Annotated in this window: 89 protein-coding genes and 2 pseudogenes (2 of these 91 only partly in view); 66 read left to right on the top strand and 25 right to left on the bottom strand. The window is 40.8% G+C overall.

The window, feature by feature from the left end:
• The 14 genes from murJ to CDC37_RS17330 all read left to right on the top strand — a co-directional run.
• Window positions 1–432: the 3' portion of a murein biosynthesis integral membrane protein MurJ gene (gene murJ, locus CDC37_RS17400; RefSeq protein ID WP_096623567.1), read on the top strand. The gene continues 930 nt to the left of window position 1, outside the view; 432 of the gene's 1,362 nt are visible here — the last part of the coding sequence; its start codon lies off the left edge, out of view; its stop codon occupies window positions 430–432.
• 102 nt (window positions 433–534) lie between these two features.
• Window positions 535–1,647 (top strand): glycosyltransferase family 4 protein, encoded by a 1,113-nt coding sequence (locus CDC37_RS17395; RefSeq protein WP_096623565.1) that lies wholly within the window; start codon window positions 535–537, stop codon window positions 1,645–1,647.
• The gene (locus CDC37_RS17390; RefSeq protein WP_096623563.1) at window positions 1,644–2,966 is read left to right on the top strand and encodes an O-antigen ligase family protein; all 1,323 of its coding nucleotides are present in this window, start codon (window positions 1,644–1,646) and stop codon (window positions 2,964–2,966) included. Before CDC37_RS17395 ends, CDC37_RS17390 begins: the two co-directional genes overlap by 4 nt.
• Before the next feature lie 117 nt (window positions 2,967–3,083).
• Window positions 3,084–4,223, top strand: a complete 1,140-nt coding sequence (locus CDC37_RS17385) for a glycosyltransferase (protein WP_096623561.1) — start codon at window positions 3,084–3,086, stop codon at window positions 4,221–4,223.
• A 47-nt stretch (window positions 4,224–4,270) separates the two neighbouring features.
• Complete coding sequence (locus CDC37_RS17380) at window positions 4,271–5,464, top strand: glycosyltransferase family 4 protein (RefSeq protein WP_172892793.1); 1,194 nt, start codon at window positions 4,271–4,273, stop codon at window positions 5,462–5,464.
• Window positions 5,465–5,531: 67 nt separating this feature from the next.
• On the top strand, window positions 5,532–7,193 hold the full coding sequence (locus CDC37_RS17375; protein ID WP_231943099.1) for a DUF4091 domain-containing protein: 1,662 nt from the start codon (window positions 5,532–5,534) through the stop codon (window positions 7,191–7,193).
• A 28-nt stretch (window positions 7,194–7,221) separates the two neighbouring features.
• Window positions 7,222–8,385, top strand: a complete 1,164-nt coding sequence (locus tag CDC37_RS17370) for a glycosyltransferase (protein ID WP_096623559.1) — start codon at window positions 7,222–7,224, stop codon at window positions 8,383–8,385.
• 290 nt (window positions 8,386–8,675) lie between these two features.
• On the top strand, window positions 8,676–9,323 hold the full coding sequence (locus tag CDC37_RS17360; RefSeq protein ID WP_096623555.1) for a sugar transferase: 648 nt from the start codon (window positions 8,676–8,678) through the stop codon (window positions 9,321–9,323).
• Between the two features lie 42 nt (window positions 9,324–9,365).
• Entirely contained in the window at window positions 9,366–10,274 is a 909-nt protein-coding gene (locus tag CDC37_RS17355; protein WP_096623553.1) for a phytanoyl-CoA dioxygenase family protein, read from the top strand.
• Between the two features lie 291 nt (window positions 10,275–10,565).
• On the top strand, window positions 10,566–11,345 hold the full coding sequence (locus CDC37_RS17350; RefSeq protein ID WP_157780774.1) for a class I SAM-dependent methyltransferase: 780 nt from the start codon (window positions 10,566–10,568) through the stop codon (window positions 11,343–11,345).
• A gap of 351 nt (window positions 11,346–11,696) precedes the next feature.
• Window positions 11,697–12,749, top strand: coding sequence for a peptidoglycan bridge formation glycyltransferase FemA/FemB family protein (locus CDC37_RS17345; RefSeq protein ID WP_096623549.1), 1,053 nt, complete (start codon window positions 11,697–11,699; stop codon window positions 12,747–12,749).
• Window positions 12,750–12,983: 234 nt separating this feature from the next.
• Window positions 12,984–14,126, top strand: coding sequence for a DegT/DnrJ/EryC1/StrS family aminotransferase (locus tag CDC37_RS17340; RefSeq protein WP_096623547.1), 1,143 nt, complete (start codon window positions 12,984–12,986; stop codon window positions 14,124–14,126).
• A gap of 643 nt (window positions 14,127–14,769) precedes the next feature.
• Window positions 14,770–16,965, top strand: coding sequence for a GumC family protein (locus CDC37_RS17335; RefSeq protein ID WP_096623545.1), 2,196 nt, complete (start codon window positions 14,770–14,772; stop codon window positions 16,963–16,965).
• Between the two features lie 161 nt (window positions 16,966–17,126).
• Complete coding sequence (locus CDC37_RS17330; RefSeq protein WP_096623543.1) at window positions 17,127–17,792, top strand: hypothetical protein; 666 nt, start codon at window positions 17,127–17,129, stop codon at window positions 17,790–17,792.
• A 100-nt stretch (window positions 17,793–17,892) separates the two neighbouring features.
• On the opposite strand, the gene CDC37_RS17325 is transcribed toward CDC37_RS17330, so the two are convergent.
• The 4 genes from CDC37_RS17325 to CDC37_RS17310 all read right to left on the bottom strand — a co-directional run bounded on the left by CDC37_RS17325 (window position 17,893) and on the right by CDC37_RS17310 (window position 22,733).
• Entirely contained in the window at window positions 17,893–20,094 is a 2,202-nt protein-coding gene (locus tag CDC37_RS17325; protein WP_096623541.1) for a pentapeptide repeat-containing protein, read from the bottom strand.
• A 305-nt stretch (window positions 20,095–20,399) separates the two neighbouring features.
• The gene (locus CDC37_RS17320; RefSeq protein WP_096623539.1) at window positions 20,400–21,392 is read right to left on the bottom strand and encodes a zinc-dependent alcohol dehydrogenase family protein; all 993 of its coding nucleotides are present in this window, start codon (window positions 21,390–21,392) and stop codon (window positions 20,400–20,402) included.
• A gap of 480 nt (window positions 21,393–21,872) precedes the next feature.
• Complete coding sequence (locus CDC37_RS17315; RefSeq protein ID WP_096623537.1) at window positions 21,873–22,214, bottom strand: carbon dioxide-concentrating mechanism protein CcmK; 342 nt, start codon at window positions 22,212–22,214, stop codon at window positions 21,873–21,875.
• Between the two features lie 207 nt (window positions 22,215–22,421).
• On the bottom strand, window positions 22,422–22,733 hold the full coding sequence (locus CDC37_RS17310) for a BMC domain-containing protein (protein WP_096623535.1): 312 nt from the start codon (window positions 22,731–22,733) through the stop codon (window positions 22,422–22,424).
• Window positions 22,734–23,530: 797 nt separating this feature from the next.
• On the opposite strand from CDC37_RS17310, the gene CDC37_RS17305 reads away from it, so the two are divergent.
• Window positions 23,531–24,982 carry a slr1306 family protein gene (locus CDC37_RS17305; RefSeq protein WP_096623533.1) on the top strand — a complete coding sequence of 484 codons (1,452 nt, stop codon included), beginning with the start codon at window positions 23,531–23,533 and terminating at the stop codon, window positions 24,980–24,982.
• Between the two features lie 84 nt (window positions 24,983–25,066).
• On the opposite strand, the gene CDC37_RS17300 is transcribed toward CDC37_RS17305, so the two are convergent.
• On the bottom strand, window positions 25,067–25,225 hold the full coding sequence (locus CDC37_RS17300; protein WP_231943098.1) for a hypothetical protein: 159 nt from the start codon (window positions 25,223–25,225) through the stop codon (window positions 25,067–25,069).
• Between the two features lie 533 nt (window positions 25,226–25,758).
• Here CDC37_RS17300 and deoC point away from each other — a divergent pair.
• The 6 genes from deoC (at window position 25,759) to clpP (ending at window position 32,460) form a co-directional block, all read left to right on the top strand.
• On the top strand, window positions 25,759–26,439 hold the full coding sequence (gene deoC, locus CDC37_RS17295) for a deoxyribose-phosphate aldolase (RefSeq protein ID WP_096623531.1): 681 nt from the start codon (window positions 25,759–25,761) through the stop codon (window positions 26,437–26,439).
• Window positions 26,440–26,518: 79 nt separating this feature from the next.
• A complete protein-coding gene (recO, locus tag CDC37_RS17290) occupies window positions 26,519–27,415 on the top strand; it encodes a DNA repair protein RecO (protein ID WP_096623529.1) in 897 nt (298 codons plus the stop codon).
• The gene (locus CDC37_RS17285; RefSeq protein ID WP_096623527.1) at window positions 27,412–28,995 is read left to right on the top strand and encodes an MFS transporter; all 1,584 of its coding nucleotides are present in this window, start codon (window positions 27,412–27,414) and stop codon (window positions 28,993–28,995) included. The genes recO and CDC37_RS17285 overlap by 4 nt, the downstream gene beginning before the upstream one ends.
• Window positions 28,996–29,416: 421 nt before the next feature.
• Entirely contained in the window at window positions 29,417–30,580 is a 1,164-nt protein-coding gene (locus CDC37_RS17280; protein ID WP_096626345.1) for a glycosyltransferase family 4 protein, read from the top strand.
• A 238-nt stretch (window positions 30,581–30,818) separates the two neighbouring features.
• A complete protein-coding gene (locus CDC37_RS17275; RefSeq protein ID WP_096623525.1) occupies window positions 30,819–31,742 on the top strand; it encodes an N-acetylmuramoyl-L-alanine amidase in 924 nt (307 codons plus the stop codon).
• A 109-nt stretch (window positions 31,743–31,851) separates the two neighbouring features.
• Window positions 31,852–32,460 (top strand): ATP-dependent Clp endopeptidase proteolytic subunit ClpP, encoded by a 609-nt coding sequence (gene clpP / locus CDC37_RS17270; RefSeq protein WP_096623523.1) that lies wholly within the window; start codon window positions 31,852–31,854, stop codon window positions 32,458–32,460.
• Between the two features lie 205 nt (window positions 32,461–32,665).
• Here clpP and proC read toward each other — a convergent pair whose 3' ends face one another.
• The 6 genes from proC to CDC37_RS17240 all read right to left on the bottom strand — a co-directional run bounded on the left by proC (window position 32,666) and on the right by CDC37_RS17240 (window position 37,721).
• Window positions 32,666–33,487, bottom strand: coding sequence for a pyrroline-5-carboxylate reductase (gene proC / locus CDC37_RS17265; protein ID WP_096623521.1), 822 nt, complete (start codon window positions 33,485–33,487; stop codon window positions 32,666–32,668).
• 119 nt (window positions 33,488–33,606) lie between these two features.
• On the bottom strand, window positions 33,607–34,212 hold the full coding sequence (locus CDC37_RS17260; RefSeq protein WP_096623519.1) for a cell division protein SepF: 606 nt from the start codon (window positions 34,210–34,212) through the stop codon (window positions 33,607–33,609).
• Window positions 34,213–34,699: 487 nt separating this feature from the next.
• A complete protein-coding gene (locus tag CDC37_RS17255; protein ID WP_442861095.1) occupies window positions 34,700–35,374 on the bottom strand; it encodes a YggS family pyridoxal phosphate-dependent enzyme in 675 nt (224 codons plus the stop codon).
• A 20-nt stretch (window positions 35,375–35,394) separates the two neighbouring features.
• Window positions 35,395–35,673, bottom strand: coding sequence for a transcriptional coactivator PipX (gene pipX / locus CDC37_RS17250; RefSeq protein ID WP_096623515.1), 279 nt, complete (start codon window positions 35,671–35,673; stop codon window positions 35,395–35,397).
• Between the two features lie 133 nt (window positions 35,674–35,806).
• Window positions 35,807–36,274, bottom strand: a complete 468-nt coding sequence (gene acpS, locus CDC37_RS17245; protein WP_096623513.1) for a holo-ACP synthase — start codon at window positions 36,272–36,274, stop codon at window positions 35,807–35,809.
• A gap of 175 nt (window positions 36,275–36,449) precedes the next feature.
• Window positions 36,450–37,721, bottom strand: a complete 1,272-nt coding sequence (locus CDC37_RS17240) for a HEAT repeat domain-containing protein (RefSeq protein WP_096623511.1) — start codon at window positions 37,719–37,721, stop codon at window positions 36,450–36,452.
• 552 nt (window positions 37,722–38,273) lie between these two features.
• Between CDC37_RS17240 and CDC37_RS17235 the strand changes: the two genes are divergently transcribed.
• On the top strand, window positions 38,274–38,501 hold the full coding sequence (locus tag CDC37_RS17235; protein ID WP_096623509.1) for a hypothetical protein: 228 nt from the start codon (window positions 38,274–38,276) through the stop codon (window positions 38,499–38,501).
• A gap of 301 nt (window positions 38,502–38,802) precedes the next feature.
• Window positions 38,803–39,696 (top strand): HEAT repeat domain-containing protein, encoded by an 894-nt coding sequence (locus tag CDC37_RS17230; RefSeq protein WP_096623507.1) that lies wholly within the window; start codon window positions 38,803–38,805, stop codon window positions 39,694–39,696.
• An 89-nt stretch (window positions 39,697–39,785) separates the two neighbouring features.
• On the opposite strand, the gene CDC37_RS17225 is transcribed toward CDC37_RS17230, so the two are convergent.
• Window positions 39,786–40,103, bottom strand: coding sequence for an RNA recognition motif domain-containing protein (locus tag CDC37_RS17225; RefSeq protein ID WP_096623505.1), 318 nt, complete (start codon window positions 40,101–40,103; stop codon window positions 39,786–39,788).
• Between the two features lie 839 nt (window positions 40,104–40,942).
• On the opposite strand from CDC37_RS17225, the gene CDC37_RS17220 reads away from it, so the two are divergent.
• The 3 genes from CDC37_RS17220 (at window position 40,943) to CDC37_RS17210 (ending at window position 45,316) form a co-directional block, all read left to right on the top strand.
• A complete protein-coding gene (locus CDC37_RS17220) occupies window positions 40,943–41,419 on the top strand; it encodes a peptidoglycan-binding domain-containing protein (RefSeq protein ID WP_096623503.1) in 477 nt (158 codons plus the stop codon).
• A 1,008-nt stretch (window positions 41,420–42,427) separates the two neighbouring features.
• Window positions 42,428–43,702, top strand: coding sequence for a glycosyltransferase family 4 protein (locus CDC37_RS17215; protein ID WP_096623501.1), 1,275 nt, complete (start codon window positions 42,428–42,430; stop codon window positions 43,700–43,702).
• A 336-nt stretch (window positions 43,703–44,038) separates the two neighbouring features.
• Complete coding sequence (locus tag CDC37_RS17210) at window positions 44,039–45,316, top strand: ABC transporter substrate-binding protein (RefSeq protein ID WP_096623499.1); 1,278 nt, start codon at window positions 44,039–44,041, stop codon at window positions 45,314–45,316.
• Between the two features lie 295 nt (window positions 45,317–45,611).
• On the opposite strand, the gene CDC37_RS17200 is transcribed toward CDC37_RS17210, so the two are convergent.
• Entirely contained in the window at window positions 45,612–46,283 is a 672-nt protein-coding gene (locus CDC37_RS17200) for a peptidoglycan-binding domain-containing protein (RefSeq protein ID WP_231943097.1), read from the bottom strand.
• Between the two features lie 657 nt (window positions 46,284–46,940).
• Between CDC37_RS17200 and CDC37_RS17195 the strand changes: the two genes are divergently transcribed.
• The 11 genes from CDC37_RS17195 (at window position 46,941) to CDC37_RS17135 (ending at window position 60,337) form a co-directional block, all read left to right on the top strand.
• Window positions 46,941–48,662 (top strand): Rqc2 family fibronectin-binding protein, encoded by a 1,722-nt coding sequence (locus tag CDC37_RS17195; RefSeq protein ID WP_096623495.1) that lies wholly within the window; start codon window positions 46,941–46,943, stop codon window positions 48,660–48,662.
• 218 nt (window positions 48,663–48,880) lie between these two features.
• Entirely contained in the window at window positions 48,881–50,488 is a 1,608-nt protein-coding gene (locus CDC37_RS17190) for a N,N-dimethylformamidase beta subunit family domain-containing protein (RefSeq protein ID WP_231943096.1), read from the top strand.
• Between the two features lie 503 nt (window positions 50,489–50,991).
• The gene (locus CDC37_RS17180) at window positions 50,992–51,453 is read left to right on the top strand and encodes an SRPBCC family protein (RefSeq protein WP_096623489.1); all 462 of its coding nucleotides are present in this window, start codon (window positions 50,992–50,994) and stop codon (window positions 51,451–51,453) included.
• A 550-nt stretch (window positions 51,454–52,003) separates the two neighbouring features.
• Window positions 52,004–53,578, top strand: a complete 1,575-nt coding sequence (gene ndhD1, locus CDC37_RS17175) for a photosynthetic/respiratory NAD(P)H-quinone oxidoreductase subunit D1 (protein ID WP_096623487.1) — start codon at window positions 52,004–52,006, stop codon at window positions 53,576–53,578.
• Window positions 53,579–53,780: 202 nt separating this feature from the next.
• The gene (locus tag CDC37_RS17170; protein WP_096623485.1) at window positions 53,781–54,314 is read left to right on the top strand and encodes a peptidoglycan-binding domain-containing protein; all 534 of its coding nucleotides are present in this window, start codon (window positions 53,781–53,783) and stop codon (window positions 54,312–54,314) included.
• Window positions 54,315–54,503: 189 nt separating this feature from the next.
• Window positions 54,504–54,662 (top strand): DUF3285 domain-containing protein, encoded by a 159-nt coding sequence (locus tag CDC37_RS17165; RefSeq protein WP_096623483.1) that lies wholly within the window; start codon window positions 54,504–54,506, stop codon window positions 54,660–54,662.
• Window positions 54,663–54,815: 153 nt separating this feature from the next.
• Window positions 54,816–55,379 carry an rRNA maturation RNase YbeY gene (gene ybeY / locus CDC37_RS17160; RefSeq protein ID WP_096623481.1) on the top strand — a complete coding sequence of 188 codons (564 nt, stop codon included), beginning with the start codon at window positions 54,816–54,818 and terminating at the stop codon, window positions 55,377–55,379.
• 147 nt (window positions 55,380–55,526) lie between these two features.
• Window positions 55,527–55,988, top strand: a complete 462-nt coding sequence (locus CDC37_RS17155; RefSeq protein ID WP_096623479.1) for a diacylglycerol kinase family protein — start codon at window positions 55,527–55,529, stop codon at window positions 55,986–55,988.
• A 244-nt stretch (window positions 55,989–56,232) separates the two neighbouring features.
• Window positions 56,233–56,835: an anthranilate synthase component II gene (locus CDC37_RS17150; protein WP_096623477.1), complete on the top strand. Its 603-nt coding sequence runs from the start codon at window positions 56,233–56,235 to the stop codon at window positions 56,833–56,835.
• Complete coding sequence (locus tag CDC37_RS17145; protein WP_096623475.1) at window positions 56,835–57,602, top strand: MBL fold metallo-hydrolase; 768 nt, start codon at window positions 56,835–56,837, stop codon at window positions 57,600–57,602. The genes CDC37_RS17150 and CDC37_RS17145 overlap by 1 nt, the downstream gene beginning before the upstream one ends.
• Window positions 57,603–58,675: 1,073 nt before the next feature.
• Window positions 58,676–60,337: an MBL fold metallo-hydrolase gene (locus tag CDC37_RS17135; RefSeq protein WP_096626341.1), complete on the top strand. Its 1,662-nt coding sequence runs from the start codon at window positions 58,676–58,678 to the stop codon at window positions 60,335–60,337.
• Between the two features lie 80 nt (window positions 60,338–60,417).
• Here CDC37_RS17135 and CDC37_RS17130 read toward each other — a convergent pair whose 3' ends face one another.
• On the bottom strand, window positions 60,418–63,177 hold the full coding sequence (locus CDC37_RS17130; RefSeq protein WP_096623473.1) for a CHAT domain-containing tetratricopeptide repeat protein: 2,760 nt from the start codon (window positions 63,175–63,177) through the stop codon (window positions 60,418–60,420).
• A gap of 760 nt (window positions 63,178–63,937) precedes the next feature.
• Between CDC37_RS17130 and CDC37_RS17125 the strand changes: the two genes are divergently transcribed.
• Window positions 63,938–64,648 (top strand): ATP-dependent Zn protease, encoded by a 711-nt coding sequence (locus tag CDC37_RS17125; protein WP_096623471.1) that lies wholly within the window; start codon window positions 63,938–63,940, stop codon window positions 64,646–64,648.
• Window positions 64,649–64,883: 235 nt separating this feature from the next.
• On the opposite strand, the gene CDC37_RS17120 is transcribed toward CDC37_RS17125, so the two are convergent.
• Window positions 64,884–65,918, bottom strand: coding sequence for a GGDEF domain-containing protein (locus CDC37_RS17120; protein WP_096623469.1), 1,035 nt, complete (start codon window positions 65,916–65,918; stop codon window positions 64,884–64,886).
• A gap of 1,413 nt (window positions 65,919–67,331) precedes the next feature.
• Here CDC37_RS17120 and alaS point away from each other — a divergent pair.
• The 3 genes from alaS to CDC37_RS17105 all read left to right on the top strand — a co-directional run bounded on the left by alaS (window position 67,332) and on the right by CDC37_RS17105 (window position 74,116).
• Window positions 67,332–69,977, top strand: coding sequence for an alanine--tRNA ligase (gene alaS / locus CDC37_RS17115; protein WP_096623467.1), 2,646 nt, complete (start codon window positions 67,332–67,334; stop codon window positions 69,975–69,977).
• Between the two features lie 328 nt (window positions 69,978–70,305).
• Window positions 70,306–72,303: a DNA primase gene (dnaG, locus tag CDC37_RS17110; protein ID WP_096623465.1), complete on the top strand. Its 1,998-nt coding sequence runs from the start codon at window positions 70,306–70,308 to the stop codon at window positions 72,301–72,303.
• A gap of 1,021 nt (window positions 72,304–73,324) precedes the next feature.
• Window positions 73,325–74,116: a hypothetical protein gene (locus tag CDC37_RS17105; RefSeq protein WP_096623463.1), complete on the top strand. Its 792-nt coding sequence runs from the start codon at window positions 73,325–73,327 to the stop codon at window positions 74,114–74,116.
• A 4-nt stretch (window positions 74,117–74,120) separates the two neighbouring features.
• On the opposite strand, the gene CDC37_RS17100 is transcribed toward CDC37_RS17105, so the two are convergent.
• The gene (locus CDC37_RS17100; RefSeq protein WP_096623461.1) at window positions 74,121–74,828 is read right to left on the bottom strand and encodes a hypothetical protein; all 708 of its coding nucleotides are present in this window, start codon (window positions 74,826–74,828) and stop codon (window positions 74,121–74,123) included.
• A gap of 1,414 nt (window positions 74,829–76,242) precedes the next feature.
• Here CDC37_RS17100 and CDC37_RS17095 point away from each other — a divergent pair.
• The 3 genes from CDC37_RS17095 (at window position 76,243) to CDC37_RS17085 (ending at window position 77,859) form a co-directional block, all read left to right on the top strand.
• Window positions 76,243–76,860 (top strand): hypothetical protein, encoded by a 618-nt coding sequence (locus tag CDC37_RS17095; protein ID WP_096623459.1) that lies wholly within the window; start codon window positions 76,243–76,245, stop codon window positions 76,858–76,860.
• A 28-nt stretch (window positions 76,861–76,888) separates the two neighbouring features.
• Window positions 76,889–77,281, top strand: coding sequence for a hypothetical protein (locus tag CDC37_RS17090; protein ID WP_096626339.1), 393 nt, complete (start codon window positions 76,889–76,891; stop codon window positions 77,279–77,281).
• A 233-nt stretch (window positions 77,282–77,514) separates the two neighbouring features.
• On the top strand, window positions 77,515–77,859 hold the full coding sequence (locus CDC37_RS17085; protein WP_231943095.1) for a hypothetical protein: 345 nt from the start codon (window positions 77,515–77,517) through the stop codon (window positions 77,857–77,859).
• Window positions 77,860–78,012: 153 nt separating this feature from the next.
• On the opposite strand, the gene CDC37_RS17080 is transcribed toward CDC37_RS17085, so the two are convergent.
• Entirely contained in the window at window positions 78,013–78,438 is a 426-nt protein-coding gene (locus CDC37_RS17080; protein WP_096623455.1) for a DUF2141 domain-containing protein, read from the bottom strand.
• Window positions 78,439–78,731: 293 nt separating this feature from the next.
• Here CDC37_RS17080 and glyS point away from each other — a divergent pair, with 293 nt between their 5' ends.
• Complete coding sequence (gene glyS / locus CDC37_RS17075) at window positions 78,732–80,876, top strand: glycine--tRNA ligase subunit beta (RefSeq protein WP_096623453.1); 2,145 nt, start codon at window positions 78,732–78,734, stop codon at window positions 80,874–80,876.
• Window positions 80,877–81,265: 389 nt separating this feature from the next.
• Here the strand turns inward: glyS and CDC37_RS17070 are convergent, their stop codons facing one another.
• Window positions 81,266–82,768: a site-2 protease family protein gene (locus tag CDC37_RS17070; RefSeq protein ID WP_096623451.1), complete on the bottom strand. Its 1,503-nt coding sequence runs from the start codon at window positions 82,766–82,768 to the stop codon at window positions 81,266–81,268.
• 647 nt (window positions 82,769–83,415) lie between these two features.
• On the opposite strand from CDC37_RS17070, the gene ftsH reads away from it, so the two are divergent.
• Both ftsH and CDC37_RS17055 read left to right on the top strand, forming a co-directional pair.
• Window positions 83,416–85,332: an ATP-dependent zinc metalloprotease FtsH gene (gene ftsH / locus CDC37_RS17060; RefSeq protein WP_096626337.1), complete on the top strand. Its 1,917-nt coding sequence runs from the start codon at window positions 83,416–83,418 to the stop codon at window positions 85,330–85,332.
• 294 nt (window positions 85,333–85,626) lie between these two features.
• Window positions 85,627–86,847: a glycosyltransferase gene (locus CDC37_RS17055; RefSeq protein ID WP_172892792.1), complete on the top strand. Its 1,221-nt coding sequence runs from the start codon at window positions 85,627–85,629 to the stop codon at window positions 86,845–86,847.
• Between the two features lie 581 nt (window positions 86,848–87,428).
• On the opposite strand, the gene CDC37_RS17050 is transcribed toward CDC37_RS17055, so the two are convergent.
• Window positions 87,429–88,361, bottom strand: a complete 933-nt coding sequence (locus CDC37_RS17050) for a S66 peptidase family protein (RefSeq protein WP_096626335.1) — start codon at window positions 88,359–88,361, stop codon at window positions 87,429–87,431.
• Between the two features lie 673 nt (window positions 88,362–89,034).
• Between CDC37_RS17050 and CDC37_RS17045 the strand changes: the two are divergent.
• From CDC37_RS17045 to CDC37_RS17030, 4 genes and pseudogenes are all read left to right on the top strand, one after another.
• Window positions 89,035–89,196: pseudogene (locus tag CDC37_RS17045) on the top strand (DUF4351 domain-containing protein); the annotation flags it as partial.
• 255 nt (window positions 89,197–89,451) lie between these two features.
• Entirely contained in the window at window positions 89,452–91,935 is a 2,484-nt protein-coding gene (locus tag CDC37_RS17040; protein ID WP_096623445.1) for a dynamin-like GTPase family protein, read from the top strand.
• Between the two features lie 173 nt (window positions 91,936–92,108).
• Window positions 92,109–92,474, top strand: a complete 366-nt coding sequence (locus CDC37_RS17035) for a KGK domain-containing protein (RefSeq protein WP_096623443.1) — start codon at window positions 92,109–92,111, stop codon at window positions 92,472–92,474.
• A gap of 17 nt (window positions 92,475–92,491) precedes the next feature.
• A complete protein-coding gene (locus tag CDC37_RS17030) occupies window positions 92,492–92,737 on the top strand; it encodes an HNH endonuclease (protein ID WP_096623441.1) in 246 nt (81 codons plus the stop codon).
• Window positions 92,738–92,992: 255 nt separating this feature from the next.
• On the opposite strand, the pseudogene CDC37_RS25285 reads toward CDC37_RS17030, so the two are convergent.
• Window positions 92,993–93,197: pseudogene (locus tag CDC37_RS25285) on the bottom strand (transposase); the annotation flags it as partial.
• A 34-nt stretch (window positions 93,198–93,231) separates the two neighbouring features.
• Between CDC37_RS25285 and CDC37_RS17020 the strand changes: the two are divergent.
• Both CDC37_RS17020 and CDC37_RS17015 read left to right on the top strand, forming a co-directional pair.
• On the top strand, window positions 93,232–94,413 hold the full coding sequence (locus CDC37_RS17020; protein WP_096623439.1) for an RNA-guided endonuclease InsQ/TnpB family protein: 1,182 nt from the start codon (window positions 93,232–93,234) through the stop codon (window positions 94,411–94,413).
• 81 nt (window positions 94,414–94,494) lie between these two features.
• Window positions 94,495–94,839, top strand: coding sequence for a YbaB/EbfC family nucleoid-associated protein (locus tag CDC37_RS17015; RefSeq protein ID WP_096623437.1), 345 nt, complete (start codon window positions 94,495–94,497; stop codon window positions 94,837–94,839).
• 361 nt (window positions 94,840–95,200) lie between these two features.
• Here the strand turns inward: CDC37_RS17015 and CDC37_RS17010 are convergent, their stop codons facing one another.
• The gene (locus tag CDC37_RS17010; RefSeq protein ID WP_096623435.1) at window positions 95,201–96,598 is read right to left on the bottom strand and encodes an HlyD family secretion protein; all 1,398 of its coding nucleotides are present in this window, start codon (window positions 96,596–96,598) and stop codon (window positions 95,201–95,203) included.
• Between the two features lie 283 nt (window positions 96,599–96,881).
• On the opposite strand from CDC37_RS17010, the gene CDC37_RS17005 reads away from it, so the two are divergent.
• On the top strand, window positions 96,882–98,741 hold the full coding sequence (locus CDC37_RS17005) for a ShlB/FhaC/HecB family hemolysin secretion/activation protein (protein ID WP_231943094.1): 1,860 nt from the start codon (window positions 96,882–96,884) through the stop codon (window positions 98,739–98,741).
• 1 nt (window position 98,742) lies between these two features.
• Here the strand turns inward: CDC37_RS17005 and CDC37_RS24455 are convergent, their stop codons facing one another.
• Complete coding sequence (locus tag CDC37_RS24455) at window positions 98,743–98,910, bottom strand: hypothetical protein (RefSeq protein ID WP_157780773.1); 168 nt, start codon at window positions 98,908–98,910, stop codon at window positions 98,743–98,745.
• Between the two features lie 19 nt (window positions 98,911–98,929).
• Here CDC37_RS24455 and CDC37_RS17000 point away from each other — a divergent pair, with 19 nt between their 5' ends.
• From CDC37_RS17000 to CDC37_RS16990, 4 genes are all read left to right on the top strand, one after another.
• Entirely contained in the window at window positions 98,930–99,535 is a 606-nt protein-coding gene (locus CDC37_RS17000; RefSeq protein ID WP_096623433.1) for a hypothetical protein, read from the top strand.
• Window positions 99,536–100,119: 584 nt separating this feature from the next.
• Window positions 100,120–100,764, top strand: coding sequence for a reverse transcriptase N-terminal domain-containing protein (locus CDC37_RS16995; protein WP_197707015.1), 645 nt, complete (start codon window positions 100,120–100,122; stop codon window positions 100,762–100,764).
• On the top strand, window positions 100,749–101,045 hold the full coding sequence (locus tag CDC37_RS25000) for an HNH endonuclease (RefSeq protein WP_231943073.1): 297 nt from the start codon (window positions 100,749–100,751) through the stop codon (window positions 101,043–101,045). Before CDC37_RS16995 ends, CDC37_RS25000 begins: the two co-directional genes overlap by 16 nt.
• Window positions 101,042–101,491: a hypothetical protein gene (locus CDC37_RS16990; protein ID WP_157780772.1), complete on the top strand. Its 450-nt coding sequence runs from the start codon at window positions 101,042–101,044 to the stop codon at window positions 101,489–101,491. Before CDC37_RS25000 ends, CDC37_RS16990 begins: the two co-directional genes overlap by 4 nt.
• On the opposite strand, the gene CDC37_RS16985 is transcribed toward CDC37_RS16990, so the two are convergent.
• From CDC37_RS16985 to CDC37_RS16975, 3 genes are all read right to left on the bottom strand, one after another.
• Complete coding sequence (locus CDC37_RS16985; RefSeq protein ID WP_096623430.1) at window positions 101,488–102,315, bottom strand: class I SAM-dependent methyltransferase; 828 nt, start codon at window positions 102,313–102,315, stop codon at window positions 101,488–101,490. The genes CDC37_RS16990 and CDC37_RS16985 overlap by 4 nt on opposite strands.
• A 13-nt stretch (window positions 102,316–102,328) precedes the next feature.
• A complete protein-coding gene (locus CDC37_RS16980; protein WP_096623428.1) occupies window positions 102,329–103,516 on the bottom strand; it encodes a DNA double-strand break repair nuclease NurA in 1,188 nt (395 codons plus the stop codon).
• A gap of 294 nt (window positions 103,517–103,810) precedes the next feature.
• Complete coding sequence (locus CDC37_RS16975; protein ID WP_442861043.1) at window positions 103,811–104,593, bottom strand: HAD family hydrolase; 783 nt, start codon at window positions 104,591–104,593, stop codon at window positions 103,811–103,813.
• A gap of 1,408 nt (window positions 104,594–106,001) precedes the next feature.
• Between CDC37_RS16975 and CDC37_RS16970 the strand changes: the two genes are divergently transcribed.
• The 8 genes from CDC37_RS16970 to CDC37_RS16935 form a co-directional block, all read left to right on the top strand.
• Window positions 106,002–106,817: a WecB/TagA/CpsF family glycosyltransferase gene (locus tag CDC37_RS16970; protein ID WP_096623424.1), complete on the top strand. Its 816-nt coding sequence runs from the start codon at window positions 106,002–106,004 to the stop codon at window positions 106,815–106,817.
• 413 nt (window positions 106,818–107,230) lie between these two features.
• Window positions 107,231–107,869 carry a class I SAM-dependent methyltransferase gene (locus tag CDC37_RS16965; protein WP_096623422.1) on the top strand — a complete coding sequence of 213 codons (639 nt, stop codon included), beginning with the start codon at window positions 107,231–107,233 and terminating at the stop codon, window positions 107,867–107,869.
• A gap of 316 nt (window positions 107,870–108,185) precedes the next feature.
• On the top strand, window positions 108,186–109,688 hold the full coding sequence (locus CDC37_RS16960; RefSeq protein WP_096623420.1) for a lipopolysaccharide biosynthesis protein: 1,503 nt from the start codon (window positions 108,186–108,188) through the stop codon (window positions 109,686–109,688).
• 231 nt (window positions 109,689–109,919) lie between these two features.
• Window positions 109,920–111,161 (top strand): glycosyltransferase, encoded by a 1,242-nt coding sequence (locus CDC37_RS16955; RefSeq protein WP_096623418.1) that lies wholly within the window; start codon window positions 109,920–109,922, stop codon window positions 111,159–111,161.
• A gap of 49 nt (window positions 111,162–111,210) precedes the next feature.
• Window positions 111,211–112,122, top strand: coding sequence for a glycosyltransferase (locus tag CDC37_RS16950; RefSeq protein WP_096623416.1), 912 nt, complete (start codon window positions 111,211–111,213; stop codon window positions 112,120–112,122).
• Window positions 112,123–112,319: 197 nt separating this feature from the next.
• A complete protein-coding gene (locus CDC37_RS16945) occupies window positions 112,320–113,285 on the top strand; it encodes a glycosyltransferase family 2 protein (protein WP_096623414.1) in 966 nt (321 codons plus the stop codon).
• A gap of 57 nt (window positions 113,286–113,342) precedes the next feature.
• Window positions 113,343–114,605, top strand: coding sequence for a glycosyltransferase family 4 protein (locus tag CDC37_RS16940; protein WP_096623412.1), 1,263 nt, complete (start codon window positions 113,343–113,345; stop codon window positions 114,603–114,605).
• A gap of 230 nt (window positions 114,606–114,835) precedes the next feature.
• On the top strand, window positions 114,836–115,343 hold the 5' portion of the coding sequence (locus CDC37_RS16935) for a glycosyltransferase family 4 protein (RefSeq protein WP_096623410.1). The gene runs 608 nt beyond the window's last position; the window shows 508 of its 1,116 coding nt (coding positions 1–508); the start codon lies at window positions 114,836–114,838; the stop codon falls past the right edge of the window.

Raw genomic sequence — 115,343 nt, 5'->3', positions numbered from 1 at the left:
GTTGCCCATCAGGAATGGAAAGCTGTAAGTCACACACTTCAAAAGTATTTACAAATTATATTTACCCTAACCATACCACTAGCAATTTTATTTATTATATTTTCCCAGCAAGTAGTTGAAATTCTTTTTCAAAGAGGTTCCTTTACTGCACAGGATACGAAAATAGTTGCCAACATTCAAGTCTATTATGCCCTTCAAATTCCTTTTTATGTAGCAAATATATTGGTCGTTAGACTCATATCAGCTATGAAAAAAAATCATATTTTGATGCAAGTTTCCGCCTTTAATCTAATTTTTAACATCGTCTTTAATTATTTATTTATGCAGTTTATGGGAATCAATGGTATCGCCTTATCCACAAGTTGTGTCTATGTATTTTGTTTTTTTTATATGTTTTTTAATGCTAAGATTAGGTTACAAAAACTTACGTGAATTGTTCAGACCAAAAACTTTAACAAAGAGCTAACAAGGATATCACTGAGATAAATTTAAAGGCTAAAACTTGTATTTTTGGAATCAAAATTAAGGAAAATTATGCACATCACTCTAATTATTTCATCTCTTGCCTGTGGTGGTGCTGAAAGGGCAGTGGTCTTAATTGCCGAAGGCTTAATTAAAAGAGGACACAAAGTCTCTTTACTCACAATAGCAGGTATTGAAAGAGACTTTTATAAAGTAGCAAAGGAAGTGGAAAGAATTCCCCTTGATTTGGCTAAAAGTTCTCCAAGTATACTTCATGCATTATGGAATAATTTACATCGCTTTTGGAAAGTGAGAAGGACTATCTCATCACTTAATCCAGATGTTGTCATCTCACACATGTGTGAATCAAATATAATGACCTTAATATCTCTTTTCAACACGAAATATCCAGTTATAGTAACTGAGCAAAATGACCCAAGAATGGCTCGTAATCAAGGTATATGGGGAAAATTACGTCGCCTAATCTATCCATTCGCAGCAAAAGTAGTAAGTGTAAGTCTAGGTGTTGATTCATATTTTGACTGGTTACCAAAAACTAAAAGAGCAGTCATTTATAATCCATTACAACCAATCTCTTTTGAAGATGAGCAAGACACCGTTAATTTACCCAAAGGTGCTGACCCTGACAAAAAATGGATTATAGGAATGGGCAGGTTAGAATACCAGAAAAACTTTGAGCTTTTAATATCTGCATTTCACAAGCTGGCTGATAAATATTCAGATTGGCAGCTATTAATATTTGGTGAGGGAACACTAAGAACAAAACTAGAGAAAATGATATTCAGTCTTGGTTTGACAGATCAAGTATTGTTACCAGGAGTGACTAGCAATCCAATTTCAATCCTGAAAAAATCAGAACTATTTGTTCTATCATCTCGTTTTGAGGGTTTGCCTTTAGTACTATTAGAAGCATTGGCTTGCGGGTTAGCCGTGATATCAACTGATTGCCCAAGTGGTCCAAGTGAAGTCATTCAAGATGGTATAAATGGAATATTAGTCCCTAGTGAAAATATTTGTAAATTGGCTCAAATAATGGATTACTTAATGTCTAATGATGAAGAACGTCAAAACTTATCAAGACAAGCCCGAACAACATCAAAACGCTTTGATTTGGCGTTGGTGACTGAGCAGTGGGAATTACTTTTTCATCAAGTGGCAACATGACAATCAATATGAAAGGACACTACTTACAGAACAGCACATCAAGTAATCAAGAAAATAAGTTAATTTTTTATTACCATGTTATTTTAGCAGTGACATTCGTTTTGACTTTTTTTACTAATTTTGATGTATACTTCAGCCATGCAATTGGAACACCTCAGCCAAAAGTCTGGGTTGGTTTTTTTGGAGTTGCCTCCATCCCTCTGCTTTTCTCATTAAGTTCAAGGCTAAAGTACATATCTAAGACATTGTTATTTTGGATTTATGTCTATATATTCATTTCTGTATATTCATATATTTTTTATTCTCACTATCAACCAATAGAATCAGAAGAGGAACTAAGAACCAGAATACTATCGATAATTTTTCTATTTATATCTAGTTTGATTTTCTCATCATATCAAGTTCAGAAAATAGTTAAATATGAAATATTGTTAATCACATTAGTGAATGTTATTGCCAATATTTGCAGTCTCTTATATCCAGAAAGTTTTGTGACGGTTTTTGACCACCAAAGTGTTTTAGAGACTAATCGTGCTGCTGGATTTTATATTGATTCTAATCGTGCAACTTGCGTACTGATTTTGGGCATGATTTTCACAATAGATATAGTTCCTGTTAAATTTCGCTTACCATTTATAATCTTGCTGTTTATAGGTGCTTTTGTCACCTTCTCTCGAAGTGGTTTCATTTGCTTTTTTTTGGTTACAGCTATTTTCATTTATTGGCGCAAGATTTTATTGAACAATAAAAATATTTCCTGGCTAATTTTAGCCTGTCTTTTAATCTGGATGTTTTTCAACTCTATAGTTTTAAATTCAAGCGGGATTAATGTGCAAGAAAATCTATTAGATAATCCTAATTTTGAGCGAATCACTCAAATCAATCCTATGGTTGGTAAAAGCGAGATTGATGATGTAAGTTCTTCACGCTTACCTATTGCTGAAAAAACTTGGCAGGAGTTTTTAGAGTCTCCTTTTTGGGGAAGAGGAATAGGCTATGGTTTAAAGTTAGAATCAAATGTCATTGGTAAGAGATCTCATAATATGTACTTATCCTTTATGTTAGAGCATGGATTTCTTGGCTCTCTAGTTCTACCATTATTGGTTTTTTGCTGTGTATGCAATTCTGCTGAAAGTAATTTTGCGATATCTTTCGCATTTGTCATCTTAATTTTAGTTTGGTCATTTTTTAGTCATAATGTACTAGAACATAGGGAGTTTTTGATGTCCTTCTCATTGATGTCTAGCATTAGTTTAACAGCAGAAATGCCAGTTAGAAGTAAGGTGATATCAAAAAAAAATTTCCAAAATTCTTTATAGTCTATATATGGCAATTTAAAAATTAGTTAAGATTGAGTTATCGTTGATTTACATAAGAAGAAAAAACTATATGTCATGTTTTGTATCATACTAGCTTAATTAATTTACATGAAGAAAATGAAAAAAAAAATTGTGTTTTTGATTCGTGATTTAGAATATGGCGGAGCTCAAAGGCAACTCGTGACTTTGGTTAAAGAAATTAACTCCCATCTATTAGATGTCACGGTTCTATACTTTTACCCTGGTGGTGCGCTGGAAAAAATATTGAAAGGAAGCAATGTGGCAGTTATTTGTTTAAATAAGAAAGGGCGTTGGGATGTAGTGAGATTCTTGTGGCGTTTACTTAGTATTTTGTGGCAGATTCAACCCAATATTATACATACTTATATGGGAGAAGCAAATGTAGTTGGTATATTTTTAAAACTATTTTTCCCTTCTACGCCAATTATTTGGGGGATACGTATTTCCTACTCGCCAGATGCTGCATTTGATTGGTTAGGAAATATAATTGGCAAGCTGGAAACTTTTTTCTCCAATATGGTGGATTTGATAATTATTAATTCCCATAGTGGTAGAAAGGATTATTTAAATATCGGATTTCCCTCGAAAAAAATAGTTGTAATATCCAATGGTATTGATACTGAGTATTTTCAACCCCATCGAGAAGCTGGTGTAAAAGTTCGCCAAGAATGGGGAGTTTCAGATACGGATATTTTGATTGGTCTAGTGGGAAGAATTTATCCTCAAAAGGATCATCCAAACTTTTTGAAAGCTGCTGCATTACTTTGTCAGGATTACAAATATTTACGCTTCGTTTGTGTGGGTACTGGACCTGACCCAAATTACATTCAACAGCTGCATCATTTGGCTGAGGAATTGGGTATTACTGACAGGTTAATCTGGAGTGGTGCACGTGGAGATATGTGTGCTGTTCATAATGCTCTTGATATTGCTGTATCTGCTTCCGCTTTTGGTGAAGGTTTTGGAAATGTAATAGGTGAAGCAATGGCTTGTGGTGTTCCTTGTGTAGTAACAGATGTAGGTGATTCAGCTTGGATTGTCAAGGATGCAGGTGTCGTTGTTCCTCCTGGGAATCCAGAAGCTTTAGCAGCAGGATGTAGAAGGATTATCACATTACCTTTGTCAGAGAAAATGCTTTTAAAGGAGAAAGCAAGAAAAATAATTCTGACGCATTTCAGTGTGAAAAAGCTAGTAGAAAGCACTCAACTACATTGTTTAAATTTACTGGGTACCTAGGTAAAAACTACAACATAATTTCATTAAAAATATTGAGTGTAAAAGCCATGACCATAAATCAACAGTTAAAAATAGCTCATGTCATTACTGGACTTTACACCGGTGGTGCAGAAATGATGCTTTACAATCTGTTATCGAGAACAAATCGAGAAATTTTCAGTCCGGTTGTGATTTCTTTGATGAATCGAGGCACACTGGGCGATCGCATTGAATCATTAAATGTGCCAGTTTACACCGCTGGTATTCCTTTAGGGGGTTTGCCAACACCTAGCTCGTTATCACAACTTTTGAAAATAATAAGTCATCATCAACCGGATTTAATCCAAGGTTGGATGTATCATGGGAATTTAGCCGCATGGCTTGCAAGTGTTTTTTCCAGGAAAGAAATTCCTGTTGTCTGGGATATTCAACACTCAGTTGCGAGATTAGCTAATGAAAAGGGTACAACTCAAGCCATCATTAAACTCGATGGAATCATTTCCAGATATATCAGTAAAATTGTGTACGCATCTGAAAATAGCAAAAGACAGCATGAACAATTGGGTTATTATTCTCAAAATTCATGTGTGATTCCGAATGGGTTTGACACAACCAGATTCCAACCCTCGGATGCAGCTAGAGCCAAAATGAGAATTGAGTTGGGTTTGAGTCATGATGCTTTTTTGATTGGTCTGATCTGTCGTTTTCATCCCATGAAAGACCATTATAATTTTCTGCAAGCAGCAGCTATTTTACAAAAAGAGTTTCCAGATGTTCATTTTCTCTTAGTCGGTCGAGATGTTGATGGTAATAACAAAGTTTTACAACAGTCGATTCAACAACTGAAACTTTCTCATATTCACCTACTAGGAGAGCGTAAAGATATACCCATAATTACAGCGGCTCTAGACATTGCTTCCTCATCTTCTGCTTACGGGGAAGCATTTCCGATGATTGCTGGAGAAGCCATGTCCTGTTGTGTTCCTTGTGTTATGACTGATGTGGGGGATTCAGCATGGGCAGTTGGTGATACTGGTAGAATTGTACCTCCACGAGATCCGGCAGCTTTAGCTAATGCTTGGAAAGATTTACTGGTGATGGATGACACAGACAGAAAAGCTTTGGGAGAGGCTGCAAGAGCTAGAGTTGTTAAATACTTCTCTATTGAATCAGTGACAGAGCAATTTGAAGATTTATACAAAGATATACTCTCATCTCTTACTGACAGACCGGGGAGAAATTTAGTGCTAACCTCCCGCTAAATTATGAAAAAATCAGTTGTCGAATAATCTGCTAAAAACCCCTGTATAAGTTGGCTAAATAAATTTTATGATGGGTATAGTTTTATCTCAAACTAGGTTTATCATTGCTTTGAAAACCCTCTCAAAAACTATCGTATGGATATTGCTGGCGATCGCGACTTTTTCCCTAAGCCTAGGGGTGGTCAAATTGGCATCCTCAAATAGTACCAGTTTGCTTGTTTCTGCTGTTCCTAGTTTGCAGAGAATCGGATTAAGAGAAACTATAGACCCTGTTAGTAACATCCAGCTTTATGCAGCTCGAGGGGAATACGAATCTTTTCAGATTAACATCAGAGCACTAGGAGGTAATTTAACAAATTTCAATATTGATGTTTCTGATTTGACAAGCAAAAATAATCAATTAATTCCCAAATCAAATATTACTCTCTACCGAGAAAAATATGTGAATGTGATTCATTCTAGCCCGACAAATAGCAGGTCTAAAAATCCATCTCTTGGTACAGGATGGTATGCCGATGCTTTGATTCCCTTTGTCAATCCACAGACGCAGCACAAGCTGGAGGGAAATGAGTTAAATGCAGTACCCTTTGATTTAAGAAAGGGAGAAAATCAACCTATTTTGGTTGATTTATTCATACCCCGTGATGCTCAACCGGGGGATTACAGTGGTACATTTACTGTTAGGAGCGACCAGGAAAATTTCACCGGTAAAATCTCACTGAAAGTGTGGGATTTTGAGCTACCCCTTAAACCATCTCTTCATTCGTCATTTCTAGTTTGGGAAGAAAACAGTAAAAGTGCTTGGATTGAGATTTTGAAACATAAAATCATGCCTGTTGGGAAAATACAACTAAGTGATGAGCGAGAATTAATCGATCAATGGGGATTAACTTCTGTTCGTTTACCATTTTGGAGTGGGGCTGATTACCATAACTGTCAAATGAAACCAGCTCCATCGGTTGATGAAATCAAAAATGCAGCTGCAAAACACCAACCAGACTTATTTTTATATGTTTATCCAGTTGATGAAATTGATCGCTGCAAAAATCTTAAACAACCGATGAGGGAATGGGCACGTAATATCAAGAAAGCAGGAGTGGCTAATTTGGCTGTCATGACTCCTATTCAAGAACTTTACGACCAAAATTTTTTTGCCGGCAAACCAGGTGTAGACATTTGGGTGGTCTCACCTAGAATGTATGATGCTGCTGCTGACAAAATCAGTGATGCTAAGAAAAATGGTGGAGAAATTTGGTTTTATACAGCTTTAGTACCAGATAATTATTCGCCAAAATGGCAGATAGATTTTGCCCCAATCAATTATAGGATAGCTCACGGTTTTATTAACCAAAGCTTGGGTTTAACCGGTGTTTTGTATTGGCGAATTGATTTATGGACAGATGACCCTTGGAATGACGTAGAAACTGATGTGAGAGAAAATCTTTTTTATCCAGGGGAGGGAATGTTAGTCTATCCCGGGAAACAAGTTGGTGTTGATGGGGTTGTTCCCTCTATGAGGTTGAAATGGATCAGAGATGGGGTGGAAGACTACGAGTATATAGAAATACTCAAAGGTCTTGGTCTTGAAGATTGGGCTTTAGAGGTTAGTCGTAGTGTTGGTTCTAGCTGGAGGGAGTGGACAAAGAATCCCCAAGAATTGGAATCGGCTAGAGAGAAGTTGGGGAAAGCGATTGAGAAAAAGCTTTTACAATCAAGAGCTAATTCGTGAGGTTCGAGATAAATTATATTTGAAGAAAATGAAAAAAATTTTAATAGTAGCGACAATTCCGGATACGTTACGTGGTTTTATCTTGCCTTTTGTCCGCTACTTTCGTGATCAGGGTTGGACAGTAGATGGTATGGCTTGTGGAATTTCTGAATGTACTGACTGTATCCGGGAGTTTAATCGCACTTGGGATGTTGAATGGTCGCGAAATCCCCTTGATCCAGGTAATTTTCTCAAAACTCCTAGGGTCATTCAAGAGGTGGTGCTTCAGGAGCAATACAATTTAGTTCATGTTCACACACCGGTAGCTGCTTTTGTCACAAGATATGCACTTCGGTATCTAAGAAAGCAGATTGGAACTAGTGTTATTTACACAGCTCATGGGTTTCACTTTCATCCCTATGGCAATCCAGTCAAGAATGCTGTTTTTCTGACTTTAGAAAAAATAGCTGGTAATTGGAATGATTATCTGGTTGTGATTAATCGTCATGATGAGCAGGTTGCTAGGGATCACCGATTGAACGTTCCGGAAAGGGTTTGGTATATGCCTGGTATTGGTGTGGATATAAATTACTATAGTCCCACTGGTATTTATGCTCAAGAAATTGAAAAAGTTCGCCAAGAAATGGATATTTCTGCAAATACTTCTTTATTCCTCTCGGTAGCTGAGTTTAATCCGGGGAAGCGTCATCGGGATATCATTCAAGCTTTGGCAAAATTGCATCGAGAAGATGTTTGTGTTGCTTTTGCTGGGGACGGAGATTTGATGGAATCGATGCGGAATTTGGCTTGTGAATTGGGGGTAGAAGAGCAAGTAAGGTTTCTTGGCTTTCGCAAAGATATTACCACTTTAATTCGTGCTTCTGTGGCAACTATATTGGCTTCAGAACGGGAGGGATTACCCAGAAGTGTGATGGAGTCCTTATGTTTGGAAGTACCTGTGATTGGTGCGGATATTCGTGGAACTAGAGATTTGGTGACCCAGGATTGTGGTTTGTTATTTCCTGTGGGTGATGTGCAAGCTTTAACTGATTGTATGGCTTGGATTTTAGATCATCCTCAACAGGCTAGGGTTATGGGTAAGATGGGACGCGATCGCATGAATGCATTCGATTTAAGTCACGTCATTCAGCGACATGAAGAACTGTATACCAAGGCTTTATCCTCATCATCCGTAAAATTATCGGTTGAATAGATAACCTATTCTCTGCCAAGTTGGCACGACTTTCATGCCTCTTTTCAGCTAATTTATGTTTGGTTAAGAAAATTCTGGGGACATATACCTATAAAGCAGTTCAGTGCTTATTGTTGAGTTTTTTACTTATACCGAAGAGTCAACGGACACCTTTTGTATTGATTTGTTTGCAATAGCGTTTTGCCAATCCGATGGCGAGGGTGTAAGTGATAACAGTAAGTCGGTTATTGCTACTGAAATAGAGCCTGATGAGTGCTGTGAATTATTTGATATAGAAGGATTGCAAAAATATGATTAGCACAAATATACGGGGATTAACTTTACTCAACCGTAGTCAATTCCTCAAGCATGTACTCGATAGAATAGTAGCCGCGATCGCACTATTACTTTTTTCGCCAATTTTTCTGGTGGTCGCGATCGCAATCTATCTACAGATGGGTAGTCCGGTTGTGTTTACCCAGGATCGTCCTGGAAAGGATGGGCAGATTTTTAAGTTTTATAAATTTCGCACCATGACCAATGAATGCGATGCTGAGGGAAATCTACTTCCGGATGAAGATCGTGTGACTAAGTTGGGACAATTTTTACGTCAAACCAGTTTAGATGAGCTTCCCCAACTCTGGAATGTATTAATTGGTGATATGAGTTTTGTTGGCCCCCGTCCTCTGTTAGTGAGATACTTGGATCGTTACACACCAGAACAAGCTCGTCGTCATGAGGTAAAACCAGGTATTACTGGATGGACTCAAGTTAGAGGTCGTAACAGTATTAGCTGGGAAGAGAAATTTCAGTTGGATGTGTGGTATGTGGATAATTGGAGTTTGTGGTTGGATTTGCAGATCCTGTTATTGACGGTGTTTAAGGTATTGAAGCAGGAGGGAATTGATGAGGAGGGTTGTGTGTCTTCAACGGAATTCCTAGGACAAATGAAGCAGTAAGAGTCTTGTCATTCTAGGAAATATCAGAAACAGGAGTTAAAAATGATTGCAATCAAAGATAATTTTTATCATTTAAAAGATAATGTTTATCATTTAACTGAAGAAGAGATGGCTCTTTTACCAACGGAGGATGATATTGCTTTTTATGAAGAACACGGTTGGTTTATTACTCCCCAAAGGGTAATACCCGATGAGGTGATAGATGAGGCAATTTTAGGGAGCGAAAAATTTTATCAAGGTGAACGAGATTGGGTTATTCCCTACCAGACAGGTTATAGTAATTGGCAACCGGGAGATGGGGATGAAATTCGTAACAATGAGTTTGTTTCTTTGCAGAAGTTGGAACTTCGCAAGTTAGCTTTACAACCAATTATAGGTGCGATCGCGGCTAAGTTAACTCGAAGTAAAAGTATTAGAAGATTTGAAGACCAGCTAGTCTATAAAGCACCAACCAAGGGTCTGGGGAAGGGTGCTGTGGGATGGCATACGGATCATGCTTATTCTTCTAATTGTACTTCTGATAAGTTACTAGCAACTTGGATACCTTTTCATGATTCGGAGGAAAATCGCGCTCCCCTGGTTGTGATTGATGGTAGTCATAAGTGGACAGGAACAGAACATTTAAGAGATTTTAATCAACAAGATTTACCAAAAATTTTGCAAAAATTTGCGGAGGAGGGGAAGGAAATAAAAGAAGTTCCAATGGTGATGAAAAAAGGTCAAATCAGTTTTCATCATGGTTGGACGATTCATGGTAGCTATCCTAATTATAGCGACCAGGTTCGTTTAGCGATGGCAGTTCACTTACAAGATGAAACTAACCAGTACCAACCTTTTTGGAATAATGGTAAGCAAATTCATCATTTTTTAGATTTACTTTGCCGTAAATTACCTAATGGGGAACCAGACTACAGCGATCCGGAAATTTTCCCCACGATTTGGTCGGAGTAATTTTAACAAGATATGCATAAAAGAGTGCATCTCCATATTTGTTAATTTAACTTCGATTTTTAAAATTTTTACATCAAAACATTGATAACTGTATATCTGTGCTGTTCAAGTAGAATACTAATTTAAAAAAGGCTTATAATACCGTATTTCTACATAATTCTTCCAATATACGGAAGAAGATATCAGATATATGAGTATTATCTTCCTTTTTCCAATTGGTATTAGGCATTGGTGTATATCAGTTTTGATTTAGCTGAAAAACATAACATCTATAACCAATTGGTAATTACTATGTCCTACACAAATCCAGGTAAACTCCAAAATCCAGCTTCTCTACGCCGTAAGATATATACTTTTGTTAGAGAGCGTAGCTTAGTTGAGTTACTTAAGGAAATTTGGACAAATGGCATTCCCTTATCACGAAGATTAATTGGTCTATACTTCGATAAAAAATTTGATCAAATTTACCAGGTTGATACCTGTGGATCAATTCATTTGTATGAATTGAGTGTCACTCGCAGCAACACAGAGTCTTGTTCTATCTATGATCCCATTCCCGCTCGAACCATTAGAAATTTAATTGCTAATATTCCCAGGGATTTTAGTGATTATAATTTTATTGATTTTGGCTCGGGGAAAGGACGCGCTTTGTTTGTTGCTGCTGAGTACAATCTCCAGAAAATTATCGGTATTGAATTCGCAAGAGAGTTACATGAAACAACCTTAAAAAATATCAAACAATATAAAAATCCTAACCAAAAATGCTTTGATATCGAATCAATTTGCTGCGATGCAACCGAGTATGCTATTCCTGACGGGAAATGTATATTTTTCTTCTTTGCTCCTTTTGGTGCGGATATATTTTCCCAAGTGATGGACAATATTCGGAAATCCTATGAACAGAATAACCGAGACATGGTGATTTTATATGTGACTGATCCGATTACCCATCCTTTCCCTTCTCAAGAAATTAAATGTGATGGCTTGTTTACAAAAATACGAGGAGGTAATGTTCCTTTTGATATAGCCCAGAGGGATAATTTATATTACGAAATATATCAAATAAACTGATTTATTTACCTGATCCTCAATTTACAATGTTCTTCCATTCTACACCCCAGTGGAAGAACTTATACCCTTAATTATCTATTAAATCTAAGTTTGCATATTTCTCTCTTATAGCAAGAAGCCCAAAATCACCTATATATTTTTTTTATTCAAGGATTTGTAAAGCTCATCTCAAAACTCATGAAAATTTAGACAAGATTTTTGGGAGGTCTCTGTAATGATTTGGATTACTTTTATCAAAGATTAGAGACTATTTACAAGTTTACAAATAAATGTAAAATATATTATAGATAGGGAAGTCAAATAAAGTCAAAATAATTCAATAATTATCGAAATAATCATAAACAATTAACCATGAAGTCGCAAATTACCAGTCTATCTGATCCGTTATGGCAGGACGTACTTCAAAAAATTCGCCATGACATTTACCAGTTACCAGAATATATCGCCCTAGAAGGCAATCGTAGTTCAGGAATTCCGGAAGCGATTATAATTAATGAAGGTGAGCGGATTTTTTTTGTCCCCTATTTACTCTCCCAATACGAAGAGGATGTTTTTGATATCAAGTCACCCTATGGCTATCCTGGTATTTTGTTAAGTGAAGAGGCGATTAACTCGCCAGATTTTGTACATAAAGCTTGGCAAGAATTTCGGGATATCTTATATCAAAAGGGTGTTTGCTCAGTTTTTTTGAGAATGCATCCTATCTTGAATGAAAACTTTGAGCAACTGTTTCCAGAAAATACCTTTACACCAAATGGGAAGACTGTCTCAGTTGATTTAAGAATTCCTGAATCTGAACTGTGGTCACACACGAGAAAAGGTCATAAAAGCACCATTAACAAATGCAAAAGATTAGGAATGGAAGCTAAGTTCGTACCTCTTTTGGAGTATGTCGATGAATTTACAGAAATTTATCATGAAACAATGGCAAGGGTGCAAGCAACTAATGTATACTATTCCTTTGATCGAAACTACTATAGACAGATGTTTGAAGTTTTAGAAGATAAACTTCATCTTTGTGTAGTGGAATATGAACAAGAAATAGCTTGTGTCGGTTTGTATACAGAAGTTTGTGGGATAGTACAAAGCACTTTAGGTGGTACAAGGGATAAATTTGTCCCTCTATCTCCAGGAAGCTTGGAAACAGATTATGTACGTTATTGGGCCCATCGTCGAGGTAATAATTTTTTACATTTAGGGGGTGGAATTGGCGGACAGGAAGACCATTTATTTGCCTACAAAGCAGGTTTTTCTAAACTACAGCACAGTTTTATGACTGTGCGTTTAGTGGTGGATGAAGTGATATATTCGGAATTGGTTGAGAAGCGTGCAAAATCCTTGAATGTACCAGCAGATAAACTGTTGAGTTCTGGCTTTTTCCCTGCTTATCGTGCTAGTATCTAATCTCACTTTTAACCTTTTTTACTGTTTTCCTCAAAGTCAAGTGAATATCATTATGTGCATCGGGATATCGCTTTTTAAATTGAGGTTTTAAATATACAAATTAGTCATTTTTGCTAGACTATTTGGACTATTTGTGATCTAAGTGAAAATTATGATTTTAAACTGGTGGATAAACCTAGATAAGTTAGTAGTGAATAATTAATTAAATAAAAAATATCAAATTTAGGGTCTTCGATGAAAAAACCTATTCTTCTTTCCCCACCCCACATGGGCGATCGCGAATTAAAATATGTGCAGGAAGCTTTTGACACAAACTGGATTGCTCCTGTTGGTCCCCATCTGGACGCTTTTGAACAGGAATTTTGCCAAATCACAGGTGCTGGTCATGCAGCTGCGGTAAGTTCCGGGACTGCTGCGATTCATTTGGCTCTACAACTAATTGGTGTGGGGAGGGGTGATGAGGTTTTTTGTTCGACTCTGACCTTTGCTGCAAGTGCAAATCCGATTGTTTATCAGGGTGCAACACCTGTATTTATTGACAGCGATCGCAAATCTTGGAATATGAGTCCGGATTTGTTGCGAGAAGCGCTGGAGAAGAAAGCACGGATTGGTAAATTGCCGAAAGCTGTGATTTTGGTGCATCTTTACGGACAAAGTGCGGATATTGAACCAATTTTAGCTGCTTGTGATGAGTATGGAGTGGCTTTAATTGAAGATGCAGCTGAAGCATTGGGTGCGACCTATAAGGGACGCTCTCCGGGTACTTTTGGGTTGATGGGGATTTACTCGTTTAATGGCAACAAAATTATTACTACTTCCGGAGGAGGGATGTTAGTATCAGAACAGTCGGAATTGGTGGCAAAGACCAGATTTTTGGCAACTCAAGCTCGTGATCCTGCACCCCACTACCAACATTCCCATATCGGTTATAATTATCGTTTGAGTAATGTCTTGGCGGGGATTGGTCGCGGACAGCTACATGTATTATCACAACGAGTTGCAGCCAGAAGACACAACTATGAATTTTACACCCAAGGGTTGGCAGATTTACCAGGTGTGGAATTTATGCCGGAAGCTGATTATGGTATGAGTACACGCTGGTTGACCTGTTTGACGATTAATCCAAAGGAATTTGGTTGCGATCGCGAAACAATTCGCTTGGGATTGGCTGAACAACAAATTGAATCTCGTCCTGTGTGGAAACCGTTACATCTACAACCAGTATTTTCCGAGTGTGAATGCTTTGGTGGTGAAGTGGCAGAAGACTTGTTCAGTAGGGGTTTGTGTTTACCTTCCGGTTCTAATTTGACGGATAGGGAACTTTCTCTAGTGATACAGACAATTCACCAAGTGCAACAGAATTCTATCCAAAAGTAGATAGTTATTCATGGTTATTGTGTATTAATATGCTTGTTGTTTATTTTTTCTTGCAGAAGGTAAAATAAAATTATTTAAAATTATTCTTTACAAAAATCTGATTTAATCTATGTTACAGCTGTTTGCGTAATTGTCAGGTTAGGAAGTAATCTGAAAATATGGTTTATTATCTAACCAAGTGGCTTGCTCTCCTCCTAAGCATAGGCCATTGATCTTTATTGCCGACTAGTTAATGATGGGTTTTTATGTAGTGTCTGCTTCAGGGAAAAGAAGTATATAAATACTAATATGAATTCATGTAAAGTCTGTCAAGTGCTTAAATAAAATTAATGTATAGATATCGCGATCGCTAAACCTCCTGACATTGCTGCTGTAGTAAACACAGAAATATCGAAAATCCTCGGAGGGTGTTTGAAAAGTGTCAATAAATATTTTACCAAGTACTCATTGAACAGAGTTGTGATTGATTACTCCCCATACCCATACAACAAGCAGCATTTAAAGCATCCTCTAAGAAAAATAACAGACAACTTAAGGCAATAAAATAGATTTGAGATTTTTGGGATGAATGTAGGAATAACTTTGTATTATCACTGAAACTAACTGTTAAATCACAATTTAAAAACAAGACAGGTATTAAGTAATGGAAGAGCAAGATACAGTATCACTAACAGAAAAGTCTTGGCAGATTTTACAAAGACGTTGGATTCCGGGATTAAGTGTATTTTTCCCTGTGTTTTTGATATCTTTAGGTGTTGCCTCTATGAAAAGACCTGTGTATCAAGCTGAGGGGAAATTGCAATTTCAGCGTGTAAATAATATCTCTACGTTAACGGGTGTCGCACCGGATATTGCCAAGTTAGAACCTGTAGTTCAAGATAATAGAACAAACCCTTTGAATACTGAAGCTGAAGTAATCCGTTCGCACCCGATAGTTGATAAAACAATTAAAAGAGTGGGTTTAAAAGACCAGAAAAACTTACCTCTAAAACCGAGTGAATTTTTAAAGAAACTAACCATCAGGGATATCAAAGGAACCGATGTATTACAAATATCCTACAATGACACCAATCCCAAACTAGCAGCAGAAGTTGTGAACACACTGATGAACGCCTACCTAGAGCATAACGTAGCCTATCATCGCAGTACAGTCACAGCAGCGCGGAAGTTTCTGGAAAATCAATTACCCAATGCGGAAAGAGTGGTTCGGCAAGCAGAAGCTGAGTTGCGGAAATTTCAAGAAAAGAACCGGATTTTTTCCCTGGATGAGGAAGCAAATAAATCCATTGAAACCCTAGCAGATTTAGAAAGAAAAATTAACGAAACGCGATCGCAGGTTTCGGATACGGGTGCGCAGTTAAAAGCGATTCGTGAACAATTAGGAATGAATGCGCAACAAGCTATAGCAGTGACTTCCCTGAGTCAATCGGAGGGTGTGCAGTCTGTAGTTAAGGAATTGCAAGGGATTGAATCCCAGTTAGCCGATAAACGCAATGTATTTACGGAAACCCATCCGGAGATAGTGAAGTTAAGGGAAAAACGCGATTCCTTACAGCAAATTTTACAGAATCGTATTGCTCAGGTATCTGGAGCAGAACCGGGGGTGACTCCAAGGGATTTGCAGGTTGGACAACTCAAACAGCAACTATCGGCAGAAATGGTACAATTGGAATCGCGACGGCTCGGTTTAGCTAGTCAATTGGCCACCCTAACCGCAACTGAAAGGGAATATCGTCAGCGATTGAATTCTTTACCTCTATTGCGTCAGCAGTTACGAGAACTGGAGCGAAAAGTTCAAGCAGCTCAATCGACCCATTCATTGCTTCTACAAAAACTGCAAGAAAGCCGGATTGCCGAAAATCAGAACCTGGGTAATGCCCAAATTATCAGCCAAGCAACGGTTCCCGATCAACCCCTGGGTTCACCATCTGTGAATTATCTCAGTGCAGGATTATTAGGTTTACTGTCATCAATGGCAGCGATGTATCTGTTGGAAACCCGTGATAAGCTGATTAAGACGGTGGATGAGGCCAGGGAATTTATGGGATTGACCTTGTTAGGTGTGATTCCCAGTCCAGAAAAATCCAAATTTTCCCTTGCACGTAGTTCTAGTAATGAATATTCTATCCCTTCAATTGTAGTGCGGGATCTGCCTCGTTCTGCAACCAGTGAAGCCTATCGGATGCTGCGAGCAAATTTGAACTTCATCAGCGCAGATAAAAAATTAAAATCCATCGTTGTCACCAGTTCCGTACCCAAGGAAGGAAAATCCACCGTTGCAGCAAACTTAGCAATGGCGATCGCGCAGATGGAACGGAAAGTATTATTAGTAGATGCGGATCTGCATCGTCCTGTTCAACACCAGATTTGGGATATAAATAACACTAAAGGATTGAGTAATGTGATTGTGGGACAAAGCGAAGTAATGTCAGCAATCAAATCAGTTGCAGACAATTTGGACGTTTTGACTGCGGGTGTAGTTCCTCCTAGTCCAGGTGCTTTATTAGACTCGAAGCGGATGGCTTCTTTAATTGATAGTTTTTCTAGCTACTATGATTTTGTGATTGTTGACGCACCATCTTTAAATGTAGCAGCAGATGCGGCAACATTAGGACAAATGTCAGACGGTTTATTATTAGTTGTTCGTCCCGGAGTTGCAGATCGGGTCAGTACAGCGTTTGCCTTGGAACTCTTAGAAAAATCTGGTCAAAATGTCTTAGGACAGGTCGTCAATGCTGTGCAACCAGGAAATGAGCCTTATAGTTATTACCAGTTTAATGATAGTTATTATGCTGAAGAAACGGGGTCAATTCCAGTTGTTCAGGGTATGGAAATCTAGTTGTCCGCCAATAAAACTTTAATGGGTGAGGAAAAATACGTACTTATGTAAAGAGCGCCTTTATACTAAATCTACGGGTTTTACAAAAAATTACACCTTCCAACTTAATTCGCACTAAAAATATTATATAATTAACGTCAATGGCTTAAGTTGGGTATTCTGTGTCAATTCTTGATCCGAATCAAAACTACACCTTCAGTCGATATTTTGAGTTGGGTTTAGAATCCAGTGAACTTGCTCAGGAGTTTGGTTACAGTTTAACTAGAAAGATTTTGCATTTGCCGGAATTTGTCGGCGAACTCGACCGTTTGCAAGAATTGAAAGATAGGATCGAGGAGATTTTGCCTTTTGTACCCCTGACCAATGAATTTGCTAGACGTGAGATTTTAATTTCCCGAGTTGTGACAGAATTAGTACATTATACAAAGGCAGAATTACGGATTGAATATAGCTTAAAAGTTTCTAATTGGTTACAGGGTAATTTAGATTATTTACTGCGGTTGAATTCGATGAATAAACTGCTAGTAATTGAAGCAAAATATGAGGATATGACCCGGGGTTTTACCCAATTAGTAGCGGAAATGATTGCACTGGATCAGTGGGAGAGAGGAACAAAAATTGAACAGCAACCAATTTTAGTTGGAGCTGTTTCCACGGGTACGATTTGGCAATTTTGTCAACTGGATCGCATTCAAAAAAGTTTTGCGCAAGGAATTAATAGCTATCGGGTTCCAGAAGATTTAGAGCAAGTTATGCGGATTTTAGTTGCAGCTTTAAAAGATGAGAATACGGTTCTCAGAATCAAGGATACAGGAGATAGAATATAGGAGACAGAATACAAAGTTAAGGATAATTATAGGTGGAGTGTAACGTCATGTTACGTCTCTTCCTACCCACTGTTCATAACGAATAAATTTCCCCATCTACCTATTTCAAATAAATCAATAAATTCAAACCGGGAATTGTTCGCGATAAAGTCCACAATACTAGCGTAATATACAAAACACCTAAACTCCATTCATACCAAGCCAAAGAAGAGATAATTCCCGGTACATCTTCGTCCCGTAGACGGATATCATTAAAACCGATTCGGAGTAAATTATTCATACTAAAATCGTAGTAATTCAACCAATTCCAACGCTTTTCCCACAGAATAGATAAATAGCGATCGCGAAATCCAATATACCGAGGAATGACTGGTAATCGACCAATGAGTAACCGTAATTGTCGCATGGAGGAGTCTTCAGTAAAATAAGTCACGTGTATTTGATTATGATATCGACCCCCTTGGTAAAGCCGAATAACCAAGAACAAAGGGATGGGGACAATAATTAAACCCAAACACATCAAAGTTAACCACGGGTTTTCACTATTGCGGAAGACAGCTAATATACCCAGTAAATTCAGACAGCAAAAGCTAGTTAACATCGCAATAGTTTCATCCGTTGTTGGTAAAATTGCTACCGGACGGAAACGACGCAAACGATCGATGAACCAAAATACTAATCCAAAATAAGCGATCGCCATGATTCCGACACCGAAAACCAACCAAAAACTGGTTCCATAGCCAGAAAGTAGTAATAATAAACTTAAGCATAACCATGTCCAAGCATGTAATAACCACCCACCAACAAGTAATGGTTCGCCAAACATTAGTTTTTCATTGAGTTGGATATAGGTGTTAAAATCAACTTCAGGCAAAGCGAGTAATTCCGTTTTGTCGCGAAATGGTTGTAATTCCCGTCGTGATATAATCGCACTTACTTGATGAAAATTAAAACCTAACCGAATTAGGGTTTCTGGGGACGCACTATTAATATTAATTCCCGTTAATAAATGGGTTAATTCCTGTAAACGTAACTGTTGCTTAGTGTATTCAAGTTGGTTGACATCACCAATTTGTTGCAGAGAACGGAAATTCTGTGCTAAATTTCGCAACACACTTTGATTTCCCTGTAAACTTGATACCACCAGCATTTTACCGATTTGATTCGGATTTCCCAAAAACTTCGCTTGATTGGAATTAAATCCTAACCCCGACACATTTAAATATGCAGACTTGCTAAACTCAACATCACTAAAATCCGCTTGGTTGAGAATACTTGCACCTCTGAAAGTCACAGGTTGCTGAAACTGTGCTGCTCGAAAAGTCACCGCTTGTTCAAAAGTAGTTTCGATCAACAACAAAAAACCATGAAAATGCGATCGCGTATATTGTACCTGACCAGCAAACCGTACCTGGGAAAAATCCGTATTACCCCACCACTGGGAACGACTAAACTTTGCCAACCCGGTAAATACAGCTTGGGTAAAATTGACATTATCCTCAAAACTACTACCCTGAAAATAAACCCCATTTTGAAATTTCACTAATTTCCAATCTGCCTTGTCAAAAAAAATACTACCTCCCCATTGCGCAGATTGGCGAAACACCGCACCAGAGAAATTCACAGTGCGACTAAACCGGGTTTCAGTCCAATTTGACACTCCCTGAAAAATCGCTCCTTCAGCATCCACAGGTTGCAAAAAAAACGTATTTGCAAAGGACACCATCCCATTAAACCTTGTCCTCCTGATGGTCAATCCACCACGAAACACATAAATATCACTAGAAGCAGTAGATTGAGTACCCAACAAAGACTTACAATCCCGACCGGAAGCAAACCCTAACCCTAAAGACTGCAAACACACCCCTTTTAATTGTGCAAGTTGTTCCTGTTCTCCCGGAGAAAAACTAGGAGAAATCACCTGGGGATACAAACTTGTCCGTATTCCCAAATCACTACCAACAAAATCCCCTTGAATCACTGCATCACTTAAATCTAAACCGAGGGACTTACCACTCCCTGTTTTTGACAACTCTTTGCGCAATAACTGATAAAACTGACTTGCAAACTCACCATTTTCAGGTCGCAAATCAACCACCATAAATCGCAAATCAACAAATAATTTACCATCCTCAAAAACCGGATTATGCAACCTTTCCTGCAATAAATCTACTGTCAATAATACTCGTTCAGTTTGCGGTTGAGCTAACACCGGTAAACAAGTAAAACACAACAAAATTACCAATAAAAATAATAAGAATCTATTTAATATACAGGAAAATAATCTGATTTTTGCATCCATCTGCTAGGGTAAGGAATTAGGGAATTGTAACCATCTAGTTCCACCTTGGGGAGTGACAATCTAGCGTCAAAGCTTTATGCGGCAAAGATTATAAAGTAGCGATACACATGATTGTGTTAAGCTTTGTTGATCGCTATGAAGATAAAACTAAATTCAGAACCAAGTTCAACGGTAAAATAAGGCTTTTGACCGAAGCTGATTAATAATAGAATCAATAAAGCCGAAAAATGAAGTACATCTTTAGTTATGGTAGACTGGCTGAAAACTATTGCTGCATCATAGTTTCCGAAGTTTTCGTCACTCCTTCAGAGTTCCACCACAATTTTACCCATCATTGACCCCCCTTCCAGTAACCGATGAGCATCTGCAACCTGCTCCAAACCAAAGCGATGACCAACATGGATTCGTAAACTACCCTCATCCATATACCTAGCACACTGGGTCAAAATTTCTGTCTGATAAATCTGTGCATCAGTTATATTCTGCAACATCGGTGTTAACATTAATTCCAAACTAATGCGTAGATTACGGTTACGTGCCACTTTCCAACTGGTCTTCCCATCCGGCTCCAAAATTGTCACCACATCACCATATACCCGTACAGCCGGGAAAGACTGCGCCAACACATTGCCACCTACCGTATCAAACGCAACATCAACCCCCTTCCCATCCGTCCAATCCAAAACAGCTTGGACAAAATCCGTTTGCAAATAATTAATCGCCAAATCCGCACCCAAACCCTGGACAAACTCAGCCTTCTCCCTAGAACTGACAGTAGTACAAACACTCGCTCCCTTTAACTTCGCTAGCTGTATAGCCACGTGTCCCACACCTCCAGCACCAGCATGGACTAACACCTGATCCAGGGGAGCTAAACGAGCACGGTCATACAAAGCTTCCCAAGCAGTAATCAATACCAGAGGAGCAGCAGCAGCTTCCGCAAAGGACACTGTAGCCGGTTTAGGAGCGGCAAATTTTTCATCAATGGTCGTATATTCTGCGTAATTACCCTGATGGGAACCCAGTCCTCCGTGACAAAAATACACCTCATCCCCCACCCGAAACCGACTCACCTGGGAACCAATTGCTTCGACGATACCCGCACCATCACAACCGAGAATTGCTGGCATTTGTTCAGGATAAAAAGTACCGCGTTTGCGCAGTTTTGTATCAATTGGATTAACTCCAGCAGCCTTTAGCTTGATTAATAATTCATGGCTACCAGGACTAGGTTTGGCAACATCTCGTAGTTCCAAAACATCCGGACTACCTGCTGCTGTCATGACAACTGCTTTCATGTTGGTGGTGAGTGCTAATTTGTAATTCGTAATTCGTAATTTGTGATAACTTTTTGTCTTGCTGCTACGGGTTACGGTAATTCAAAGAGGTGGATATGGCAATGATTTTGTTGGTTTCATCTGTCATCTGATTTTTAGAGAATAGGTGTTCAACTAATACAAAGTTCACTATACTGAGAGAACTAACTGTCTGTTAGCCATTAACAATCAAGCGCTAACATCTGTAGCTGTTTCACCTCGATAGAAATTAGTTTTACGAAAATGCCCTACAGTTAACAATCAAGCGCTAACATCTGTAGCTGTTTCACATTCCCGTAGGTATAGTATGTTAATTTAGGAATTATGGATCAAGGCAGATAGGGGAAGCTGGGGAAGTTTATATTTGCCTCCTGTATCCTAATCTCCTATCTCCTGTCTTCTGTATTCTTTTCTCCTGTATCCTAATCTCCTATCTCCTTTCTTCTGTATTCTTTGACCAAATCAAGTTCTGCGCATGATGGGGTTATTAACAGCCTGGCGATACTGTTCCACCTGGTCGGTGTAGCCAATGGGTAAAACTGCTTCCACATTTTCGTGGGGACGGGGGATAATCACCCATGACTCCAACACACCACCGTGACAACTTTCTGCGGCTTCTACACCAGCAGCCATTGCAGCTTTGACTTCCTGGACATCCCCACGAATATTTACAGTAAACCGCGCACTTCCGACCCGGATATAACCTACTAAGGTGACACGTCCAGCTTTAACCATTGCATCCGCAGCAGCAAGTACTGCGGGAAAACCTTTTGTTTCGAGTGAACCAACTGCCTGTGGTGGCATTGCATGTCTCCTGTGTTCTGAAAACTTACGCGGTATGAATTTTAGTTGTTAGTTATCAGTCAACAGTTATCAGTCAACACGGATAATGGGGTAAAAACCAATCTTTGTTTAGCCTGTACTGTTAACGATAAAAATTTACTGTACAAAATATTGTACGAATCATTGTCCCAATTGGGAATCCTAGAACACCAGGAGTTGGGAAAAATTTTAGAATATCCGAAATGGTTCGGATTTGGATGTGAAATGAATCGGTAATACGGTTTCAATATTTTCCGGTGGATTGGGTACGATGTAGTGGGTGATGACTTTACCACCATAGGCTGCTTCCCCAGCTGCAATTCCTGCTTCCACAGCTCGATTGACTTCGGCTACCTGTCCACGGGACACCACCATCATTCGTCCACTTTCACAAATACCATAGTATACAATTGTTACTTCCGCCGCTTTGACCATTGCGTCAGCTGCGGCTAAAACGGCTGGAAAGCCTAATGTTTCGATGACTCCGACTGCTATTGGCATGGTGTGACATGCTCCTTTTTCAAAAAAAAATTTGAGATTTTAGATATTGGATGACTCTAACCCCGGATTTGGAGTAAATTCCTCAAAACTCTAGGGGTTAGGGAGTAGTCCGTGATGGGAATGGTAGGAAAATCAACTTGTTACTCAACACCTATGGCTTGCTCGCTCAAAATGCTGGTAAGGAGAAGCTGCGCTACATGCGTCTACGGATTTTGGACTAACCTAATACCGATTAAAAAATGTTTGCAACACACCCAGAATAGGAGACATAGCAATGCTACGTCTCTGCAAGATTCGTCTTTCGTGTTGCATTCTTTTTTCAAATTGGTATAACTGAATTTTCCTAGCTTCCATGCTCCCGGTGGGACGTTTATCCCAATCGTATTTCCAAATTGTTGTGTGATTATTATACGGCGATTGGATACAAATTAGTTCTTCTGTGGTTCCCTATTACCTGTCCCTGATTTGAGAGAAAATGTGGCAATGTAACAAAATACATCGGAAATTCATATCTACAATAGACATATGGGACTTTTTGTGTATAAGTATTTGACAGGGGCTAGAGACGGCTAATTATTGCAGTAGAGGATAGGTAATTTACCCCATTTACTTGATTGATGGGAAATAAGTTGCACAAATAATAACGGATTGTTGACTGTTAACTTTTAACCTTCGCTACATCCCCATGATGAAAATTAGGGGCTTTGGTTTTCTATTCGGTAAAAATCCAAATGCAACCTGTCCCTGGAGGATTGTAATCTATATCAGAAGTGACAACGCTCAAAAAGTGGAGAATCATGACTGTAAACTTACGACGACCAATTTTAGTGGGAGGACTGGGGCTATCCTTTGCCCTCTGGATTTTAGATAGTTGGAAAGATTCTTTGTTCCAATTTGGTGAATTGGCTGTGTTGGCTTTAGCAGTGGTTGGTGGGGGTTTATGGCTATTTAAACCGAATCCAAATCAAGCGATCGCATTTTTGCAAAAGTTACCGGAAAATCGTGATACCGTTGAAGATGCGATCGCTTCTGCTCAGGTGGCTGTCAATCAGTTGGTTACGGAAGCTCCAACCCATCCGGCTTTACCGGAATTGCAAGAGCAATTGACCCAATTAGCCACCGATATGAACCGCAGTCAACTCCATGTAGCGGTGACGGGGGGTAAATCGGTAGGTAAATCCTCTATTATCAAGCTTTTGCAAGCAAATCCAGGTATTTCCTCCAGTTATTCCCTCCAATTCCAAGAAACCCCACCCCTGTTTAGTGAGGCTAGTTCCACCTCCGATGGGGAAATCTTGGCTAGTACTGATGGGGCTGATTATGTGCTATTTGTAATCAGTGGCGATTTAACGGAAACGGAATTACAAGCAATTCAGCAGTTAAATCTCAGTAATCAACGCAGTTTATTAGTTTTCAACAAGCAGGATTTATACTTAAGTGACGAAAGGGCCCAAGTATTATATTCCCTAAAACAGCGCTTTGCCCAAACGGTTGCCGTGAGTGCAGTTCCCCAACCGCTCAAAGTTCGCAAACATACGGAAGATGGTTCCATTCAGGAATGGTGGGAACAACCTGCACCAGATATTAACCAGTTAACTGCTAGTTTAGCTCAAGTGGTGCAAACCCAGGCAGTCAACTTAATTTGGGCCACAACTATCCGTCAAGCCTATACAATCAAAACCACAGCCAAAAATTATTTAAATCAACAACGACGCGATCGCGCTGTTCCTGTTATCGAACAATATCAGTGGATAGCAGCTTCCGCAGCTTTTGCCAATCCCGTTCCTGCTTTGGATATTTTAGCAACAGCCGCCATTAATGCCCAAATGATTGTGGATTTAGGTCATATTTATCAACAAAAATTTACCCTAGACCAAGGCAAAGCGATCGCGGGAGAAATGGGTCGGATGATGTTGAAATTGGGATTAGTGGAACTTTCCACCAAAGCCATTAGCATTGTGTTGAAAACTAATGCCGTCACCTTTGCCATTGGTGGTATCCTCCAAGGTGTCAGTGCTGCTTATTTAACGCGAGTAGCTGGTTTAGCCCTGGTAGAATATTTCCAAGCACAGGAAATCGCCGTTGCTAGTGGTAGCAATCTCAACTTGGATACCCTACGCCAAACCTTGCAAACTGTCTTCCAACAAAATCAACAGGTCGTCTACTTACAATCCTTTGTCTCCCAGAGTGTTAAACGTCTGTTACCAGATAATCCCGCAGCCCAAATTTCAGTGGAAACACCTGCTTGAGTAGCTTTATTTTGTAGTTTTTTTACTTTTGCCCCAACTTTTAGCAAGATTCTGCTTCAGAATCGACAGCAAAAGTTGGGGATATTAATTGAATGTTGACTTTTCGAGTAATCCAGGTATTGCCAACAGTTCTTGGGTAGCAGCTTCGCTTTCTGTGTTGACTAAGTAAGCAGCAAAATCAGCAAGTACCCGTGATCGCTCCGGTGATAATTGCGGTAGCAGTTCGTGAAGTTGCTGCTGCAATTAGGTCACAGATACCGACGTTGTCAAATTTGTATCTTCATATTGGCAAATTACCCATAATTTCTAACCTAGGTATTCCAATATCAACTTGTAAATTATTTATGGGACTCACGCTATAGGTAGAACATATGTTCTACAAAACAAATCTAAGAGAGTTAAGGGTTTGGAAGTCCCTAACAGCCATTATAAGTTAATTCTTCAGTTACATACTCCTATCGACTAATCGATAAAACCCAAAATTCAGGGCTTGTAATAGTAGCTCTAGTTGCGAAAAAGCTTTAGTATAAAGGCGCTAAAGTGCTACTACGTGCCTTTTCTCACCCATCAAAATTAATGGGACAGACCACTACTACAACTTCTTCATTTGGCGCAAATTAATTGATGGCACTTCACGCAGGGATAGTATAAAGAATAGCTACTTAAGGGGAAGGAATTCACGTAATTTCCGTGAAAGCGCAAATAACTGCCCTGTTATCACCTAAAATAGTATTAAGTTATTTGTGGTTATTTATCAATATATATAAACACCTGTGATGTCAGCAGAATATGCCGATATTAATATAGCTCCCTACATCGATCACTCGCTGCTAACCCCGACTGCAACCAGCGAGCAAGTTGCTCAGTGGTGCGAAGAGGCTGACCGATATCGATTTGCCAGTGTTTGCGTCAATCCTACCTATGTTCGTCTAGCAAAAGAACTATTGCACGGCAAAAAGCCTAAAATTTGTACTGTAATTGGTTTTCCTACTGGGGCGACTACCTCTGCAACAAAACTTTATGAGGCACAGGAAGCAGTTGAGAACGGAGCCGATGAGTTGGATGTGGTGATGAATTTGGGGTGGTTAAAAGCCGGAGAAACGGATGCAGTCCATCGGGAAATCGCGGAAATTTGCGAAGAAACAGGGGTGATTGTCAAAGTAATTTTAGAGATGGCCCTATTAAGCGATCGCGAGAAGCGATTAGCCGCAGAATTAGCTCAAGATGCGGGAGCGAGATTTTTAAAGACGAGTACGGGATGGAATGGGGGTGCTACAGTAGCAGATGTGCGTTTACTCAAAGAACTTGTCCGGGGAGAAGTGGAAATTAAAGCCGCAGGTGGTATCCGTTCGCCCCAACAAGCCTTAGACTTAGTGATAGCGGGTGCAACCCGATTAGGTACATCTCACAGCATTTCCCTACTGCATCAGTGGCAATCACTGGAGCATAGTCAGTAAAAACTCGTCGGAGTGATTGTTGTGAGAGATACAGCCGACGTAGGATGGATACTGACAAAAGAATGCGGATAGATTGAAGATGAGTCGAACTTACAAAGTTACGGGAATTAATTTAAAGACACAGGCATTTGGAGAAGCAGATAGATTAGTCACAATATTAACCAGGGAATGTGGTTTGCTCAAAGCGATCGCACCTGGTGCGCGCAAACCCCATTCCAGTCTTGGTGGTCGTAGTGGCATGTTTATTGTCAATGAGTTATTAATTGCTAAAGGTAAGACTCTCGATAAAATCACCCAAGCTCATACCCTACAAACCTACCCCGGATTGGGGAAAAATCTTGTCAAGTTAGCAGCAAGCCAATACCTGGCGGAAATTGCCCTCTGTCAAGCAATTCCCGGTCATCCACAAGAAGATTTGTATATATTGTTAAACGAACATTTAAATCGATTAAATAATGTTAATAGCCACAATTGGTGTACCGTACTAATTCTATTAGTACATGGGATATTTCAACTATTAGCGATCGCCGGTTTAACACCCCAAGTCAACCATTGTTGTTTGAGTCAACAACAGTTAGAACCCAACTTTGGGGATGCCGATTGGCAAGTCGGTTTTAGTGTGAGTGCTGGAGGAATCATCAATTTAGCTGAGTGGAAACAGCGTCGTCAATTGGCAACCGTTCGGGAAGGGGGGAGAGAATATCAAGCAACAACTCCCACCGTAAAGGAGGAAAATTCCCCCTATCAGACCATTGTCCACCAAGAAGAAGTTCCCAGCCTTAGCCAACGTTTAAATGCAGCAGAATTACATATCCTCCAACACCTATCCTTTCCCCAAATTCTGGAATTGGACTTACCCCAAGACACCACTTGGTTATCGGTGGAACGCGTCCTACGTCAATATACCCAATACCAATTTGGTCGTCAAATCCGCTCTGCTACCCTTATTGATTCCTATTTTGCTGCTAACCTATGATGCAACCCTCTGAACTGGAAACCACAACCCGAAGTGTCGCCAAACACCCGATGAATAGAGGAACAAATCGCCTCTCCACCCCCAGTTTTCACGTCCAAAATCATCCCGGAGCCAACTCCCAACCCAAATCAAACATTCATTCTCGCCCGAATCAAGAATCATCCTTGGGAGAAAAAACAGTAGTTAATATCAACCATACAAACAATACAAATAATACAAGCAAGATAAATCATGGAATTTCCCACCATCCAGACAATGAAAATGGGAATCCGCCAAAAATCCAACCAAGAAGGGGATTTTTACCCGTATTACAGAATCATAATTTTTTAGCGTTGTGGGGGGGACAGGTTTTTTGTCAATTGGCAGACAAGGTGTACTTAGTGTTAATGATTGCCCTTATTAATACCCAGTTTCACCGTGGAGAAGAAACAATTAGCGGGTGGGTTTCCGCCTTGATGATGGCCTTTACGATTCCAGCCGTGTTATTTGGTTCCGTCGCCGGGGTATTTGTGGATCGGTGGTCGAAAAAAGCCGTATTGGTAGCGACAAACATTTGGCGAGGCATATTAGTATTAGCCATACCCATACTATTGTGGTTAACCCGTGATTGGCACTCCCTAGGAAGCTTACCGATTGGATTTTTGATTTTATTAGCCGTCACCTTCATCGTATCCACATTAACCCAGTTTTTTGCACCCGCAGAACAGGCTGTAATTCCCTTAATTGTCGATGAAGCCAACTTGTTGTCAGCCAATTCCCTGTATACCACAACCATGATGGCATCGGTAATTATCGGCTTTGCCGTAGGGGAACCCCTGTTAGTCGGAGTCGAGAAAATTTGGTCAAGTCTGGGAGGAACAGCAGGAATCGGTCAAGAAATTTTAGTCGGAGGTAGTTATGCGATCGCGGGTTTAGTATTATCGGTATTGGCAACCAACGAAAACCAACCCACCCAGCAAACAGAATCTGAAAATACCCCAGAAAAACCCCATATTTTTGCAGACTTACAGGATGGATTGAAATACATTCAAGGGCAAAGACCTTTAAGAAACGCAATTATACAATTAATCATTTTATTTTCGGTTTTTGCCTCCCTTACCGTCCTCGCAGTCAGACTAGCAGAAATCATTCCCGAAATTGCCACCGAACAATTTGGATTTTTACTAGCAGTAGGTGGTGTGGGAATGGCTATTGGGGCAATGTTAATTGGTCAATTTGGTCAGCGCTTCCTCCACGGACATTTGAGTACCTACGGCTGTATCGGTATGGCTGCGGCTTTAGCGGGGTTATCAGTATTTACAAGTAATCTGTGGTTAGTATTAATTTTAGTAGCAAGTATCGGTATTTTTGGAGCCTTAATTGGTATCCCCATGCAAACCACAATACAAACCCAGACCCCCCCAGAAATGCGAGGAAAAGTCTTTGGTTTACAGAATAATGTGATTAATATCGCCCTTTCCTTACCCCTAGGTTTAACAGGAGTAATGGTTAGGTTCGTCGGACTCAAATCCGTATTTTTGACCCTAGCAGCAATTGTCCTTATAGTCAGCATCTTTACTTGGTACAATTCCCCCGAATAAATCCGCAATCTAGTTAGGGAATAGGGAGTAGGGGATAGCAGGGGGAGAGGGTGAAAATTTTCGTGAAACTATATATCTCCTGTCTCCTGTATTCTGTATCCTGTATCCTTTTCAGTCGATATATTTTTCCGAATACCACAGCTTTTCATGGTAAACTTGAATTCAGCAATCGCCTTTGAGGCTGTTGTTACGGATGTTATTCACGATTGAACAGCATTCTTGAGATCAAGGTTTGGCTTTCATCCCTCCACAACCACAACTGTTAGTTATTGCCTAGCAACAATAACAAACTGATAAACAAATAAAATCAACTGGTGAATCCACCCACCGCCTCGATCAAACAGATTTTTCACTCGAAAAATAGGTTTTGATAATCCATTAACAATCTCATAGCAATCAACTAATGCGTAATATTGATAAACTGCGTATAGCTTGGATTGGTAAAAAATCACCCTTTTGTGGCAATGTCACCTACGGTCGGGAGATTACTAATGCCCTACTTGACCGAGGTCATGAAGTTAGTTTCCTCCACTTTGCCCAGGAAGAATCACAAACCGATACTTGGCCAAATTGTCGAGAAGTACCATTACCCTTTATTTATAAATCCCAGGTTTACACAATTCCCACATTAAACGCGAGAAAAGTCCTAACGGACTCACTCAAATCCATCCATCCGGATATCGTCCATGCATCCCTGACCCTCTCACCCCTGGATTTTCTTCTCCCAGAAATCTGTGAAGAATTAAATATTCCCCTCATCGCCACATTTCATCCACCCTTTGCTAGTAAAGGTGTGAAATTGATTTCCGGCACGCAACTATTAGCTTACCAACTGTATGCTCCATTTTTAGGAAATTATGATCGGGTGATTGTTTTTTCCCAATTGCAGCGAGAACTGTTAGCAAAATTAGGTGTTCCTCCAGAAATTGTGGCCGTGATTCCCAACGGAGTCGATGTGGAGAAATACTCCCCCGGAACCTCACAAATCAAAACCGAATTTGCCGCCAAACGTTTATTTGTGTATCAAGGTCGAATCGCCCTCGAAAAAAATGTTGAAGCCCTATTAAGAGCTTGGAAACAGGCGAAAATGCGTCCTGACAGCAAATTATTAATTGTGGGAAATGGCCCCTTAAAAAACTCCCTGGAACAATTTTATGGACCAGAACATGGAGTCATTTGGTTAGGATTTATTGCCGATGAAGCTCGCAGAATCGAAATTTTGCGTGGTGGGGATGTGTTTATTCTACCCTCCCTTGTGGAAGGACTATCATTGTCCTTACTAGAAGCAATGGCTTGTGGAATTGCTTGTATTGCCACCGACGTTGGAGCAGACGGGGAAGTATTAGAAGATGGTGCAGGAGTGGTGATCACCACCAAAACAGTGCGATCGCAATTACGTACCCTGCTTCCCCTATTTCAAGACCACCCAGAAATCACCGCCCTACTAGGACAAAAAGCCCGTCAACGGGTCTTAGAACGTTATACCCTCACCAAAAACATTTCCCGTTTGGAGGAATTATACACCCAGGTTTTAGCCAGTCCGAAAGTGAAACAAACAAAAATCCAATTTATCCAAGGAGCGTGATTAATTAGGATTTGCAGCAAAAGTCTTTCAGTAGAGGTAGGGAATGGGCAGTAGAGACGCGACATGTCGCGTCTGTTTTCATCGTCAAAAAATCGAATTGGTATAAGTTGCAAAGTATAGTCCAGGTCAAGCTGGGAATATTTCCAGCATCAAGTATTGCGCTTACCTAGATATGGGGATAGGGTGATATTAAAATTACACTATCCTTAAATTATAGTAGCAGTAGAGATATAGACTAATGAGGGAGCGCGATTGGAATATTCGACTGGCTGCGATCGCATTGTTTTTAGCGGCGTTAGTATTTGTGATTTTGGGTACTCGTCAGACTCCGGAATCAACCTCTTCGTCTACTTCCCAAGCGGAAACAACAGCCCTAAGTCCAGCGAGAATCGAGTTTCAATCAGAACGTAAACCTGCACCAGCAGCAATCAGTCCACAACCCACACCCACCCCCTCAATTACACCAATACCGGAAGCAACAGTAATTCCCACCCCAGCACCAGTTACACCCCCACCCCAACAACCAGTTTCCACCTATTCCTTCATCACCACAACCGCCTTTAAAAAATTTCAGCCCAGGTATCAAATTGCTGGGGCAGACCCCAGTAACTACGGCGATCGCTATTCTACAGATATTAACGGTAAACCAGCCACCAATCAACCCATCATCGTCCTCCACGAAACTTCTAACTCCGCCCAAAGTGCCATTAATACCTTCCGTAATTCCCACCCCAACGACGAAAATCAAGTTAGCTATCATACCCTAATTACCCTGGATGGAATCATCGTCTACCTTGTCCCTCCCGAAAAACGTGCCTACGGAGCCGGAAATTCCGTATTTAGCGGGCCAAATGGTGAAGAAACCGTCCAAACCAACCCGAATTTACCACCATCTGTGAATAACTTTGCCTACCATGTATCCTTAGAAACACCACCCGATGGTTGGAACCAAACCAGCGAAACCACCCACAGTGGGTATACAGAAGCACAATATGAAGCCCTCGCCTGGCTAATTGCCCAAAGCAGTGTCCCCGACAACCGGATTACCACCCATCGTGCAGTGGACAGGTCAGGACAGCGCATTGACCCCCGCAGCTTTGATTTCGATCGGTTTTACAACTTGCTGCATACATTTCGGCAACCTAGTAGTGGTAATAGTTAAATTCATTAATCATACATTTGCGATCGCATTTCTCCCTAATTCGGTAAACAACCCAGCAAACCATCGCAAGAATCGATAGAATGTACCTAAAATAACTAGCTGAGATTGCATGATTCCTATCGTTATTGAACAATCGGGTCGAGGCGAACGCGCCTTTGATATTTACTCGCGTCTATTGCGGGAAAGAATAATTTTCCTGGGACAACCCATCGATAGCACGGTTGCCAACCTTATTGTTGCCCAATTATTGTTCTTAGATGCCGAGGACCCAGAAAAAGATATATACATGTATATCAACTCTCCCGGTGGCTCGGTGACGGCAGGAATGGGCATCTTTGATACGATGAAATATATTCGTTCAGATGTTTGTACAATTTGTACAGGACTAGCTGCCAGTATGGGCGCATTCCTCCTCAGTGCGGGAACTAAAGGCAAACGCATGAGCCTTCCCCATTCCCGGATTATGATTCACCAACCTTTAGGTGGTGCGCAAGGACAAGCAACCGACATCGAAATTCAAGCCAAAGAAATTCTGTACCACAAACGTCGTTTAAACGAATATCTAGCCGAACATACCGGACAACCCATTGAGAAAATTACCGAGGATACCGAACGGGATTTCTTCATGTCTCCAGAAGAATCCGTAAAATACGGTTTAATCGACCAAGTAATTGACCGTCATGCAACTGGTAGTCGTCCAGTAGCTGTTGTGAGTTAGAAATAATGCATCAATGACAATCTCAAGACGTGGCCCCGCTGCGTCTTTTTTTGCTGGTAGGTAGGTGCAATTAACATAAAACCGCAACGTAACCAATCATTCGACCCAAGCCTTACTCCCGTACAGACGCGATATATCGCGTCTGTACCTATCCTACTCCCGCAAAAATTTAGATGCTATCTGCGACAAAATTTAACCAATCTGATTACGCCTTTTCTCCTAACTCCCTGGAACGAAGGGTAGCCCTTTGGACTGCATTTATAATTGCGGCACGAAACCCACCTGCTTCTAAGGCGGTAATCCCAGCAATGGTTGTCCCTCCAGGACTGGTGACTTGATCCTTGAGGACGGCTGGATGGAGTTTTGTTTCTGCTAATAATTGGGCTGTCCCCAGGACTGTTTGCAAAGCAAGCTGATTTGCGATCGCACGAGGTAAACCGGATGCAACTCCACCATCGGCTAAGGCTTCAACTAAAATGGCGATGTAGGCTGGACCACTCCCGGATAAACCTGTCACTGCATCCATCATCGATTCCGGTAGATCGACCACCTCCCCAACTACGGTAAATAGTTGCTGGGCTAATTTTAATTGCTCTGGCTTAACCTTACTTCCCCCACAAATGGCTGTCATCCCTGCTCCCACGGTGGCGGGTGTATTGGGCATAGCCCTAATTACTGGTAAGTTGGTAAATGCCGATTCTAGTTGCCCTAGTGTCACCCCTGCCAAAATAGAAACAACCATAGGTGAACTTTGTAACTCACCTATGGCGGCAAAATCTGCGGCAATTTGATTAAAAACCTGCGGTTTAACTGCTAAAAATATGACTTCAGATACTGACTTAAATACCTGATGGTTATCAGCAGTAGTATTCACCCTGTATTTTTCTGCTAAAAAATTCCGTCGAGCGATCGCTGGTTCGCTGACAATAATTTCTTCTGACTTATAAACATCTGCGGCAAGAAGACGGGATAACAAAGCTTCTCCCATAACTCCGCCACCAATTAAGCCAAATTTCACGCTGAGTATTTCTCTAAAAAAAAGTTTATTTGTTTGTTTTGTTTTTATTTAATTTTTAATTCCAATCTAATTTGGAATTTTAGATGCAATCCCTAATCTAAAACCCCAAACCGCTCAAAAGGCTACAGCTATTGGGCCATGCGATTCATTTCCGTTCCCCATGCTGATGTTGTTCCCGGTGTGCGATTGGGACGAACTGGTGCTTGCGGTACTTCGTGGAGTACGCCGTTTGTGGTGCTAACTTGAACACAACTGGGAGTAAACAGGAAAATACTCTCACCAATTCTTTCTTGATGACCATCTAGGGCATAGGTTCCACCTGCAACGAAGTCTACTGCCCGTTGTGCTTGGTCTGGATCCATGATGGTTAAATTCAATACCACTGATTTACGTTCCCGTAGAGCTTGAATTGCTTGGGGCATTTCTTCAAATGTCCGCGGCTCAAGAACCAAAACTTCCGAAATACCATTGAGGGCACCAGGCATTCCAATCACATTATTCATTGTTGTTTTTGTACTTGTTGCAACGTCAGTATTCATTGTAGACATGGGTTCGCGCCAACGTCTATTAGTTTGTGCTACTGGTTCGGGTTGTGGTGGTGCTGCTGGTTGGGGATTTTGCTCTTGGTAGAGGTTTTGATAACTTTCGGTATCCGGCTCTTCTTCGTAGTACTCGTACTCGATGGGTTCATTTAAACCAACGAAGTCTCTGAGTTTCGTAAAAATATTGTTCATTGTCACACGTTCCTGGTGCAAATTTTTTAACCAAACATGCAGCAATTTTTATAAGCAATTGCTACTAAAGTCAACGCTAAAAACATCACAAATCATAAGACTTAAAGATGTAACATCATTCACGATGTTTGACAAGCGCTGATCCAAATATAGTTGGTTAGATTTATTACCAATTCGCCAAACCTAGTACCAGTAATAGAAGCAAGGTCTTGGCAATGATTGAGTCAAGATTATATACCAACTACTCCAAACAGGGAAGTATTTTTTATTTTTCTGCTTGGAAATTTTTGTTTACTTTCTGTAAATACTACATTTTGGTCTAATTCGTGAACCAGGAAACATAATTATTTTTGTGTATAAAATATTTTAAGTATATTTACGAGTGAGGGGAATATGGGAGACAAAATACAGGAGGTAGGATGATTCATATACGGAAATATTTATATATAAATTTTCTACTTCCCCTGCCCCTGCTCCCGATAACTCCCTATCCTTTGTTTCTGCGGCCAAAAATACTTGTGCCAATGCGTACCATTGTGGCTCCGGCTTGAATGGCTGCTTGGTAATCTCCAGACATACCCATCGATAGTTCTGTCATTTTTATTCTTTCCCACGATTGGGAAGCGATCGCTTGAGCTAGTTCTCTGGTGCGATTGAATACATCCTGGGTCTGTGCTTCATCTAACCCCAAGGGGGGTATTGTCATCAAACCTTGAATTTGTAAATTTTTGCAACGGTCAAGGTGGGGTAGGTCGGCGTAAAGTTGGTCGAGATGCCAACCAAATTTATTGGGGTCGGGGAGAATTTTGACTTGCAGGCAAATGGAGGGGCAAAGATTCAATTCTCCGGCGAGACTATCGAGTTTTTGGGCGAGTTTGAGGTTGTCAACGGAGTGTATCCATTGGAAATGGGTCAGGGCTTTTTTCGCTTTGTTGGCTTGGAGATTACCGATGAGATGCCAAGTGATATCTTCTAGATCAGCAAGTTCAGCTTGTTTAGCGATCGCTTCTTGGACGCGATTTTCGCCGAAGTCGCGAATTCCTGCGGTATATGCGGCGCGAATTGCGGTAGCAGGAACCTGCTTGGAGACGGCGATAAGTTTGACGTGATTGGGTATATTAGCTTGGATTTGGGCAATACGGACAAAAAGGTCAGCATTAATGCGATCGCCAGTCGAACTATTCATTGAAATGTGCGTTTAAAAACACTCTGAAGTTGATCGTACTCCTGATGTAGACCTGTGCGACGGAGACTACGCAGACGATTTTCCAACATCATTTTCGCCTCTGTACGGCCGATAGGTTGAAATTTCATCGTTTTGCCTTCCGTGGTGACGATAAAAAACAAGCGTTGCGCGTAGAGTGTGGTGAATAATTCTTGGCTCTCGTCTACCATGCTAATTCTGTAGAGTAAACCCCAAGTTGGATGGTTGATGTAAGTTTCGGGACTTTCTAAATTCATCTAGGACGAATGGTACGAGTTACATATACATTTTCGTTAGCTGTGATCGCAATTCCGCTCATGGTTTCGGATAAACCCTGGAAGATTTGCTTAAAATAAACAGTTTTCCTATTGGGGAAAATGTCAGACTGCGCTACAAAGCATTTGAAAGTGTGGGCATGGACACCATCAAAATTGCAGTAGCGATCGCATAATCTTCATCGTGGCTCAAACTAATTTGCCACTGGGAACTTGCCATCATCGGCAGAGATAAAGAAGGGTTAGAAGATTGGTCGGTTTCTGCTCCTCTATTCCATCCTGCCACAATCATTGCCGCATTGTGATGTAATTTGATGAAGGGGATACCGTTAGGATGACGACATATTTCCACATCTGTGTAGCTGATACCACTCCATCCTGTCCCCAAGGCTTTAACAACGGCTTCCTTTGCAGCCCATCTACCTGCCAATTTTTCCACTGCGGGACGATTTGGGGAGTTTCCATAGCCACAGTGGCATAATTCACCCGGTGTATAAACTCGATTTAAAAAACGCAGGCCAAATTTATTAACTAATTTTTCAATTCGAGGAATGTAAACGATATCAGTGCCTAGTCGGAACATTTCGCGGAAGAATACGGTCGTCAGGAGACAGGATACAGGATACAGGATACAGGATACAGGAGACAAGTAATTAGATTACTTATAACTTACTCCCGTCACGGACCACTCCCCACTCCCTACTCCCTGGATTTTGCAAGGCGAAGAAATATAATCAAGCCAGTATCCCCTGCATCCCCTACTCCCCACTCCCTAGTTTAGCCCGAATCAACCAATCGGAATCTTGAGCGGCGATTTCCCGATAGGTGGTGTCTCCTAGCTGTTCTAGCGCCATTAAGGCAGCATATTTCAAGTCCCAGATTTTCGTTTCTAGACAGGCTTTCAGCTCGGGTATGGCTCGCGGGTCGCCAAGTTGACCGAGGGATATGGCACAAGCTGCACGGGATTTTTGGAATTGGGGTTCGCGATTATGCAGGTTTTGCACCAATAAGTCGTAGGCGGGTGCATACTGGAAATGACCAAATAGTTTCATCACGTGGTAATGGGCTCCATAATCGTTGTAGGCTGCGGCTTCGTAGGTGGCTAATAGGGCTGTTGGTGTTTGTTCGGGGTAGGATTCCAGTAGGGTTTTTGTCGCTAAATAACAACGACCAAAGTCGGTTTGGTATAGTTCGGAGATTAAAAATTCTAGGCTGGGTACAAGGTCGTATTCGTGGACTAAATCCATGTCGTCGGGATGGTCTAATAAAACCTGTTCGAGGTAGGGCTGAATGTCACTAAAGCTTATTTCCCCTGTTTCGATACCTGTTTGACCCATGAGTCGAATTGCTCGCAGCCGAAACACTAAAGAAACTGGACAACGGGCTATTTTGGGGATGGCTGCATAGTATAGGGAATCGATTAAATCTTGAATGCATCCCCGACGCGCATTCAAATTAGTACTTTGCAGCAGAGCAATAATTTGCTCGATATCACTATAATCTCCCGTTAACCGACAAACCGCCGCGATCGCTGCACTACGGGTGGGTTCGTCTTCGGCTTGGATAAATTGACGAATTCTCTCTAGGGCTGGTCGGTAATCTGCGTTGGCTAGTGTATGGATGATAACTCGATAGATTTGTCCTGGTTTTTCCAGTAGTTTGGCAATATCTTCTAGAATGCCTGGGTCTTGGGTGCCAATTTCACCTATCGCCCAAACACTGTTTTCCACTGTATAAATATCATTGTCTTGCAAACATGTACGAATTACTGGCAAGGCTGATGCTGCTTGTAATCGACCGAGGCTTTCTACTGCTTTGCGACGAATAATCCGTTGATCCAGTTGATTGGGGTCGCTGTTTTGAATCGCCCGAATTAGTGCTGCCACAGACGCTTCCCCCGGAAAACTAATCAGGGATGATACCGCCACATATTTGTCAGATGGGTCTTCCATCTCTTCTATGGGTGTATCAATAATTGCGATCGCCTGTTCCTGTGTTAACCCAAATATATTATAAAAACGTTTATCCATTCCCTTCTAAGTTGTGTCTTGAAAATTCTTTAGCCGACGGCTGTAACAGAGCCAAAAAAATTATAGAATCTAAAGTTCAGCATACAAGATTAATCCCCCATTTGAAGCAAATCTCTGAAACTTAGAGGGGTAGGGAGTAGGGAATAGGGGTAACTAGGGAAGAAAATCTATCATATGGCTTCCGTTCATATCGGAATCAGAAGAAATCTACAGGGACATATGAGGAAACAGAGGAAGAGGTCAACGGATTTTATTAACCTTGTTCATAATCAATGATCGACCCACCGGGTTATCTGAGATGACCCACCGGGTCGTCTCTACGGACTATCCCTGCGATTAATACGGATTTGTGGGAAATCCAGGTTTAATTATACTGTTAAAAAATATGAATATACCTGCGTGAAATTTCACTTTTATGCATTAAATCCATCAGGAAAAAACTTTGCCAAGTGTTCTGAAATCTGCAAGAATTGTATATGTCTTAAAAGCATATAAATCCAAATATATAACCTGTATAAATTGATTTTAGTCAGGTGATTAGGTAGGTATATCATGACAGATAGTATGGGAAAAACCGTTGATAATCAAGAAATCATCGAAGTACTGACCGAGTTTGAGCAGTATAGGGAAAGATTAATTAACGAAACAATGGAAACGGCAAAAAAAGCCAAGTTGATGAAAAAAACCGTCATGGCTCAACTGGAACCAGAATTAGCGAAAATCGACGCAATCATCCAAAACCTACGTATGCAGTTGGAGGGAGTCGGGAATCGGGAGTAGAGACAACCCGATAGTTCGTCTCCACGGGAGCGGAAGATAGGGGTGTTAATAACATGCCTCTAAGAGCATGTTTGTCAAGTAATAATTATTACTATTTTGACTATCGTCCTGACTTTGGACATGGGGTTATAAGGCTGATTTTTCCTTCGAGAGTACAGACGCGACATGTCCTGTCTCTTCCTGCTCCCAGAAACGATAATTCAAGGATTAAAAATGACTTTTTAAACAACCTCTCAGAATTTTAGTCATATCAGCCATCTCCCCTCCTGTTGACCGTTGACCATTCTTGACCATTAGACCCATGAATCCCACCACCCTTGACCAAAACGAAACCGATGCGCTGTTGGAGTTTGTAAGTAAACAACTTGACGACGGCAAATTTAATGCCAATGACCGTCAAATTCTGCAACAAATGGTGGAGAGTTTGGGGGATAAGCGGGGATTAATCCGTTTAAGTTTTGCGGAAGCTTTGGGGGATGTGGGAAAACCTGCGACACCTTTTTTATTAGATGCGATCGCCAATCATCCGAATGTGGTGGTTCGTCGTGCAAGTGCAAAAACCTTGACTTTAATTGCTGATCCCCAAGCGGTTCCGGTATTGGTGGAAACCCTACTCAAGGATGAGGATACGGTTGTTAAGGGTTCCTGTGTGGGTGCGTTAGCCAGGGTAGGAGAAGCTTCCGTCCCTGCTTTGTTGCAGATTCTCGCATCCCCTGAGTATTCAGAAACGGAAAAGGGTTTAGCAACTTGGGCTTTAGCGTTTATCGGTGTGGAAGCGCAGGAATATGTATATCGGGAGGTAGATTCCCCCATCCCGGAAGTTAGAGCTGCTGTACTCGGTTCGATTGCAGCGATCGCTCAACAGGATAGTTCCCCTGTCCACAGCGAACGCGCATATGAGGTGTTAATCAAGGCTTTACATGACCCGGTTTCCTTTGTGCGGTGTGAAGCGACTACCGCCTTAAGTAATTTAAAATACCAACCCGCAGTCCCCCAACTAATTGAATTATTGCAAACCCATGCGGATTGGGAAACTCGTAAAGCCGCAGCTTTGGCATTAATGAAAATCGGTGATACCAGTGCGATCGCCGCTTTGGAAAATGCTCTCGATCAGGAAAGGGAAGCAGCTGTTGTAGCAGTTATTAAACTAGCAATTAGTCAACTGGAGCGCTTATCAGTGGATGAGGAGTGGTAGTTAAAAAGACGGTTAACAGACAAAATTGCTAACCGTCGCCAAAGTGAGAATAAAATTCCAATTAAAACTTTAGTTCAACATCTTGAATATTAATAACGGGAATATCCACCACCGGAGTATCCACCATTGTTACCGCGTCTACCACCACCAAAGGAACCTCTATTCTCCTTGGGTTTGGCTTTGTTGACCTTCAAGCTACGTCCCATCCACTCAGCCGTATCTAATGCATCAATTGCAGCAGTTTCCTCAGCCTCACTGCTCATTTCTACAAAGGCAAAGCCTCTGACACGTCCCGTTTCTCGGTCTTTCGGTATCTGAACGTTTTTAACTGTTCCGTAATCACCAAAAACTTGCTTGAGGTCTTCCTCATCAACCTCATAGGATAAATTTCCAACGTAAAGTGACATGATATAACTTCTCCAGAATTTGAGCGCTTAGATATTTTGATCCGGAGAAGTCTGTAATAAATGTAACTAAAAACAAACTGGCCAACCGAATTCAATTCATCTGAATATAACTTTAGCACAAATTCTCTAGTTGTGTTGAGGGTTTTATTGAGCAATTCAATTCCTGGAAACCCTTGGATGGTCGGCATTCTCCCCTAATCCCAGGTATTCTTTAACATTATTTAAAATTTGGGCGATCGCTATCTGGAAAACAATCATCAAGAGAATTTATATATAAGTTTTTGCTATCTATAAGAATAGATGTCTACGGGTATGATTATGCTTTTTTGCACAAACATTTCAGTCTACACATAATCTCGGATTCCAGACAAAACCCTAAAATTTATAGGGAATAGGGAGTTGTGAGTAGGGAATAGGGGAAAAATAACTTTCATCGGTTCTTATGTAAGCAGTTCTCTAGGAGAAGGCTAGTACCGCGCGGCGTAAATACACCTACCTTTCCCCTCGCTCCCATGCTCCGCGTGGGAGCAGAATCTGCAAGGCTCCTGCTTCGTGAATGAAGGCAGAGCCTTCAACTCACTAAGCGACCACGCGGAGCGTGGTCACTAGATAAAAAGTTAATACTCGGTTTATTTCAGCCAACCTGTACTAGTCTCCAATGTCATTTGGACACAACCAAACCATGTAAATAACTCATCCCCACTCCCAACTCCCTATTCTCAAGCGAGACTAATCCGAATTCCTCCAGATAAAAATTAAAGATTTATAATTTTATCCGGGATATTATCAAATGAGATCGATACATATGGAGTAAGCAATGAGAACAATAAGCAATCAGTATGTACTCGGTGACAAAAAATAACTATCCAACTTTAAAACGAGGCGATCGCGGCGAGCAAGTTAAGGAATTACAGCGTTTACTCAATCCCCGGATGGCAGGACCAGACCGGATTCAAGTTGATGGTATCTTCGGAGATGAAACTGAGTTTGCTGTGCAAGAGGTACAGTATCAATTTTTTCTCAAACAGGATGGGATTGCCAATGAACATGTGTGGAGATGCTTGTATGCGAAAGCACCAGTAGTTCAACCTGTAATTCGAGTCGGAAGTAATAGCGATTTAGTTAAACGCGTCCAGGAAGTGATGTCTGAGCATGGCTTATATAGCGGTGAAATCAATGGTGTGTTTGATGCTCGTTTAGAAAACAATATCAAAAATTTTCAACGCAGTCGCAATTTGGTTGCAGATGGTGTCATCGGTCCAAAAACTTGGAAAGCACTGTGCGATGTTGCAACTTTCGTCACCGTTGAAAGTTAGTTAAATTTATTTTTATTATTGTCACCGAATTATTGTCACCGACAATCTGAGAGGATGTTTTAAAAGTCAATTTTGATACTGAATCTATCGTTTTTTGGGAGTAGGAAATCGGCGGAGATGCGACATGTCGCGTCTGTACAGCTTATCACGACAAATACACCGTTTGAGCATATTCCCTGTCTTCAATAATTGGTTGATAAAGTACTTATTGACAATAATTTTTGGTCAAATATTTGTATATCTCCCGTCCCCAGAATCAGATTTCTGGGGATTTTGTATATTATGTAACATTTTATCAGTTTATCGAGTTATAGTATAAAGTACAACTTTAACTAAATTTCATAATTTGTGACTCATCTAGACATTGGGTTTCATTTATCAAGTTAAAGGCTTGTATAAAGAGTTTTTCATTCAATATTGTTTCTTAAAAGTTTCCAGTAGTTTTTATTTTTGGAGAGGTAAATACTGGTGTTGACAACTCGCTGTTGTGATTTATGCTACTTGCGTCAGCTCGTCTACAGTCAATCAAAACAGTCAATGACTTAATTCTGTAGAAATAGAATTAGGTTGCTTTGCAGGGGGTAAAGTACCTGATTGGTTAACCAGCAGGATTATTTATAGGGTTAATAGATATAAGTATGAATTGAAAAATTTGACGTTGCGTAGAAATGTAGCATCCCTAGGTCTCTCGAAGATATGTAAGCCCATGATGTTAGATAAGGTGAAACCTTAAATATTTGTGTGTAAAATATCAAATTCATGGGAATATTTGGCTGAATTTTGTGAAATAAATTCAGCATTCTTTGCTATTTAATATTTATATATAGACATAATTTATGACAAGGCATTGATAAAAAATATTCGACAATTAGCAAAGTTAAATTATTATGAAGATGGCGATTGGATTAGGTATAAATCTCTAATATTCGTCACCAGATCAGCAGCTAATTTTAGCTGTTGTTGATAGGACTTGCATGTTTTTTCAACTCAATTGACACACTTGAATATATGATTTCCCACAATCAGCAATGTATCGCTCTTATTTCTTTTCATGGCGACCCAGCCATTGAAATTGGTAAAGAAGAAGCTGGTGGTCAAAATGTTTATGTCCGTAATGTTGGTGAAGCACTGGCAAAATTAGGTTGGCAGGTGGATATGTTTACCAGGCGAATTCACAGTCAACAACCGGAAATAGTTCAGCATCACCCCAACTGTAGAACGATTCGATTGCAGGCAGGAAATTTAGAATTTATTCCTCGCGATCGCTTATTTAGCAAATTACCAGAATTCGTCGAGGGGATTTTAAATTTTGCCCAGAAAAATAATTTATCCTACCAACTAATTCATAGCAATTATTGGTTATCCGGTTGGACAGGAATGCAGCTAAAAAAATATTTTCATTGTCCTCAAGTGCATACATACCATTCCCTTGGAGCGGTGAAATATGCCACAGTGAATGATATCCCAGATATTGCCAGCAAGCGGTTAGAAATAGAAAAACAACTCCTAGAAACAGTAGACCGAATTGTGGCCACCAGTCCCCAGGAAAAAGCCCATATGCGTCAGTTAGTATCCTTAGAGGGAAACATCGATATTATTCCCTGCGGTACTGATATTAGACGTTTTGGTGCGATTAATCGGGAAGTTGCACGGCAAACATTGGGAATCCATCAAAATCGGAAATTAGTCTTATATGTGGGAAGATTTGATCAGCGCAAAGGCATCGAAACCCTAGTACGTGCTGTCCACGCATCCGCAAGTTATGGTCAAGGTAATTTACAGGTGATTATTGGGGGTGGAAGTCGTCCCGGAGAAAGTGACGGGATTGAGCGCGATCGCATTGAAAAAATTGTGCAAGAATTAGGCATGGAGGATATCGTTACTTTCCCTGGTCGTCTGAGTCAGGAAATTTTACCCACCTACTATGCAGCCGCAGATGTGTGCGTTGTCCCCAGCCATTATGAACCCTTTGGGTTAGTTGCCATTGAAGCGATGGCCAGTGGAACACCTGTGATTGCTAGCGACGTGGGTGGTTTACAGTATACAGTTATTCCCGAAGAAACAGGTCTATTAGCCCCACCCCAAGATGTGACTGCTTTTGCCCATGCCATCGACCGAATTTTGACAAATCCAGACTGGAGTCAAAAATTGGGTATGGCTGCGAAAAAACGTGTACAAACCAAGTTTAGCTGGGATGGTGTTGCTCAACAACTAAGCTATCTATATCAGCAACTTGTCGCATCCCAGGTCAAAACACCTGTACTGATGGCACAAGCAAGTTAAGTTGAAATTAACCCGGATTTGGGGAAAATTCCGAAAAATTCTAGGGATTGGGGAGTAAAGACGACCCACCGGGTCGTCTCCAGGGGAAATCAACCCGTTACTCAAACGCTAATCAACAGTTATTGATTACTTACTCCCAATTTGACGCTCTTTGCCCTAAAAGTGCGGAGATTCTTGGTTCCATTATCAAAATTCTACACCTGTCAGTTCTTTCCTGTTCCCTATTCCCTACAAAATCTAATTTGTTTCAACCAACCTTTGTCAAGCTAAAATGTATTGAGATACGGCGTTTTTGAGTCAAGCTTTTGTGATAATTCTGGTCTAGCTGTGATTGTGATGCGAAGACAAGTGTTAAATTTTGTAGGCTTATTTTTAGCGATCGCACTTTCGGTGGTAGGTTGTCAACAATTACCCCTACCCATCAATCCACCTCAACAGGAAATAGTTACCGTTAAGTTGAGTGGTTGGGGAGCAAGTCCAGCAGAACAGAAATTACTCAGATCCGTATTACAGGACTTTAGCGCTAGTCATCCCCATATCCACGTCAAATATGAAGTAATCGCCGATCAATACATGGACGTGTTAAAAACCCGGTTAGTGGGGGATGCTGCACCGGATGTGTTTTATTTGGATGCATTGGAAGCACCGTTTTTAATGCAGCAAGGTGTCCTGGAACCTTTGAATGACTATGTGACACCAGATTTTGAAATTGGCGATTTTGAACCTAGGTTATTAAATAGTTTTCAGCATCACGGTAAAATCTACGGTTTTCCCAAGGATTGTTCCACTTTAGCTCTGTTTTATAACCAAAAAGCTTTTGCAGACGTGGGTTTAGACAAACCCCCCCAAACCTGGGAAGAATTGCGCATCTATGCCAAAAAACTAACCCGCGACACCAACAACGACGGCAAAATCGATCAATATGGTTTGGGTGAAGTACCGGAGTTAGCCAGACATGCATACAAAATAAATGCCTTTGGTGGAGAGGTGATCAACTCCCAAGGCTTTGCTCAATTTTACACTCCCGCCAGCATTAATGGGCTGAAAAGTATGATTGAACAGTATCGTCAAGAACGGACTTCCGTGCAAAAAACAGATGTAGGGACAAACTCCCCCAGCGAAATGTTTGGACAGGGTAAAGTGGCAATGGTAATTGAAGGAAACTGGGCTATTCCCTACCTCAAAAGCACCTTTCCCCATCTCGACTTCGCCACAGCCGAACTACCGAAAATCAATAATCGTCCCTCCACGATGGTGTATACGGTAGCCTACGTGATGAATGCTAAATCCCACCATAAACAAGCAGCATGGGAATTAATTTCCTACCTTACAGGAAAGGAAGGAATGGAAAAATGGACAGGAACAGGTTTTGCCCTGCCAACCCGTAAATCCGTCGCCACCAAACTTGGTTACGATCAAGATATCCTCCGTGCCCCTTTGGTAGCTGGAGTTGATTATGCCACACCTTGGCAAGTTGGGGAATATCCCACAGCCATAGTTAGCAGTTTTGATAATCAATTTATCAGTGCCATGTTAGGACAACAATCCCTCCCCCAAGCCTTACAAAGAGCGCAAAATGATGCCAATAAATTGATTAAATCCTTGAAATTATAAGCTCGACTTTATCCAAAATTAATAACTTGGCTTTCCTGATGCGGCAAAAATCCTGGTTTTTTGGCAAAGATTTTTTCCATGTCACAGATTTGCACTCAAGTCCAAAAACTACAACAACTATCTTGCAATGGTTTCAGCGTCGGGTTTTAGGTTTTTTAAAAATGGATAAAGTCGAGCTAAGGTTTTTGAGCTTCTATGTACTTAATTTATTTGCACTTTCTGGAACTAAAATACCCCTACTCCCCGCTTTCTACTCACTACTCCCTGACCCTGACAAATTTAAAAGAATTGGGGACTAATCAAACATCGATTGGAAGGTATGATTTTCCGTCAATTCAGACCAAGTAACTGGTCCAACAATTCCATCGGTGACAATTTCCCTTTGACTTTGGAATGCTTTCACAGCAGCTTCTGTTAAAGCTCCAAACTCCCCATCAATCCTGATGGGATAACCATTAGAAGCTAGCAACCGTTGCAAAACACGTACAGATATCCCTGTGGTTCCAAATTGCAAAACCGGTAAACCAGAATTACGGGTGCTACCATATCGCGCTAAAACCAAAGACCCATCGCTAATCAGTTGACTACGTAAGCGTTGGACTTTTTTGTGGTCAATTCCCCCATGAGTATTCAGATTTGGATGTAAATCGGAACTTCGCCTGGATAATGGATTTAGTGATGGTGTATCCTTGACTAAGGTCAAATTAGTCACTTTTTGGGCAGGAAAAACATTTCTGAGTCTATGAAGTAAATTTTGTATCTTTGTTTGAATCAGTAGCGGAAGTAAAGGTGGTTTATAAGCTATTTGTAAAAACTCTGGCGCGGCAATTGTGATTTTATCTGGGGATGGTGATAAACTATGGGGTGCAAGGGCTTGCACGTCCTGACTTAATTCTGTCGGTAGCAGTTCAGGTGGCTGTTGACCTGTGACTAAAGTGCCCGTCATCAGCAGGCTAAAATCGCTCATGGTATTTCATTTGACAGTTACCCATATTCCATTGACAAGTAAAATACGTACTTTTCCGGAATTGTAGGTCATTCTAATTTAAAAAAGCGGTGAATTCCTGTAAATCTACTGTAAAAGTCCATTTTAACTAAATCTATAAGCTAATTTATTGAGATTAACTCACTGAAAATGTCAAGCTAACGGTGAATCATTTGATTTTGGATGTTGCAGAATGTTAATCCGAACTGAAGTTGGATTAGGTATTCCGTACTTGCAGTAAATCTGGGATAGGTGCTTTAATATGCATGTTTTATCTTCTAAGTCATTGGTAATTTATCAACAAAGAGCCATTTTATTCTTGTGCAGCCCGGAGAACTGTAACAGTAATTACCCATTGTTGGTAAAAATATGCCCTCGGTAGAAAAATCACCCAGGTAAGAACACATTGATTTTGATTGCCGAATACGTAAACAAACGTAAAATAGTAGATGGTGAGTAGCCGTCATGTATATTTACCATTCCCTTGTTTGATGGAGAGGGAGGAGGAGAGACGCGACATGTCGCGTATGTATGGGAATCGGGAGTCGGAAAAATCATTTTCATACATTCTGGTGTAATATGACGGCTATTCCCCATGCTTGAATATTTCCCATCCAAAATCGACAATCGAAATTACCAGTGCAATCATTTGACTATACGACATTAATGGCGGTGTGTGCGGAATTGCGCACTGATTGGCTACCTGCGAGAGTTGAACAGGTTTACCAAAGCGATCGCATGACGATTTCGATGGCTTTGCGGACGATGAAATCTCGTGGTTGGTTAGAAATATCTTGGCATCCCCAAGCAGCACGGATACATATTGGGAATCCACCTCCCCGCAAACCCGATACATTTACCTTTAGTCAACAGTTAATTCACCAGTTGGGGGGGTTAGCTTTGGTGGAGATTAGGTCAATTGCAGCTTGGGAACGGGTGATTGATTTACAGTTTGCGCGTCGTCCCCAGGAGGAAGCGCTTTACCATGTCTATGTGGAAATTATGGGTAAGTATAGTAACGTGATTTTGACGAATCATCAAAATGAAATTATCACGGTTGCGCACCAGGTCAGTCAAAATCAATCTAGTCTGCGTCCTTTGTTAACGGGACAACAGTATCAAACCCCCCCCACTCAGACCCTGACGCTTCCGAGTCGGGAGGAATCCCTGCAAAGTTGGCGCGATCGCATTAGTTTAATTCCTGGTAGTTGGAAAAAGCAGCTCTTAAAAACCTATCGGGGGGTATCTCCGGCTTTGATTCAGGGGATGTTACGGTCAGCTAATTTGGATTTAGATGTGACTACGGATACTTTAAGTGACCAGGATTGGCGGAATTTATATAAATTATGGTGTGAATGGTTAGGGAGGTTAGAGGAGGGGAATTTCACACCCATGACTACGGTTGATGGTTATAACGTCTTGGGTTGGGGAGGGGTGAAATCGGCGGCAAATACCCAGGAATTAGTGAATCAATATTATACAGATATCCTGAATGCCCAGAATTTTCTCCAATTACGCCATCAATTACAACAAAAGTTACATAGCTGGTTAGAAAAATTACACACCAAAGCCGAAACCTTTCAACAACGATTAGCCCAAAGCGATCGCGCCGAATCCTATCGTCAGAACGCAGATTTACTCATGGCATACTTGCACCAGTGGCAACCGGGGATGACGGAAATTACTTTAGCAGATTTTGCCACTGGTCAACCAGTCACAATCCAATTAGAACCCGACCTCACCGCAGTCCAAAACGCTCAGAAGCTCTATAAACAACATCAAAAGCTGAAACGAGCGCGGGTTGCAGTTGAACCCCTCCTAGCGGATGTGGAGGCAGAAATTGCCTATCTGGAACAAGTGGAATCAGCCATCACCCAACTGGATACCTACCAAACACCAGAAGATTTGGATGCGATCGCCGAAATTCGCGACGAACTGATTAATCAAAAATACCTGGAAGATTCCGGATATCGTCAACGCAGCAACAACGAAGTCAGTACCAATTTCCACCGCTTCCGCACACCTAACGGTTTTGAAGTCTGGATTGGTCGCAACAACCGGCAAAATGATTACCTGACCTTCCGTGTTGCAGGGGACTATGACCTCTGGTTCCACGCTCAGGAAATTCCCGGTAGTCACGTTTTACTCCGTTTAGAACCAGGTGCCATTGCGGATGAGGTTGATTTACAGTATACCGCTAATCTTGCCGCTTACTATAGTCGCGCTCGCCAAAGTGAACAGGTTCCAGTTATTTATACGGAGCCAAAACATGTGTATAAACCGAAGGGAGCTAAACCAGGAATCGCCATTTATAAACAGGAACGGATTCTCTGGGGAAAACCAGCAGTTTGTAACATTTAATCTTTGGTTTCAAGAATGTTTCCTGAAACAATCAATAATGAAACTAAGCCCAAATTTGGCATTGCGGAATACAAACAAATATGAATTTCAAATTTTACACCATGTCAAAACGTGGCATTGCTACGTCTACATAAATTTTGGATGAAAACCAAAATGTAAATCATCATAATTCATCACAAAATTCCACAATGCCCCAAAGTTAATATCCAGATTTTCCCATGCTATTAACCGAGCCAGGTTATAAAACATTATTGATGATTGGGGGTGCATTTATCACCTTTATCCTCAGTCTAATTCTTTCCTTTTTAGTTAACATTCCACCAGCCCTAGCCCTGGAATTATCCATATCTAACTTAAATAATCCGATTATTCAAGAAAATAAATTACCAGGGACAACTAACTGGAAATTACAGAATCCCGCTCGTAACCGCGAAATTGAAGGCTATGCATCCGCAACCAGCATTAATCGGGGTGAAGAAATTCAACTATTTGTAAATACTAAAGCCCCCTATTATACAATCGAAATTTATCGCATGGGTTGGTATAATGGCGACGGCGCACGATTAATTATACCTGCCATTAATCGTCCAGGAATACAACAACCACCCCCCATTATCGACCAAAAAACTGGATTGATTGAATGTGATTGGCAAGACCCATTTAGATTAAAAACTACGATTAATCCCCAAATAAATCTCACCTGGACAAGTGGATTTTATCTAGCCAAACTCACAGCTGCAAACACCGGTAAACAAAGCTATATCATCTTTGTGATCCGCGATGATGAACGTCCATCGGATATTTTATTCCAATCCAGTGTCACCACCTTTCAAGCCTATAATAATTGGGGGGGAATGTCCCTCTATCGCTGGAACAGTCGTGGAAAACAAGCCAGCAAAGTTTCCTTTAACCGTCCCTATACCACCAGTCCCAATCCTGTTGCTGACTATGGAGTTGGTGCTGGGGAATTCCTCACCAATTTTCAACCACACAGACGTACTTCCAGTGCTGGATGGGAATACAATTTTGTCCGGTGGTTAGAAAAAAATGGCTATGATGTCAGCTATTGTACCGATGTAGACACCCATGAAAATAAACTGAATGTGTTTACGGGTAAAAATATCTTGCAAAATCACCAGGCATTTCTATCGGTCGGACACGATGAATATTGGTCATGGCGAATGCGGAATAATCTAGAAAAAGCTTTATCTAAGGGTTTGAGTTTGGGTTTCTTTTCTGCCAATACTTGCTATTGGCAAATTCGCTTTGAACCAAGTCCGGTGAATAAAGCTCCAAATCGAGTCATTACCTCCTACAAAGAAGCCTATGCTCTAGACCCAGTTTTCCGTGATTCCGACCCCAGCAACGATTATCTAGTCACCACAAAATGGCGGAACAAACCCGTTGATCGTCCCGAAGATGCCTTAATTGGAGTCATGTACGAAACCTTCCAGGTCAACGATGATATTATTATCGAGCAAACTGCACCCCATTGGTTGATTACCCATACCCAGTTAGATGGTAATCCCCAACAAAAACTCCGACTCAAAGGTTTATTGGGATACGAAGTTGATCGCATGTTCGGCAATGCACCTCCAAATACTATCCGTATAGCCCATTCCCCCTACCGTTACCGTGGACGAACCAGATACTCGGATATGACGGTGTATACAGTACCATCTGGTGCAACCGTATTGGCAACTGGAACGATTCAATGGAGTTGGGGATTAGATGATTACAATGTACCCCAGTTACGTCCATCGGTAATTAGTCAGGATGCGGAAGTGATTACCAAAAATATTTTAGCCAAATTAATTAGCCGTTAGAAGGGGGATTGTTGCTAGCTTGTAATATTGGATTTTGGAATTGCGATCGCAAATTCATACAAATTCATACCAAGTTGCTATAAATATTAGTAGTATTGAATGCATATTTGATTTCTGTTGACGTAATATTGTTTACGCTAATGCTTGCTACATATCAGGGGCTGTAACCGTTGATTATTCTAGTTTCATTTATTTCAAAGTACAAGGGAATCGATATAACACCATTTAACTCAAATTTTGATACATTTTCTTCCCCTGCTCCCAAAAGCTTTCCTAAATGTATCCACTCCCAAGTCAAACGGTATAACCTGCGGTTGCGCTTCAAAATTCCATAGACTTGAAAAGTTTTTTCTTTTCCGACTCCCGACTCCCGACTCCCGACTCCCAACCCTCACGAAGATACTTTTACCGCAAACCCCAACCATGTAAAATATCATCTCGTCCCCGGATTTGCAAATCATGCATAATCAATTTTAGTGATTGATAGTAGTTGATATTGATTAATGCTGCAATTCAAGTATTCATCGTTAATTGATGCACCCGTCGAAGTCGTATGGAAATTCCATGAGCGTCCAGATGTCCTGAAAATACTTACACCCCCTTGGCAACCAGTACAGGTAATTCGTCGAGAAGGAGGATTAAATGTCGGTGCAATTACGGAATTTCGCCTGTTCTTAGGGGCATTACCTTTAACTTGGGTTGCCAAACATACTGAATGGGAAGAATATCGTCGATTTGTGGACGAACAGGTTTCTGGACCCTTTGAATATTGGCGACATGAGCATATTTTCCAATCGGAAGGCAACAAAACCCGATTAACTGATGCCATATCCTTCAAAATGCCTGGAGGAGATGCGGTAGAATTCTTCAGTGGTTGGTTAATCAATCTTCAATTAGAGGCCATGTTTCGCTATCGTCACAACGTCACCAAGCAAGAGTGTGAATCCCTTCCCCTTCAAGGTTAACGGGAGCAGGTGGTGAAAAGTATTGTTGCTTTGATGCATTACATAACAACCCAAATAGACATCTCCAGAAATTATATATTAGCCCTTAATATACAAGGATGTGAGTTGCTTTATTGGAGATGTCTAATGAATTGTGAAATCTTAGATAGGTATTATGGTATTGGGTCTATGGTACAGGGTCGTTGACTGTTAAGCGTTGACAGTCACCAGTTTCCCACAGGGTACAATTAAAACCGATAAAACCGATATTTTCACTACTGGGATAGGATTACCATATATTTTGTATATTCGTTTAACTGGGAATTGAGCGATTGAAGACAGAAAATAAATATCCTCAAACTCACTACTCCCTATTCCCCACTCCCTCGAAACTTTTGTAGCCTTTATTCACATTTTTTTACTTTCTGTGGTCACAAATAAAACGAGAGTGTTACATTTTTTGATTTTTGTTAAATCAACATAACAAAACTGACCAAATCCGTCAAAAACTGCTACTAAAAGAGATAGTGGATGTAAGGCGACATTCATTATTCGTTACCAAAAAATATCGATGAATACAGCTAATTTCCCGTGGCTGACGACGATAATCCTGTTGCCAATTGTGGCGGCTTTATTTGTTCCCATCATCCCTGACCGCGATGGGAGAACCGTGCGTTGGTATTCACTTATCGTTGGGCTAATAGATTTTGCGCTCATTATTGGCGCGTTTTACACTGGGTACGATTTCTCTAATCCCAACCTACAGCTGGTCGAAAGCTATCCCTGGGTTCCCCAACTGGACTTAAACTGGTCAGTGGGTGCAGATGGCTTATCCATGCCACTGATTATCCTCACCGGGTTTATAACGACCCTAGCGATTTTAGCAGCTTGGCCTGTCACCCTGAAACCAAAACTCTTTTACTTCCTGATTTTGGCGATGTACGGTGGACAAATTGCCGTGTTCGCGGTTCAGGATATGTTGCTATTCTTCCTGGTTTGGGAACTAGAATTAATTCCGGTATATTTACTCTTGGCAATTTGGGGTGGAAAAAAACGTCAGTACGCTGCTACCAAATTTATTCTTTATACAGCCGGTGGTTCGCTATTTATCCTCGTTGCAGCGTTAACGATGGCTTTCTATGGCGATAATGTCACCTTTGATATGCAATCTTTAGCGCTGAAAGATTACGCGCTGAATTTCCAAATGTTGCTGTATGCAGCATTTTTGATTGCCTATGCGGTTAAGTTGCCAATCATCCCTTTACATACTTGGCTTCCAGACGCACATGGTGAAGCGACAGCCCCTGTTCACATGTTATTGGCTGGTATTCTCTTGAAAATGGGTGGTTATGCCCTAATTCGGATGAATGCGGGGATGTTGCCAGATGCCCATGCCTATTTTGCACCAATATTGGTGATTTTGGGGGTTGTAAATATTATCTATGCAGCTCTGACTTCCTTTGCTCAACGTAACCTGAAGCGTAAAATTGCCTATTCCTCAATTTCCCACATGGGGTTTGTTTTGATTGGGATAGCCTCTTTTACAGATTTAGGATTAAGTGGAGCTGTCCTGCAAATGGTGTCCCACGGATTGATTGGTGCAAGTTTATTCTTTTTGGTCGGTGCAACCTATGACCGCACTCACACCCTCATGCTGGATGAAATGGGTGGGGTTGGTAAGCGGATGGGGAAAATTTTTGCCATGTTTACCACCTGTTCTTTGGCTTCCTTGGCTTTACCAGGAATGAGTGGATTTGTGGCAGAGTTGATGGTATTTGTCGGATTTGCCAATAGTGATGCCTATAGTCCCACTTTCCGAATTATCGTGGTTGCGTTGATGGCTGTGGGAGTCATTTTAACTCCAATTTACCTGCTGTCGATGCTGCGTGAGATTTTCTACGGTGAGGAAAACCAAGAATTAATCGCTCACCAAAAACTCATTGATGCGGAGCCTCGCGAAGTATTTATTATTGCTTGTCTCCTTGTACCAATTATTGGTATTGGCTTGTATCCCAAAATACTAACCCAAATTTACGATTCGACGACTGTTCAGTTAACGGAAAGGTTGCGGGATTCCGTACCAACAATTGCCCAACGCAAAGAAATACATGCAGTATCGATGAGCGCTCCAGAAATTGCTGAGTAGGTTTTGCCAACAGGTATAAAAACCATAATTCTATAATCCGATGAAAAAAGATAGGCATAAAGCCTATCTTTTTTGATATTTAAATCTTTCGACAACACACAAAATATTACCCCAAAGGGTACTCAAGTCAGTTCAGAAATTTCCCTTGGCTTGATGGTAGTTAAATTGCGTAATTAATCATCGCTACGGAGAAATTAACGATATGACTACTACTATTGAGTGTCCCCTATTTAGACCGACCCTCAGAATCGGCGATCGCGGTCAAGATGTAAAGGAGATGCAAAAACGTTTAAATCAACGATTGGCATCTATCTATACCTATTCCCAGTCAGTAGAGGTGGATGGTATTTTCGGTCAAAAGACGGAAGTTGCTGTTAAATACTTGCAATGTCTAGGATTTTTAAAGGTCACGGGAATTACTGATGGTGCAACCTGGAACTTTATCTGTGATGGTGCTAAAAGTCTACCAGTTTTAGCCTTCCCAGGTCTTCCTGCAAGCGGGGATGCGATCGCCCAAGTTAAATTAGTCCAAAAAGTTCTCTACGATTGCGGTTTTTACCAAGGTGTAATTAATCAAATCGATGGGAAGGAGATGGCTAAGGCTGTGATTGCTTTTCAAAAGCACCACCGTTTAACTGCTGATGGAGTCATTGGTGTAAACACTTGGAATACGCTGATTAAACTTGATAGCCATGTAGATGGTTGTCAATGTAATTATTATGGTTGTGGCTGTTGATAATCAACTCCAGGGTACTATTTGCAATCAATCAGCAACTAAATTAAATCATAATTATCTCCATCAAATAAAAGATAGGCTCTACGCCTGTCTTTTTTGGTGATTTGGAGCAGATTGCCGTTATGATAGTTGTGACAGCTGTCGCCTGAAACCAATAATTTTTGCCAAAATATAGTTAATTAATAGGTTATGACAAATAATTCCCCATCCACGGAACCCCAACCTCGCTATGTGAAGTTAGCGATGCGGAATATGGTGCAAAAACGCGCTACCTCCCTGAAACATTTTTTCCTGACAACTGTGGGTCTGTTAGCTGTATTGATTGGACTTGCTTATCTAACTCGCTAAGATGACAATGCAGCAACCCAGAGGGTTCTAGGTTACTTCAACGGTTAACGGTTAGCAGTTAACATAATTTTTTTCCTCTCGACCGTATTCCCTATTAATCCTATTTAATACAAAGATTGTTTCCTAGTTGATTTTCGTCTGGAGTGATGAGGGGTGTTAGTTGAATTATACGTGCAAGATGCCTTCTATGAGTCGACTGACGAGAAGCAGTTTCCCGTCGTCGTCGGGGAAAATTATATCGATCCGGTCACTTGGCAAAACTGGATCAACAATTGGTTTGAATATTTGTATACAGATTTAGTATCCCAACATCAGGCGATCGCTCTCGCCCAAAGCTACGAAATGGGCCTGCGGTTCACTGATGATACCGAAATTCAACAACTAAATCACACCTATCGTTACAAAAATCAACCTACAGATGTTCTCGCTTTTGCTTCCCTGGAAGAAATGACTCCGCGATCGCTTCAACTTCCTCCGGATTCCCCCTTGTATCTCGGTGATATTGTCGTGTCAATAGATACAGCTATTCGCCAGGCGACTCAACAAGGACATTCCCCCGCAGATGAGTTAGTATGGTTGGTGTCTCACGGTTTTTTACATCTCCTCGGCTGGGATCATCCGGATGCCGCATCCCTGACCAGAATGCTCATGAAGCAAGTGGAACTGCTGAGGCTTGTAGGCATAAAAATAAACATTGATTTAGCAGAAATCATTTAGTTGTCCAACTTGCCAAAAATCGCAAACTGACCTCCTATAATACTTATGTAGAAATATAACTAAGTGTTAATTTCTGATAAGTGTTAATTGACTCTGCTAGTTTTACCTTTCCTCCTTGTACCCTTACACCGTTTTTACTTGATGCTTATGTCCAATAAACTTTCGTCCCCCCTAAAGTCTGATTCGCTGGAGACAGTTACGAATCCAGAGCGTAAGTTATCTTGGCAGGTAGCATCAAATTTATTTGTCAGTTTTAAATACGCTTGGGCTGGAATCACCTATGCTTTTAGAACCCAACGCAATTTTAAAATCCATGTTTCTGTATGTATACTGGCTTTAAGCTTAGGGATATTTTTACATTTATCAGCCGTGTCCATGGCCGTAATTGGTCTAACTAGTGGTTTAGTATTGGCTTTGGAGTTACTAAATACAGCAATTGAATCCCTGGTGGATTTAACTGTGAAGCAGACCTACCACGAATTAGCTAAAATTGCCAAGGATTGTGCTGCGGGTGCGGTGTTAGTTGCAGCGATGGTTGCGGTTTTTGTCGCGGGGATTTTAATCATACCGCCTTTATGGGTGGAAGTTGCGGGATATCTAATTCATTAGGTGGAAATTTTGCTAGATAAACATCATATTTGGGCATGAATTAGAATTATTTACATTGATTCAAATTAAAGAGACGTAGCATCGCTACGTCTCTACATAACGTGAAATTCCCAATTCATCTTTGTATGCAACAACGCCGCAATTTGGATGCAACGTTCCCTTGTTCCCCCAGTTTACCTGGCGGTCTGTCTCAGCAACTATATTCCTGTATCCTAATATTTGATGGCAATTGCAGGATTAAACGGTGATTATAGTTATTGATAATTACGATAGCTTTACTTATAATTTGGTTCAGTATTTAGGAGAACTAAGTACAGAATTTGCGATCGCTCAAGATATTCAAGTTTTTCGCAATGACAAAATATCGATTGCGGAAATTCGCAGTTTAAATCCCCACGGAATCGTCATTTCCCCAGGTCCAGGTAGACCAGAAGACGCGGGTGTTTCTGTGGATTTAATTCGCCAATTAGGTGCGAATTATCCCATTTTGGGTGTTTGCTTAGGTCATCAGAGCATTGGCCAGGTATTTGGCGGTAAAATAGTCTCCGCACCGGAATTAATGCACGGGAAAACATCCCCTGTTTTCCATACAGGGGTAGGGGTATTCGCTGGGATTGAAAACCCAATGACCGCAACTCGCTACCATAGCTTGATTATTGAGCGACAAACCTGTCCAGATGTATTAGAAATTACTGCGTGGGTCGAGGATGGAACAATTATGGGTGTACGACATCGGAACTATCCCCACGTGGAAGGAGTCCAGTTTCATCCAGAGAGTGTCCTGACAACTTCAGGCAAGCAATTGTTACGTAACTTTCTCGTACAAATACAGTCAAGAGCAAATTGATGAAACGACGACAGTTAATGGGCTACGCTGGAGCAGGATTGCTAACTGCGATGGGTGGAGAATGGTTAACACACCTCCAAGCAAACGCACAAACGGGCAATTCCTTATCTATCCAGTGGTTGGGACATAGTTGTTTTTTGTTTACGGGTGGGGGTTTACGGGTACTTGTGAATCCGTTCCGTCCGGGGGGTTGTACTGCCAAATATCGACCGATTCGGGTGACAGCTGATTTGGTTTTAGTTAGTAGCCAACTCCTGGATGAAGGCTATATTGGCGATTTACCGGGGAATCCGAAATTGATTTTTCGACCCGGTGTTTACGAGTTTGGTGGAATTCAGTTTCAAGGGGTTGCACTTCCCCACGACCGTAGGGGTGGTAGACAATTTGGGATGAATAACGCTTGGAGTTGGAGACAAGCAGGTGTGCGGATTTCCCATCTTGGTGTACCAGCAGGATCAATTTCCATTGAACAAAAGACCCTATTTGGTCGTCCCGATGTGGCACTAATTCCGGTGGGTGGTGGAGCTAAGGGATATAATGCTCAAGAAGCTCAACAAGCAATTCAATCCCTTAATCCCAGGTTAATCATTCCTACCTATTACCGTACCCAAGCGGCTGATGATACTTGCGATATTGCTCCCCTTGATGAATTTTTGAATGTGATGCAGGGTACGCAAATAATTCGTAGTAATACGGATACTATCACCATCCGTCCAAATCAGTTACCGCAAACCAGCGCCATTCAGGTGATGAGCTATCGATTTTAAGGGAATTTAATTGTGGTATCCGTCCCCGGATTTCTCACAAACTCTTAAAACTTTCAGGGAGTAGGGAGTAGGAAGTGGGGAGTGGTGGAAGAATCAACCCATTACTTACGACTTATAACTCCCTTGCTGCAAATGCTGGCTTATACCATTTCAGTAAAATTTTGATGCATTTCCTTCCCCTGCTCCCCCTGCTTTCTAAATGTATCAACTTCAAAGTAAAACTGTATTTGGATATGTATGGGTAGCGAGGTTCTCCGTGACAAGGGACTGTTGAAGAAGTTTATCCTGGAATAGAAATAGCATTGTTACGTCGATTCTGTCACCTACCGGTCAATTTTTATACTATTTTCCCCAAATGTTGATACATTGTCTTCCCCTGCTCCCCTGCTTTCCTAAATGTATCAACTTCAAAGTAAAACGGTATTAACTGTCAACAAATATTTCTTTTAAGCATGGATATATGAGTCCAGAAATATAGATTTTTTTAATGATTTCAACAGATAGACAGGTTAATCCAAACGTTTTACAATCAAACTTGTATTTTAGTATCTTCGCTCATTGCCAAAAGCTTACATAACATAGTAAAGATTGAGAAGCGTAGTTGTGAATTTAGCTGTTGTGATTGTTAAGGATTGCAACGAAGTTTGTAGATAAAATATTCAATGAGGATATTACAACAATGGATGTGAAACTAATATTAGTTGGATTAACGGTGGTATTTACGTTTGCGTGCTTATTTTTTGGCACCAAGAACGGCTTTTATGACTCGGATAATTACCACGGTAATGGATCTGCCCATTAACCCCACCTCAAAATATCAACTGTTAGGCATTTTAGGGATTATTTAATTTGCAGATTCACTTTTTGCTGACAGTTGACTGCTAACCGTTGACTGTTAACGGTTAGCAGTTATCACCCCATGTTGTCGTGACATGAGGGAGATATTAGCACCTGGTAAATTTGCTTGCGGTTGGGGGGATGGTATGAGCGACACTCCTACCCCTGAAAGCCAAAAACAACCTCCTGGGGATAAGGGGATTCAGGGAAAAGCGAGGGAGTTTTTGTTTAATTCTATGTCGGAATCATTGGACTTCGACGATCGCGAACAGACCTGCGAACTAGAATGTTTACCCTATGGCGTTCACCAGCAGGGTGAGGGCATGTGTTTGTTGCTACGTATGGGTAAGCATCGTATTTTGTTGGATTGTGGTTTGGCTGATATCACTCCTTTAATTGAGGGAGTGGTCAAATCTGCTCGACCGGGACAGTCTCCCTTACCAGCCAATTTCGTTTTGGTGAGTCATGCTCATCCTGACCATGCACAGGGTTTAAAATCCCTACACGAACTTTATCCTTTACTACCCATCTATGGGAGTGAAGTCACAAGTCGATTATTACCCCTAAACTGGCTAGATGAAACCGACAAATCGAAGACCCAATTTTGTCAAGCCCTACCATTGCGATCGCCAATCGAGTTAGAAGATGGTTTAATTGTGGAATTGTTCCCGGCGGGTCATTTACCAGGTGCAGTTGCATTTTTAATTACCTATATTAGTCCCCAGAAAAAATACAGATTGTTGTATACGGGTGATTTTTTTCTCTCCAATTCTCGATTGGTGGAGGGTTTACGATTAGAGGAATTGCGGGGGATTGAGTTAGATGTGTTGATTATTGAGGGAACCTACGGAAGTTCGCGCCATCCCCACCGTCGTAACCAGGAAAACCAATTAGCAGAAAGAATCAATCGGGCGATTGAAGATGGTTATTCCGTGTTAATGCCGACTCCAGCGTTGGGATTAGGACAGGAGTTACTGATGTTGCTGCGCAGCCACCATTATTTTACGGGGCGGAATTTAGATATCTGGGTGGATGGGAGTGTAGCCATTGGTTGTGATGTGTATTTAGAATTATTACCCCATTTACCCGCATCGGTACAAAACTTTGCCCGTCACCAGCCTTTATTTTGGGATGAACGGGTACGTCCCCGTGTCCGGAGATTACCACCAGAAAACCGTGGAACCGTGGGGAGAAATCCCTGTATCGTCTTGACGGATGTCAACAGTGACCTGCAAGCCTATTTGCAAGAAGACACGGGTCCTTGGTTAATTTTAGCTCCCCAGAAAATCGAATCACGGGTTTATCAACAATCACCCTGCCTAGTGCAGGTGGAAACATACCTCTTAGCCCAACACAGTGATTGTCCTGGAACCACCCAACTGATTCACAACTTACGTCCGCAGCATGTCATTTTTGTACATGGTGCCCCGGAATACCTGGCAGACCTCACCAGCCTGGAAGAATTGCAAAATCGCTACCATGTCCATTCTCCCGCCAGTGGAACCCTCGTAGAATTACCAGTTGGGGATAATTTTTTGCAACCATCAGCCCCAGAAACCAACTACGAAGGGGAATTAACCGAGTTAGGGAGCATGGTGACAATTACCCTTCCAGAAGCGATCGCCGCCGACCCGCGATGGCGACAATTTGCCGACACTGGACTAGTAGAAGCCAGATGGCAAGGGGAAGAATTAGTCCTGCGGGGATTATCACCCCGGGAACTGATGCATCAAAATAGCGATCGCATTGATTGGAGTATAGACTGTTGCGGTACATGTCGTCATCAGCGCGGACAAAGATGTTGGAATCCATCCTCCCCATTGTACAACTTTCGCGTCACCCTAGAAGGATATTGTCCAGTTTTTGAGCGATCGCCTAATCCGGAAAAAAATCTTTGACAGGGAATAGGGAGTGAGGGAGTGGGGAGTAGTGGTTTGTCAAAATTTCTGTTCCCAACCGTATTGCCCCAACTCCCTATTTACAGCCACTCACCCTGAATTGTAAACCCAGCCCAAAAATAGGGACTGCGATAATCTCCCTGTTGCCAAAGTTTGATTTGAGCCTTCCTTAAAGCTGCTGCGGGTGTTTGTTTATTCCCTAACATTTGCTGATAGAATTCCTGCATTAATACTGCTGTACCTTCGTCACTTACTTGCCACAGGGAAATGACGATTCTGGCTCCACCAGCATACATTAGCCCTCTTGTCAACCCCACCAATCCTTCGCCGCGAACTTCCTTACCAAGTCCGGTTTCGCAGGCACTTAAAACAATCAAGTCGGCGGGATAGTTTAAATTATACAGGTCTGCTAATTGGAGATATCCCCGTCTGGGTCGTCCTTGTTGGTCAACTAAGGAAAGAACTAATCCCGATAATTCCGGATTGTCGTTATCGACAAATCCGTGGGTGGCAAAGTGGAGAATCCGATATTGACTGAGGGTCGGACTGGTGGCAAAGTCGTAGTTGGCATCGAAACTGGTGGCTTTAAGTCCGGTGGTCTTGGGAAGCAGTTGGAGGATAGATTCGGCTTCCTGGAGGGTGAAGGGTAGACGGGGAAATCCTTGACCATTAATGGCTCTACCGGAACGTTTGAGGATGGATTGTTCGATTTCTAAATTGGCGGCGATTTGGGTAGGTACGGGTTTTCCCGTAACTCGTTCGTCATTAGCGGTATAAACGGGGTCTGCGAGGATGGCGATGAGGTTGGGAGCGGTTTGACGATTGGTGATTTGTCGGCGTTGGATGGCGATGGTGGTGGCTGAGGGGAGATTGATGATTTCGTGATTCACCATCAAGGGTTGGTATTTATTTTTCACTTGGGGGTCGGGGAGGGTAGCAAAGGGAATTTGTTGAAGAATACCGTCTCCGACGATGACCAGACGTTTTTCTTTGATTTGGTTAATGGCAGGAGCGATAATGGTTTGACTTAGTTGCTGGGCTGTATTTATGACTTGGTTGGGGAGGTCTGGGGTGGTAATTTGTACACCTGTACGGAATTTTTCGGCGTTGATTTTGATTTGGGAGGAGGGAGGAAGGATGTAGGATTGGAAACTGTTTGGGGATAAGGTCCACAGGTAACTGCGATCGCGTCCTAGGGAATATTCTAATAAAACGGTGTCTTTGTCTAGTTGTTGTTGGATTTCTTGGAGGTTAAGGGGTTTGGGGTACATTAATTGGCCGTAGTTGGGGCTTTGGCTACGGATTTTGGATTGCAGGTTTTTATACTCTGCCACTAGGGTATTGATTTCTTGTCGCAGGGATGCGGTTTGGGGTTGACCTTCGGGGGTATCGGGGATGGATTGGAGTTGTTGATTAACTGCTTCGAGGCGGAATTTAATCCGGTTTTCGTCGGCTAGGAGTTGAGGGTCAACTTGGGTGCGGATTTTGGCGTGGGCTTCGCTGAGTAATTCTATTAAACCACGGGCGCGGGAATTTTCACTGGCCTGTAGTGCTTGCGCGTCATACCCCTTATTTGGGTATTTTTGATGTAAATCCATTAAGACATCGATGTAAAAGTCGTATAGCCCTTTTTTGCTGGCAAAGTAGGTGATGCGATAATCTTGACTACGGATTTGACTGCGCTGGTCTTCAATAATAGCGATCGCACTCTCGATATTTTTTTGGGATGTTTCCAGTTGTCCCTGTTGATGTTGAACTTGGGCTATATTTGCTAGGGTATTAGCTTCCAGACTGCGATCGCTAACTTCCCTGGTGAGGGATAATGCTTGTTGGAAATAGGATAATGCTTCGGGAAGTTTTCCTTTGTGTCTGTAAACTGCACCAATGTTATTTAAACTGGAAGCAGCTCCGCTTTTATCTCCTATTTGTTGCCATATTTCTAAGGCTTGACGAAAACAATCTATGGCTTTGTCGATTTTCCCTAATTCAAAGTGTAGTTGACCCAGATTATTCCAGGTGGTAGCCATTCCCCGTTTGTCGTCACTTTGACTCAGCAGGGACAAAGCTTGTTGGTAAAAGTCCATTGCCTTTTGTAAGTCTTGCTGGTCAAAATAAACCTGACCAAGGCTATTTAAAGCCAGAATTTGTCCATCAATGTCTTTTAATTCCCGAAATAAGGATAGGGCTTGAGTTTGAGAATCAATGGCTTTTTGTTTGTCCCCAAAATAGCCTAATATCCGACCAATATTTACTAATATACTCGCTTCTCGATTTTTATCTCTATCTTGCTTGACTAGTTCTAAAGCTTGTTGATAATTATCTAAAGCCTTTTGTTTTTCCCCTAAATCCTCGTATACCCTTCCAATATTATTAATCGCCGTTGATTCACTGCGGCGATCGCCTACTGAACGGGATAGGGGTAACATTTGTTGATAATGTTCTAAAGCTAACTGCTTCCGTCCTAAATCCGCATATACCCGACCAATTCCTAAAACAGCACGTGCTTCGGCTTGTTTATCCCCTAATTGTTGCCACAGTTTCCGGGCTGATTGTAATATTTCTAAAGCCTGATTCAGGGATTCGATTGTACCTTTTTCGTATAATTGCCAACCCTGCATTGTCAAATATCTGGCGCGATCGCGATTTGTTTCACCAGATTGGGAAATCAATTGTTGTAGATTTTGCCTATCTGGCTTCCCACGGAAATAATTGACGCTACTAACGATTACACCAGGGGTATTTGCAGATAACACCACAGCCAATAATAAAATTAAAGTATACAATACCACTTTGTTGAATCTTTTTTTGAACAACTTCCGAGTTTGTTTCAGTCTGTTCATAGGATTTAGTCTGTGGAAAATGAATATAAAATAAATAATAATTTCCTGTTTTTAATTTAATATAAATCTAATTTTTCACCTATACTTCCTGAGTTAGACAAAGCAAACAGATTTATCTGCGACACGGTATTTTCGAGGACGTGTAGTACTCCTGACGAAAAAGGCTTATACCAAGTTCATTTATCTTGCACTTCTACGTATATACACTATCAAACTCGAAATTTACGCAATAAAATTACAGCAATATTTTTCATCATTATCCTTATACAATCAATAGTTAGGATAATTCAATTCAATGTTGAGTATTAAATTACACTTGCATTGCTGCAAGACGCAAGAGTCTAACTAGTACGACGCGGCGTAAATACGCCTACCTTTTCCCTCGCACCCATGCTCCGCGTGGGTGCAGAATCTACGAAGGCAGAGCCTTCGCTGACTGAGTGACCACGCAAAGCATGGTCACTAGATAGAAGTCGTGACTGAGTGACCACGCAAAGCATGGTCACTAGATAGAAGCTGTGACTAATTATACTCTGTTGATTTCCGCTAACCTATACTAGCCACGTTTTTCGCTGCTAGCAAAAAATTAAAGTAGTACATTTATTAGGTTCATTCCAAAGCTTTACCATGTAAGGCTGGTAAAATACATGACTTAGGAGCATTCCCCAATCCAAAATCTAAAATCCCTTGATTTTCATTCCCTATTTTCTGGATTTAACGGATAATAAAGAAAAATTAAGCTTTTTTAAGAAAAATTCGTATGGATCAATTAAGTTTAAATTTGACGGCGATATCTGTTTTCTTGATGACACTTGCGATTTTGCTTGGACCATTACTACATATCCCCCCCACATTACCAGCTGCGACCACATTTGCAGTGTTAGGAGTGGTGACGGTGGATAGCTTCTTTTTGCAGGGGAAAGGGGGAAATGTATTCCTAGATTGGATTGGGGGATTTTTTCCAGCCTATCGCGATCGCATAATCTACCATGAAGCGGGACATTTTTTGCTGGCCCATCTGTTTGCGATTCCCGTTCTCGGTTACAGTCTCAGTGCTTGGGAAGCGCTACAGCAGGGTTTTCCGGGACAGGGTGGAGTTCGTTTTGATGATGAAGAGATACAAAACCAGTTAAAAAGCGGAAAAATTACAGCCCAAATGCTTGACCGATATGGTATTGTTTGGATGGCTGGAATTGCAGCCGAGAAAATGGTGTATACTGAGGCTCAAGGGGGAAAAGATGATCGAGCTTTTCTCAGTGCTTTGATGCGGAATGTCGGTTTTTCCCCATCGATATGCGAGCAAAAGCAACGCTTTTATTTACTCCAAGCGAAAACCATCCTTGAAGCAAATTCCCTTGCCTATACTAAACTAGTAGAAGCAATGCGCGATCGCGCAACTGTTGATGAATGTATTCGGATTATTTCTGAGTCGAAATCAATGGAAAAACTCACACCACTTGAAAATTTCTAATAAAATTTCTAATTCTTTGAGTACTTGCTGGATGCAGAGGGAGTGGGGAGTGGAGAGTAGTAGGAAGAACAAACCATGACTCTAGGCTGATCGCTCACTCGCTGCAAATGCAGGTATTATTTTTTGATTTTTCCACAGATTAGAAGCCAGTTCCACCGAGTATTTTCACTTGAGTTACTTGAATTAGTAGGGGTTAACACAGGGAAGCAGTAGAATTTTTATACTGTCTCCTGTCTTAAGAAACAACGTGTAAATAGGGTTTGTAGGCATAACTTTCGTCCGCGACAACTCGGTTTCTTCCTAAAGCTTTCGCTTCTAGTAAATACTGGTCAGCTCGATGTAGTAAGCTCACTCCCTTGATATCATCCTCCGCTTGCAGACAAGCAACTCCCAAACTAATTGTGACATTGATAGATAATTGGGGATCGATTTGAAACGGTTCACTACCGACCACGCGATTTAAGCGTTTCGCAACTGAAATTGCTTCGTCGCAATCCGTATTACTCAACAAAATCACAAATTCCTCACCACCATAGCGAAATGCGGTGTCTTGAAAGCGGAGATTATGACGCAATCTAGTACATAATAACTGCAACAAGCGATCGCCGACTAAATGTCCGTAGGTGTCGTTAACTATTTTGAAGAAATCGACATCCAGAATAATTAAACTAAAATATTGGCCCTGTTGCCGTGATTTTTGAATTAGTCGGGGTAATTCCCATTCTAAAGCGCGTCGATTATTTAATTCTGTCAACGCATCGGAAAGAGCGATCGCCGAAAGTAAATCATTCGTCCGTACCAAATCCCGATATTTATGAGCTTTGCGCAAACCAACCGTCAACTGTGCTACCAACAAGCGGTGACAAGCTGCTATCTGGGAGCAACTAATTTGCGATCGCCCATGGACAACCAGCCAAAAAATGTACACATCCGCACCTTGACGCAATGCAGCTGCGGTCATGTCCGTTTCCCATTCCCAGTCAGATTCTGCGGATGCTATTTTCTTCTCCAAAAACTCTGCTCGATCTTCCAATAAGATGCAATAAATCCACGATAACTTGGCTTGTTCCTTCAACCAAGCACAAAGCTCCATACTACCATCAATACTAGCCTGGACAATCACGATATCGGGTGGCGCAACCTGAATCCGAGCGATCGCGTGGTTAAAATTATCGATCAACTCGATACGAAATGCATTTTCATCGCGGATCTGATCTGGAAGCGTCGCCAAAAAATTACAACTCCCAAAGACCAGAATAGATATCTTCATTGCTATATTCTCAGCCTTTTTTTACTAGCAAAGTTTACCCTGGTGAATAGGTGCGATGCTCCCTGACATTAATAAATGAACAATTTAAGTATCCCAGGCTTAGGTTTTCACCTATAGACATTGTTTTGTAACTCTCTAGATTAGTAGCAATTACCAACCTTCCCTATTATTTAGAGAAAACACCGATAGGGTGTCTACGTTGCTCAACTGATACTTAATATTTATCTGAGTAATGTTACAGGGGTTATGTTCTGCTACCTACTGTCTGCTTTCACCAGTCTTTTTTAAACAGTAAAAATACGGAATAATCGACACAGGTATAGGTGTACTGCGTGATTTCCATCATAATACTTAATCGCCCTCAACTGTGGAATTAACGTAGGTAAATTTCATATTTTTTGAGTAAAGACTATAAAACTTCATAATTGTTTCCTCCCTCTTGCTAGTTTTGACTGTAATCGGAAATATTTTTTTATTCCCACACCGAAAAATCGTTTGATTGATAGACACGCAGGTCGCAAAATCATCTCTTGATTCTAGAAGACCCCGTGTGTACAGCATTTATACGGAATCCTTCTTCCTGTAAATACCGTGATACTTAACTACATTCGCCCTTCTAGTCATTTCGTAAATAAATACCTCACTTTGACCGGTAACTCAAATCAAATTGCCAATAATCATTAAATGTGTAATACTCCTATAGACCGATACATGATACTCGTAATCCTGCCAAAATCATCAGTAAAATTACAGATAAATTAGGAAAAAAATCTTAAATCTGCAAGCCGCTAGTCAAAAATATGGGTATCAAGCTAGTTTGGATTTTGGTAAAGGGTCCAGTTCAAAAAAATATTATAGGAACACCTGGCCAGATAAATTCTTAATAAATTTGGAAACTTTATCACTTTAATTAGTCTTGCTCAACTAGGTATACGGAAAACACAAGACTTCTGAATAAATAGGGGTTGTAGAAAATTAGTTTATCCTGATTTCTCACAAATCCCTAAAACTTTCAGGGAGTGGGGAGTGGAAAGATAATTAAACTCTGACTTAAGGCTTACCATTAACTTGTGAGAAATACAGGTTTAGTCAGGTAAATGATGTATGAATACACTTTGCACGCTGATATATTACTCCTTTAGTTTGTTGACAGGTGACAGTTGTCTGCAAGCATTTACTATCTCAGCAAAAAGCTCACCCCCTGACCCTGTAAACCATAGTTGAATTATGGGTAGTGGTCTCACTCGCTAATTGTCTAAAAGGAACAAGATGCTCCCACAACAAATTCTACTGCGACAGATGTAACATGTCACGTCCCTACCTCTCCCTACTCCCTTGTGCATCACTTTCCCTTCATTCTTCGCTAATATTTAATATCATTGACGATTATTCAGCAACGTATTATTCAAACCCATGTCTTCCAATCCCTTGCGTCTTGACGGTAGCGAAATCCGCTCCCGATTTCTCAATTTTTATCAACAACGTGGACACCAGGTACTTCCCAGTGCTTCCCTGGTTCCGGAAGACCCTACCGTATTGCTAACGATTGCGGGGATGCTACCATTTAAACCCATATTTCTCGGACAGCGTACCCCGGAATTTAAGCGTGCAACGACTTCCCAAAAGTGTATCCGCACCAATGATATTGAAAATGTGGGTGTAACTAAGCGTCACCACACGTTTTTTGAAATGTTAGGTAATTTTAGCTTTGGTGATTACTTCAAAGAGCAAGCGATCGCTTGGGGGTGGGAAATTTCCACGGAGGTATTTGGTTTACCCCAGGAACGCCTAGTCGTCAGTGTATTTGAGGAGGACGATGAAGCTTTTGCCATTTGGCGTGACCAGATTGGTGTCAGTGAAAAGCGCATCAAGCGGATGGGGAAGGAGGATAATTTCTGGGAGTCTGGGCCAACTGGCCCCTGTGGTCCCTGTTCGGAAATATACTACGATTTCCATCCGGAATTAGGGGATGACCAGATTGATTTGGAGGACGACACCCGGTTTATTGAGTTTTATAACCTGGTGTTTATGGAGTATAACAAGGATGCCCAGGGAAACTTAACACCCCTTGCCAGCAAAAATATCGATACGGGGATGGGGTTAGAGCGGATGGCGCAGATTCTCCAACAGGTTCCCAATAATTATGAAACGGATTTGATATTCCCAATTATCCAGAGGGCGGCCACCATAGCTGGTATTGATTATACTACAGCCGACGAAAAAGTCAAAACCTCCTTAAAAGTGATTGGCGACCACATCCGCGCGATCGCCCATATGATTGCCGATGAAATTCGCGCCTCGAATACGGGACGGGGTTATGTGTTGCGACGCTTAATCCGTCGTGTTGTCCGTCATGGTCGGTTGATTGGTATTTCCGGGGAATTTACCACTCAGGTGGTGGAAACAGCGATCGCAATGGCGGAATCTGCCTACCCAGAATTACGCAAGCGGGAAAATGCCATCAAAGCGGAGTTGCAACGGGAGGAAAGTAATTTCTTGAAAACCTTGGAACGGGGTGAGAAGTTACTGACAGAGATTATCAATAAAGTGAAGCAAGAAAAACAAACTATTATTAGCGGTGCAGATGTCTTCAAGCTTTACGATACCTACGGTTTTCCCCAGGAACTGACCGCCGAAATTGCCCACGAAAACGGTCTAACCATTGATGAAGCTGGCTTTGCAGCCGAAATGGAACGGCAAAAACAAATGGGTCGGGAAGCCCACGAAACTATTGATTTAACGGTGCAGGGTAGTCTGGATAAATTAGCTGAACATATCCAGGTGACAAATTTTGTGGGTTATACCCAAGCCGTTACCACCTCCCAAGTTGAGGCAATTCTAGTTAATGGTGTGGCGGAAGAAGCAGCCGAAGCGGGGACAGAAATACAAATTGTTCTGGATCAAACCCCCTTCTATGCCGAATCGGGGGGACAAATTGGTGATCGGGGTTATCTATCTGGTGACGGTCTATTAATTCGCGTCGAGGATGTGAAAAAAGAATCCGACTTTTTTGTCCACTTTGGTCGCGTAGAACGGGGAACAGTCCGCGTCGGGGATACGGTTACAGCCCAAATTGACCGTGCTTGTCGTCGTCGTGCCCAAGCTAATCATACTGCCACCCACCTCCTCCAAGCTGCACTGAAAAAAATCGTGGATGAGGGGATTTCCCAAGCAGGTTCCTTGGTGAGTTTTGACCGATTGCGCTTCGACTTTAATTGTCCCCGCGCATTAACACCGGAGGAAATTCAACAAGTCGAAGACCAAGTTAACACCTGGATATCGGAAGCCCATCCGGCCCATGTGGAAATTTTACCCCTAGCTGAAGCCAAAGCCAAGGGTGCAACCGCCATGTTTGGCGAAAAATACGGCGATGAAGTCCGTGTTGTGGATTTTGCAGGTGTGTCGATGGAGTTGTGTGGCGGAACGCACGTCAGTAATACTGCGGAAATCGGGGTATTTAAAATTATTTCCGAAGCGGGGATATCTGCTGGAGTACGACGAATTGAGGCTGTTTCCGGGAGCGCGATTTTAGATTACCTGAGTATTCGGGACAAGGTAGTTAAGGAATTAAGCGATCGCTTTAAGGTCAAACCAGAAGAAATTAGCGACAGAATTACCGCATTGCAGACGGAAGTGAAAACCCTGCAAAAGGAAGTCAGTAGTTTGAAGGGAGAACTTGCGATCGCTAAATCCGATAGTTTACTTGCAAATGCAGAAACCTTGTCCGGATTTAAAATTCTGGTTGCACGTATGGATAACGTCGATGCAGCATCCTTGCAAACCGCAGGGGAAAGACTACAACAAAAACTCGGTGCAAATGCAGCAGTGGTATTAGGTTCCGTCCCCGAACCGGGAAAAGTCAGTTTAGTCGCAGCATTCGGTACGGAGGTAAATAAAAAGGGACTCCTTGCAGGTAAATTTATCGGGGGAATCGCCAAAATCTGCGGTGGAGGTGGAGGTGGAAAACCCAATATAGCCCAAGCAGGAGGAAGGGATGCAAGTAAATTAGGAGACGCGATCGCCCAAGCAAAACAGGATTTAATTGCCAGTTTGGGTTAATATCAATCAAATCTGTAGAGACGCAATATATTGCGTCTCATATTGACAAAATTTTAGCGATCGCGCCACATCCCACCCAGTCATCATCCTGTCTTCTTCCCCTTGGATGAATCAAAATGACAGAAGTATTACCCCAGATACTGTGCTAGAATCCAATGTACTAGTAAAACAAGGCAAACGTAAAAAGATGAAAGGAAGAAGGTCTATTTGATAGGCTTTTTAGTCATTTGAAATGGTAGCTTTATTTCCGCCGAATTGTACTAGTAATTTAAAAAATCTAGTTAACATCCAAGAGTTATTGGATTGTTAATGTTACTGATAATTCTGTATGGAAATCCCTCGCTTACACCCAGATACCATTGATGCTGTCAAAGCACGTGCAGATATTTATGAGGTTGTTTCCGAACATGTGGTGTTACGGAAGCGAGGTAAGGACTATATCGGGGTTTGTCCATTCCATGATGAAAAAACTCCCAGTTTTAGTGTTAGTCCCAGCAAGCAAATGTACTATTGCTTTGGCTGTCAAGCAGGGGGGAATGCCATCAAGTTTTTGATGGATATTCAAAAGCGTGGGTTTGCGGATGTGGTGTTGGATTTAGCAAGACGCTACCAGGTACCACTGCAAACCTTAGCACCGGAAGAACGTCAGGAATTGCAAAGACAGATTTCTCTAAGGGAACAGTTGTATGAGGTGGTAGCAGCAGCAGCAAGGTTCTATCAACATGCGTTGCGGAAGGAAGGTTACGGTGCGATGTCCTATCTTCAGCAACAGCGTCAACTGGATGAGGAGATAATCCAGCGATTTGGTTTGGGATATGCTCCTGGTGGTTGGGAAACCCTGTATCGCTATTTGGTAGAGGATAAGCATTACCCGGTGCAGTTGGTGGAAAAAGCTGGTTTAATAAAACCACGTTCGGAGGGGAAGGGATATTACGATGTGTTTCGCGATCGCATTATTATTCCCATTCATGATACCTTGGGACGGGTAATTGGGTTTGGTGGGAGGACGATGGGGGATGACCAACCGAAGTATTTAAATTCCCCAGAAACGGAGATATTTTTTAAGGGTAAAACCTTGTTTGGATTGGATCAAGCCAAAAACCCGATTTCCCTGTTTGACCGGGTAATTGTGGTGGAGGGTTATTTTGATGTCATTGCTTTACATGCTGCGGGAATTACGAATGCGGTTGCATCTTTGGGGACTGCTTTAAGTTTAGAACAGGTCAAATTAGCGTTACGTTATTGTGATTCTAAACAACTCATTCTCAATTTTGATGCAGATAAGGCTGGTGTCAATGCAACGGAAAGAGCGATTGGAGAAATTGCCAATTTAGCCTATAACGGTGAAGTACAATTAAAGATTTTGAATATTCCCGATGGGAAGGATGCGGATGAGTATTTACGTACCTATTCGGCTGATGATTATCGACAGCTTTTAAATCAAGCTCCTCTATGGATAGATTGGCAAATTCATCAAATTATCCGGGAACGAGATATTAAAAATGTCATTGATTTTCAATTTATCTCCCAGCAATTTGTCAAACTTCTCAACAAAATTGAAAATATTGATACGCGCAATTATTATATTTCCCACTGTGCGGAAATTTTATGTGGTGGTGACACTAATCTGATTGCTTTGCGTATAGAAAATCTTGTCACCCAGTTAAATCCCCTACAAAGAAGCTTCCCAAAACGGAAATATTCAAAACCTACTCCAACTGAATTTACCACACCTGCCGATTCCATTCCCCTAGATGATGACATAGGAATTGATAGTCCATCCTCAACCCAGGATTTAGGTACTGACAGCAGCAAAAATCAACTTACCATTAGTAAATCTAACTTACTTGTCCAAGCAGAAGAATTATTATTACGTATTTATCTACATTGTCCCCAACATCGTCCAACTATTAATCAAATCCTGGAGGAAAAAGACCTGCAATTTAGTCTTTCCCACCATCGCTATCTCTGGCAGCAAATATTACAAATTCCCCATCATGAACAGATTGACTTAATTTCCACTATTCAAAATATTTATTTAGCATCTGCAATCGATCTAAACTCGATTTCCCATTTATTTTATTTAAGTGAAAAAGCCAAAACGGAAATTATTCGCACTCCCCAAGTGATTCAAGCAACTATTGCCTGTATGGAAAAAAATCTCCGAGAAAAGCGCAAACGTCATTTTTTAGAATTATTAAATCAAACTGATCCCAACAATGACCCTGAACTATCCCAATCCTATTATCAATCTTTCCTGTATGAAGAAATTAAACTGCAAGAATTAAATAAAATGCGACAATTTTCCATTCTGGATTTAATTTGAATTATCATTTCTGGGAATCGGGAGAGACACGACATGTCCCGTCTGTACTCTCGAAGGAAAAATAAGCTTTATAACCCCGTGTCCAGAGTCAGGACAATAGTCAAAATAGTGAGAATTAATACTTTCCAATGCCAATTTCTACCAGGGGAATACTACTTGCGATCGCCACAATTTACCACGCGATCGCCACCTATCTAGAAAACCAACAACCACCCCGGTAAACTAATCAAAGCCTTACTCCCGTACAGACGCGATATATCGCGTCTCTCCGTGTACAGACGACCCGACGGGTCATCTCTACTCCCTGCTCTCAACGACAATTTGTACCACCCACCGACTTAGCTTTAAATACAACAACACCCAACCATCTACTCACTTAGGGATTTCCTCTTCTATCATCTTACTCTTTGGGGCTACACTAGATAAACTTTGTTCGCGCTACAAAGACACCTTCTAGTTGCATTTCCCCCCTAACACAAATGAGGAATTATAAGTTTTCGCGTTGGGCGTTGTTGTTTGTTTGCGAGACAGATCCAATAAACAGCTTTCTTACCTCTTTGTTTAACTAAGTTGACTCCGGGCTGTTGTCTCTGCCAGGGAAGCTATCTATCTAGCTTCAATTATTAATATACACCAGTTAATTTGCTGGGAATAGTGATTGCAACTAATCTTTACTGTTATCAACATTAGTTAAAATCGGAAAATAAAGATTCAAGATGTAGAATACTTAACCAAAGAAAATTACTTGAAAGTGATAAATTAATCCAAAGGTGACAATGATTTCAGCCGATTCTGACTCTGAAGTTGGTAGATGTAATTACATATGAAACCACGATATATACTTCACACGGTCAATAAGTGAGCTTTTGATTGAAATAGTTAATCCTGGAAGAGACATCGCCATGCAACCTCTCTACTACTAAAAGAAACATATACCAGCATGTAAGGTATAACCTATTACTTGTTCCACTACCCATCCATTTACTTATCCTTGAATCCTCTTGATTTTTGCTAAAATTCTATGTCTAACAATCGAAACCGACAACCAGGAAATAATCAACCACGACGAGTTCGACAACCTTTTTGGAAGGAGAAGGTGATTCAGTTACTGCGGGGGACAATTGGTATATTAGAAAATACGGTGACAAAGCTGGAACAGGAGGAGACTAGGGAAATTCCCAGGTCTGGTTTTTGGGGAAAAATTCCCTCCATCTTGCCGGGTATAATTATAGCTGGTGTCGCTGTAGTGGTGATTTGGCGAGGAACTAATTTATTTCATCAGCAAACCAATCCCGAAATAGAACCGACACCAATAGCAAGTATTAGCACACTAACACCGGAAGCAACACCCGAAAATCCCATCCCAGAGGAAACTATTCCCCCAGAGGTGGAACCGACCCCGGAAGCGATCGCACAATCAACACCAGAACCGACTCCAGAACCGACTCCGGAAATTACTGCTGTAGAGACCCCCGTTGAACCAGAAACCATTCCCGAAATCACACCTTTGACCCCCGAACAAAACCTGATTGCAGCCATTGAAAACCAAATTGCCAACATTAGCGATCGCATTGCCCAGGGGATGGTAAAGTCAATTCAGGTAAATTTTGCCAGTAGTACCCTGTCGGTAAAACTCAGTGATGACTGGTATAATTTGTCAACATCTGAGCAGGACGAAATTGCCACCGATATTTGGTTGCGATCGCAGGATTTAGATTTTACCCATCTAGAAATTATGGATATGCAAGACCATTTAATTGCACGCAATCCAGTAGTGGGAACACAAATTATCGTTTTGCAACGACATGCATAATCAATTATGATTTTAGCTGATGAGAGTTTGGTGGATTTTCCCTCCCTAATTCCATCGCTGTGAATAAGTTGTCTATATTATCTAAAATAATCAGACAAGGAAAAGTCGTCAGGTATTGATATAATAGGCAATAGATTTGCTTTTTTACTTCCTCTTGATGAGAACAGCGATAGATACCCTGATCAACACATTTTGGGGATTCTGAAACTTGCTGTAAAGAAACAAGATGATCTGCTAAAGCATAGCGTTTATCTTCGGAGGAGAAATCCGCTGGGAGTTTTTCCAGTAAATGATCAATTAACAAGTTTTTTTGTTGCTCACCGCAGTTTATCAATGCAATAATTGGAGATTTGTGAGATTGAGTTGAGCAAAAAGTTGATAAACGGGGTGTCTCAACACCATGAAAAAAATTAACCGATGGCAATTCATTGTTACTATTGATGACGAAAAGCTGATAATATCGCTCAAATGCATGACGAAAATTCTTTTTCGTCACTTTCTCTCCCAAACTTTTTGATAATACATGCCATAATTCTGCACCCACATCCTTTTTGATATAATCTAAACAATAACCACGACTCAAGGCAAATTCCTCATAGGTTTTATTTTCACAAGCAGCTTGTAATAAATCCAATTGTAAATCCGTCAAATGCTTACCAGTTTTTTCCGATACAATTCTATCCGCAATTTCCAATATACTTTGAGTATTCATTTTGATAACCTAATTTTGATAAACTATGAGAATTGATGAAAATTTGTAAACTTTAACTACAGCATTCCGAGGGGGATTTGTGAAATCTTACATGTAGGTTTATTAACGGTTGACAGTTGACGGTTAACAGTCATCAGTCAAAGGTACGCTATTTTTTACGACTTAAATCGGATTATTGTAGTTCAGTTGATTGTTCACTCGCTTGATCCAGAGGTGGAGAAAAAATCATTGTCATAGGTTTTGGTATTAGCATGAAATATAAGCTACTCCCCACTCCCTCTAAAACTGTGAATTTTGTGAAAAATGGGGATTTATCTAGATTTTTTACAAGTAAGTTGTAGCATTTCACTCAAATCTTGATACATTTTCTTCCCCTGCTTCCCCGTCAGATATCAACTTCAAGTTAAGTATTGATTGTTCTTCTATTCCCTACTCCCTGTCAGTTTTAGGGATTTGCTTCAAATGCGGATTTAACGACATGACATCAAAAAGCTGAATCGTGATAAATATTGCTGATTGGTCAAATTTTTAATCCAGTATTAATATATTACTAGTTATTGCATCAATTAATTGCTTTTTAAAAACCAGATTTTGTCCTTATATATATAAGGCTGGAGTCAAACTTTGAAAACTTGATAGTTAAAAAAGTCCCCTACAAGGGAGTTATAGTAATTTCCAACTTGCATTGAAATGAAAAAATCAAATAGTGAAAAGTTGGATTTTTGATAAGATTATCTTGTGGAATCAATATTTGTCAAAACAAATTAAATTCTTGTGCAAGTACGAAAAACACTAAAGTCTTGAGAACAGATTTATTTTTCTGTTGCTCCCTACTCCCCAAAATTTTCAGGAATTTGTGAAAAATTGAGGTATACAAATTCAGAACTATATTCGGCAATTTAATTTGCCATTTATTTTTCCCAATCCCACCTCTTAATACCTAACTAGACAATATCCAAATTCTCGCTGGTAAACGGATACAAATATCCATACCAACAAGATAATTAGGGTACTGTATGCAAAAATTGTATCAGTGAATTCTTCTATCTGCATCATACAAACTATTGATAACTTTGTTTCTATCTTTGCAGTCTCTTCAATATTTCCTTATTATTCTTTCAAAAATTAATTAACGTTTCTTAATTTAAATAACTTTACAAAGTTCACAAATTTTACGGGAAAAACGATAGTCAAATCACCCACCTAATCCCCCAAAACTCCCCTCGTCATATCCAGAAGTTCTTGGGAATATGAAAGTGTGATGAGTGAGCAAGACAACTCAAATCACACAAGTAAATCACTAATAAATTAGAAAATGAAAGGGAATAAAAACCATTAACCCTACCCAATCCAGGTGAAAAATTTCATATTGCAAAACTGTTTTAATCAGAAATCCCAATAATTAAAACATCCAATGTTTAGCAAACTTTTAGCAACCTTAACCAATAGTTCCTTGCTATGTCTACTCATTGTAGTCAGCACAGATGTAGAAGTCCAAGCTCAATCAGTGAACAATACAGTTAATTCCCAATCTCAACCGACTCAAGAACAAAGGTTAGATAATCAACAGCGCAACTCGTCAGCAATTAATCAAACCGGAGTATATAATCTCGGTGAATCCGCAGCTTATAAAATTCAGGGAATCGCAGGAATGCATGTTGTTTGTCCGCGACCCTCCTTAGTATTAGGAACCTCCTTTAGTTCCTTTGATGGAATTAGTTTCTCCAATAATTCATCTTACGGTATCAATGCTGCTTTCGTGATTCCTTTAGGAGGAAGTTTAGAGGGTACTTGTAAGCGAATGGCAGAAACTATTGCTCGTAAAACACAATATGACGTAGAGATTATTAATGCTCGTGCTTGTTCTGAATTAATCAGCGCAGGTGTACAGCTTAACCCCGACAGCTTTCCAACTATTGCTGCTGTTTGTCAAGGGGTATCTATAGATAGAACTAATACAAAAGAACCTAATAAACCCATCAGGTTCCAGTCTCAGGACTTACCAAAAAATGAGACTGAAAACAACAATTAACTTGTCAATTACTATCACAGGTGAAATCATGAAAAAAGTTCTTGGTTTAGCAATTTTGGCAACTTTTATTAGCTTACCAGCCCTTGCTGGAGAAACCTTTGTTCGTAACGAGTGGGTTAATAGTCATAGTACAACTAATACCAATTTAAATCTTGATTCTCACACTAATTCTAACCGTTATGAGAACTACAGTTCTTGGGCTGATAAAATTTATGTGGATGGGGATATAAATGTTTCTAAGTGCTTCTCTAAATGCGGTGTTGTCAGTGAAGTTTCCTTCGATGACTTTACCGTTCATGCTGCTGGTTCAAACCTAAGTGGTAGCTTCCATGAAAATATTGTCACCAAAGTTTACGGCACAATCAATACAATTACTAACTCCTATACCAACTCTCACGAAACAACTGCTGGTGTACGGTAATTGTTAACATCTTTTGCGATTGCTAACTAATGTCGCAATGACGGTGTTTACCTTGTCCTTGCGTAAGTTCTGGCTATTATCCATCGTTAATCAACCTGGGGGTGGTTTTTCCACCCTTTTTTCTCATGAAATATTCAATTTTGTTGTCTATTGCCTTGTTTGGATGGATTATTTTCATCTACTTCCAGAGAGATTTTTTTCTCAGTCAATTTCCCAATTTATCAATCAGTTCCATGTTGAGAGTTTTCCCGCACCATCGGCAAATTGATGTACAAATTCATCCTTCCAGAAGTCAATCAGAAATTAAACGAGATTTATATAATTCCATATCTCCTGGTATGTCCTACGATGAAGTTCGTAATATTATTGGCTGGGATGGAATTTTAATCTACGAACATGAAGTTAATTATTCTGATACAAAAATCCATGAAAAAATTTATCAGTGGAGTCATCAAGATATTTCTGCTGGTGAACATAGCCTATCGAATGCAGGTGAAATTAATCCCTATTGGAGTGTAACCCTGCAATTTCAAAATGATATTTTGATTAATAAATCATCACTGAATCTAGCACCTTAGAGAAACGCGAAATGTCGCTTTTGTCTGGAAATTGGGAGTAATCTAGAACAAAAAAAGACCACAGTAATCCCAAATCCATAGACGCGTTGGCGAAAGCCATGCCTTTAGGTTAGCGGATTGACCGAAGGGTAATCTAAACTCCAAAATCCGCTCCTAACCACCCAACAAATAAATTACTTTGATTCTGATAGTTGTGTTTGCACCACTAACTGGAAACATGGTTTCCTGAAACTTAGGAGAACCAATTCGCAAGGGTGGATTTTGGGAAAAACCAAAGCCCTCCGTGGGAATACCGAGGATATTGCAATTTAACTTACCATCACCATTTTCATCATGGATGAGCGCGATCGCATAATCACCTGGTTGTAATCTATCAAACTTAATAATCAGGGGTATATCAGTTATTTCCACTATTTTCACCTGGACAGCATTTTTGGCATTGTGGGGAAATCCCTTACCATCGGCAAACAAGCTGACGTATACTTTCCCTAAATAATTACGGAGGTTGTCTATTTCAACCGTTAGGGTACTAGTGGTATCGATACAGTTGCTAGATGGTAGACTGGAGCGCTCTTGCATGGTTGTTTGTTAATTGACAATAAACCCAAAAATAATCAAGGGAAAAATTCAGTATAAATCTGTTAATTTTTCTTTACATAATACTTTAACCCATTTTCTCACCGATTTTGGTGCAAATTGGGATTTAGGACTGCATCCAAATGTGTGCAAACAAGCTAGAAGCCGATTCTACAAACATGTCCTGTTCGAGGGTTTTCATAGACACCCCCTAATTTCTATCTCCTGAAGACCGTATCCTGTCTTCTGCATTCTGCTATAAAATTTAAATCTGCAATCCCAGAAAAAAATCCTTTATGCCTGCATTTTTATTAGAAGTTGGTACAGAAGAACTCCCCGCCAGTTTTGTGAGTAGTGCGATACAACAGTGGCGCGATCGCATTCCCCAAAGTCTTGACGAATATGGTTTAGAGCGGGATGATATTAAAATCTATGGGACTCCGCGACGGTTAGCGGTTTTGATTACAGGTTTACCTAATCAACAGAGCGATCGCACGGAGGAAGTGAAAGGACCACCAGCCCAAGCAGCATTTAAGGATGGTAATCCTACCCCCGCAGCCTTGGGATTTGCCAAAAAACAAGGTGTGGATGTTGCAGCCTTGGAAATACGTCCGACGGATAAGGGAGATTTTGTCTTTATCAACAAACTGATTCCCGGTCGTCCCATTAGCGAGATTCTGAGCGAATTAGTTCCCCAGTGGATATTCAACTTGGAAGGTAAGCGGTTAATGCGTTGGGGTGATGGTGACTTGCGTTTTTCCCGTCCGATTCGTTGGTTAGTCACTCTGTTGGATGATGCGGTTTTACCGATGAAAATTGAAAATGGTCGGGATGTGGTGACAAGCGATCGCCTTTCCCGTGGACATCGGGTTTTGCATCCGGCTGATATTAGTATTCCTAACGCCCAAGCCTACGTAGAAAGTTTACGTAGCGGTTATATCATGGTGGATGGGGCAGAAAGGGCACAAGTAATTACGGAACAAACAACAGCGGCAGCCGCCAGGATTGGTGGACGTGCGGAAATATACCCAGATTTATTAGGAGAAGTTGTCAATTTGGTGGAATGGCCCAATGCGGTAGTTGGTAAATTTGAACCAGAATACCTCGAATTACCCACCGAAGTGATTACCACCGTCATGGTGACACACCAGCGTTACTTCCCAGTATTTAAACAAGACCAAGAACTATTACCCAATTTTATTACCATATCCAACGGCGACCCCAGCAAAGCCGACATTATTGCCGATGGTAACGCTAGGGTAATTCGGGCTAGGCTAGCTGATGGTCAATATTTTTACGACAAAGACCTGGAAAAACCCTTAGAGAATCTCTTGCCGAAACTAGAAACAGTTACATTTCAAGAAGATTTAGGTTCCCTCCGCGCCAAGGTAGACCGGATTTGTCACATTGCGAGCCTAATTAGTCAACAGTTGCAGTTAGGTGAGCCAGAAACTAATTATACCCAACGGGCAGCCCTATTATGTAAAGCCGACCTAGTTAGCCAAATGGTATATGAATTCCCCGAGCTGCAAGGGGTAATGGGGGAAAAATATGCCCGCAAGGGTAACGAACCAGAACCAGTAGCCACAGCCATCTTTGAACATTACCTACCTCGACATGCAGGAGATATCCTCCCCCAAACCAGAGTTGGTCAAATTGTGGCGATCGCGGATAAGCTAGACACATTAGTCAGTATTTTTGGCTTAGGGATGATACCCTCCGGTTCCTCCGACCCCTTTGCCCTCCGGCGTGCAGCTAACGCTATTATTAACATTACCTGGGCTGGAAATTTACCCCTTAACCTTCTCCAACTCATTCATGATAGTGCCACCGCCTTCGCCCAAACCTACCACAAAAATGCTGAGGAATTAATCACCTTACTTCAAGACTTCTTCTGTCAAAGACTCCGCACCCTCCTCCAAGAGGAAAACCACATCGACTACGATTTAGTCAACGCCGTTATCGGGGACAATGATACAGAATATACCCAACGTGCCCTCAGTGATGTCCTTGATGTCCGTCAACGAGCCACCTACCTGCAACAAATCCGGGAAAACGGAACCCTAGGGCAAATTTACGAACCCATAAACCGTTCCACCCGTCTTGCAACCCAAGGCGACCTCGATACCCAAACCCTAGACCCCCAGAACTTAATTCAACCCCCATTATTCCAAAAAACATCCGAGGAAAAATTATATACAGCCCTCGTGAACCTCCTACCCCAAACCCAAACTTGTCGCGAGTCACGCAATTACCAACAGCTAGTTACAGCCTTCCTGGAAATTCAACCGACTGTCAGTAACTTTTTTGACGGGGAAGAAAGCGTTTTAGTTATGGACGAAAATCCAGATATTCGGCGCAATCGCTTGAATTTACTTGGATTATTACGTAATCATGCCCGTGTTTTAGCTGACTTTGGTTGTATTGTGAAGAATCAGTAATTTCCCTTCGCAACTTCCCGCTCACCTTGCGGGAAGCGAAAAGTAAAATCAGATTAGGTTATATCGTTTACGCTAATGCTTACTACATATCAGGGGCTGTAACCGTTGATTATTCTAGTTTCATTTATTGCAAAGTACAAGAGAATCGATATTACTCCCCAAAAACCCATATTTTGTGGTAGTCATCTGTTTGTAATTGTGAGGTGATAAAAATCTTCTTCAGAATTGATATATAGCGATTCCCGGTCTAGTAAGGTACGTTTTTTTAAGTCTGCTTGTATTGTTGGATAAAAACCAGAGAAATTTAGGTATACCTCAGTTGCTTGGGAAAAGTTATAAACCAAATTACGTTAATCCAAAATCCAAAATCCAAAATCCAAAATCCCCAATCACCCTAATCCGAGCTTACCAGCCAATCCAGGTGTTAAAGGCAGGAGAGTCGCAATCATTAAAAACAACGCCAATAAACCCAATGCAGCACGAGCATCATCCGGTTCAGTTAATTCATTCAGACTAGGACGTTCCACATTGCGCTGGAGGAACAAAATCACAATTACCCAATACAACGCCAAAGGATTTCCTAAACCCACCAGACCCAGGACAGCTACAGTGGCAAAAGTCGTTCGTCCCAGGGTTTTACGTCCGTAGATCGCTTGGACAATTCTACCACCATCCAACTGACCAGCCGGAACCAGATTCAAAGCAGTAATTACTAATCCAATCCAACCGACAATTACCAATGGATGAATAGGGACTAATTCCGATTGGAGAGTTGCACCAAGAATCACCTTGGCAATAGTACCCACTAACACCGAACCTTGGAAAAACTCCCTAGGTAACTGGAACGGTTGATCACCTCCCGATAAAAGTAAACCAGCAATTAACATCATCAGAGAGACAATTCCGCCAAAAGCAGGACCTGCGATCGCAATATCAAACAATGCTTGACGATGAGGTAAAAGGGATTCAAACCGGGTAATAGCACCAAAGGAACCGATTTGGACTGCTGGTAAGAAAAATGGCCAACTTAACCGCACTTGGTAACGACGTGCTGCGAACCAGTGACCGAGTTCATGGGCTATCAAACTGGCAAAAATACCTAATCCAATTGGTAAAACTTCCAAATATCGAGCAGGATTAGCAAAAAAATCAAATCCCTGTAAAATCCCCGCAGCTTCTAAACTGGTTCCCAATGTAGCCATCAACAAAAACCCAGCAAAAACTTTTTGAGCAGTTGTTGATGGACGGGGGTCATTGCGAGTTGGTAAAATGACAACAACCGGCTTACCATCATTATTTTCAATTAAAAACAATCGATACTTCCCAGGTAGCCTTTCTTCTAAACTCGCAGTTAACTGGGAGTAAGTAGTTTCCACATCCCCCCGTAAATTACCATTAAAAATAACACCTTCCTGGTAGGGAATTGTTTGGGTGGCAAAAAAAGTATCAATCCCAAAAATGCCACGAATTACCTCAATATCCTGATTGGGAATCGGCAATATTTGCAACTGGGCAACAGCAGCATCCTCACCCGACTGATTATTAGCTTTATCCTCTGAATTCTCAGCCTCCTGAGCATTTGCAGCCATCCTTGCAGCAGCTTTTTGCCGTAAAATCACATCCTGTCCCGCAGCACGTAATTGGCGGCCAATTGCCACATATATAACCACAGACACCACCAACAGAGCCAGCACACCAACGATATTCAGATAAATTCCTGCGGCAAATAAGCCAAAAAATACCAGCCAAGGAGTCATTAATACTACCGACTGCAACCAAGCTAAAATACCTAATTTTCCAAAAGGCTTGGCACGGACAAAGCCCCAACCCAATATACCGAAAGCGACAATTACAACAGCCGCGACTACAGGAGTTTCTGAAGCTGTAAACATTGACTAAAACCTTTATAATATTTCTGCGCGTTAGCCCACTTTATTAAGATATTAAATGAATTTTCCATGCTAGTGGTCTATCCCATTAAATATGAGGGGTGGGTATCTACTCCCGACCCCCCTGGAGACGACCCGGTGGGTCGTCTCTACTCCCGACTCCCTATTTTCCAGTGAGTCTCCCACATCATCTTGGACACAACCAAACAAAAAAATAGTGGGACTTAGACAAAAAGTAGCTATAAAAATACTCAAATGTATATACAGAAAGGCTTTGACATTGTTTTGACTAGTCTCTTCCCATATCAGAGTTTCAAGCATTTTTGAGCCTGTAATGTATTTCCCTTTTTCTGTATAGGTTTGAGGCTTATTTCTACCTCAAAAATGTTTAAGTCCCGATAGTTCATTACTACTCCCGACTCCCCTGGAGACGATCCACCGGGTCGTCTCCACTCCCGACTCCCTATTTTTCCGCGAGTGATTGTCGATCCTGCATTCTTTGAGTTGGGGAAGCTAAACTAGATAGGAAAGGATATATTTATGAAATTGCCGCGCAAATGCACACAAGTTGAGTGATTTTTCGACTGGGTGCAGTTTTTGGCAACAAACCAAGGGTAATTGTTATGGGAAGTGTGGACAACAAAACTGCGATGAAATCAAATCCAGGGAAACGCTTTGCGTTAGCAAGCGCGTTTGCGGTAAGTTTATTGGTATTGCCAGGAACATTTGGCGGACAATCGGCGGTTGCTCAAAACCAGAGGAATGGTCAGGAATTTACCTACGGGGATTTGATTAGAAGTATTGAAGCAGGTAAGGTTAGAGAAGTTAAATTTGATGAGTCCGAACAAACTGCGCGGGTTTATTTGGAAGGAGATAAAGAAAATACCCCCCCACGGGAAGTCCGATTATTAAATCGGAATCCAGAATTAATTCGTAAGTTGCGGGAAAATCGGGTGGAGACTTCCCAGGTTTCATCGGCAAATGGTCGAGCTGCCATCAGCCTGTTAATTAATTTAATGTGGATTTTGCCCTTACTGGCGTTGATGATTTTAGTTGTCCGCCGTTCTAGTAATGCTTCCAGTCAAGCGATGAATTTTGGCAAGACCAGAGCACGCTTCCAAATGGAAGCGAAAACAGGTATTGTTTTTGACGATGTGGCTGGAATTGAAGAAGCGAAGGAAGAATTGCAGGAAGTTGTCACTTTCCTCAAACAACCAGAAAAATTTACCGCCGTTGGTGCTAGGATTCCCAAGGGTGTATTGTTAGTTGGTCCCCCCGGTACCGGTAAAACCATGCTGGCAAAAGCGATCGCAGGAGAAGCTGGTGTTCCCTTTTTCAGTATTTCCGGTTCGGAATTCGTGGAAATGTTCGTTGGTGTCGGTGCTTCCCGTGTCCGCGATTTATTTAAAAAAGCAAAAGATAATGCTCCTTGTCTGATTTTTATTGACGAAATCGACGCAGTTGGTCGGCAACGGGGTGCAGGTATTGGAGGAGGAAACGACGAACGGGAACAAACCCTCAACCAATTACTGACGGAAATGGATGGGTTTGAAGGTAATACGGGAATTATCATTATTGCTGCGACGAACCGTCCTGATGTCTTAGATGCGGCTTTGCTACGTCCCGGACGATTTGACCGACAGGTGATTGTGGATGCTCCTGACCGCAAAGGACGCTTGGCTATTTTAAAAGTCCATGCTCGGAATAAAAAACTTGACCCAGCTGTTTCCCTGGAGGTCGTTGCAAGACGCACACCGGGATTTACTGGAGCGGATTTGGCAAACCTACTCAACGAAGCAGCCATTTTAACCGCACGACGACGTAAGGACATGATTACCCAGGTGGAAATCGATGACGCAATTGACCGTCTAACCATTGGATTGATGATGAATCCCCTGTTAGATAGTAAGAAAAAACGCATCATCGCCTACCATGAAATCGGTCACGCCTTACTTGCAACCCTTTTACCCCATTCTGACCCCCTCAACAAAGTCACAATTATTCCCCGTTCTGGAGGAGTTGGCGGCTTTTCCCAACAAATCTTCAACGAAGAAATTATTGACAGTGGATTGTATACCCTTGCTTGGATGAAGGACCATATCACCATGACCTTGGGTGGTAAAGCCTGCGAAGTGGAAGTATTTGGCGAAGCGGAAGTGACTGGTGGTGCAAGTGGAGACCTGAAGGCGGTTACAAATTTAGCTCGAAAAATGGCCACGATGTACGGGATGACCGATTTGGGTTTAGTGGCTTTAGAAAGCCAAAATCAAGACGTTTTCCTCGGTCGTGACTGGGTGACACGTAATGAATATTCAGAGGAAATGGCGGTGAAAATTGACCGTAAAGTCCGGGAAATCTCCCAGGAATGTTATACCGAAGCTCGGCGAATTATTCGCGAAAATCGAGCTTTAGTTGACCGCTTGGTGGATTTATTGATTGAACAGGAAACAATTGAAGGGGAACAATTTAGACAGATTGTGGCTGAATATACGACGATACCTGAGAAGATTTACGTAAATCCTCAAGACCAGAAACGGAGCTTCGCCGAGCCTGTTGCCCAAGAATAGGGGAAAAAAGGACGGGAATGATGTGATTAATAATACGTTTGGAGGGTGAATATTGGTATATCCGCAGGCGAATCTGGCGTTGCAGAATATCAGTATGAATTGAAAATTTGGCGTTGTGCAGAGACGTAGCCATGCTACGTCTCTACATCATGTTTACGATAATTTTGGTTTTAAGACAAAATGTAAATAATTATAATCATGCCGAAATTTAGCAACCCTGGTAATCCAAAATCTAAAATCTAAAATCCAAAATGGTCTAAGATTAATTGCAAACCATCCAATGATGAGAACGCCATGAAATTAAGCCTGTGCATGATTGTCAAAAACGAAGAAACAGCCCTACCTGGGTGTTTGCAGAGTGTGGTCGATACGGTGGATGAAATAGTAATTCTGGATACTGGTTCTACTGATAAAACGGTGGAAATCGCCAACCAATTCGGTGCACAGGTGTATCATTTCCCCTGGTGTGATGATTTTAGCGCAGCTCGCAATCAGGCTTTAGAATACGTTTCTGGGGATTGGGTGTTGGTTTTGGATGCGGATGAAACTTTAGTTCCAAGGATGGGTGAAAAGATTCGCGAAGCGATCGCTGTTAATCAGGATTATGTTTTGATTAATTTGCTCCGACGGGAAGTGGGTGCGCGACAATCTCCCTATTCGATGGTATCTCGGTTATTTCGTCGCCATCCCCAAATCCGTTTTTCCCGTCCCTACCATGCCATTATTGATGATAGTGTGATTGCGCTTTTGCAGAGGGAACCGGATTGGCAAATTGGCCATTTGACTGATGTGGCGATTTTACATAGTGGCTATACACCAAGTGCGATCGCCAGTCAAAATAAGTTTGCCACAGCCCAGGCAATCATGGAAAAATTCTTAGCGGAGCATCCAAATGACTCCTATACTTGTAGTAAGTTGGGGGCTTTGTATGTGGAATTGGGTAAGTGTGCTGAAGGGATAGATTTATTAAAGCGGGGAATTGCTTCTAAGCAGGCGAATACGGATGTGATGTATGAGCTACACTACCATTTGGGTATTGCCTATACACGGGTGCAGGATTATGCCCAGGCGATTTCCCATTATCAAGCAGCCACCAAGTTATTAGTATACCCAATGTTGAAATTGGCTGCCTATAATAATTTGGGTAATCTCTACAAGGAAACGGGAAATTTAACCGCAGCCAAAAGTGCCTATGAAATGGCAATTAAAATCGATCCCTACTTTGCTACTGGTAATTACAATCTAGGGATGGTTCTCAAGGAAATGAAATTGTATACGGACGCAATTAAAGCCTATCAACGGGCTTTGCAGGTTAATCCCTATTTTGCCGATGCTTACCAGAATTTGGGTGTCACCTGGTTAAAAGTTGGTAACGTGGAGGCCAGTATGATTGCCTTTCAAAAAGCGATCGCTCTACACGAAAAAAGTAACCCCCTGGAAGCTGTTCGTCTCCGTCAAGGACTGCAAGAAATGGGATTTAGTTTGACAAAATTTAAATCAGTAGGTGGGTTGTGAAAATTGTTTTTTGGTTTAGGTAGTAGGGTGTAGGAAAAACCACTTTTGTTGATTATTGAAGGTTACTGGGGAAACGAAGGGTCGATTCATTGAAGATTATGGATGAGATTCCCAATAGTACCTAAAGCACCAATAAATAAAACTCGCGATCGCTAACAAAGTCGCAATGATTTTTGTTAGTGAAGAAAAATTAAGCAGCTTTGACTTGACGCAACTAAGCCACAACTTTACACTATGCTATTTGGGATTTGTCAAGATGTCAATATCAGTCTTGAAAGTACTATAATCACGTGAATAAATTGAGAATAGAGTCATTAATATTGAGAATAGGCATCATTTTTTTGTCAATAAGCGTAAGGGACTGAGGAAATGACAAATTTTGCCTTTTTACAGATTTAAATAACTAATCAATTCCACGAATCAAGGGCTTACCGTAATTCGTAATTATGAACTACGAATTACGGAAGAAGTTTTTTGGCAGAATACCCGTCTTACACTAAACACCGATAAAAGCTGAACTTTTTACCAACGAGTTGATGTGGATTCTCTATTAACTTTTAGATTTTGACTTTTGAACCAATCTACTGAAAATCTAAAATTCCCTGCTGGGGATCGAGGGTGACGGTGATACCGACAGGTAAAGCAGCATTGCAACCGTCGTGACCGAAATCCAGATGGGAAACCACAGGTATATGCAAATCACCCAGGCGATCGCGTAATACTTCTTCGACTCGAAAACTGGGAATATGGGCTGGTGGTTGACATTGACTGAATCTACCGATGGCAATCCCTTTGATTTGCTTAAATATACCACTCATGCGCCACTGGGTTAACATACGGTCAATGCGGTAGGGTGCTTCTCCCACATCTTCAATGGCTAATATGGCTCCTTCAAAATTAGGCTGGAAGGGAGTTCCCAGGAGATGGGTTGCGACCGTTAAATTTGCGGGAATCAGGGTTCCGGTGACGATTTCTCCCCCCCATCCAGTTCCTTGGAGAGCAGATATACCTCGTCCTTCCACCCAATCAAATAGACGCTTTTGACTCCATTCCGGTTCTGCGGCTAAGGTGGTTAGTACGGGTGCATGTAACCCGGAAATACCGGCTTTGTATAGACTCCACAGCAAAGCAGTAATATCGGAAAATCCAATTAACCATTTAGGTTGAACTTGGTGATTACCGGGATACTGGTCTTGAAAATTCCATTGTTCTAGTAATCTAGTGCTACCAAAGCCACCCCGGGCACACAATATACCTTTACATTCTGGATTATGCCAAGCTGCATCCAGATAATGACGACGTAATTCATCGGTTCCCGCTAAATAACCCCACTGAGCTTGAATATCGGGAATTACCTCTAAACGATAACCACGCGATCGCCAAATTTGTAAACCGCGTTGAAACCATTCGGTTTCTCGCAGTGTACCACTGGGAGCAATCACATGTAATAAATCTCCAGGTTGTAAGGGTGGGGGAATTTGAATTTTGTTGGTAGGGGATATTTGGGTTTGCATCTTTTCCAGAAACTGCGCGGAGCGCATCTAAAAGGTGATTTGGGATTATGGGTTGAAAGTTTCAGGTTTTCCAGGGAGAAATAGCACGACTATATCTCCACCAGGATGGTGATATCACAAAAATCGTTTTTATGCATTGAATCAGCAATACCAAATCATGAATTTACACTTTCTTGGATTTCTCGCAAACCCCTAAAATTTACAGGAAGTGGGGAAATGCTTACTGTGATAGGAATGAGAAATGCAGGTAAGCTATCCGTAAAGATGAGCGATCGCTAATTTCCTAATATCTCGTAAAGTCAGGTCGGTGTAATCTGCAAGCAATACTTTCATGCTTCGAGATTTGCTCAACGGGAGTTAGAACAAATGTTGGGAATTACATTACAAGAAACGCGAGTTTAGCGTGAGATTTTTGCCGAAGGGGAAAAATCGCTTGTTTTACGTTTATTAACGTGAGTTCGATGAGTTATAAAGCCTGAAACTCTTGTCCAGTATCATTCATAGGAAATAGAAGTTTTTAAAAACCTCCTAGTATGCTGAGAATAAAATCATTAAACCTGGAATTAGTCAGTTATTGACTTTGTTCTCAACTAATGGATGAGGTTACTTTAAACCTTAACTTGCGAAATCATTGATTCACAGGGATTGTAGCGTTTACAATCCGTCGAATTCACGTTTATTAACTCGAAGAGTTGGAGAATCGCCTCAGCAGGTGTGTCAACAAGTTGAGTCTCTCTCTTGGGAACAATTGGAAAGTTTGGGTGAGGCTTTGCTTGATTTTACAAGTATGGCTGATTTAAATGCCTGGTTATCAGGGTTGGGGGATAATTCTTGATAAGTGTGTGTGTAGAGTTTAAGTGGGTGGGTGGTGAAAAGAGTAATTTATAAGTCTTGAGTGACGGATTAATTTTCCTTCTCTCCCTAATCCCTACTCCCTGTAAGTTTGAGGAATTTGCTCCAAATGCAGGAATAGTAGTTTTTCCAACAATGGAAGATTGCATCTAACCTCATGGTAATTATACTGAGCCAACTCTCGGAACCTAGTTCTTAAAATATGGGGAAGTAACATCAATTATCATAATTCCTCACCATGTCAGTCGCATCTTCACACACTAATCAAATTAGCGCTGGGGTCGAAAGTATTTTACAGCTTGTCCAGCAGGAACCATCTCTACGGAAACTGGATACTAGTGCAGTTAAAACCTCTCTATCTAAAGCTATTTCTCCCAAGTTTGAAATTGTCTTTGCTGGTGCATTTAGCGCTGGTAAATCCATGTTAATTAATGCCTTGTTGGAACGGGAATTATTATATAGTGCGGAAGGTCATGCGACGGGGACGGAATGTAAAATTGAATATGCAGAATTGGATAAAGAAAGGGTTGTTTTAACTTTTTTAAGCGAAGCGGAAGTCCGGGAGCAGGTGATGTTAATCTGTCAGGAATTAGGCTTGAAAAATATCACCAATATTAATATTAATCAAAGAGAGATTATTGATTCACTCCAGAAAGATTGTCAAGCCATCATTGAAAAGGAAGGGGGAGAAAGCAAATCTGAGCGTGCAAAACAAGCTAAAGCTTTAACTTTATTATTAGAAGGATACAAGGCTAATGGTCAACATATCCATACAACGGAAAATGCCATGTATTCAATGGAGCATTTTAATTTTACCAATTTAAAAGAAGCAGCCGGATACGCGCGACGAGGTAGTAATAGTGCGGTTCTAAAACGTATTGAATATTACTGCCATCATCCTTTACTCCAGGATGGTAACGTCATCATTGATACTCCTGGAATTGATGCACCCGTTACCAAGGATGCACAATTGACCTACACCAGGATTCAAAACCCGACCACCTCTGCGGTGGTGTGTGTGCTGAAAGCGGCTGCAACTGGGGAATTAACCAAAGAGGAAACGGAACTATTAGAAACAATTCGAGCTAACCCCGGAATTCGCGATCGCGTTTTTTATGTCTTTAATCGGATTGATGAGACTTGGTATAATTCCCAACTACGTCAAAGGTTAGAAAATTTAATTACCTCCCAATTTCATGATTCTGACCGTGTTTATCAAACAAGTGGTTTATTGGGGTTTTATGGTAGTCAAGTTAAGCAAACGACGCTTCAAGATCGATTTGGTCTAGATTCTATCTTTCAAGCAAGTGTTAAGGGTTTAAATGGAAAGGAAGAAACTCCCCAATTTGTCTATGCATTTAATAATTATTGTGGGAACTCTGGTAAACTTTCCCAGACAAATTTTCGCATTTCTATCAATGGTTACGAAACTCCCAATGAAAATTATATCCGTATTCTCAGCGAACATGGAGAACCCCTAATCAGACAATTAATTCAAGATAGTGGTATTGAAGAATTTCGGACTGCAATTACACGTTATCTGACAGAAGAAAAACGTCCCCAGTTGTTTCAGAATTTAGCCGATGATTTAGCAGCCATTTGTATACAATTGAAAAACTGCTATTTAGAACAGCAAAGATATCTAGACAGTCAACCCCACGAAATTGAGGCGATGAAAAATCAGGAATTACAACACCTGAATTTGGAACTGCAACAAATTGGGCTGGATTTTTGTCAACACATAACCGAGGAAATTAATAATATTATTAATAACTTAGATGCAGACTTTGAGCGAGATTTTCATCAACTACAGGTACGGATGATTCGTCGTTTAGATGAACTACTTGACACATTTTCCGTCGCGGAAACATACCGTCAAGCGACTATTTCCCATCCTCGGAATGCGACAGCACCCCTACTCGCAATTTTAGTCGAAGCTTTTTACTATTTAGCAAACCAGTTAGAAGAGATTTTAACCGCATCCTCCCAGGAATTAATTCATAATTTATTTTCCCGTTTATACCACCTCATCCGTCATGCTGAATACTACCGTCAATTGTATAGATTATTAGGTGATGATATTGGGATTGAACAGGAACTCAAAAATATCGAGAATCTGATTATCAAAACAATTACTAATGCTGCAAGTGTAGAATGCGATCGCTTTGTCCGGGAAAGTCCCAGGTTTTACGATGAAGGTACATTTTCCATCTATCAATTTCGTCAAACCCTCCTCCAAACTTCCCAGGGATACGACAGTGAAAGTATGGTGGAAGCAGAACCCGCAATTCGTCAATTATTAAAGCTGGATTTTGAACCAAAAGTATCCGAAACTATCCGGAAGAATTTTCGCCAAACCATCAACCAAACCCTCAAAGTTCAACTATTGCCGATGGCAAAACAGCAAGCTGACGTGATTTTACAACAATATCCCCAAGCTCGCAACTATCTCGAACAAACCTTGGAAAAGGAAGCTATAGAGAAAATCCACAATAATCAAAATTTGGCTGATAATTTATCTCGAAAAATCAACACATATAATCAAGCTAGTCACAGTGTTAATGAATATTTACAGGTAATGGGTTTGACTAAGCCTTTATTACCAATTATCAATCATCAGTTTGATATCTATCATCAGGAAACTCCCGCAGATACCCCCAATATCTTTGATAATCAGGTGAACGATATTGACTATGAATCGCAGTTAGTTGAGGTTGAATAGTTGAAACTTGAAAATCTATACACATCCATGATTTTATGAGCTAAATGCAATAAGTTGAGTTTTTCAGGACTTACGCAATCACTACATGGTTACGTCATTACGTAAGTCCTGTTACCTAAAAAATACAGTTTTCAATTTTTAAATTATCAAATACTAATTTTTCCATCAAGACTATGGAAATATCCAAAAATATTAGAAATTTTAACTACGGAGACGTGATTTCAGTTAAGGATAAAATCTATAAAACAGGCAAAGTCATAGACAACATTATTCAATCATTCAAAAACAAACTCTATTCCAACTTGAATGAATACTTAGTCAATCAATTTGACATGAAAAATATCGCTAACTTACCAGAATTATTTGATAGCGGGATTGAATGTGAACTTTTGCAAACAGATGGTGGTGGTTGGCAAAAGGGAAAAATTAAGATTAATATCACCCTCGAATTCATCCCCGATCAACCCGATGTCACAGAAACAGCAGCAAACTCCCATCTATCTCCCCTAGATGACCTCCGCAATCTCACCAGTAAATAAACAGCAGTCAATCATCCATGACCAAACATCCACGTATTCCCATTCCCCATACGGTCAGACAATACGTTTTTGAACGGGATAATTATCAATGTCAAAGTTGCGGTCAACAAAGTCCCCAAACAAATTTAACCATCGATCACATTATTCCCCTATTCCAGGGTGGTACAAACGACATCAGCAACCTGCAAACCCTCTGTCTAACATGTAACGTCCGCAAAAAACATCACTTCGATCCACGGTTCCGTCGTCAATTTGGTTCGTAAATAGGGAATAGGGAGTAGGGAATAGGAAGTAGGAGGGATAGGAGATAAAACAAGATAGTACACAGAAACTAATAGCTATTCTCACAGAGATACAAATACTAAGCTTTGAGGTGGAGAGAACAAGGATAGGGGGGTAAGGAGTAACATTTTGTGAAAACCTCTGTTAGTATTTATCAGAACGTTGAGGTTAAATTGCTTATTGACTGAAAAATTGGTAACTTACCAAAAGAATGGAATACAGCAGCCCACGTCCTTCTAGGACGGCTTATCTTGATTTCTGATGTATTCATGCACGAATCTCTAACGGCGCACCCCAATGGACACAAATTTTCGGACTGGGACTCTATAAAGTTTCTTGGTGGGGTTTGTTGTATCCGGCTTGTCGGAAGGTGCGGCTAGAAACACCTTTGAGGGCGTTAACTGCTTGAGAAATAGGTGGATATTCAATGAGTGCGTGAACAATTTACAATACTTTTGCACGCCAAACATTAACTATGAAAGCCAGGTATCAATTCCGTTTCTACCCAACAGACCAACAGCAACAGCTTTTAGCCCAGTTGTTTGGCTGCGTGCGCGTAGTTTGGAATGATGCTTTGGCTATTTGCAAACAGTCCGAAAAGCTTCCTAGTAACAACGACTTGCAAAAGTTGGTAATTACGCAAGCTAAGAAAAAACCAGAGCGTTCATGGTTGTCTGATGTTTCTAATATCCCATTACAACAATCTGTTGCTGATTTGGGTGTTGCTTATAAAAACTTTTTCGACTCACTTAAAGGTAAACGAAAAGGTAAAAAAATAGGTACTCCAAGGTTTAAAAAGAAGACTGGCAAACAATCAGCCAGATTTAGAATCGGTGGATTCTCAATCAAAGGGGATGAAGTATACCTATCCAAAATTGGTAATATCAAACCTGTTTGGTCAAGACAGTTACCATCTGAGCCAAGCAGCGTCACAGTTATCAAAGACTGTGCTAACCGCTATTTTCTCAGCTTTGTTGTCGAAGTAGAACCGATTCAATCTCAAGCTAAAAACCAAAGCATTGGTATTGATTTGGGCATTAAAACTTTTGCAGTGATGAGTAATGGCGAGAAAGCAATAAGTCCTGATTACTCAAAAAAAGACCGCAAAATCCGTAAACTACAACGCAAGTTGGCAAGACAAAAGAAAGATTCTAAGCGTCGTGAAATTACTCGCTTGAGGATTGCTAGGCTGCACAACCAAATTGCAGACACCCGTAAAGACTTCCTCCACAAATTATCAACTAAAGTAGTTAGAGAGAATCAAACTATTGTTTTGGAAGATTTAAATGTGTCAGGGATGGTCAAAAATCGTAAACTGGCAAGGGTGATTAGCTTGCAGGGCTGGCGAGAATTTCGGGTATTTTGTGAGGCTAAATCCGAGAAGTTCAATCGGGATTTTAGGGTAATCAATAGATGGGAACCCACAAGCCAAACTTGTTCTTGCTGCGGGTATCGTTGGGGTAAGATTGATTTATCTGTTCGCTCAGTACCGTGTCTAAATTGCAACACTGAGCATGACAGAGACGAAAACGCAGCAAAAAATATCAACAAAGTCGGGATAGGGCATTGCCACGACTCTAAACGGACGTGGAGATGGAGTAAGACTACTTCGGTAGCATCCGTCGATGAAGCGTCAAAAATCACTCACTGCCCTTGAAGGGCAGTGAGTATGTCAACACCCCAATTTATAATGAAATTTGTTTTTGTCTTGAATAACCACAGGAAGAATTGAGGAAATATGAGTAAAGGACAGGGATTTGGCTTCGGTCTGGGTAAAATGAAAGAGTTAGCTGATGCTTTCAAAAAAGCCCAGCAGGTTCAAGAAGGTGCAAAGAAACTTCAAGAAGAATTGGAAGTGATGGAAATTGAAGGGGAAGCTGGTGGTGGTTTAGTAAAAGTCATCGTCAGTGGGAACCAGGAACCTCGAAGGGTAGAAATTTCGGCTAATGCGCTGAATGAGGGTGCAGAGGTACTTTCGGATTTGGTGACAGCAGCGATGAAAGATGCCTACAATAAGTCTACTACAACGATGCGGGAAAGGATGGAAGAATTAACCGCAGGTTTGGAATTACCCGGTTTCTAATTTACATCCCTTTTGTAAGGGTTTGGCGTTACTATGAGCGTAGCTTGGTGTAACGCCATGTTTGCTCTCACGATTCAACTTACTTGCTTGAAAGTGAGTAGCTGACACGTACTCCTGTACTGTCATGTACTGTTTATACCGTTTTACTTTGGAGTTGATACATTTAGGGAATGCAGGGGAAGAAGATGTATCGAAATCATCAAAGTTTTAGGGAAATGGTATTACATCGGGAGCAATGGAAGTGGTTTTTCCCCGACACCCTCCGAGAAACTGCTACATATCTACACTATTCACTACTCCCCATTCCCTACTCCCTATTTCTAAGCGAGTTGTGCAAGGATATTTAATCCAAAATCCAAAATCACTCCAGATTGTGTCTAATCAAGACCTTGACTGTTGCTGGTGTTCCCGGAATTAAATTGATGGGGTTTTGAGTTAGTTGATGATAGTCAAAGCTTATTTTGACTGGAGCTTGAACAAAAGTACGATTTTGGTGCTTATTTGTAATTTTTGGGTCTATATGCGGTATTTTTTGTACTTGACCAGAAATCGTTTGATTTCCGAAGCTACTGATGTTGATTTTGACGGGTTGTCCCGGTTTGATATTTCTGAGTTGTTCTGGACGAAAATGGGCGGCAATTGAGTTGGGTTCAGGGATGAGGGACATCAGGGTTTGACCTGGTTTGACCTGCGTTCCTGCCTCAATTTGACTAAAGCCAATTTTACCATGCATGGGGGCGATAATTTTGGTGGATGCTAGTTGATATTTGGCTGCTTGGAGTTGTTGTTGTTGTTGGGTGATGATATTTTGTGCGATTTTGACTCTGAGCTTGCTAAATTCGTAGTTATAAATTTGTTGATGAATTTGTTGGGATTGATTAACAAGTTCTTTTTGGTGGTTGAATTTGCGGATTTGCTCCAGGTTTTGTTGTGTCTGGATTTCCTCCTCCCGTTGGTCGCGAGGAGATGGGGAGTGGGGTACACTGGATGGAGCGGGTAATTTGGCGATTTCTGCATCGAGATAGTTTAGTTGAGCTTGTCTGAGTTTGGCTTGCATTTGTTGCCATTTTTCCAGACTCTGATCACGTTTAATTCGCAATCGTTCGTAGTATCTTTGGGTGGGGACAAGAGTTGCAAGGGATATTAAGCCTTGTTGGTTTAGTTGACGATACCTTTGGTGATCCAGTTCTGCTTTTAAATAAATTTCGTCTAGTTTTTGGACTTCCTGACGTGTATTGTGGATATTGGTGCGGAGATTTTTGATATTTGGAATTTGAATTTGGTGAATTTGCTGGAGTTGCTCGGTTTTTGGTTTTTGAGTTTGGGTTTGGCGTAAATTTTCCTGTGCAAGTTGTAATGCTAATGTGGCTTGTTGTAAATTCCCCTGTGCTTGTCGCAATTTGGCTGTGTATGGTTGGGAATTTAATTGGGCAATTACTGTTCCTTTTTTGACTGGTTGTTGCGGATGGACAAAGATTTTTTCTACTTTACCGGAAATACGAGCATCGATGCTAGTAATGTTACTGAAGACATAGGCATTATTAGTGGCTTCAAATGATTGTAAATACTGCCAATGTCGCCATCCCCAGAAGAGGATTGCGATCGCACTCGTACTAATCAATCCGAAACCAATTAGGAATAGGGGGTTAATCAACAATGATTTCCCTAACCAGGGTTGAATGGGTGAAGTTTCATCTGGGGGAGTTGGTGCAGATGGCTCATGGGTGTGAATTGGTTGAGAAATGTCAGAGTTTTGCATTTTTTCCTTGATAGTCGCAACCTGTGATGCTGAAAACAACACTAAAACTGCTGTGGGAGGAGCCTAAGTCCAGCATCCCATATTCCGGTATTCCTGCAAAATCTCTCAGTAATCTCATCCGGAAATCTTGACCGGATTTGAATCTCGGTGATTTGTGTAATCTCGTACTTCATGAATTAAGTAATATCACAGCACGTTAAATATGAGAAAATACTAAAACTTTAATAAATACTTACTCACACTCTCTATCCTCAGTTGCATCACAAAAAGGCTATTCTCAAACATGTATCAAAATCAACCTCAGAAATTTTCTTTCCTATTACAAAATCAATGGCAATTAAAGCTAATTCCTATGTTGACAGGATGTGCATGGGTAATAATACCGATGCAAATGGGATTAGCAAATACCCTAAATAGTCAGGAATCCTTGACAACATCAGGGAATTCAATGGTCTCCGCAAAACCCTTGACTGGAGATAAACTACAAATAGTCCAAATTCCACCGGGTCGGGATATTCCTCCCCCCCAAGATGTCACCCCTGGTCAACCGGGAATACCGGAATTGGAAACACCGAGACCGATTATTCCTCTCCCCTCCCCAGGGGAGTTACTCAATCCGCAAACACCCCCACCCCCATCCCAAATCGATGAAAGTGCTGTTCCTTCTCGCATTTTTGTCAAACAGTTTGTGGTGGAAGGGAGTACAATCTATAAACCGGAGAAATTCGCCGAAATCCTAGAAAAGTATACGAATCGGGAATTATCATTTGTCGAATTACTGGAAGCGCGATCGCAAATTACTAAGCTGTATGTAGATAATGGTTATGTCACCACAGGAGCGATTATTCCCCCCCAGGAAATTAAAGACGGAATTGTCAAGATTCAAGTTATCGAGGGGGAATTAGAAGCAATTAAGGTTTCTGGAGTATCCCGTTTAAACCCCAACTATATTCGCAGTCGTTTGCAATACTCCATCCGTAAACCTGTGAATGTTCCCCAAGTTTTAGAAGCTTTGCGAACACTGCAATTAGATCCTTTAATCGAAAACCTCTCCGCAGAACTGGGAGCAGGTGTACGTCCAGGTACAAACGTCTTGGAAGTACGGATACAGGAAGCAGACAGCTTCAGGACGGAAATTGTCCTAGATAATGGACGTTCACCGAGTGTGGGGACTTTTAGAAGAAGGGTGCAAATTAGCGAAGGGAATTTACTGGGATGGGGGGACGGTTTATCAGTTGGTTATACCAATACGGATGGAAGTAATGCCTTTGATGCTAGCTACTCCTTACCAATCAACCCTCGCAATGGTACAATTAATTTTTCCTACAGCGTCACCGCTAACAACGTCATTGAAGCACCCTTCAACGACCTAGATATTGTATCCAATTCCCGTACCTACGAATTGACATACCGTCAACCACTCTACCAAAGACCATCCGGGGAATTCACAATTGGATTTACCGCATCCCGACGGGAAAGCGAAACCTCCCTCCTGGATACACCTTTTCCCCTGTCACCTGGAGCTGACGACCAGGGTCGAGTTCGAGTTTCCGCACTGCGATTTTTCCAAGAATGGTCACAACGGGATACGACCCAAGTATTCGCAGCGCGATCGCAATTTAGTATCGGAGTCGGTGCATTTGATGCCACAATTAATGATAACGCCCCCGATAGTCGATTTTATCTCTGGCGTGGACAAGCTCAGTGGGTCAGATTACTTGCACCAGATACTTTACTCTTGATTCGTGGGGATGCGCAAATTGCCGACCGTCCCCTATTGTCCAGCGAACAATTTGGTTTAGGTGGTTTAGGTAGCGTTCGCGGTTATCGTCAAGATTTTTTACTTACAGACAATGGAGCCATATTTACCACCGAAGTCCGTCTCCCTGTTTGGAAACAAAGGCAAAATTTACTACACATTATCCCCTTTATTGATATTGGTACAGCCTGGAATAAATCCGGTAATGAAGCCAGATTAGACAATAATACTTTGGCATCTATCGGTTTAGGATTACAACTCAACCTTGGTGAACGGTTTAACGCTCGTTTAGACTACGGTATTCCCCTAATTTCCGTAGATTCACGCAAAAATAGCTGGCAAGAAAACGGGATTTATTTCACCATCTCCACAACTCCATTTTAAGTTAATAGGAGACAGGAGTTGCATCTTGTGACTGCTCTATGTGGTGACACAGGGATAAAGCTTCTGCCTTCATTATCCGACGTTCTGGGGGGGTTTCGTGGGTTGCTTTCCGAGGTAAAACATGTACTCTATATTTATTTAAGAAGTTTTTTTTATCCCAGAGCTGCATTTACAAATCACCATAACAAATGACACGATTTCTGTACGACCAATTTTCCAAAAGCTATTTAGAAGAATTATTACAACCACTAGGAACCGTACAGGTTGCTCGTGAAATTGCAGGAGAAGTGCGAGAAGTTGATGTTTGGTTTTCTCCCAAGGAATCAGTTGATGCAGCAGAAGTATCCCGTTTAGGATTATTGGGAAGAATTGCGGCAACACCTGCTATTTTAGAACCCTTTCGCAACGCTACAACACCGACGGAAATCTGTAGCTGCCTATTAAAATTATTAGAAATTCGCGGTGAATATGAACGTGATGCTAAAAGGAATCAACAAAAGTTAACAGAAAGCAGTTTACCGATGCTCTGGATTTTATCCCCCACCGCTTCCCAATCCGTACTTGAGGGATTTGCAGTTTCAGGTGATGAAACAAACTGGGGAAGCGGGATTTATTTCTTACCCAGATATTTACGGACTGGAATCGTCGCAATTCACCAATTACCTAAAACCAGAGAAACACTGTGGTTGAGAATCTTGGGTAAAGGAAGGGTTCAAGATGCAGCAATTGAGTGCGATTCGTTCAGTCTAAACCGAGAAATCGGGGGACGACTGGCTCTCCAAAGTAACCAATAGGTTGAGTACGCACTTAAATCCTTTGGAGATGACAACTACATAATCTTATGAGTGAGAACAAGTATCCTAGAAAGTTCAAGTCTCATCCCTAAGACGCTTAGGTGAAAGCATAACCCCTACGGTAGAGACTAGCCATCAATCCGTAAAGCGGGGTTAAAAGCGGAAAGCAGAGGGTAACCTTAACCCAAAGCCCGTGAGCAAGTCCATACGGATAGCGTAAGCAAAGATACGTCTGAACCATCGTTACTGCAAACCAGTGAAATAAGGATGACACACTGGGAGTCCCAAAAGGGCAATAGTTAGGGAGTTAAGAGGATTTAAATCGACTTAACAGCGTCACCCGAAAACTCGATGGAGAGTATCATCCTATAGTGGACAAACCAAAGATTATGTGGAACGAAGTAATCCACCTATAGCTCTCAGGATTGGTCGATAACCTGAGTAGTCAGCTAAGACGAAACATCTGGTAAAGCAGGCTATTGGTGGAAGAGATTGAGTCAGAAGCGAACGCTCTGTGGTAATAGCAGAGATATGCAGACGGACTCACGGTAATACAGAGTGTAAAGTTGAGAGTAGTAGTAGATATGCCTAAAACAGATTCAAGAAAGAATACTGTAGGATGTGACCAACCTAATATCCTATCTTCGGAAGAAACGGATGCTTTCCTTCGTTGGGAACTAACGGATTGGAAGAAGTTAGAACGGAAGGTTTATAAGCTACAAAAACAAATTTACAGAGCGTCTAGTCGTGGAGATGTCAAGAAAGTTCGCAGGCTCCAAAAAACACTGATGAAGTCCCGAAGTGCAAAAACACTCGCAGTACGTCGTGTCACCCAAGATAACCAAGGGAAGAAAACCGCAGGAGTGGATGGAATAAAAGCATTAACTCCTAAAGAACGTCTTGACTTGGTAGAGAATCTCAAACTTGGGGCAAAGGTTAAACCAACACGGAGGGTTTGGATACCCAAACCCAACGGGGAGAAAAGACCTTTAGGAATACCGACAATGTACGACCGAGCAGTACAAGCTCTTGTCAAGATGGCTCTAGAACCAGAATGGGAGGGCATTTTTGAACCCAACTCGTATGGATTTAGACCGGGACGCTCATGCCATGATGCGATAGCAGCAATATACACAGCCATTAATCAAAAGGCAAAGTATGTATTAGATGCTGACATCGCCAAATGCGTACAAGAATGGGTTCTCATCCTGAAATGCCTACTAGAGTAGCAATACTACTCAAAAAGCAAAAAGGAAAATGCCCATGGTGCGGATTAACCTTCAAAGATGGAGATGTCATGGAAATAGACCACATCACCCCGAAAACCTTAGGGGGAAAAGATGAATATAAAAACTGGCAATTACTCCATCGGCATTGTCACGATAAAAAGACGGCTACGGATGGCAGTCTTGGGAATAAATCTAGCTGTAACAGTGCTAACCCGAAGCCACTGATTGACCTAAATAATTATATTTGGGTTAATGATATGTTGGTAATGACGTACACATGACAAGTGCTGTATTACTGAGGAGCGGAATGACGGGAAACTGTCACGTTCCGTTTTGGAGAGCAGTAGAGGGGGCGACTCCTTTACTGACTTTAATCGAACTAGAATCACTTCCTGTTGATGAACCATTACGTACCAGGGCGCTAGAATTATTGTACAGCTTAAAAACCACCTTAGAAGTCAGCCAAAATATAGACGAGGAAGATAGGGAGCTAATTATGCGATTGTCACCACTTTATATCCAAAGGTTAGCAGAAGCCGAGGAACAAGGGAAAATAGAAGGAGAAAAAGAAGTCGTTAAAAGTTTACTAAAAACTCGTTTTGGCTCTTTGGATGAGGAATTATCAAAAATTATCGAACCAATACTGTCGCTACCACCGGAAGAATTTACCCCTTTACTGCTGCAATTATCTCGCGAAGAGTTATTGGAACGTTTTCAAGTTTTTTAAGGTTTCTTCTGGGCTAAATGGAAGGCGGATGCATAGGATAAACTAATATGACCACCGAACTCATTGTCGATTTTTGCTCTTAAACCTTTGTATAACAGCTTTTTTGTTTCTGGATCTAAATTGCGACAGGGTGTAAATGTATCTAGGAGAGTTAAGTATTTATTCCCATCGTAGCGCGTATGACAGATGATGGTTTCGGTTTGTAAATTGTGAAAATAGCCGGAATTAATCACATTTCGCCCAAAACTTCTTAATATCATCTCTTGGTTTTCTCGACCTTCGTATCGCATCAAAGAGGGTGCATATTCTTGATATACTTCGGCTAATTTCTGATAGTCTTCGTATTCTGGTTCTGGTGTCAAATTCCACAGTAACAGTAAATGACCCTCTGGTTTGAGAGCGATCGCGGATTTGGCATAACTGTACTGAGCTGGTATCCAATGGAACACATTAGCTCCTAGTACCAAATCAAACTTTCCGGGTTGAATTTGCCATTCTTCCAGGGCTACATTCAAAAACTTCACCTGGGGATAAAGGCGACAATTTTGACAAGCAAACTCGTAGAAATCCGTATTGGGTTCTAAACACAGCATTTTATAACCCCGTTCAGCAAAACTGATGGTGGCATTACCAGGACCACAGCCGATTTCTAAAATGGTGGCATCACGGGGTAACTGGGCCAAGTGTAAAGCCTGCTTAATGAGGGATTTTGCATACATCGGTCGAGCATGATTATAGGCCGCAGCAACGGAAGAATACCAGGTTTTGCGGGTTTCCAGTTCGCGGTCATGGTAATTTTTGATCGCGGCTTGCCAATTATTCAAGGTATGCTACTCCTTACGCAATGCTACCACGTTTGCGTGCTTCTTTGTATGATGTACCAACGTTGCGCAATCCAGCCTTAATCATTTGTCTTTCCAGCAGAGCAAAGAATCTGGCTTTGTCTCCCCCTTTGACTACTGCTTGATTATGGGCTTCTGCGATCGCAACTGGATAACCATATCCTTTTTGTACCTGGGCTAACATCACTCCCAGGGCTTCATCTAATAATTTACTATCTTCTGCGACCCAACGGGGGATTTCAATTCTAGCAATTTCTGTCCCCACATGTACATAGCAGAAATATATCTCTTGTCCTTGGTATAAATCAAGAATACGCGCATTACTTCGCCATAGAGGTCCCCGTTGTCCGGGTTGGAGTTGGCTTCCCCAGAGGGTTGTATCCCGCAGGGATTCAAATAGTTTACAGGGAACCTTATCTGCTTGATTGGGACACAAACTACTACAATCGGGAACGGGATGGGAACAAGCAGTTAAGCGGAGAAAGTTCATGGCTTCCACATTTCGAGAAGCACTTAAATAACCCATGATGGGAATTTTGGCGGTTTTGAGTTGTTCCCATGCCTGTAAAATTGGTGGTAAAATGCGATCGCGGGCATCAAAGGGTAATTGTTCCAAAAACCAGTAAATTAGGGAACCGTCCACCATTGCTAAGGTAGGTACATATTCAATTTGTCCAGACCGCACCTGGTGAGCTAGTTCGGCTAATACGGTTGCTTCGCTAGCAGTGCGACAAAAACTCATCCATTCTTCGGTACGGATACCCCACTGTCGCGACACGTATAAATCTTCCGCTCGGTAAAACACTTCCGGTAAACTATCCAATAGAGGATGTTTATTTTGTCCGTAATGTAATACCACCCGACCAATATTAATTAAATAGCAATAGGCAATCTCGTGGTGATTCGGAGCTATCTGGGAACCATCGGTTGCAATTACCGTATTAATCTTACTTGGTGCTGGAATTTCCACCTGGGTATGCAACGGTTCCATCGGTGTCGCATTCGCAAACAAAATGCGATCGCGCCATTTTTGTTGTAATTGAACTAACTCATCCTGACGCTGGATTGCTACTTGCAAATGTTTTTGAGCCAATTCTAACCGTTGACGACTAGCAGCAGCTTCCTCTGTCAGGTGTTGACTCAATCCTTGTATTTGTCGCGTCAGTTTCGTTAAATCTAGCATGAGGGATTTTGGATTTTGGATTTTGGATTTAAACCTTAATTATCTACACTCACAAATAGACTCTTTATGATTTATGATGGCGACGTCAGGAAGCAATATCATCATCGTGACTCAGAACTACAATAATCCTTAAATGTCATTGCGTAGACGCGTAGCCGATCGACCGTAGGGTCGTAAGTGCAGACGCACAGCAGTTTATTGCAAAGTAGCAATCTCACCATCACGACTGCGAACTACAATCCTCAAATTAGATCAGGTTTATTATACCTCCCCTGTAGAGATGACGGGTCGTCCCTACCATTGACTAAAATCTCCAGCAAATTGGGACAGGTTAATTAGACGAATGCGGGGATTGGCTTTAGCTGCTAAACGTTCTGTTTCGGTATTATAACCCCAGTCTGCCAAATATAATCCCAACCCCACTAAATCGGCTTGTTGTGCAACCAACTCCAAAGTCTTTAGTCTATCTTCCACAAACCAAACCTGCTCTGTCTGCAAATTATGAATGTTAATTAACTCCCGCAATATCTCATACTTGGGACGTTTATTTTCCTTGCCAAAAATAAAATCACTCCCTAAATTAATTTGCGATCGCTCTAATAACTGCTCAACAAATCGCCCTTCTTTGGTCGTAATAATATACAGTTTTGTCCCACTATTCAAAATCGCCTGAATTTTGTCAACTATCCCCGGGTAGAAACGATGTAAATCTAACCACCCATCTAAATCCTCCCCAATCCACCTATCCCGCAAACCATCCAATTGAGCGCCAATTTGTTTCGCTTGGAGATTATCCTTGGTCAAAATCTCCACCACAATATCCCCCCAATTGGCAAAAATTTCCCCATCCTCCATACCCAACATCAAAGCCCTGATCAATACAGGCATTTCCCAACCCGTCTCAATCACCGCTCGCAATGGATAAAACCTCTGGGCTAAACCCTGGGGAGGATCATAATCTTGCGATCGCCAAATATCTCGGTAGGTTCGCCAAGCTACCTGGAAATACTCTATCAACCCATCACAAATCACACCATCGAAATCTAAGGCTAACAGGTTTGGATTTGCATTCATCATGATTATTTATAAGTATATCAAAATCCTTCTATAGATTAAACCCTATTCACCACGACATAAGTAACACCAAACCCAAATTCCTGAAATTATTCCTAAATATTGCCAGGTTTTTTATCCCGTGAAATGAAATTAACTTGAATAATCGGCTCCAGCAATTCACTGTTCTATTTATTACTTCAAATTAGTCTTTTTTACTGAATATGTACTAGAACGCAAAGAGGGAGTTGGCTACAGGTAAAGCTGACACCAAAACGGATGAAAGTTATTTTGTCTCACTCCCGAATCTCTTTCAAGTCAGGGGATAGAAAGGAAACTAAGCCATTAATTCACACTTACCCTTAACTTGCGAGTAATACAGATAAATCCCATTTCCATGATTTTACACATACTTATTTATACTTCCAAAAGCATCTGAGTATAATTTTTTGTATTTATTTAAAGTGTATTCAATATGACCAAAAAAATCTAAAAAATATCTGCGCAGTATTTTCTGAACTTAAAAAATACATATTCCGTAAATAATCAATATTGGATGTGCCACTTTTTAAAGTGTATATTAATATCAGAATCAGTAATCACAAAAAAACTTATAAAGTCACAGAAAGAATTTAAGAGAAGAGTGGGTTACAAAATATAATTTCAGCCCAAATAGGGTTCAAAACCCTACTTGAACATCTGCAACTGTGTTTCCCTATGGATCAACTCTATGAAGGATAAATAAAGCTGTTTCGAGCCAAAATAAACCTGAACGCCAAACTCAAACCAAGCTCAAACCCTTGAAATAAAAGAGTTTCGCATCTACAATTTATCAATCCTTTTGAACCAACGAATTAGCTAAAATATGAAGCCAAGATGAAGCTAATATAAAGTTTTCATGAAATTGATAAATTTCAATGCACACAATAGGTTCTGAAAGATACACTTACTTTTAGTGTTTATCAGGGAATTGATTGAGGCATTGTTAGAACAATATTGCATCTCCGCGTGTAAATTAAAACCAGACTTTCAGTCGAAATAACTCAATTACAAATCGCTCAAAATTGTCTATTTCTAAATTGCATAATGGATTTTTTTCTGATGTTCCCCTTTAATTAAATTTACTTATATTCATTGGCAATGTAACTAGAATTGACATTTTTGAGATGAACTGACATTCCTTTGTCGGGGGTATCAAGTAATAGCGATCAGCGAAGCTTGACGCAATCATGGGGAAACTTGTGAAGTGGAGAGACAGAATACATCTTCATCATCTCAAATCTTGACAAGGGAGATTCAAGTAATAAATTCGCGTTTCCCAGATGAAATCTCTAGATTTTGCCTAGATTTGGGTTATTACTTGAAAATTCACCAGAATTGAGAAAAAGTCTGGATTTAACCTTGACTGTTAATCACACACAAGGAGTTTTTTATGGTAGGAGGAGATTCTCTACCTACTGCGAAGGTGATTGATTTTCCGATTACTGCTTTAGGTTTTCACCAGCAGATGGAAACAATCTTAACGTGGGCTAAGGCTAGAGACAGTCGAATTGTATGTGTTGCGAACGTACACATGTTGATGGAAGCACATTGGTATCCGGACTTCGGACAGATGTTACAAAGGGCAGATATGGTGACACCGGATGGAATGCCTTTAGTCTGGATGATGCGAGTTATGGGTTGTCATCAACAAGAACGGGTTGCAGGATTAGATATACTTGCGGGAGTATGTGAACTCGCGCAAAAAAAGAGTGTGAGTGTCTTCTTTTTAGGTTCACAAACAGAGATTCTCTCGCGAATGCGGACAAGATTAGAGCAAGAATATCCTAATTTAAAAATAGCAGCAATGGAACCGCTACCATTCCGTCCACTCACTATTGAAGAAGACGCTGCACTAGTGAAGAAGATTAATGACAGTGGTGCAGGTTTGGTGTTAGTTTCCCTTGGTTGTCCGAAACAGGAGAAGTGGATGGGATTACACCGAGGTCGAGTTCAAGCGGTAATGATTGGTTTAGGGGGAGCATTTCCCGTCTATGCAGGATTTCAAAAACGCGCACCGCGATTGGTTAGAGATTTAGGTTTAGAGTGGTTGTATCGTTGGCTGCAAGAACCCCGGAGACTCTGGAAACGTTACACAACAACCATTCCCCCATTTATTTTTTTAGCGCTGAAGCAGTTATTATCATCGCGGCTATTTAGTACACCATTTCGGATTCGTGAACGTTATCTCGGTTGGAAATTAGAGTAGAGAAGACCCGTTAGGTTTTTTATACATATATAGTCGTCATGTAGGTTTAGCCTTCTGATGAGGAACAGTGTACACCAGAATCGACGAAAACGGTTTTTTCCTCGCTTGATGCAGAGGGAGTAGGAATGAGCTATTTACATGGTTTGGTTGTGTTCAAATGATATGGAAATAGTGAGTAGGAAGTCAGAAGAAATCATTTTTATAGATTCTGGTGTAATGGTTACATAAAGACTACTTCCTATTACCTACTCTCGATCCACTTTCTCCAGTTGTCTGAAACTATTTTGTGTTCCCGATTTAATGACTTACAGGATATGTCACCCTGTGATATCTGTGATGTCATGTGTTGCGTTCGAGAAGAGGAGTGCATCAAACCGAATTGATTGCACATCATTCATTCAACAGATTCACATATGCTATCTTTTCCCAAAACAAATTCATTTTCACTAGAGAACAAGTCAGACTCTTATGTTGAGGAGCGTTATCGACAATTCTATCGATTTTTTCCACCCCATACTTCCACCGTTTTAGAAATCGGATGTAATACAGGGAGAGGAGGTCAAACATTAAAAAGAATGAATCCTCAACTGAGGTTATTTGGATTAGATTCAGTCAAAGATAGATTAGAAAGGCTAGAAAGATTATCTCAAAATATTTATGAACAATGTATTTATAGCCTTTCAACCCATATTTTTTGTGAGGATAAAACCTTTGATGCAGTAGTAGTGGGTGAATTTATTGAACATATTTATCCTATTGATGTGGATAAAACACTCACTGAAATATTTCGAGTTTTAAAAGTTGGTGGTAGACTATTAATTATCACTCCGAATCCTTTAGATATCAAAAAAAGAATCCGTGGAGAAAGTGTTTTAGATGAGAGTTCCCACATGTCCCAACATTTTCCCCATGCTTTACGTTGGAAGTTAAAAATGATGGGGTTTACTTCAGTGAAAGTCTACGGGAGTGGAAAAGTGACACGTTATTTAGGTTATTATTTCCCCTGGCTACATATTTACGGTAGTTATTTAATTATTGCCGATAAAAAGTAAGGGAAGATTTTAGATTTTGGATTTTGGATTTTGGATTTTGGATTATCCTTCGGTCGCTCCGCTAGCCTATAGGCATGGCTTTCGCCAGCGCGTCTATGGATTTTGAATTAGGAATTACGGAGCAGAATCATTAATTAAATATTGAAAAATTGGAAATATTTATGATTGGTTATACTGGTAAATAAGGAATATAATTTTTATCACTTATTACCTCTTTTATCAGTAATTTTCCATGAACACTTGTCAATAACCAAACCATGAAAAAATCATTCCTGCTCCCCACTCCCTACTAACTCTATTTACAAGCTAGGAGTTCATGAAAAATCTTTCCCCTCAAATCAAACATGAACAGTATTTCACCACTGACCATCTGAAAGCAGATTTAAAAAGTCGCTCAGTCAGAGGTGGTGCAATCACCATGCTTGCACAAATACTGAAATTCAGTTTGACTCTTGGTTCAAATATGCTGTTAGGACGATTACTCACACCCCAGGATTACGGTTTAGTGGGGATGGTGACGGCAGTAACAGGCTTTGTCACCCTATTTAAAGACCTAGGTCTATCAATGGCAACTATCCAAAAGGATGAGATTAATCATCAACAAGTCAGTACCCTATTTTGGGTGAATCTGGGACTGAGTGGAGTTACAGCCATCATCTCAATTGCGATCGCACCGCTAATTAGTTCTTTTTATCAAGAACCCCGTTTAATGGCAATTACCTTGGCTTTAGCTGCTGGTTTTATTATCAGTGGTCTGGGGATTCAGCACTCGGCTTTACTGAATCGCCAAATGCAGTATCGAGTACTGATGGTTAATGATGTCTGCTCAAACCTACTGGGGATTATCTGTGCAATTGTTGCTGCTTGGTATGGATGGGGTTATTGGGCATTGGTGATTATGCCCCTAGTTAACGCCACAGTTAATACTATCGGTGTGTGGATTACTTGTCAATGGCGACCTGGTTTACCTACACGTCGAGTCGGAGTGCGTTCTCTGCTGGTGTTTGGCGGACACTTAACGGGTTTTAGTATCGTGAATTACTTTGCCCGTCATTTAGATAACATCCTGATTGGGAGATATTGGGGTGCGCAACAATTGGGACAGTATGCTAAAGCATATCAATTACTACTTTTACCCTTGAATCAAATCAATGTACCGATTACGAATGTGGCGATTCCCAGTTTAAGTAGGTTACAAAACGAACCAGATAAATTTCGTGACTATTATCTCAAAGCTTTATCTGCGATCGCATTTTTAACTATGCCGATTACGACTTTGATGATTGTGGTATCGGAAGAGTTGATTGGAACGATTTTAGGTTCTCAGTGGGGTGATGCGATTAAGTTGTTTCGGATTTTGAGTATTTCGGCTTTATTTCAGCCAATTTGTAATACGACGGGTTGGTTGTATATTAGCAGGGGAAAAAGCGATCGCATGTTGAAATGGGGGGTATTTTATTCCAGTTTGGTGGTGATATCTTTCCTAATTGGTTTACCATATCAAGCCTATGGGGTTGCTTTATCCTATGGAATAGTCATGCTGTTACAGGTTTTCCCCTGCATTTATTTTGCTACACGTGGTACATCAATTACCGTATTTGATGTGATAAAAACAGTGCGAGAAATATTGACTGCGTGTATAGTTGCCGGTGCAACTGTATTGTTTTTAAAAACCATAATCGGCGTTTATTTACCAATGGGGATTGCCTTAATTATTTATTGCTGTGTGATGACAGTTGTCTATTTATTATTCATGTTTTATGTGTTTAATCACAGTAGTATGTACCTTCAGTTATTAGGAAAATTCAAAGCAAAGTAGGAATAACTTACATCGTTTATGCTAATGCTTGCTATATATCAGAGGCTATAACCATTGATTATTCTTGTTTCATTTATTGCAAAGTACAAAATAATCGATATTACATGTACTTCCTATACCCTATTTACAAGTCAGTCCACCATATTGTTTTAGACATAGACAAACAAGAAAGAAAATAACTTATCCCTACTCTCTATTCCCTATTCCCTATTCCCTATAGGCAACACAATCATGAAAAAAAGAATAGCCTTTATCGTCGATAACTTTCCCGTCCTATCCCAGACTTTTATTTTAAATCAAATTACTGCTTTAATTGCCTATGGGTATGACGTGGATATATATGCGAATCCATCTCAGGAAATGACAATACATGACGATGTAAACAAATATAATTTATTATTACGTACTAGCTATTTTCCCCAACCTAGTCAACACCATCCAGTCACCTTATGTAAAAGTTTACATCTTTTGCTTCAAGGTATCTGCAAATCTCCCCATGTTCTCAATCAGCTTTATCGAAATATTTCTGCTCTCAAAACCAATGGCTTACCAATTTGGTTCCTACCCTACTTGGCTAGTCCATTTTTCACTAATATATTCCCACAAAATTATGATATTATCCACTGTCATTTTGGTCCTAATGGAATTAAAGGTCTAGCTTTGAAAAGAATGGGCTTAATCACAGGTAAATTAATTACATCTTTTCATGGCTATGATATAACTAAATATATTAGTAAATATGGTGCTACCGTCTATCAGCAATTATTCGCGCAAGGAGACTTATTTTTACCCATTAGTAAACATTGGCAAAATCAACTAATTGAGTTAGGATGTAAACAGGATAAAATTAGAGTACATCGCATGGGAGTAAACTGTGAAAAATTCACTTTTACCCCTCGTCAATATCACCATTCTCAACCCATTCAAATTCTGACAATTGCCCGTTTAGTGGAAAAAAAAGGTGTAGAATACGGTATTCGCGCAGTTGCTCAGTTAGCTTCAACCCATCCTAAAATCTGCTACAAAATAATTGGTGATGGCTGCTTAAAAGAAAGTTTGCAAGTACTGATTCAGGAACTAAATATTGTAGACAAGATTGAGCTATTAGGTTGGAAAGAGCAGAGCGAAATTCGCGAAATTCTGAACCAAAGTCAGATTTTAATCGCTCCAAGCATCACAAGTAGAGAAGGTGATCAAGAAGGTATTCCAGTAGTGTTAATGGAAGCAATGGCAATGGGAATTCCTGTAGTTAGTACTTTACATAGTGGTATCCCCGAATTAGTGAAAGATGGAGTGACTGGCTTTTTAGTACCAGAAAAAGATGTAGAAGGCTTGAGTCAAAAAATCAAATATTTAATTGAAAATCCTCAAGTTTGGGAAAAGATAGGTCATGCTGGACGAAAATTTATTGAAGAAAATCATAATCAGATTCTTCTCAATCAGGAATTAGTTGATATCTATGAAAAACTCTAATATCTTCTGATGAAAATAACTAGATTTATACAATCATGAGAATTTAGCTATGAATTACTACAATCACCGTCAATTTGTGTCCGTTATTATTCCCGTGTTTAACGATAATGAACATTTGCAAATTTGCTTAGAAGCACTACAAAGACAAACCTATCCCCAGGAATTATCCGAAATCATCGTCATTGACAATGGGTCAACTCAAGACGTAGAAAGTGTTGTGAATCAATTTGCGCAGGTAAAATTAACCTATGAAAGTCAACCAGGTTCCTACGCAGCAAGAAATAAAGGTATATCCCTCGCAAAAGGGGAAATCATTGCCTTTACCGATGCTGATTGTATTCCTGGGGAAAACTGGCTAGAAAATGGTGTAGAAAAACTATTAAATACTCCCAATTGTGGATTAGTAGCAGGTGAAATTAAGCTATTTTTTAAAAACCCGCAACGACTAACAGCAGTAGAACTATTTGAAAAGATTGAGTTGAATTTCTTTCAACGAGAAAAACTACAAAAATATCACTTTGGAATGACGGCAAACCTATTTACATTTAAACATGTAATCGAACAAGTAGGTGACTTTGATAGTACTCTGAAATCAGGAGGCGATCACGAATGGGGAGAAAGGGTATATCAAGCGGGTTTTCAACAGGTTTATGCAGAAAATGCCTATGTTTTTCATCCAGCACGACACTCTTTTTCCCAGCTACGTAAACGAATTAGTCGTTTAGTTGGAGGAAGCTTTGATAGGATGATGAATAATAATCCATCATTAGTCGATATTATGGTAGATTTATTAGGGACCTTTAAACCCCCCTTGAGAAGTTTATATCGTGCTTGGACTAATGAAAATTTGCGAACTATTTCGGAAAAAATCAAGTTTATTCGCGTGATGTTTTTTGCCAGATATATAGTAATTATCGAAAAAATTCGTCTCTATTTAGGTGCTGATACCCAAAGGGGATAGTTGTACTATTTTGGATTTTTGATTTTCGATTACTCTGCACCTTTGAGAACCCCTTGTTAGATACTAAACCTTAAACCTCACAGGGATAGTCTGTAGAAGGAAAATCAATCCGTTACTCAAGGCTTACAACTTACTCGTAATAAATCCAGGTTAATCTATTCAGCAATCAGACCTCTAATTAATGAATTAATTTGACCATGACATCCATTTCTCAGCTAGATAATTCTCGAAACGGCTTATCTGTTTTTCAACACCCCTTAGTCAGTGTAATAATTGGTAACTATAACTACGAGCAATTTGTTGGTGATGCAATTGAAAGTGTTATCAATCAGACCTATGGGAATCTGGAAATTATTGTGATTGATGATGGTTCAAATGATAAATCCAGAGATATAATCAATCAATATGGAAGTCGGATAATTCCCGTATTTAAACAAAATGGTGGACAACCATCAGTTTATAATACAGGTTTTGCAGTCAGTCGAGGGGAAATAATTTGTTTTTTGGACTCGGATGATTTATTTGTCAGAGATAAAATTGCCAAGATTGTGGAAGTTTTTAATTACTCTCAAGAAATAGGTTGGTGTTTCCACAGTGTGCAATTGATAGATATCAATAACCAGCCCTTAAAATGGAGTGTGACAGAAAAGTATTTTACCAAAGAATGTGACTTTAGAAATCTCATCAAGGCTGGAAAAATACCTCCTAGTATACCCCCTTCTTCTGCTCTTTGTTTTCGGCGTTCGTTATTAGAAAATATTCTGCCAATGCCAACATCAGAAATTATTAAAAGTACCGACTATTATCTAAAATTTATGGCATTAGGACTGAGTAAAGGGGTAATACTCCAAGATGAGTTAACATTACAAAAAATCCATAATAATAATGCGGCAACTTTGAGAACAGACAGGGAATACTTGAAGGGGAGAAAGTTTATTTATACAGGTATTTGGATTCAAGATAAATTCCCAGAATTTCGGAAATTTGCGAATAAAATGGTAGCATTAGGAATTGCCTATCATTGGATTGATGGTGAGAATAATCGGGAGAATCTTCAAGCTATTCATAATTACCTAGTTTCCTGTTCCTGGTTAGAAAAATTTAAAATCAACTTTATCGCTAAATACTATTACTACAAATTCAGAATATTTGGTAAAAAATGATGAATAAATTCAAAATAAACTAATTTAAATCATTAAAATTCAACCACCAAAAAATCCATGAATCAAAAATTTCGTCTCGGAATTGTCTTTACTCACCCCACCCAACATCATGCTCCATTGTGGCAAAAACTCAATCAAGAACCGAACATTTCCGTCACCGCATTGTATCTTTGCAATGAAAATCAAGTTGGAGGCGATCGCTTATTAGGAAGTCATCAACCCTGGGACGTGGATTTACTGAGTAATTATGAGTATAAATTTTTAAAAGATATCACTGGAAATATCACTACCACAATCAAGCGAGAATTATTCAACCCAGAATTATTTGCTTGGTTACACCCGAAAAACTTTGATGCGGTGTTTATATCCAGCTTTTATACCTACTCCTATCGTTTAGCCGTTTTACTGTGTAAACTGCGAGGTATTCCTGTAATCATGCAAAACGATGCCACAATTATTACCGATAGTGAATTCAGTCGGTTACGTAAACTAGTAGTATGTGCATTGTACCCGTGGATGTATGGTTTAGTTGACCATTGGATTTCCAGTGGAGACCATAACGAAATATATCTGCGTCATTACGGTGTCAGTCAAGACAAAATAGTCCGTGGTTGTTATCCCGTTGATCGCGATCGCTTTGAGCAGACCATTAATCAAAATCAAGCTGAAATAGCCAAAATTCGTCAACAACTGAGTTGGGATGGGGAAACAATTCTCTACGGTTTTGCGGGGAAATACATTGAACGTAAAAACCCTTGGGAATTTATCGACGCGATCGCACAAGCACACAAAATCGATCCACGGGTTCGGGGAATCATGATTGGGGGAGGGGAATTAGAACCACAAATCAATCAGCGACTTGCAACCATGAATCAGGAGGTTATTAATATCGGTTTTATCAACCAGAGTAAATTACCCCTCTACTACGCAGCTTTGGATGTATTTATTTCTACTTCTAAAATCGACCCCCATCCCCTAGTGATATCGGAAGCAATGGCTGCTGGTTGTCCAATTATATTAAGCGATCGCTGTGGAAATTGGGGTTACAGTGATACAGTTCAGCATCGTTATAACGGTCTGGTTTATCCCAGTGGTCAAGTAAATCAACTCACAGCAAGCATTTTAGAAATGACTAACCAACACACTCGTCAACTTTATGCTCAACATGCGCAAACTGTTTTTTCTCAGCAAGACCTCAACTGTGAAGTCAGTGCATTTAAGGAAATAGTTAGTAAAATTAATTGCCAAAAACAAAAACCGAACAGAAGTGATACTAACTGGAATTACCCAACATCAACCAAAAATATTCTCCTAGATTAACTTCCCGCTACTACATCAGTCAATGATATCAAGTCCAGTCATCTAAAACTCACACAAATCACCTAACTACTTGATCTACTGTTAACAGTTATCCATTAAAAGTAGTGAAGATGCAACTTAAATGCACAACAAACTAGTATGACCATTACACATGAATAATTTTTAGCATCTCTACGTCTTGACGCAACATACTTTCAATTTTCCACCATCAGTTTTTGTCTTCTCAAACAATGCGAATAGCTATCACCCGGACAATTCCTAACTTCAGCATGGATGTGTATGCAGACAGTATTATCTTGGCTTTAAAAACAGTGAGGCCAGATTGGGAAATTATTGAATTAGCACCCTATCCCTTTGATTGTAATAATTCGTCTTTATGGGTACGAGGAAGGAAATTTTATGAACGATTTTGGCATTTTCCCCAAACAGTTAGACAGCATTCTGCCGATATCTTTCATGTTATTGACCATAGCGAAGGACACATAGTTAATTGGTTAAAAAAAACAGGGAAGCCAGTTATTGTTACTTGTCATGATTTAATTAACTTTTTCTATCGTGAGAATCTCCAAAGTTCTTTGAAAGTGCCAATACTTAGTGACATTATGTGGATGAACTCAGTCAAATCTATGCGCAATGCTAACCATATTATTACCGTTTCCCAAGTGACAGCCAAAGATGCAGTAAATATTTTAAACATTCAACCACAGCAAATTACCGTCATTCCCAACACCGTCGATC

Source organism: Calothrix sp. NIES-3974 (assembly GCF_002368395.1).
GTDB lineage: Bacteria > Cyanobacteriota > Cyanobacteriia > Cyanobacteriales > Nostocaceae > NIES-3974.
Note: the sequence above shows the minus strand (reverse complement) of the source record. Positions and strands in the feature narration are given on the sequence as shown.

What these genes read in the sequence shown, in the direction of transcription:
- CDC37_RS17395 (WP_096623565.1), top strand. Translation starts at nt 535, where the DNA reads ATGCACATCACTCTAATTATTTCATCTCTTGCCTGTGGTGGTGCTGAA.
- CDC37_RS17390 (WP_096623563.1), top strand. Translation starts at nt 1,644, where the DNA reads ATGACAATCAATATGAAAGGACACTACTTACAGAACAGCACATCAAGT.
- CDC37_RS17385 (WP_096623561.1), top strand. Translation starts at nt 3,084, where the DNA reads ATGAAAAAAAAAATTGTGTTTTTGATTCGTGATTTAGAATATGGCGGA.
- CDC37_RS17380 (WP_172892793.1), top strand. Translation starts at nt 4,271, where the DNA reads ATGACCATAAATCAACAGTTAAAAATAGCTCATGTCATTACTGGACTT.
- CDC37_RS17375 (WP_231943099.1), top strand. Translation starts at nt 5,532, where the DNA reads ATGATGGGTATAGTTTTATCTCAAACTAGGTTTATCATTGCTTTGAAA.
- CDC37_RS17370 (WP_096623559.1), top strand. Translation starts at nt 7,222, where the DNA reads ATGAAAAAAATTTTAATAGTAGCGACAATTCCGGATACGTTACGTGGT.
- CDC37_RS17360 (WP_096623555.1), top strand. Translation starts at nt 8,676, where the DNA reads ATGATTAGCACAAATATACGGGGATTAACTTTACTCAACCGTAGTCAA.
- CDC37_RS17355 (WP_096623553.1), top strand. Translation starts at nt 9,366, where the DNA reads ATGATTGCAATCAAAGATAATTTTTATCATTTAAAAGATAATGTTTAT.
- CDC37_RS17350 (WP_157780774.1), top strand. Translation starts at nt 10,566, where the DNA reads ATGTCCTACACAAATCCAGGTAAACTCCAAAATCCAGCTTCTCTACGC.
- CDC37_RS17345 (WP_096623549.1), top strand. Translation starts at nt 11,697, where the DNA reads ATGAAGTCGCAAATTACCAGTCTATCTGATCCGTTATGGCAGGACGTA.
- CDC37_RS17340 (WP_096623547.1), top strand. Translation starts at nt 12,984, where the DNA reads ATGAAAAAACCTATTCTTCTTTCCCCACCCCACATGGGCGATCGCGAA.
- CDC37_RS17335 (WP_096623545.1), top strand. Translation starts at nt 14,770, where the DNA reads ATGGAAGAGCAAGATACAGTATCACTAACAGAAAAGTCTTGGCAGATT.
- CDC37_RS17325 (WP_096623541.1), bottom strand. Translation starts at nt 20,094, where the DNA reads ATGGATGCAAAAATCAGATTATTTTCCTGTATATTAAATAGATTCTTA.
- CDC37_RS17320 (WP_096623539.1), bottom strand. Translation starts at nt 21,392, where the DNA reads ATGAAAGCAGTTGTCATGACAGCAGCAGGTAGTCCGGATGTTTTGGAA.
- CDC37_RS17315 (WP_096623537.1), bottom strand. Translation starts at nt 22,214, where the DNA reads ATGCCACCACAGGCAGTTGGTTCACTCGAAACAAAAGGTTTTCCCGCA.
- CDC37_RS17310 (WP_096623535.1), bottom strand. Translation starts at nt 22,733, where the DNA reads ATGCCAATAGCAGTCGGAGTCATCGAAACATTAGGCTTTCCAGCCGTT.
- CDC37_RS17305 (WP_096623533.1), top strand. Translation starts at nt 23,531, where the DNA reads ATGACTGTAAACTTACGACGACCAATTTTAGTGGGAGGACTGGGGCTA.
- deoC (WP_096623531.1), top strand. Translation starts at nt 25,759, where the DNA reads ATGTCAGCAGAATATGCCGATATTAATATAGCTCCCTACATCGATCAC.
- recO (WP_096623529.1), top strand. Translation starts at nt 26,519, where the DNA reads ATGAGTCGAACTTACAAAGTTACGGGAATTAATTTAAAGACACAGGCA.
- CDC37_RS17285 (WP_096623527.1), top strand. Translation starts at nt 27,412, where the DNA reads ATGATGCAACCCTCTGAACTGGAAACCACAACCCGAAGTGTCGCCAAA.
- CDC37_RS17275 (WP_096623525.1), top strand. Translation starts at nt 30,819, where the DNA reads ATGAGGGAGCGCGATTGGAATATTCGACTGGCTGCGATCGCATTGTTT.
- clpP (WP_096623523.1), top strand. Translation starts at nt 31,852, where the DNA reads ATGATTCCTATCGTTATTGAACAATCGGGTCGAGGCGAACGCGCCTTT.
- CDC37_RS17260 (WP_096623519.1), bottom strand. Translation starts at nt 34,212, where the DNA reads ATGAACAATATTTTTACGAAACTCAGAGACTTCGTTGGTTTAAATGAA.
- pipX (WP_096623515.1), bottom strand. Translation starts at nt 35,673, where the DNA reads ATGAATTTAGAAAGTCCCGAAACTTACATCAACCATCCAACTTGGGGT.
- acpS (WP_096623513.1), bottom strand. Translation starts at nt 36,274, where the DNA reads ATGTTCCGACTAGGCACTGATATCGTTTACATTCCTCGAATTGAAAAA.
- CDC37_RS17240 (WP_096623511.1), bottom strand. Translation starts at nt 37,721, where the DNA reads ATGGATAAACGTTTTTATAATATATTTGGGTTAACACAGGAACAGGCG.
- CDC37_RS17235 (WP_096623509.1), top strand. Translation starts at nt 38,274, where the DNA reads ATGACAGATAGTATGGGAAAAACCGTTGATAATCAAGAAATCATCGAA.
- CDC37_RS17230 (WP_096623507.1), top strand. Translation starts at nt 38,803, where the DNA reads ATGAATCCCACCACCCTTGACCAAAACGAAACCGATGCGCTGTTGGAG.
- CDC37_RS17225 (WP_096623505.1), bottom strand. Translation starts at nt 40,103, where the DNA reads ATGTCACTTTACGTTGGAAATTTATCCTATGAGGTTGATGAGGAAGAC.
- CDC37_RS17220 (WP_096623503.1), top strand. Translation starts at nt 40,943, where the DNA reads ATGTACTCGGTGACAAAAAATAACTATCCAACTTTAAAACGAGGCGAT.
- CDC37_RS17215 (WP_096623501.1), top strand. Translation starts at nt 42,428, where the DNA reads ATGATTTCCCACAATCAGCAATGTATCGCTCTTATTTCTTTTCATGGC.
- CDC37_RS17210 (WP_096623499.1), top strand. Translation starts at nt 44,039, where the DNA reads ATGCGAAGACAAGTGTTAAATTTTGTAGGCTTATTTTTAGCGATCGCA.
- CDC37_RS17200 (WP_231943097.1), bottom strand. Translation starts at nt 46,283, where the DNA reads ATGAGCGATTTTAGCCTGCTGATGACGGGCACTTTAGTCACAGGTCAA.
- CDC37_RS17190 (WP_231943096.1), top strand. Translation starts at nt 48,881, where the DNA reads ATGCTATTAACCGAGCCAGGTTATAAAACATTATTGATGATTGGGGGT.
- CDC37_RS17180 (WP_096623489.1), top strand. Translation starts at nt 50,992, where the DNA reads ATGCTGCAATTCAAGTATTCATCGTTAATTGATGCACCCGTCGAAGTC.
- ndhD1 (WP_096623487.1), top strand. Translation starts at nt 52,004, where the DNA reads ATGAATACAGCTAATTTCCCGTGGCTGACGACGATAATCCTGTTGCCA.
- CDC37_RS17170 (WP_096623485.1), top strand. Translation starts at nt 53,781, where the DNA reads ATGACTACTACTATTGAGTGTCCCCTATTTAGACCGACCCTCAGAATC.
- CDC37_RS17165 (WP_096623483.1), top strand. Translation starts at nt 54,504, where the DNA reads ATGACAAATAATTCCCCATCCACGGAACCCCAACCTCGCTATGTGAAG.
- CDC37_RS17155 (WP_096623479.1), top strand. Translation starts at nt 55,527, where the DNA reads ATGTCCAATAAACTTTCGTCCCCCCTAAAGTCTGATTCGCTGGAGACA.
- CDC37_RS17145 (WP_096623475.1), top strand. Translation starts at nt 56,835, where the DNA reads ATGAAACGACGACAGTTAATGGGCTACGCTGGAGCAGGATTGCTAACT.
- CDC37_RS17135 (WP_096626341.1), top strand. Translation starts at nt 58,676, where the DNA reads ATGTCGGAATCATTGGACTTCGACGATCGCGAACAGACCTGCGAACTA.
- CDC37_RS17130 (WP_096623473.1), bottom strand. Translation starts at nt 63,177, where the DNA reads ATGAACAGACTGAAACAAACTCGGAAGTTGTTCAAAAAAAGATTCAAC.
- CDC37_RS17125 (WP_096623471.1), top strand. Translation starts at nt 63,938, where the DNA reads ATGGATCAATTAAGTTTAAATTTGACGGCGATATCTGTTTTCTTGATG.
- CDC37_RS17120 (WP_096623469.1), bottom strand. Translation starts at nt 65,918, where the DNA reads ATGAAGATATCTATTCTGGTCTTTGGGAGTTGTAATTTTTTGGCGACG.
- alaS (WP_096623467.1), top strand. Translation starts at nt 67,332, where the DNA reads ATGTCTTCCAATCCCTTGCGTCTTGACGGTAGCGAAATCCGCTCCCGA.
- dnaG (WP_096623465.1), top strand. Translation starts at nt 70,306, where the DNA reads ATGGAAATCCCTCGCTTACACCCAGATACCATTGATGCTGTCAAAGCA.
- CDC37_RS17105 (WP_096623463.1), top strand. Translation starts at nt 73,325, where the DNA reads ATGTCTAACAATCGAAACCGACAACCAGGAAATAATCAACCACGACGA.
- CDC37_RS17100 (WP_096623461.1), bottom strand. Translation starts at nt 74,828, where the DNA reads ATGAATACTCAAAGTATATTGGAAATTGCGGATAGAATTGTATCGGAA.
- CDC37_RS17095 (WP_096623459.1), top strand. Translation starts at nt 76,243, where the DNA reads ATGTTTAGCAAACTTTTAGCAACCTTAACCAATAGTTCCTTGCTATGT.
- CDC37_RS17090 (WP_096626339.1), top strand. Translation starts at nt 76,889, where the DNA reads ATGAAAAAAGTTCTTGGTTTAGCAATTTTGGCAACTTTTATTAGCTTA.
- CDC37_RS17085 (WP_231943095.1), top strand. Translation starts at nt 77,515, where the DNA reads ATGTTGAGAGTTTTCCCGCACCATCGGCAAATTGATGTACAAATTCAT.
- CDC37_RS17080 (WP_096623455.1), bottom strand. Translation starts at nt 78,438, where the DNA reads ATGCAAGAGCGCTCCAGTCTACCATCTAGCAACTGTATCGATACCACT.
- glyS (WP_096623453.1), top strand. Translation starts at nt 78,732, where the DNA reads ATGCCTGCATTTTTATTAGAAGTTGGTACAGAAGAACTCCCCGCCAGT.
- CDC37_RS17070 (WP_096623451.1), bottom strand. Translation starts at nt 82,768, where the DNA reads ATGTTTACAGCTTCAGAAACTCCTGTAGTCGCGGCTGTTGTAATTGTC.
- ftsH (WP_096626337.1), top strand. Translation starts at nt 83,416, where the DNA reads ATGAAATCAAATCCAGGGAAACGCTTTGCGTTAGCAAGCGCGTTTGCG.
- CDC37_RS17055 (WP_172892792.1), top strand. Translation starts at nt 85,627, where the DNA reads ATGAAATTAAGCCTGTGCATGATTGTCAAAAACGAAGAAACAGCCCTA.
- CDC37_RS17050 (WP_096626335.1), bottom strand. Translation starts at nt 88,361, where the DNA reads ATGCAAACCCAAATATCCCCTACCAACAAAATTCAAATTCCCCCACCC.
- CDC37_RS17040 (WP_096623445.1), top strand. Translation starts at nt 89,452, where the DNA reads ATGTCAGTCGCATCTTCACACACTAATCAAATTAGCGCTGGGGTCGAA.
- CDC37_RS17035 (WP_096623443.1), top strand. Translation starts at nt 92,109, where the DNA reads ATGGAAATATCCAAAAATATTAGAAATTTTAACTACGGAGACGTGATT.
- CDC37_RS17030 (WP_096623441.1), top strand. Translation starts at nt 92,492, where the DNA reads ATGACCAAACATCCACGTATTCCCATTCCCCATACGGTCAGACAATAC.
- CDC37_RS17020 (WP_096623439.1), top strand. Translation starts at nt 93,232, where the DNA reads ATGAAAGCCAGGTATCAATTCCGTTTCTACCCAACAGACCAACAGCAA.
- CDC37_RS17015 (WP_096623437.1), top strand. Translation starts at nt 94,495, where the DNA reads ATGAGTAAAGGACAGGGATTTGGCTTCGGTCTGGGTAAAATGAAAGAG.
- CDC37_RS17010 (WP_096623435.1), bottom strand. Translation starts at nt 96,598, where the DNA reads ATGCAAAACTCTGACATTTCTCAACCAATTCACACCCATGAGCCATCT.
- CDC37_RS17005 (WP_231943094.1), top strand. Translation starts at nt 96,882, where the DNA reads ATGTATCAAAATCAACCTCAGAAATTTTCTTTCCTATTACAAAATCAA.
- CDC37_RS24455 (WP_157780773.1), bottom strand. Translation starts at nt 98,910, where the DNA reads ATGCAGCTCTGGGATAAAAAAAACTTCTTAAATAAATATAGAGTACAT.
- CDC37_RS17000 (WP_096623433.1), top strand. Translation starts at nt 98,930, where the DNA reads ATGACACGATTTCTGTACGACCAATTTTCCAAAAGCTATTTAGAAGAA.
- CDC37_RS16995 (WP_197707015.1), top strand. Translation starts at nt 100,120, where the DNA reads ATGCCTAAAACAGATTCAAGAAAGAATACTGTAGGATGTGACCAACCT.
- CDC37_RS25000 (WP_231943073.1), top strand. Translation starts at nt 100,749, where the DNA reads ATGCCTACTAGAGTAGCAATACTACTCAAAAAGCAAAAAGGAAAATGC.
- CDC37_RS16990 (WP_157780772.1), top strand. Translation starts at nt 101,042, where the DNA reads ATGACAAGTGCTGTATTACTGAGGAGCGGAATGACGGGAAACTGTCAC.
- CDC37_RS16980 (WP_096623428.1), bottom strand. Translation starts at nt 103,516, where the DNA reads ATGCTAGATTTAACGAAACTGACGCGACAAATACAAGGATTGAGTCAA.
- CDC37_RS16975 (WP_442861043.1), bottom strand. Translation starts at nt 104,593, where the DNA reads ATGATGAATGCAAATCCAAACCTGTTAGCCTTAGATTTCGATGGTGTG.
- CDC37_RS16970 (WP_096623424.1), top strand. Translation starts at nt 106,002, where the DNA reads ATGGTAGGAGGAGATTCTCTACCTACTGCGAAGGTGATTGATTTTCCG.
- CDC37_RS16965 (WP_096623422.1), top strand. Translation starts at nt 107,231, where the DNA reads ATGCTATCTTTTCCCAAAACAAATTCATTTTCACTAGAGAACAAGTCA.
- CDC37_RS16960 (WP_096623420.1), top strand. Translation starts at nt 108,186, where the DNA reads ATGAAAAATCTTTCCCCTCAAATCAAACATGAACAGTATTTCACCACT.
- CDC37_RS16955 (WP_096623418.1), top strand. Translation starts at nt 109,920, where the DNA reads ATGAAAAAAAGAATAGCCTTTATCGTCGATAACTTTCCCGTCCTATCC.
- CDC37_RS16950 (WP_096623416.1), top strand. Translation starts at nt 111,211, where the DNA reads ATGAATTACTACAATCACCGTCAATTTGTGTCCGTTATTATTCCCGTG.
- CDC37_RS16945 (WP_096623414.1), top strand. Translation starts at nt 112,320, where the DNA reads ATGACATCCATTTCTCAGCTAGATAATTCTCGAAACGGCTTATCTGTT.
- CDC37_RS16940 (WP_096623412.1), top strand. Translation starts at nt 113,343, where the DNA reads ATGAATCAAAAATTTCGTCTCGGAATTGTCTTTACTCACCCCACCCAA.